General features: G+C 39.3%; 117 protein-coding genes and 2 tRNA genes (2 of these 119 running past the window's edge). 78 read left to right on the top strand and 41 right to left on the bottom strand.

Annotated features, from left to right (window positions below):
* The 7 genes from CBF29_RS02750 to CBF29_RS02725 form a co-directional block, all read left to right on the top strand.
* Positions 1-744 carry the 3' portion of an MBL fold metallo-hydrolase gene (locus tag CBF29_RS02750; protein ID WP_126807043.1) on the top strand. The gene continues 66 nt to the left of window position 1, outside the view, so only the last 744 of its 810 coding nucleotides appear in the window; its start codon lies beyond the left edge, outside the window; the stop codon is at positions 742-744.
* 215 nt (positions 745-959) lie between these two features.
* On the top strand, positions 960-1,592 hold the full coding sequence (locus tag CBF29_RS02745; RefSeq protein WP_126807041.1) for a helix-turn-helix domain-containing protein: 633 nt from the start codon (positions 960-962) through the stop codon (positions 1,590-1,592).
* Between the two features lie 143 nt (positions 1,593-1,735).
* The gene (locus CBF29_RS02740; protein WP_211334237.1) at positions 1,736-2,209 is read left to right on the top strand and encodes a MarR family winged helix-turn-helix transcriptional regulator; all 474 of its coding nucleotides are present in this window, start codon (positions 1,736-1,738) and stop codon (positions 2,207-2,209) included.
* Between the two features lie 5 nt (positions 2,210-2,214).
* Positions 2,215-3,153 carry a ring-cleaving dioxygenase gene (locus CBF29_RS02735; RefSeq protein ID WP_126807039.1) on the top strand — a complete coding sequence of 313 codons (939 nt, stop codon included), beginning with the start codon at positions 2,215-2,217 and terminating at the stop codon, positions 3,151-3,153.
* 167 nt (positions 3,154-3,320) lie between these two features.
* Positions 3,321-3,596, top strand: a complete 276-nt coding sequence (locus CBF29_RS02730) for a GNAT family N-acetyltransferase (RefSeq protein ID WP_126807036.1) — start codon at positions 3,321-3,323, stop codon at positions 3,594-3,596.
* 93 nt (positions 3,597-3,689) lie between these two features.
* A complete protein-coding gene (locus CBF29_RS13695; RefSeq protein WP_170169966.1) occupies positions 3,690-3,857 on the top strand; it encodes a hypothetical protein in 168 nt (55 codons plus the stop codon).
* 179 nt (positions 3,858-4,036) lie between these two features.
* Positions 4,037-4,345, top strand: a complete 309-nt coding sequence (locus tag CBF29_RS02725) for a hypothetical protein (protein ID WP_126807034.1) — start codon at positions 4,037-4,039, stop codon at positions 4,343-4,345.
* A gap of 66 nt (positions 4,346-4,411) precedes the next feature.
* Here CBF29_RS02725 and CBF29_RS02720 read toward each other — a convergent pair whose 3' ends face one another.
* The 4 genes from CBF29_RS02720 to CBF29_RS02705 form a co-directional block, all read right to left on the bottom strand.
* A complete protein-coding gene (locus CBF29_RS02720; protein WP_126807032.1) occupies positions 4,412-5,827 on the bottom strand; it encodes a sensor histidine kinase in 1,416 nt (471 codons plus the stop codon).
* Positions 5,824-6,504, bottom strand: a complete 681-nt coding sequence (locus tag CBF29_RS02715; RefSeq protein WP_126807030.1) for a response regulator transcription factor — start codon at positions 6,502-6,504, stop codon at positions 5,824-5,826. The genes CBF29_RS02720 and CBF29_RS02715 overlap by 4 nt, the downstream gene beginning before the upstream one ends.
* An 18-nt stretch (positions 6,505-6,522) precedes the next feature.
* Positions 6,523-6,795, bottom strand: a complete 273-nt coding sequence (locus CBF29_RS02710; RefSeq protein WP_126807028.1) for an SHOCT domain-containing protein — start codon at positions 6,793-6,795, stop codon at positions 6,523-6,525.
* Between the two features lie 147 nt (positions 6,796-6,942).
* A complete protein-coding gene (locus tag CBF29_RS02705; RefSeq protein WP_126807026.1) occupies positions 6,943-7,776 on the bottom strand; it encodes a MerR family transcriptional regulator in 834 nt (277 codons plus the stop codon).
* Between the two features lie 84 nt (positions 7,777-7,860).
* On the opposite strand from CBF29_RS02705, the gene CBF29_RS02700 reads away from it, so the two are divergent.
* From CBF29_RS02700 to manA, 3 genes are all read left to right on the top strand, one after another.
* On the top strand, positions 7,861-8,889 hold the full coding sequence (locus tag CBF29_RS02700) for an NAD(P)H-dependent amine dehydrogenase family protein (protein WP_126807024.1): 1,029 nt from the start codon (positions 7,861-7,863) through the stop codon (positions 8,887-8,889).
* A 286-nt stretch (positions 8,890-9,175) separates the two neighbouring features.
* Positions 9,176-9,916 carry a hypothetical protein gene (locus CBF29_RS02695; protein WP_126807022.1) on the top strand — a complete coding sequence of 247 codons (741 nt, stop codon included), beginning with the start codon at positions 9,176-9,178 and terminating at the stop codon, positions 9,914-9,916.
* Positions 9,917-10,003: 87 nt separating this feature from the next.
* A complete protein-coding gene (gene manA / locus CBF29_RS02690) occupies positions 10,004-10,978 on the top strand; it encodes a mannose-6-phosphate isomerase, class I (RefSeq protein ID WP_126807020.1) in 975 nt (324 codons plus the stop codon).
* A gap of 48 nt (positions 10,979-11,026) precedes the next feature.
* Here manA and CBF29_RS02685 read toward each other — a convergent pair whose 3' ends face one another.
* The 3 genes from CBF29_RS02685 to CBF29_RS02675 all read right to left on the bottom strand — a co-directional run bounded on the left by CBF29_RS02685 (position 11,027) and on the right by CBF29_RS02675 (position 12,926).
* Complete coding sequence (locus CBF29_RS02685) at positions 11,027-11,560, bottom strand: 3'-5' exonuclease (protein WP_126807018.1); 534 nt, start codon at positions 11,558-11,560, stop codon at positions 11,027-11,029.
* 95 nt (positions 11,561-11,655) lie between these two features.
* Positions 11,656-12,177 (bottom strand): hypothetical protein, encoded by a 522-nt coding sequence (locus CBF29_RS02680; RefSeq protein ID WP_126807016.1) that lies wholly within the window; start codon positions 12,175-12,177, stop codon positions 11,656-11,658.
* Positions 12,174-12,926: an exodeoxyribonuclease III gene (locus tag CBF29_RS02675; RefSeq protein WP_126807014.1), complete on the bottom strand. Its 753-nt coding sequence runs from the start codon at positions 12,924-12,926 to the stop codon at positions 12,174-12,176. Before CBF29_RS02675 ends, CBF29_RS02680 begins: the two co-directional genes overlap by 4 nt.
* Before the next feature lie 219 nt (positions 12,927-13,145).
* On the opposite strand from CBF29_RS02675, the gene CBF29_RS02670 reads away from it, so the two are divergent.
* Together CBF29_RS02670 and murB are read left to right on the top strand one after the other, a co-directional pair.
* Positions 13,146-14,111 carry a TraB/GumN family protein gene (locus tag CBF29_RS02670; protein ID WP_126807012.1) on the top strand — a complete coding sequence of 322 codons (966 nt, stop codon included), beginning with the start codon at positions 13,146-13,148 and terminating at the stop codon, positions 14,109-14,111.
* 81 nt (positions 14,112-14,192) lie between these two features.
* Positions 14,193-15,092 (top strand): UDP-N-acetylmuramate dehydrogenase, encoded by a 900-nt coding sequence (gene murB, locus CBF29_RS02665; protein WP_126807010.1) that lies wholly within the window; start codon positions 14,193-14,195, stop codon positions 15,090-15,092.
* A 107-nt stretch (positions 15,093-15,199) separates the two neighbouring features.
* Here the strand turns inward: murB and CBF29_RS02660 are convergent, their stop codons facing one another.
* Positions 15,200-16,051, bottom strand: coding sequence for a helix-turn-helix domain-containing protein (locus CBF29_RS02660; protein ID WP_126807008.1), 852 nt, complete (start codon positions 16,049-16,051; stop codon positions 15,200-15,202).
* Positions 16,052-16,464: 413 nt separating this feature from the next.
* Here CBF29_RS02660 and CBF29_RS02655 point away from each other — a divergent pair, with 413 nt between their 5' ends.
* Positions 16,465-16,665, top strand: a complete 201-nt coding sequence (locus tag CBF29_RS02655) for a cold-shock protein (protein WP_126807006.1) — start codon at positions 16,465-16,467, stop codon at positions 16,663-16,665.
* Between the two features lie 54 nt (positions 16,666-16,719).
* Here CBF29_RS02655 and CBF29_RS02650 read toward each other — a convergent pair whose 3' ends face one another.
* On the bottom strand, positions 16,720-17,346 hold the full coding sequence (locus CBF29_RS02650; protein WP_126807004.1) for a GyrI-like domain-containing protein: 627 nt from the start codon (positions 17,344-17,346) through the stop codon (positions 16,720-16,722).
* Between the two features lie 264 nt (positions 17,347-17,610).
* On the opposite strand from CBF29_RS02650, the gene CBF29_RS14100 reads away from it, so the two are divergent.
* From CBF29_RS14100 to CBF29_RS02555, 20 genes are all read left to right on the top strand, one after another.
* Entirely contained in the window at positions 17,611-17,736 is a 126-nt protein-coding gene (locus tag CBF29_RS14100; RefSeq protein WP_281272903.1) for a hypothetical protein, read from the top strand.
* A gap of 8 nt (positions 17,737-17,744) precedes the next feature.
* Positions 17,745-17,915, top strand: coding sequence for a phage holin (locus tag CBF29_RS02645; RefSeq protein ID WP_170169965.1), 171 nt, complete (start codon positions 17,745-17,747; stop codon positions 17,913-17,915).
* Between the two features lie 122 nt (positions 17,916-18,037).
* Entirely contained in the window at positions 18,038-18,736 is a 699-nt protein-coding gene (locus CBF29_RS02640; protein ID WP_126807000.1) for a response regulator transcription factor, read from the top strand.
* Positions 18,711-20,897: a sensor histidine kinase gene (locus CBF29_RS02635; RefSeq protein ID WP_126806997.1), complete on the top strand. Its 2,187-nt coding sequence runs from the start codon at positions 18,711-18,713 to the stop codon at positions 20,895-20,897. The genes CBF29_RS02640 and CBF29_RS02635 overlap by 26 nt, the downstream gene beginning before the upstream one ends.
* Positions 20,898-20,995: 98 nt before the next feature.
* Positions 20,996-21,068, top strand: a tRNA-Lys gene (locus CBF29_RS02630).
* A gap of 220 nt (positions 21,069-21,288) precedes the next feature.
* The gene (locus CBF29_RS02625) at positions 21,289-21,819 is read left to right on the top strand and encodes a hypothetical protein (RefSeq protein ID WP_126806995.1); all 531 of its coding nucleotides are present in this window, start codon (positions 21,289-21,291) and stop codon (positions 21,817-21,819) included.
* A gap of 175 nt (positions 21,820-21,994) precedes the next feature.
* On the top strand, positions 21,995-22,885 hold the full coding sequence (locus CBF29_RS02620; RefSeq protein ID WP_245987230.1) for a diacylglycerol/lipid kinase family protein: 891 nt from the start codon (positions 21,995-21,997) through the stop codon (positions 22,883-22,885).
* Between the two features lie 149 nt (positions 22,886-23,034).
* Positions 23,035-24,024 (top strand): LacI family DNA-binding transcriptional regulator, encoded by a 990-nt coding sequence (locus CBF29_RS02615; RefSeq protein ID WP_126806991.1) that lies wholly within the window; start codon positions 23,035-23,037, stop codon positions 24,022-24,024.
* Positions 24,025-24,437: 413 nt separating this feature from the next.
* Entirely contained in the window at positions 24,438-25,187 is a 750-nt protein-coding gene (locus tag CBF29_RS02610) for a sugar phosphate isomerase/epimerase family protein (RefSeq protein ID WP_126806989.1), read from the top strand.
* The gene (locus CBF29_RS02605; RefSeq protein WP_126806987.1) at positions 25,180-25,425 is read left to right on the top strand and encodes a hypothetical protein; all 246 of its coding nucleotides are present in this window, start codon (positions 25,180-25,182) and stop codon (positions 25,423-25,425) included. Before CBF29_RS02610 ends, CBF29_RS02605 begins: the two co-directional genes overlap by 8 nt.
* A gap of 15 nt (positions 25,426-25,440) precedes the next feature.
* Complete coding sequence (locus CBF29_RS02600) at positions 25,441-26,712, top strand: gluconate:proton symporter (protein WP_126806985.1); 1,272 nt, start codon at positions 25,441-25,443, stop codon at positions 26,710-26,712.
* Between the two features lie 34 nt (positions 26,713-26,746).
* Complete coding sequence (locus CBF29_RS02595) at positions 26,747-27,703, top strand: sugar kinase (RefSeq protein WP_126806983.1); 957 nt, start codon at positions 26,747-26,749, stop codon at positions 27,701-27,703.
* Position 27,704: 1 nt separating this feature from the next.
* Positions 27,705-28,331, top strand: coding sequence for an orotidine 5'-phosphate decarboxylase / HUMPS family protein (locus tag CBF29_RS02590; protein WP_126806980.1), 627 nt, complete (start codon positions 27,705-27,707; stop codon positions 28,329-28,331).
* Positions 28,328-28,870 carry a 6-phospho-3-hexuloisomerase gene (gene hxlB, locus CBF29_RS02585; protein WP_126806978.1) on the top strand — a complete coding sequence of 181 codons (543 nt, stop codon included), beginning with the start codon at positions 28,328-28,330 and terminating at the stop codon, positions 28,868-28,870. The genes CBF29_RS02590 and hxlB overlap by 4 nt, the downstream gene beginning before the upstream one ends.
* A 448-nt stretch (positions 28,871-29,318) precedes the next feature.
* The gene (locus CBF29_RS02580) at positions 29,319-29,783 is read left to right on the top strand and encodes a hypothetical protein (RefSeq protein ID WP_126806976.1); all 465 of its coding nucleotides are present in this window, start codon (positions 29,319-29,321) and stop codon (positions 29,781-29,783) included.
* Positions 29,784-29,791: 8 nt separating this feature from the next.
* Positions 29,792-30,436: a response regulator transcription factor gene (locus CBF29_RS02575; RefSeq protein ID WP_126806974.1), complete on the top strand. Its 645-nt coding sequence runs from the start codon at positions 29,792-29,794 to the stop codon at positions 30,434-30,436.
* 2 nt (positions 30,437-30,438) lie between these two features.
* On the top strand, positions 30,439-31,554 hold the full coding sequence (locus CBF29_RS02570; protein ID WP_126806972.1) for a sensor histidine kinase: 1,116 nt from the start codon (positions 30,439-30,441) through the stop codon (positions 31,552-31,554).
* Between the two features lie 373 nt (positions 31,555-31,927).
* On the top strand, positions 31,928-32,611 hold the full coding sequence (locus tag CBF29_RS02565) for a response regulator transcription factor (protein ID WP_126806970.1): 684 nt from the start codon (positions 31,928-31,930) through the stop codon (positions 32,609-32,611).
* Entirely contained in the window at positions 32,604-33,719 is a 1,116-nt protein-coding gene (locus CBF29_RS02560; RefSeq protein WP_126806968.1) for a sensor histidine kinase, read from the top strand. Before CBF29_RS02565 ends, CBF29_RS02560 begins: the two co-directional genes overlap by 8 nt.
* A 77-nt stretch (positions 33,720-33,796) precedes the next feature.
* On the top strand, positions 33,797-34,675 hold the full coding sequence (locus CBF29_RS02555; RefSeq protein WP_126806966.1) for a D-alanyl-D-alanine carboxypeptidase family protein: 879 nt from the start codon (positions 33,797-33,799) through the stop codon (positions 34,673-34,675).
* A gap of 395 nt (positions 34,676-35,070) precedes the next feature.
* Here CBF29_RS02555 and CBF29_RS02550 read toward each other — a convergent pair.
* A tRNA-Gly gene (locus tag CBF29_RS02550) sits at positions 35,071-35,141 on the bottom strand.
* A gap of 497 nt (positions 35,142-35,638) precedes the next feature.
* Between CBF29_RS02550 and CBF29_RS02545 the strand changes: the two genes are divergently transcribed.
* The 6 genes from CBF29_RS02545 (at position 35,639) to ucpA (ending at position 42,815) form a co-directional block, all read left to right on the top strand.
* A complete protein-coding gene (locus CBF29_RS02545; RefSeq protein WP_126806964.1) occupies positions 35,639-36,220 on the top strand; it encodes an ANTAR domain-containing response regulator in 582 nt (193 codons plus the stop codon).
* Positions 36,217-37,632 (top strand): sensor histidine kinase, encoded by a 1,416-nt coding sequence (locus CBF29_RS02540; protein WP_126806962.1) that lies wholly within the window; start codon positions 36,217-36,219, stop codon positions 37,630-37,632. Before CBF29_RS02545 ends, CBF29_RS02540 begins: the two co-directional genes overlap by 4 nt.
* A 196-nt stretch (positions 37,633-37,828) precedes the next feature.
* Positions 37,829-39,220, top strand: coding sequence for an aminomethyl-transferring glycine dehydrogenase subunit GcvPA (gene gcvPA / locus CBF29_RS02535; RefSeq protein ID WP_126806960.1), 1,392 nt, complete (start codon positions 37,829-37,831; stop codon positions 39,218-39,220).
* Positions 39,221-39,250: 30 nt separating this feature from the next.
* The gene (gene gcvPB / locus CBF29_RS02530; RefSeq protein WP_126806958.1) at positions 39,251-40,810 is read left to right on the top strand and encodes an aminomethyl-transferring glycine dehydrogenase subunit GcvPB; all 1,560 of its coding nucleotides are present in this window, start codon (positions 39,251-39,253) and stop codon (positions 40,808-40,810) included.
* 69 nt (positions 40,811-40,879) lie between these two features.
* On the top strand, positions 40,880-42,010 hold the full coding sequence (locus CBF29_RS02525; protein ID WP_126806956.1) for an ATP-NAD kinase family protein: 1,131 nt from the start codon (positions 40,880-40,882) through the stop codon (positions 42,008-42,010).
* A gap of 13 nt (positions 42,011-42,023) precedes the next feature.
* Complete coding sequence (gene ucpA / locus CBF29_RS02520; RefSeq protein WP_126806954.1) at positions 42,024-42,815, top strand: SDR family oxidoreductase UcpA; 792 nt, start codon at positions 42,024-42,026, stop codon at positions 42,813-42,815.
* Between the two features lie 196 nt (positions 42,816-43,011).
* Here ucpA and CBF29_RS02515 read toward each other — a convergent pair whose 3' ends face one another.
* Positions 43,012-43,875, bottom strand: coding sequence for a DUF438 domain-containing protein (locus CBF29_RS02515; protein WP_126806952.1), 864 nt, complete (start codon positions 43,873-43,875; stop codon positions 43,012-43,014).
* Between the two features lie 736 nt (positions 43,876-44,611).
* Here CBF29_RS02515 and CBF29_RS02510 point away from each other — a divergent pair.
* The gene (locus CBF29_RS02510; protein WP_126806950.1) at positions 44,612-45,484 is read left to right on the top strand and encodes a metallophosphoesterase family protein; all 873 of its coding nucleotides are present in this window, start codon (positions 44,612-44,614) and stop codon (positions 45,482-45,484) included.
* Positions 45,485-45,537: 53 nt separating this feature from the next.
* Here the strand turns inward: CBF29_RS02510 and CBF29_RS02505 are convergent, their stop codons facing one another.
* The gene (locus tag CBF29_RS02505) at positions 45,538-46,506 is read right to left on the bottom strand and encodes a VOC family protein (RefSeq protein ID WP_126806948.1); all 969 of its coding nucleotides are present in this window, start codon (positions 46,504-46,506) and stop codon (positions 45,538-45,540) included.
* A 36-nt stretch (positions 46,507-46,542) separates the two neighbouring features.
* On the opposite strand from CBF29_RS02505, the gene CBF29_RS02500 reads away from it, so the two are divergent.
* Positions 46,543-47,133 (top strand): alpha/beta hydrolase, encoded by a 591-nt coding sequence (locus CBF29_RS02500; protein WP_126806946.1) that lies wholly within the window; start codon positions 46,543-46,545, stop codon positions 47,131-47,133.
* A gap of 15 nt (positions 47,134-47,148) precedes the next feature.
* Here the strand turns inward: CBF29_RS02500 and CBF29_RS02495 are convergent, their stop codons facing one another.
* The gene (locus CBF29_RS02495; RefSeq protein WP_126806944.1) at positions 47,149-47,424 is read right to left on the bottom strand and encodes a GNAT family N-acetyltransferase; all 276 of its coding nucleotides are present in this window, start codon (positions 47,422-47,424) and stop codon (positions 47,149-47,151) included.
* Positions 47,425-47,428: 4 nt separating this feature from the next.
* Positions 47,429-47,674 carry a (4Fe-4S)-binding protein gene (locus CBF29_RS02490; RefSeq protein ID WP_126806942.1) on the bottom strand — a complete coding sequence of 82 codons (246 nt, stop codon included), beginning with the start codon at positions 47,672-47,674 and terminating at the stop codon, positions 47,429-47,431.
* A gap of 515 nt (positions 47,675-48,189) precedes the next feature.
* Between CBF29_RS02490 and CBF29_RS02485 the strand changes: the two genes are divergently transcribed.
* The 8 genes from CBF29_RS02485 (at position 48,190) to apf (ending at position 59,438) form a co-directional block, all read left to right on the top strand.
* Entirely contained in the window at positions 48,190-50,868 is a 2,679-nt protein-coding gene (locus CBF29_RS02485) for a cation-translocating P-type ATPase (RefSeq protein ID WP_126806940.1), read from the top strand.
* A 104-nt stretch (positions 50,869-50,972) separates the two neighbouring features.
* Positions 50,973-51,410 (top strand): hypothetical protein, encoded by a 438-nt coding sequence (locus tag CBF29_RS02480; RefSeq protein WP_126806938.1) that lies wholly within the window; start codon positions 50,973-50,975, stop codon positions 51,408-51,410.
* 355 nt (positions 51,411-51,765) lie between these two features.
* Positions 51,766-52,932: a tRNA epoxyqueuosine(34) reductase QueG gene (gene queG, locus CBF29_RS02475; protein WP_126806936.1), complete on the top strand. Its 1,167-nt coding sequence runs from the start codon at positions 51,766-51,768 to the stop codon at positions 52,930-52,932.
* A 57-nt stretch (positions 52,933-52,989) separates the two neighbouring features.
* The gene (gene udk, locus CBF29_RS02470) at positions 52,990-53,625 is read left to right on the top strand and encodes a uridine kinase (RefSeq protein ID WP_126806934.1); all 636 of its coding nucleotides are present in this window, start codon (positions 52,990-52,992) and stop codon (positions 53,623-53,625) included.
* 272 nt (positions 53,626-53,897) lie between these two features.
* Entirely contained in the window at positions 53,898-54,734 is an 837-nt protein-coding gene (locus tag CBF29_RS02465; protein ID WP_126806932.1) for a helix-turn-helix transcriptional regulator, read from the top strand.
* A gap of 96 nt (positions 54,735-54,830) precedes the next feature.
* Positions 54,831-56,108 (top strand): PTS sugar transporter subunit IIC, encoded by a 1,278-nt coding sequence (locus CBF29_RS02460; RefSeq protein WP_126806930.1) that lies wholly within the window; start codon positions 54,831-54,833, stop codon positions 56,106-56,108.
* A 1-nt stretch (position 56,109) separates the two neighbouring features.
* On the top strand, positions 56,110-58,332 hold the full coding sequence (gene bglX, locus CBF29_RS02455) for a beta-glucosidase BglX (protein WP_126806928.1): 2,223 nt from the start codon (positions 56,110-56,112) through the stop codon (positions 58,330-58,332).
* A gap of 530 nt (positions 58,333-58,862) precedes the next feature.
* Positions 58,863-59,438 (top strand): aggregation-promoting factor, encoded by a 576-nt coding sequence (gene apf / locus CBF29_RS02450; RefSeq protein ID WP_126806926.1) that lies wholly within the window; start codon positions 58,863-58,865, stop codon positions 59,436-59,438.
* 78 nt (positions 59,439-59,516) lie between these two features.
* On the opposite strand, the gene CBF29_RS02445 is transcribed toward apf, so the two are convergent.
* On the bottom strand, positions 59,517-59,795 hold the full coding sequence (locus tag CBF29_RS02445) for a GIY-YIG nuclease family protein (RefSeq protein ID WP_126806925.1): 279 nt from the start codon (positions 59,793-59,795) through the stop codon (positions 59,517-59,519).
* A complete protein-coding gene (locus CBF29_RS02440; protein WP_126807096.1) occupies positions 59,785-60,519 on the bottom strand; it encodes a tRNA1(Val) (adenine(37)-N6)-methyltransferase in 735 nt (244 codons plus the stop codon). The genes CBF29_RS02445 and CBF29_RS02440 overlap by 11 nt, the downstream gene beginning before the upstream one ends.
* A gap of 146 nt (positions 60,520-60,665) precedes the next feature.
* Here CBF29_RS02440 and CBF29_RS02435 point away from each other — a divergent pair, with 146 nt between their 5' ends.
* Positions 60,666-61,283: a lysophospholipid acyltransferase family protein gene (locus CBF29_RS02435; RefSeq protein WP_126806924.1), complete on the top strand. Its 618-nt coding sequence runs from the start codon at positions 60,666-60,668 to the stop codon at positions 61,281-61,283.
* A 76-nt stretch (positions 61,284-61,359) separates the two neighbouring features.
* Here the strand turns inward: CBF29_RS02435 and CBF29_RS02430 are convergent, their stop codons facing one another.
* The 4 genes from CBF29_RS02430 to rpsT all read right to left on the bottom strand — a co-directional run bounded on the left by CBF29_RS02430 (position 61,360) and on the right by rpsT (position 64,199).
* Positions 61,360-61,899, bottom strand: coding sequence for an HAD-IIIA family hydrolase (locus CBF29_RS02430; RefSeq protein ID WP_126806923.1), 540 nt, complete (start codon positions 61,897-61,899; stop codon positions 61,360-61,362).
* Positions 61,900-62,041: 142 nt separating this feature from the next.
* Positions 62,042-62,638, bottom strand: coding sequence for a TVP38/TMEM64 family protein (locus CBF29_RS02425; RefSeq protein ID WP_126806922.1), 597 nt, complete (start codon positions 62,636-62,638; stop codon positions 62,042-62,044).
* 159 nt (positions 62,639-62,797) lie between these two features.
* Complete coding sequence (locus CBF29_RS02420; protein WP_245987235.1) at positions 62,798-63,643, bottom strand: polysaccharide deacetylase family protein; 846 nt, start codon at positions 63,641-63,643, stop codon at positions 62,798-62,800.
* A 289-nt stretch (positions 63,644-63,932) separates the two neighbouring features.
* Positions 63,933-64,199 carry a 30S ribosomal protein S20 gene (rpsT, locus tag CBF29_RS02415; RefSeq protein ID WP_126806920.1) on the bottom strand — a complete coding sequence of 89 codons (267 nt, stop codon included), beginning with the start codon at positions 64,197-64,199 and terminating at the stop codon, positions 63,933-63,935.
* A 256-nt stretch (positions 64,200-64,455) separates the two neighbouring features.
* Between rpsT and CBF29_RS02410 the strand changes: the two genes are divergently transcribed.
* From CBF29_RS02410 to mgsA, 10 genes are all read left to right on the top strand, one after another.
* A complete protein-coding gene (locus CBF29_RS02410; RefSeq protein WP_126807094.1) occupies positions 64,456-65,490 on the top strand; it encodes an inorganic phosphate transporter in 1,035 nt (344 codons plus the stop codon).
* Between the two features lie 27 nt (positions 65,491-65,517).
* On the top strand, positions 65,518-66,141 hold the full coding sequence (locus CBF29_RS02405) for a DUF47 domain-containing protein (RefSeq protein ID WP_126806918.1): 624 nt from the start codon (positions 65,518-65,520) through the stop codon (positions 66,139-66,141).
* A 334-nt stretch (positions 66,142-66,475) separates the two neighbouring features.
* Positions 66,476-67,507: a branched-chain amino acid aminotransferase gene (locus tag CBF29_RS02400; protein WP_126806916.1), complete on the top strand. Its 1,032-nt coding sequence runs from the start codon at positions 66,476-66,478 to the stop codon at positions 67,505-67,507.
* A gap of 189 nt (positions 67,508-67,696) precedes the next feature.
* Entirely contained in the window at positions 67,697-68,236 is a 540-nt protein-coding gene (locus CBF29_RS02395; RefSeq protein WP_126806913.1) for a DUF924 family protein, read from the top strand.
* Positions 68,237-68,481: 245 nt separating this feature from the next.
* Positions 68,482-69,663 carry a glycosyltransferase family 4 protein gene (locus CBF29_RS02390; protein ID WP_126806911.1) on the top strand — a complete coding sequence of 394 codons (1,182 nt, stop codon included), beginning with the start codon at positions 68,482-68,484 and terminating at the stop codon, positions 69,661-69,663.
* A 135-nt stretch (positions 69,664-69,798) separates the two neighbouring features.
* A complete protein-coding gene (locus tag CBF29_RS02385; RefSeq protein WP_126806908.1) occupies positions 69,799-71,052 on the top strand; it encodes a competence/damage-inducible protein A in 1,254 nt (417 codons plus the stop codon).
* Between the two features lie 197 nt (positions 71,053-71,249).
* On the top strand, positions 71,250-72,290 hold the full coding sequence (gene recA, locus CBF29_RS02380) for a recombinase RecA (protein WP_126806906.1): 1,041 nt from the start codon (positions 71,250-71,252) through the stop codon (positions 72,288-72,290).
* Positions 72,291-72,489: 199 nt separating this feature from the next.
* On the top strand, positions 72,490-73,440 hold the full coding sequence (locus CBF29_RS02375; RefSeq protein ID WP_126806904.1) for an AEC family transporter: 951 nt from the start codon (positions 72,490-72,492) through the stop codon (positions 73,438-73,440).
* A 109-nt stretch (positions 73,441-73,549) separates the two neighbouring features.
* The gene (locus tag CBF29_RS02370) at positions 73,550-74,251 is read left to right on the top strand and encodes a DUF554 domain-containing protein (RefSeq protein WP_126806896.1); all 702 of its coding nucleotides are present in this window, start codon (positions 73,550-73,552) and stop codon (positions 74,249-74,251) included.
* A 112-nt stretch (positions 74,252-74,363) separates the two neighbouring features.
* Positions 74,364-74,795: a methylglyoxal synthase gene (gene mgsA / locus CBF29_RS02365; RefSeq protein WP_126806894.1), complete on the top strand. Its 432-nt coding sequence runs from the start codon at positions 74,364-74,366 to the stop codon at positions 74,793-74,795.
* Positions 74,796-74,852: 57 nt separating this feature from the next.
* Here the strand turns inward: mgsA and CBF29_RS02360 are convergent, their stop codons facing one another.
* The gene (locus tag CBF29_RS02360; RefSeq protein WP_126806891.1) at positions 74,853-75,527 is read right to left on the bottom strand and encodes a MarR family winged helix-turn-helix transcriptional regulator; all 675 of its coding nucleotides are present in this window, start codon (positions 75,525-75,527) and stop codon (positions 74,853-74,855) included.
* A gap of 283 nt (positions 75,528-75,810) precedes the next feature.
* On the opposite strand from CBF29_RS02360, the gene CBF29_RS02355 reads away from it, so the two are divergent.
* Both CBF29_RS02355 and CBF29_RS02350 read left to right on the top strand, forming a co-directional pair.
* Complete coding sequence (locus CBF29_RS02355) at positions 75,811-76,266, top strand: LytTR family DNA-binding domain-containing protein (protein ID WP_126806889.1); 456 nt, start codon at positions 75,811-75,813, stop codon at positions 76,264-76,266.
* On the top strand, positions 76,251-76,670 hold the full coding sequence (locus tag CBF29_RS02350) for a hypothetical protein (protein WP_126806886.1): 420 nt from the start codon (positions 76,251-76,253) through the stop codon (positions 76,668-76,670). Before CBF29_RS02355 ends, CBF29_RS02350 begins: the two co-directional genes overlap by 16 nt.
* A 126-nt stretch (positions 76,671-76,796) precedes the next feature.
* Here the strand turns inward: CBF29_RS02350 and CBF29_RS02345 are convergent, their stop codons facing one another.
* From CBF29_RS02345 to ahpC, 8 genes are all read right to left on the bottom strand, one after another.
* Positions 76,797-76,940 carry a FeoB-associated Cys-rich membrane protein gene (locus CBF29_RS02345; protein ID WP_126806883.1) on the bottom strand — a complete coding sequence of 48 codons (144 nt, stop codon included), beginning with the start codon at positions 76,938-76,940 and terminating at the stop codon, positions 76,797-76,799.
* 15 nt (positions 76,941-76,955) lie between these two features.
* Positions 76,956-79,109 (bottom strand): ferrous iron transport protein B, encoded by a 2,154-nt coding sequence (feoB, locus tag CBF29_RS02340; protein WP_126806881.1) that lies wholly within the window; start codon positions 79,107-79,109, stop codon positions 76,956-76,958.
* A gap of 4 nt (positions 79,110-79,113) precedes the next feature.
* Positions 79,114-79,584 (bottom strand): FeoA family protein, encoded by a 471-nt coding sequence (locus CBF29_RS02335; protein ID WP_126806879.1) that lies wholly within the window; start codon positions 79,582-79,584, stop codon positions 79,114-79,116.
* A gap of 261 nt (positions 79,585-79,845) precedes the next feature.
* Positions 79,846-80,829, bottom strand: coding sequence for a LacI family DNA-binding transcriptional regulator (locus tag CBF29_RS02330; protein ID WP_126806877.1), 984 nt, complete (start codon positions 80,827-80,829; stop codon positions 79,846-79,848).
* Between the two features lie 29 nt (positions 80,830-80,858).
* Positions 80,859-82,334, bottom strand: coding sequence for a UDP-glucose--hexose-1-phosphate uridylyltransferase (galT, locus tag CBF29_RS02325; protein ID WP_126806875.1), 1,476 nt, complete (start codon positions 82,332-82,334; stop codon positions 80,859-80,861).
* A gap of 26 nt (positions 82,335-82,360) precedes the next feature.
* Positions 82,361-83,527: a galactokinase gene (locus CBF29_RS02320; protein ID WP_126806873.1), complete on the bottom strand. Its 1,167-nt coding sequence runs from the start codon at positions 83,525-83,527 to the stop codon at positions 82,361-82,363.
* A gap of 435 nt (positions 83,528-83,962) precedes the next feature.
* Positions 83,963-85,492, bottom strand: coding sequence for an alkyl hydroperoxide reductase subunit F (gene ahpF / locus CBF29_RS02315; RefSeq protein WP_245987229.1), 1,530 nt, complete (start codon positions 85,490-85,492; stop codon positions 83,963-83,965).
* A gap of 11 nt (positions 85,493-85,503) precedes the next feature.
* Positions 85,504-86,067, bottom strand: coding sequence for an alkyl hydroperoxide reductase subunit C (ahpC, locus tag CBF29_RS02310; protein WP_126806869.1), 564 nt, complete (start codon positions 86,065-86,067; stop codon positions 85,504-85,506).
* 200 nt (positions 86,068-86,267) lie between these two features.
* Between ahpC and CBF29_RS02305 the strand changes: the two genes are divergently transcribed.
* The 3 genes from CBF29_RS02305 (at position 86,268) to CBF29_RS02295 (ending at position 88,384) form a co-directional block, all read left to right on the top strand.
* The gene (locus tag CBF29_RS02305; RefSeq protein WP_126806867.1) at positions 86,268-87,179 is read left to right on the top strand and encodes an AEC family transporter; all 912 of its coding nucleotides are present in this window, start codon (positions 86,268-86,270) and stop codon (positions 87,177-87,179) included.
* Between the two features lie 183 nt (positions 87,180-87,362).
* Positions 87,363-88,067 carry an AzlC family ABC transporter permease gene (locus tag CBF29_RS02300; protein ID WP_126806865.1) on the top strand — a complete coding sequence of 235 codons (705 nt, stop codon included), beginning with the start codon at positions 87,363-87,365 and terminating at the stop codon, positions 88,065-88,067.
* Complete coding sequence (locus tag CBF29_RS02295; RefSeq protein ID WP_126806862.1) at positions 88,064-88,384, top strand: branched-chain amino acid transporter permease; 321 nt, start codon at positions 88,064-88,066, stop codon at positions 88,382-88,384. Before CBF29_RS02300 ends, CBF29_RS02295 begins: the two co-directional genes overlap by 4 nt.
* A gap of 154 nt (positions 88,385-88,538) precedes the next feature.
* Here CBF29_RS02295 and pfkB read toward each other — a convergent pair whose 3' ends face one another.
* From pfkB to CBF29_RS02255, 8 genes are all read right to left on the bottom strand, one after another.
* Positions 88,539-89,456, bottom strand: a complete 918-nt coding sequence (gene pfkB, locus CBF29_RS02290; RefSeq protein ID WP_126806860.1) for a 1-phosphofructokinase — start codon at positions 89,454-89,456, stop codon at positions 88,539-88,541.
* A complete protein-coding gene (locus tag CBF29_RS02285) occupies positions 89,453-90,205 on the bottom strand; it encodes a DeoR/GlpR family DNA-binding transcription regulator (RefSeq protein ID WP_170169964.1) in 753 nt (250 codons plus the stop codon). Before CBF29_RS02285 ends, pfkB begins: the two co-directional genes overlap by 4 nt.
* Before the next feature lie 234 nt (positions 90,206-90,439).
* The gene (locus CBF29_RS02280; RefSeq protein ID WP_126806855.1) at positions 90,440-91,342 is read right to left on the bottom strand and encodes a homoserine O-succinyltransferase; all 903 of its coding nucleotides are present in this window, start codon (positions 91,340-91,342) and stop codon (positions 90,440-90,442) included.
* A 5-nt stretch (positions 91,343-91,347) separates the two neighbouring features.
* Positions 91,348-92,625: an O-acetylhomoserine aminocarboxypropyltransferase/cysteine synthase family protein gene (locus CBF29_RS02275; RefSeq protein ID WP_126806853.1), complete on the bottom strand. Its 1,278-nt coding sequence runs from the start codon at positions 92,623-92,625 to the stop codon at positions 91,348-91,350.
* 33 nt (positions 92,626-92,658) lie between these two features.
* On the bottom strand, positions 92,659-93,771 hold the full coding sequence (locus CBF29_RS02270) for a 5-methyltetrahydropteroyltriglutamate--homocysteine S-methyltransferase (RefSeq protein ID WP_126806851.1): 1,113 nt from the start codon (positions 93,769-93,771) through the stop codon (positions 92,659-92,661).
* A gap of 482 nt (positions 93,772-94,253) precedes the next feature.
* A complete protein-coding gene (locus CBF29_RS02265; protein WP_126806849.1) occupies positions 94,254-95,153 on the bottom strand; it encodes an ROK family protein in 900 nt (299 codons plus the stop codon).
* An 18-nt stretch (positions 95,154-95,171) separates the two neighbouring features.
* A complete protein-coding gene (locus CBF29_RS02260; protein ID WP_126806847.1) occupies positions 95,172-96,581 on the bottom strand; it encodes an MFS transporter in 1,410 nt (469 codons plus the stop codon).
* A 12-nt stretch (positions 96,582-96,593) separates the two neighbouring features.
* Positions 96,594-98,375 (bottom strand): sulfatase, encoded by a 1,782-nt coding sequence (locus CBF29_RS02255; RefSeq protein WP_126806844.1) that lies wholly within the window; start codon positions 98,373-98,375, stop codon positions 96,594-96,596.
* Between the two features lie 109 nt (positions 98,376-98,484).
* On the opposite strand from CBF29_RS02255, the gene CBF29_RS02250 reads away from it, so the two are divergent.
* On the top strand, positions 98,485-99,600 hold the full coding sequence (locus tag CBF29_RS02250; protein ID WP_126806842.1) for an AraC family transcriptional regulator: 1,116 nt from the start codon (positions 98,485-98,487) through the stop codon (positions 99,598-99,600).
* A 202-nt stretch (positions 99,601-99,802) separates the two neighbouring features.
* Here CBF29_RS02250 and CBF29_RS02245 read toward each other — a convergent pair whose 3' ends face one another.
* Positions 99,803-100,285: a GNAT family N-acetyltransferase gene (locus tag CBF29_RS02245; RefSeq protein WP_126806839.1), complete on the bottom strand. Its 483-nt coding sequence runs from the start codon at positions 100,283-100,285 to the stop codon at positions 99,803-99,805.
* 135 nt (positions 100,286-100,420) lie between these two features.
* On the opposite strand from CBF29_RS02245, the gene CBF29_RS13690 reads away from it, so the two are divergent.
* From CBF29_RS13690 to CBF29_RS02210, 8 genes are all read left to right on the top strand, one after another.
* The gene (locus CBF29_RS13690) at positions 100,421-100,576 is read left to right on the top strand and encodes a hypothetical protein (RefSeq protein WP_170169963.1); all 156 of its coding nucleotides are present in this window, start codon (positions 100,421-100,423) and stop codon (positions 100,574-100,576) included.
* 190 nt (positions 100,577-100,766) lie between these two features.
* Entirely contained in the window at positions 100,767-101,522 is a 756-nt protein-coding gene (locus CBF29_RS02240) for a rhomboid family intramembrane serine protease (protein ID WP_126806837.1), read from the top strand.
* Between the two features lie 62 nt (positions 101,523-101,584).
* On the top strand, positions 101,585-102,793 hold the full coding sequence (locus CBF29_RS02235) for an ROK family glucokinase (RefSeq protein ID WP_126806834.1): 1,209 nt from the start codon (positions 101,585-101,587) through the stop codon (positions 102,791-102,793).
* A 55-nt stretch (positions 102,794-102,848) separates the two neighbouring features.
* Entirely contained in the window at positions 102,849-103,190 is a 342-nt protein-coding gene (locus CBF29_RS02230) for a rhodanese-like domain-containing protein (protein ID WP_126807092.1), read from the top strand.
* Between the two features lie 199 nt (positions 103,191-103,389).
* Positions 103,390-104,160, top strand: coding sequence for a 4Fe-4S binding protein (locus CBF29_RS02225; RefSeq protein WP_126806832.1), 771 nt, complete (start codon positions 103,390-103,392; stop codon positions 104,158-104,160).
* A 170-nt stretch (positions 104,161-104,330) separates the two neighbouring features.
* Positions 104,331-105,650, top strand: coding sequence for a homoserine dehydrogenase (locus tag CBF29_RS02220; RefSeq protein ID WP_425469877.1), 1,320 nt, complete (start codon positions 104,331-104,333; stop codon positions 105,648-105,650).
* Positions 105,651-105,665: 15 nt separating this feature from the next.
* Positions 105,666-106,532, top strand: a complete 867-nt coding sequence (thrB, locus tag CBF29_RS02215; protein WP_126806827.1) for a homoserine kinase — start codon at positions 105,666-105,668, stop codon at positions 106,530-106,532.
* 27 nt (positions 106,533-106,559) lie between these two features.
* A complete protein-coding gene (locus CBF29_RS02210; RefSeq protein WP_126806825.1) occupies positions 106,560-107,906 on the top strand; it encodes an aspartate kinase in 1,347 nt (448 codons plus the stop codon).
* Positions 107,907-107,956: 50 nt separating this feature from the next.
* Here CBF29_RS02210 and thrC read toward each other — a convergent pair whose 3' ends face one another.
* Entirely contained in the window at positions 107,957-109,447 is a 1,491-nt protein-coding gene (thrC, locus tag CBF29_RS02205; RefSeq protein ID WP_126806823.1) for a threonine synthase, read from the bottom strand.
* Positions 109,448-109,765: 318 nt separating this feature from the next.
* Between thrC and CBF29_RS02200 the strand changes: the two genes are divergently transcribed.
* The 3 genes from CBF29_RS02200 (at position 109,766) to CBF29_RS02190 (ending at position 113,680) form a co-directional block, all read left to right on the top strand.
* The gene (locus CBF29_RS02200; RefSeq protein WP_126806820.1) at positions 109,766-110,641 is read left to right on the top strand and encodes a helix-turn-helix domain-containing protein; all 876 of its coding nucleotides are present in this window, start codon (positions 109,766-109,768) and stop codon (positions 110,639-110,641) included.
* Positions 110,642-110,858: 217 nt separating this feature from the next.
* Positions 110,859-111,788, top strand: a complete 930-nt coding sequence (locus tag CBF29_RS02195) for a CPBP family intramembrane glutamic endopeptidase (protein WP_126806818.1) — start codon at positions 110,859-110,861, stop codon at positions 111,786-111,788.
* Positions 111,789-111,967: 179 nt separating this feature from the next.
* Entirely contained in the window at positions 111,968-113,680 is a 1,713-nt protein-coding gene (locus CBF29_RS02190; RefSeq protein WP_126806816.1) for an ABC transporter ATP-binding protein, read from the top strand.
* Positions 113,681-113,745: 65 nt separating this feature from the next.
* Here the strand turns inward: CBF29_RS02190 and CBF29_RS02185 are convergent, their stop codons facing one another.
* The gene (locus CBF29_RS02185) at positions 113,746-114,360 is read right to left on the bottom strand and encodes a sugar O-acetyltransferase (protein WP_126806814.1); all 615 of its coding nucleotides are present in this window, start codon (positions 114,358-114,360) and stop codon (positions 113,746-113,748) included.
* A gap of 78 nt (positions 114,361-114,438) precedes the next feature.
* The gene (locus CBF29_RS02180) at positions 114,439-114,897 is read right to left on the bottom strand and encodes an S-ribosylhomocysteine lyase (protein WP_126806812.1); all 459 of its coding nucleotides are present in this window, start codon (positions 114,895-114,897) and stop codon (positions 114,439-114,441) included.
* Positions 114,898-115,233: 336 nt separating this feature from the next.
* Here CBF29_RS02180 and CBF29_RS02175 point away from each other — a divergent pair, with 336 nt between their 5' ends.
* Positions 115,234-115,343, top strand: partial view of a ribonuclease J gene (locus CBF29_RS02175; RefSeq protein ID WP_126806810.1) — the beginning only. Its footprint extends 1,567 nt past the window's final position; only the first 110 of its 1,677 coding nucleotides appear in the window; its start codon is at positions 115,234-115,236; its stop codon lies off the right edge, out of view.

Here is a 115,343-nt window from a genome sequence, read left to right as displayed (position 1 = left end):
ATTGAAACTGAGCAGAAAAAAATATTGGTGGATGCCGGGTTGAGCGGGAAAAAAATCACCAGTTTGATGGCGGAAGTCGATCGGTTGCCCCAGGAACTGGATGCTATCTTAGTGACCCATGAACACACTGACCATATCAAGGGTGTGGGAGTGTTGTCGCGGAAATATGGTATCGACGTTTATGCCAATGAACCGACATGGACGGCGATGTCTAAAAATGTGGGGAAAATCGCAGAAGAACATCGTCATATTTTCTCCATGGGTTCCGTATTGACCTTAGGAGATGTGTCTATTGAAAGTTTTGGTGTGTCACATGATGCTGCCGCCCCTCAATTTTATCAATTTCACAAAAACAATAAATCTTTTGCGATTTTAACGGACACGGGCTATTGTAATGACCGTATCCGAGGGACTATCAGGAATGCTGACGGCTATGTGATTGAAAGCAATCATGATTTGGAAATGCTGCGAATGGGCAGCTACCCGTGGAGCTTAAAGCAGAGAATTTTAGGGGACACAGGGCATTTGTCAAATGAAGATGGGGCTTTGGTGATGACAGACTTGATAGGGAATAAAACCAAGAAAGTCTTTCTTGGGCACTTGAGCCGTGAAAATAATATCAAAGAGTTGGCTCACATGACCATGAAGCATGTGTTGAATCAGCACGATATCGATACGATCAACGGGGTATGTCTGTACGACACGGACCCGAATTATGCCACAGAACTATTTGCCATAGGATAATCAGATAAGAAAGAACGACCCGAAAAGCAGGTCGTTCTTTTTTTTCGAGAATAATTATTTTAGGTTTTATGTTTTCCAAACAGCTCCATCCCTTGATATAACAGCATGACAAGAAACTTAGCAAAGAAAAATTTTGAAAAATGGTAGATGACAGCTATCTAATCTAGTATGCTGAGATAAGTTCTTATAAGATGGCAATTGAAAGGAAGATAGAGATGCAATTTGGTGAAAGATTAAAAAAAGCTCGAATGGCTTTGGGGGTGACACAAGAAAAAGTCGCTGCTGACATACATGTGTCCCGCCAAACAATTTCAAGTTGGGAAAATGAACGGAGTTATCCTGACATTAATGCTTTAATACTATTGAGCAACTACTATCAACTTTCTTTAGATATCTTATTAAAGGAGGACAACGGTATGGTAGAAGAAATCAAAAGGAAAGAAGAATTGGTGAAAATCAACAGAGTCTGGGGGATTTCGTACGCAATAAATCTTGTGTTAGCGGGGCTCATGCTGATCAGCTCGTTTATTAAATCAGAAAATTTCAACATGGGTACAGGGATACAAGTGATTGTAATTATTGTGATGCTTTTAAACATGGCCCTCTTGGTGATGGTGACTTTAGAGAAGAATAAATTGAAAAACTCAAATAAAAATATTTGGGAAACAAAATCTAAACTAATCAAAGGGCTGCTTTTGTTAGCAGGACTGTTTTCAGCTGCTGGTATTGTTTTGATCAGGTCAGATTTCCCGCAAGGTTACCATGTGTTCGGACTTGGAACAGGTATGTTGGCAGGAGGATTGCTTTTCTTCGGAATAAAAAAATTTTTAACCCGCAACGATCAGTGATTTAAGCTGTGAGTCTCAGAAAAATAGAAATATCACGGAGATAGCTTGCCTATGAATAAAAGATAGGGAAGCTGTTTTTTTGATGAGTATTTATAAAGGCAGAAAAATTGTTTTTTTGTCGATTGATATGTAAACTGATTACAATGACTACGATGAAAGGACTGATTGGTGTGAAAGTTTCTCGCTTAGGTATTGTTGTTTGGTTGAGGCTCTTGCGCTTTGTAAACCACAGCAACAGTTTATCCAATGAATATTTAGCTAAATATAACTTATCCATTGCCAAATTTGATGTTTTAAACCAAATTTTTGTGGCGGGTGCGTTGACACAACGGGAATTAGCAGAAAAACTGATGATTACTCAAGGCGGTATTTCTCGCATGCTGGCTCGTCTCGAAAAAGATGGTTATATTCAGCGCAAAATCGATTGGAAAACTAAAACGATCACTTTGACTGATGCAGGTGAAGAGTTGATGAGGGTAGTCCAACCGAAACAAGAAGCCTTTCTATCCTCAATCTTTGAAGAGGCGCTGAACAAGGAGGAGCTAAAAGAATTTAGCCGATTATTGAACAAAGTTTATAAGGTCGGCCTCAAAAAAGAAATCAGAGAGGAAGGGTGATAAGAATGAAAATTTTGGGCCATCATCATGTGTCGATTCATACAAAAGATATTCAATTAATCGATGATTTTTACCGGCATATTTTAGGGTTCCGCCGGGTGAAAAAAACTGTTAATCAAGAAGATACTAGTATGTATCATCTTTTTTATGGAGATAAGGTGGGGACTGCCGGAACAGAGATGACTTTTTTTGAAATCCCTGACGTAGGCACGACTTATCGCGGGACGAACGCTATCAGTCATGTTGGACTGCTAGTTCCCACGAATGACAGTCTCAAGTTTTGGAAAAGAAGATTTGAAACGCATGAGGTTTTCCACCATCAGCTGACAACAGTTCATGGGCGCAAAGCTTTATTTTTTGAAGACCCGGACAGACTGCAAATTTATTTATACAGTAATGAAGGCTTTGACAGTCCTCCTAACGTGGATTGGGATTTTTCAACAGAGATTCCCCCTGAGCATCGCCTGCTTGGATTAGGCCCAGTCACCTTGTCCGTCAGAGATTTAGGGAAAAGTCGGGAAATTTTGACTAATGTATTGGGCTATCAAGAAGTTGTTTCGGGAGAAAAGACCGCTATTTTTCGAACGTCTTCGAAGGCAGCCTATGGTGAAATAATTTTGCGGGAACTGCCTGGCGAGCGGGAAAAATCCGGACGGGGGTCGGTTCATCACATGGCACTCAGTGTCAAAGGTAAAAAAGAGTTGGAAAATTATGCTGAACTTTTAAGTAAAAAAGGCATTCGTCATAGCGGAATTGTAGACCGATTTTATTTTTCCAGTTTGTATTTTAGAGATCCTAACAGTATTCTGTATGAACTGGCAACTGAAGGACCAGGGTTTACGATAGATTCTTCCGTTGAGACTTTGGGGCAGAAATTGGATTTGCCTCCCTTTCTCGAAGAAAACCGGTATGAAATTGAAAAGAAACTGACGCCGATACCGTAGGGCAGTTCATGTTATCTTCGTAGAAGGTTTGTTAAAGAAACCTTGATGATTGTGTCTACGCATATTTTACGTTAAACTAATGACGTTAGACTGGAATAAAAAATATAGTGTGACTAGGCAGTAAAAAGCGACTATTGATGTTAACAGAATGGGGAAGAGGCGAAAATATGAAAGTAATTGATGAAACAGCTCGTGTTGCATTTGTGGATGATGCAGGAAAACTAATAGGAGAAATCACCTTTGAATTGCAAGGGACAGACACGTTAGTTTTGAACCATACAGGTGTTGACCCGGAATATCGCGGGCAAGGGATTGCCGGGCAACTAATGGATTTAGCAGTTGAAAAAGCACGAAGAGAGGGCAAGAAAATATTGCCAATGTGTTCTTATGCTGTGAGAGCCTTTGAAAAGAACCCTGATTATGGCGATGTTTTGAAAAAATAATATTGATAGTGAACAGCCTTCAAAAGCGACCAGAAACCAGAATCAACGGTCACTTTTGGAGGCTGTTTTATTCCAACCCCGATGGCAAATCCAATGAGTGAGCCTAATACAGGCTTATCAAGCACCATCTCAAATATTAAAGCAATAGAAATTCCAGAAGCAGCACTCGTTGAAACAATGAGAATAGTTTTTCATTTAAAGCACTCTTTTATGACAAAGACAGCATATAACGAAGCGATAACATTAAAGAAAAGCGGATGAATCAATCAAGTATTTTTGACTATGATGACTAGCTGATGGCGGGGCTCTATTATCTAACTGAACAAAAAATTCAGATAGATACTTAAGTTGAACATTTCGTGTAAAATGGCATGGTAGTTTGGTATAATATAGACAAGTTAAATTCAAAGATTTCAAACTTATTTTAAGGAGGGATTTTAATGGAGACAAAAAAAGTGTCTTTACTTTCACTGCTTATTTTTTTAATGGCTGTTATTTGCTCTTTTCCTCTTTTTTACTTTATGTCACCTTCTCACACGTTGCAATCAGAAACTGTGACTAAATACTTTAGCTTTGTTCGTTTGCTTTTAATAGGCGGGAATCTTTTATCTCTCTTTTTATCCGTTTCGTTATTTAGGAGAGTTAGAAATAAAATAGTTTTGATTCCTCTGATATTTTCTTCGGCAGTCTTGCTCTATTTTGGAGGTCTCCTGCTATTGGGCTGGATGATATTTGGAAATGGGCCTTAATAAGCTATTAATAGATTAAAATAGTCATAAAAAGTTCTTCATCAAATGATATTGATGAAGAACTTTTTATATGTGCCGCAAGGGCAGAGTGATAGTAAATTTAGTCCCTTTTCCAAGTTGGCTTTGTACGGCAATCTCCCCTTGGTGAGCTGTCACGATACTTTTGACAATGTATAGACCTACGCCCTGTCCCCCCGAGTCACGGGAGCGGGAAACATCGCTTCGATACAAGCGTTCGAAAATCCGCGGCAAGTCATTTTCAGGGATACCCATGCCCTCATCAGCAAAGGTGATAATCAAGTCGTCTTTTTTTATCTGCCACTGACAGATGATTTTGCCGTTTTTTTTGGAAAAATTCAAACTGTTGGCCATCAGATTTGTCAACACCTGTTGCAGCTTGTCTTGATCACCTTCAATTTGCACGTCAGGTCCGATCATTTGAAAGTCGATCTTTTTTTCGATAAATTTATGGGAAAAATTAGTTGCTACCTTGGACACTAAATCTTTAAAGTTAAACCGTTCGATTATTAGTGTGTCCTCATTTTTTTCCAACTCCCCCATGTTGTCAATGTCACGAACCAGTCTAGTCAGGCGGGTCACTTCCTCACGGCAGAGGAGCAGCCGTTCAGGGGTTATTTCCCAAATGCCGTCAGCCATGGCTTCCAGACTTCCTTGGAGCGTAGTGAGAGGTGTGCGGATTTCATGGGCGATATCCGTGGACATTTGTTTTCGGTACTGTTCTTGTTGGCTGAGGATAGCACTCAATTTATTTAAAGCTTCTGTCAATTCGTTTAATTCTGTTACCCGGGTCTTATATCCCAAACGCTCATCAAAATTTCCATCTGCCATTTTTTGAGTCAAGACAGTAGTGTGTGCGATGGGACGGCTGATATGTTTTGCAAGAAAAACAGCGAATAAAAAAGCAGCAGGCAGAGATAAAACAAAAATAATCACTAAACTTTTTTTAATATCTTCTGCAAATTTCTGGTCTTGCTCATTGTATAGACTGTCTTCATAGTATTGGAAAAGTACAGAGCCGATGGGGGTATCATTGGAAGACAGACTTAGCTGTTGTTCTCTAAAATTTTCTGCTGTTTCATCTAGCTTGGACATGCCGTGGTTAGGCGATCCGTGCAGACGTTTATTATGCCCGGAGCCGTTCATGTGCCCATTGCCTCTGTCAGTTGAGGAATTCCAAATGACCACATCTTCAGCATCGTAAACAATAAATTGTAAATCTTCCTTATTCATCTGCTGACTTAGAGTGAGCAGGTCTTCTTCTGACCAGACAGCTGTTTGAGTATCGAAAGTCAGCTCGATTTCCGCTGCATAGTCAGTCAGTTTGTCCTGATACTTCTCTGCAACATAGTCATCAAAATGTTTGTCCGAGAGGTAAAAGGTGACCGCGCCCAATGACCCGATCAACAGTATCAATATGGCAAGAAAGGATAACAGTATGTAAGTTTTTAAGTTTATTTTCATACAGATTCTCCAAAGCGATAGCCGACACCGTGGACGGTTGCGATGAAATGAGGCGATTTGGGTTTATCTCCGAGTTTGTGCCGAAGATTTTTGATATGAGAATCAATCGCCCGTTCGTAGCCTTCAAAATCCGGTCCGAAAATATGGTCAATCAGCTGTTCCCGTGAAAAAACCAATGTTGGGTGCGCTGCAAAAGTGACCAGCAAGTCAAATTCCGTTGCCGTTAAAGAGATGGGGATATCTTGCAGCGTGACTTTGCGTGATTGTTGATCGATTATCAGTCCGCTTTTTGGAAAGTGGAGAGTATCGTTTGTCTCTGGGTAGCAGCGTTTAAGAACGGTTTTGATTCTTGCCACTAATTCTTTGGGACTGAAAGGCTTGGTCATATAATCATCTGCCCCAAGGTCTAGCCCCAGCAAGATGTCATCTTCAGAAGACTTTGCTGTCAACATGATGATTGGGGTGTCGGAGTGTTGCCGGATTTTTTTTGCCACACTTATTCCGTCTAATTTGGGCAGCATTAAATCCAGTACAAGCAAATGAGGAGCAGTTTGTTCAAACTGCTCCAAAGCCTCGAGCCCGTCTTTGGCTGTCACGACTTCAAAGTTTTGTTTTTCTAAATAAGCGACGATGATGTCAAGAATGTTTTGTTCGTCTTCTACGATCAAAATTTTCATGGGGAAACTCCTTGCACATTATTTCTGAATCAATTTTTTCTTCCTAATAAATTCCTCTTCCGTTAGACTGCCTTCCACAAATTTTTTTGCTAAAATTTCCTCCGCCGATTCCGGCTCCAAATCAGTAGACGCTTGATGTTGTTTGGGAAATGTCTGTCTCGGTCTTTGTAAAAGTTTTATTAAGACTATCATACCGATAACCAGTAAGATTAACCAGAGAAATCCGTTCCCTCTTAACGTAGACAGATAATGACTGTTTTGCCAAATGTTTGGATAAGTGCAGTGAGACATCTTCGTTCCAGCTCCTTTTTGATATAGAACAAGTATAAAGCAAGAGTATGGAGATATTATGTAGATAGACTCTCTTTGAAAAACTTTCATCAAACTAACGGTAACAGTTTGTTATCTATACATTTAGTCAGCTAAAGTAATATTAAGTTAAAATACCGGGACTTGCATGCGGATAAACATATTTCGTGACAGTTGGTTGGAATGGGGGATTTCATAGACTACCTCACAAATATAATCTCCCGCCACTTGCAGATTTCTTTCTTCTAACATTTTTTTCAACACTAAAATTTCACTTGTTTCCTCTTCAAAGGCCTCACAGTAATGAATCGCATATTGTTGCCGCGGTAAAGTAGTAAAATTCTCCAGATGACTCAAGTGCTTATCGCAAAAGATAAACATCGTTCTGGAATCTAGCTCCTCCTGTCGGAAATTTTCTTGAGCCATGATAGACCCCACTCGGTTAAATTGATAGACAGGAATATGATGGGCAACGAGACTTTGTTTAAATTGGCGTAGGTGCAATTCGTACTCTAAGAGATCCATTTCGTAAATATTTTTCGAAATCGGAAACGTCAGGATGTCTCTTTTTGGTAAAATGGTTACTTCAAAGGATTTTTGTTGGCTTTTTTGTTGATAAATATGATTGGTTTCTTTGAAGGATTGAATCAGTCTCATTTTTTCTTCAATACTTTTTTTTTCAGCGGATAATTCAAGATATTTTTGTTCAACTTTTTCATTCAGTGTATCCACTGTGTTTTCCTGATCTAAAATATTTTTGATTTCTTCCAGTGAAAAGTTGAAGCTTTTTAAAAATTGAATACTGTCCACAATGGTTGACTGCATAACATCATAATAGCGATAGTTCGTTAATTTATCCACTTTGGCAGGCAGCAGCAGTTCAATGCTTTCGTAGTAGCGCAGTGTTTGAATAGGAATATTGTTCAACTGTGCAAAATCGCCTATTTTAATTAGTGTATTCATTTTAAAACTCTCCTTGACTCTCTACTTACTATAGACATTATACTTTAATTGTGAACGTTTTAACATTAAAAAACCTTAGGAGGCATTCACATGGAAAAAGTAAGAGTGATTCAGTATGGTTGCGGAAAAATGTCTGAAGTGCTGTTTCGTTACTATCATAAGCATGGCGTGGAAATCGTTGGTGCCATTGATAACAATCCGGAAGTCGTTGGGCAGGACGTGGGCGACTTTGCAAACTTGGGCGTAAAAACAGGTGTGAAAATTTCTGACAATGCCAAGGAAGTTTTCGAAAATTGTGATGCTGATATTGCTGTCGTGACGATCTTTAGTTATATGCCAGAAATGTATTCTTTCTTCGAATTAGCATTAAAGCACGGTGTCAACATTTTAACTACTTGTGAAGAAGCAATCTATCCATGGAACACGTCACCAGTGGAAACCAATAAACTTGATAAATTAGCTAAACAAAATAATGTGACAATCACCGGCAGCGGCATGCAGGATATTTACTGGATCAATATGCCTTGTCTGATGATGGCGGGGATGAATGACATCACAAAAGTCAAAGGTGCCGTCAGCTATAACGTGGAAGACTATGGTTTGGCGTTAGCCGAAGCTCATGGTGCCGGCTACTCCATGGATAAATTTGATAAAGAAATCGCTCAAGCTGAAAGCTTCCCTTCTTATATGTGGAATGCTGCAGAAGGCATTTGTTCTAAAATGAACTGGACGATTGCTTCTATTTCTCAAAAGAGTGTACCGTTTACGTTGGACGAAGATGTTTATTCTGAGACTTTAGGCCGGACGATTCCTGCAGGCGAAGCAACAGGAATGTCTGCAGTCACAACAATCAAAACCCATCAAGGCATTGAGCTGGAAGTGGAATGTATCGGAAAAGTGTATCGTGAAGATGACGGGGATATGTGTGATTGGGAAATCATCGGGGAGCCGGGAATGAAGTTTTCAGTTGAGAAGCCGGATACTGTTGCTCATACATGTGCAACCGTAGTCAACCGAATCCCATCTGTCCTTTACGCACCAAGCGGTTTTGTAACAGCAGAAAAATTGGATGATCCCGAGTATTTGACTTACCCGATTCATTTAAGCTTATAATCCAAAAAAGCGCTCTTGAAAAAGAGTGCTTTTTTATTTTTCAGTTTTTTTAAGTCTGTTTACCATAGCTTGCTGATTAAGAACGAAGCCAAGCCCCGAATCATCGACTGACGATACGTGTGGTTTAACGTTTAATCCTATTATCTAAAGACAGAGTCAGGCGGGAAACTATGATATAATTTGAGTGTATCAACGTTCCGGTTGATGTCTTGATAGTTTAAAGAAAGAACATTAAATAGGCAAATAGACTTGAAACAGAAAAATCAAAAGGACGGAGGTCTGGTGTATGAATGAAGCGAAAGAAAAGTTTATTTCTGAAGTTTTCAGCGCAGAGCGTAGAAGGTACGGGGCGGACCAAGGAGCCCTGCTCCGTACATGGGAGAGAAATCTTGGCGATGATCAAGAGAAAATCCGCCGGTTAATGACGCGGGTGCTGAAGAAAAAACTATCTGACGAAAATATTTTAAGCTATTTAAAGCGACTGAATTTTCAAGGTTGCGGTTTTGCGGCGGCAACAAATATTATTTTTGAAAGATTTGCAGGAAGAGCGGCAGAATTTGGGTGGCGTTATGGAATAAACTATTATGATGAGCAAGGACGAGTCAATTTAAATGAACTGCTGCTGACTTTTTATCATGCTGAGAATAATTGGCGGCACATTCCTCTGACCTCTGTTCAGTTTAAATTTCTTTATCCGGGCGTCCGGGCGGGAGATTTACGAGTGAATATTCAAGTTTTTACCAAAAAACATGGCGAAGAGATTACTGGGCGTTGGCTTTGGAGCGGCAGTGATTTGCAGACGAGACAGGAGCTGGTGTCAGGTAAGCTGGTTACGTTGACTTGTTACCTTAATCAGATGCACTTGATTGCACCAGGCAATGCAAGTTATAAAACCGTTGACAGCAGATTTCATACGGTCACGCTCACAGGTTATGATGAAGATCGTGAGGCCTTTGTGGTCAGCTCTTGGGGCAATAAATATTTTCTGCCGAAGTTACCTCCGATAGTCAGTCTGTTTTCGTATTAAAAAGACACAATTATCTTTTTTAACCTATGACTGTTGATTGTACTATGATAAAAAAACCTATATAATAAAAAAAGAAAAAACAGGAGGATGAGGATGATTTTAAACAAACCGCTTTTTATCGAACCCGTGCTTCAAGAAAAAATTTGGGGTGGGACCAAATTACGAGATATTTATCATTATGATATCCCTAGTGAAAAAACAGGGGAGTGCTGGGCAATCAGTGCCCATGAAAACGGTATGGGCCATGTGTTGGCACCTAAAGAATTTCAAGGGATATCTTTAGCAGAGTTATTCAGTACTCAGCCAGAACTTTTTGGCAACCCGCAAGTCAAAGAGTTTCCATTGTTGACTAAAATCATTGATGCAGCAGATGATCTTTCCGTTCAAGTACACCCAGACGATGCTTACGGTTTAACCCATGAAGGAGAACTGGGAAAAACAGAATGCTGGTACGTGATTGCAGCTGATCCGGGTGCTGAAATCGTGTTTGGTCATACAGCTCAAACAAAGGAAGAGTTTATCGAGAGAATCGATAAAGGAGAATGGGACGAACTGCTTCAATCAGTGAAAGTCAACGCAGGGGATTTCTTCTTTGTGCCTAGCGGTACGATTCATGCGATCGGTGCCGGTGTCATGATTTTGGAGACCCAGCAAAGCAGTGATACGACTTATCGGGTGTATGATTATGACCGTAAGGACGATCAAGGGAATGTTCGGGAGCTGCACATCCAGCAAGCGATTGATGTGACTACGATTCCCCATCATGTGCCTGCGCTGACAGAAAAAACAGAAAAAATAGGGGACAGTGAAATTAAAACATTGATTGAAAGCGACTATTTTAATGTTTTCCACGGGCTGATTAGAAATGATGTCAGCTTATCCCAGAAAAATAAGTATACGTTAGTCAGTGTCTTAGAAGGACAAGGAACGATTGAAATCGCTGGTGAGGAGTGGCCGTTGACCAAAGGACAGCACTTCATTTTACCTGCGACGGTAAAAGAGTGGAAACTCTCTGGTCATCTTGATATTATCAGTTCGACACCAGGAACTAAAAACAATTAATAAAAACAGCGGTATTTCTCTTTTTAACAAGAGAAGTATCGCTGTTTTTTAAACCATTTTGACAAATTGTTTCAGCTGTTGCGGGCCGAACCGTTTTTCTTGTTCTAAAACAATAGAAGCACAAGCCACACTATCTTCCAGCGCATCGTGGTGATTGTCCAACTGAATTCCCAGATTGGCACAGACGGTATTCAACCGGTGATTGTCAAATTGAGGAAATAGTTTTCGGCTGCTGCGGACGGTACATAATGAAAGAAAATGAGCAGGTTCCAGACGATAATAATCAAGACAGCCTTTAAGGACCCCATTGTCAAAGGGGGCATTATGAGCGGCAATCAGATGATCGTCTTGAAAAAAATCTTTGATTTCCGGCCAAATATCAGCAAATGTAGGGGCTTCTTTGACCATCTCGGGCCGAATACCGTGAACTTGGATATTGCGCCAGTGAAAATCAGTTTGGGGATTGATCAAAGAATAGTATTTTCCAACAATCTTGCTGTCCTGAACGACTGCCAGAGCCACAGAACAGGCGCTGTGTCTTTTTGCGTTGGCAGTTTCGAAATCCAATGCGATAAAATTCATTCTTTCCTCCTATGGTTAATTTTTTTCTTTGGTTTCGTATATAATTTTTGAGTTTTTCTATTTTTCTACTTTTTAAGGACGGGGCTCCGTGTTTCTTAGGGTTGCTTTTTATTGTATGCAAGTAAGGCTAAACTGCCGCCGCCTAAAAAGATGACAGTGACAAACAGAAGTTGCGGAACAACGCTTTTTTTTGAGTTGCTTTCTTTTTCCATTGTTTCCTTGCTGAAAGAGGATGTCTCTTTAGTGTCTTTTGACGCGATAGTATTCGTTTCTTCCCCAGGGGAGATGAGTGTCTGATTGACCAAATCGTATGTCAGGGTGACAGACTGGTTGGTCAGATAATCAAAAACCATCAATTTGATTGTTTCAGCTTGGTCGTCGACAGGTATCACAAAATGACCTTGGTCATCTGCCACGACCTCCCCGACCACATTTTCTAGGGAGATGTTGGCATTGGGGGTCGTTCTGCCTTGAAGAGAGGCATTTTCAGCATCATAAACTAAATCTGCGACGGTTAATTTTTCTTCTCCCATTTCATCGGCAACATAAGGCACAGGAAACATCAACACATTTAACATCAACAGAAGGCTTATTCTTTTGAAAAAATATGTGTTCAATCAATCACCAGCTCAACGGGGCAATGGTCGCTGCCCATAATTTCCGTATGAATAGTAGCGGAGTTCAGGCGGGCATTTAATTTTTCAGAAGTCACAAAGTAATCGATCCGCCATCCGGCATTATTTTTTCTCGCATTAAAACGATAACTCCACCAAGAATAAACGCCCTCAAGCTCTGGATAAAAATAACGGAAGGTATCGGTGAAGCCGGCCTCTAAAAGTTGGGAGAATTTTTCTCTTTCTTCATCGGTAAAGCCTGCATTCTTACGATTGGTTTTCCAGTTTTTTAAGTCAATGTTTTGATGAGCAACATTTAAATCCCCGCAAAGGATCACAGGTTTCTTTTGATCAAGCGCTGTGAGATACTGACGGAAATCATCTTCCCACTGCATTCGGTAATCCAGTCGCTTTAATTCGGATTGGGAGTTTGGCGTATAGCAGTTGACCAGATAAAATTCAGGGTATTCCAAAGTCAGGACCCGTCCTTCCCGGTCGTGTTCAGGGATACCCATACCGTAGCTGACATTAAGCGGTTCTTCCTTAGCAAAGACTGCCACTCCGGAATAGCCTTTTCTTTCAGCGTAATTCCAGTATTGATGGTAGCCCGGCAATTCTATATCTACTTGATTTTCCTGTAGTTTTATTTCTTGTAAAGCAAAAAAATCCGCGTCTAGCTGCTGGAAAATTTGCATAAAATCTTTTTTTAATATGGCGCGAAGTCCATTGACATTCCATGAGATAAATTTCATGTGACGCCTCCTTTAATAATTCTGCCCTCATTGTATCGAAAAAATGAGCGAAATACCAACCTAAAACAATCATTTGAAAAAAATTTAAAGGGGCCACAGACAGCAATTAACATTGAAAGTTTTTTTTATAAGAAAAAACTGGTAAAATAGGTAAGGATGAAAAGCCAGACATAAAATAGCTGGTCATAAGATGAAACAGGATAGAAAAAGGAGAATCTAATGAATAATAAAAAAGTAAGATTATGGGCGGCAGGACTCTTACTAAGTTTGGGATTGTTTGGTGGCTGTGCCTCTAAGGAACAAGGGACAGAGACCCAAGAAGTTACAGACCAAAGTGAGAAACAGCTTGCGGTCGATGAGGGAAAGAAACAGCTGGAGGTCAAGTGGCCTTATTATGAAATAATAAAAGATGGACAAGTGCAAGGCTATCTGCTCGGGACAATTCATGTGGGCAAACAAAGCATGTACCCATTTCCAGAAAGAATCTTGGGGGATTTGGAAAAAAGTTTTAACTTTATCACAGAAATAAAGATGTCTGAGTTTGAAAATCCGGAAACCGGGGAAAAAGCTCAAGAAGCGATGGCGGCAGAAGAACCTTTGACAACAAACATGACCGATGACGCCCGAGAAAAGTATCAGGAAATCTTAAAAGATTACGGGTATCAGGAAAAAGATGTGGCTTCGATGAACCGCTTTGGTGTCAGTCAAATGCTTCAAGCTAAAGTATTACCTGCAGTTGCGGCAACTTATGGGGTAGATATGCAGCTGAGTGCACATGCCAAAAAAAATAAAAACCAAAAAAATATCGGTCTAGAAACAGTTGCTTTTCAGTATCAAGTGCTGCCGAAAATGTATGAAGAGCCCGAAGATATCAATGCTTGGATTGAGACCCTTGAAACGAAAGAAAAATATAAAGAAGCTATGGACGAATTGCTGCAGGCGTATGTGGATGGAAAAATCAGCGAGATTTATGAGAATCCGGAAACCTCAGGCATGTCATCAGAACAAAACGAAATACTGCTGGTAAATCGGAACATGAACTGGATAGAGCAGCTGCCGGAGTATCTGCAAAAAGAAAATCAAAGTTTCATAGCTGTGGGTGCAGGACATCTGCCGGGAGAAAAAGGTCTGTTGAACTTACTGTCTCAAGCGGGTTACGAAACATCACTTGTGACATTTGAGTAAAATGAGAAACTATTCGAGCCCGGTTGATTTTATAACAAGTCGTGGTAGAATGTAGAAAATAGATTTAGAGGAGAAAAACCCGTGGATAAGAACCAAATTCAGCAAGATTTACAAGACATTCAGCTAAAATTTAATGAACCGTTATCCAAATATACTTACACAAAAACCGGTGGCCCCGCTGACGTACTGTTGTTTCCCAAATCTCAGGAAGAAGTGTGCCAGATAGTGGCTTATTGTTCTGCCAATCATTACCCTTGGATGGTGCTGGGAAATGCCAGCAATTTGATTGTCCGAGACGGCGGCATTGAAGGTTTTGTTTTAATGTTGACTGAAATGAAGAACATTCAGATAGAAGGAACGAGATTAATCGTTGACGGCGGAGCTTCCCTAATTGAAACTACGAAACAGGCGCTGGAGGCTTCGTTGACAGGTATGGAATTCGCCAGCGGCATACCCGGAAGTATCGGTGGCGCTGTTTATATGAATGCAGGGGCGTATGGCGGAGAAATCACTGACGTTTTTGAATCTTGTACCGTGGTATGGGAAGATGGTAAAGTAGAAACGATTCCCCATGACCAAATGGCATTCAGTTATCGTCACAGTTGTCTGCAAGAGCGAAAAGGGGCAGTCTTGTCGGTCTCATTTGCATTGAAACCGGGTAATCGTGAGCAAATTCAGGCTAGAATGGACGAGTTAACACATTTACGTGAAAGCAAACAACCTTTAGAATTTCCTTCTTGCGGGAGTGTTTTTAAACGTCCCGAAGGCTATTATACGGGAAAGCTTATTCAAGAGGCGGGATTGCAAGGATTTATGATTGGCGGGGCGCAAGTCTCTACCAAGCATGCCGGCTTTATCGTCAATACGAATAATGCTACAGCAACTGACTATGTAGAATTGATCCGTCACATTCAAAAGGTTATTTTTGAAAAAAATAACGTAAAACTTGAAACAGAAGTCAGAATTATCGGCAGAGAATAAAAAATTCTACTAGTGCTTTAAATTGTGAAGAACTGTCATCGCCATTACTGGTGAGTGACAGTTCTTTTTTTCCATCATAAAATTTAAAAATCCCCAGTGTCAGCTTTTTAAATTTCAGCTGCCAAATTTTGTTCTCTGACCGCCACAGAGGTCAGTGTGTCGATCAATTTGATTGATTCTAACGTTTTCGGTATTTGATGATGTTCCTGAGAAATAATGCCCTTCAATAAAAAAAGCTGATCCAGATAGTAGAGAACGTGATTTTTTTGCGCCCAAGCAATTCCTTGTGCAACAGCTCTGTCAGCTAAGTCATACAGTTGATGGTTGATAAATGCTGTCCCCACATGATATATTGCACGAACCAGTTCAATATTAGTTCTTTTTGCTGAGTTGTAACTGAAATAACTAAGACTTTTTTTCATAAAAAGTAGGCCTGCCTCTGTCTCTCCCTGAAATAAACGTAGGCGCCCTAGTTCGCTCAAAAGAATGATTTCCATGTCTGAGCTGCCGGTTTGCTCAAAATCAAATGTGCAGTCTAAACTTTCTTGCAGAAGTTTTGTCACCCCCTTTGAATGAGAATCAAATGAAGCTAAAGCACAGGCTTTATAATAATAGTAAAGTTGCAATTCCTCTTTGGAGAAATGAGCTGGAGGAACATATTGTTGTGAAATCAACAGACTCAGTTGTGTATATTGATGCGTCTGGTGTAAGTATTGCATCAATTGCAGCCAGTCCCGTGATTTTTGTGAATGTGGAGAATGTTCGTTCATCGCTTCTTCTACCGAAATATTTAAACGCTTGCAAATTTCTGTCATGATAAGAGCATTTGGGATAACTTCATTATTCTCTATGCGGCTAAGCATGGCTTGGGAACAAATGTCTTCTGCTAATTGTTTTTGCGACAATTTCATTTCTTTACGAACTTTTTTTAAATTAGTTCCGTAGGTATGGTCGTTCATTCATTTAGCTCCTCTCGAAAATAACGTCTCAAAAAAATTTTATCTAACTATTAGCAATTAAGCAACTTTTTCAACTGTTTATGTTATTTATTTATGTTTTAATCTATGTTATATAAACATATGCGATAAAATGAGTGTTTTTAAATGGAGTGTATTTTTATGGCAAGGCGAGAGAGGGATTACTGGGGAGAGGAAGAAAAAAACTAGTAAAACAGTGAAATCAAAGGAATTTCACTGTTTTTTTAGAAAAAATTTTAAATTTTAGCAAAAATCCTTTGCCGAATGGAGATGGTTGTGGTAGAATGAATTTAGTGATTTTTTGTAACGGAGCTACAGGTAAGTTGTTTTAAACTTTTTCCTTAAACTTCCATTCAAGAACTACACAAATATTTTGGGAAAAGGAGGAGTTTAGAATGACTGAAGGAACAGTAAAGTGGTTTAACGCTGAAAAAGGTTTCGGATTCATCACTGTTGAAGGTGGCGACGATGTGTTTGTACATTTCTCAGCTATCCAAGGCGACGGATTCAAAACTTTAGAAGAAGGTCAAGCAGTTACTTTTGACGTAGAGTCAGGAGACCGTGGACCTCAAGCAGTAAACGTGAACAAAGCATAATTATGCTTTTATGTTGAAACTTAGAAACACTCACTAATTTTAGTGAGTGTTTTTTTATTGTCTTTTTTCGACAGGGAATCTTAGAGCAGTTTTTAACTTCTCGGGAGCTGTTCTACGAGGATCGGATAAATAAATTTCTTTATGTTGAACACCAAGGCGACAATAGCCTTCGGTTCTACAAAAATCGGTCATCTGAGCGAAACTTTCAGCTTCATCATCATAACAGCCTTCGTGGAGCATTTGTACCACCAATCCCTCTTCTAAAGCTAAGAAAAAGACCTGCTTTTGAAATTTCTCCGGCACTTTGTTTAATATCAAAGGCTGTATTAGGGGAAGCATGTCCTCCGTAAAGAAATCAGGCTGACGAATCATCAAAGTATAAACAAGTTGTTTTTTGTCCAAGGGGTTATTTTTAGTGACAGGTGTTTTGCTATCCCAAATACCCTCTAAGGGGAAGACAGTGTAATCATAAAAACCGGGTAAGTCGAGCCCTTTTCTCCATGACATTTTTATCCCGTAGGAATAGGCGTATAAAGCGGCAGTTTTTTGTGAAAATTCTTCTTCATTGGGGTCTCCCTCTCCTGTGATGGCCAAATAATTCATTTTGGGAACGGTGAGCACCTGAGGAGATTTTTTTGGTAAATACAAAGCTTTATCTCGTTTGCGCCATTCGTATTTCATTTTTTTCCTCCTAATATTGTCATAATGACCCCATCATATCATCTGACCTAAGGCTAGAGTCTATAAAATTAAGAATTAATTAAGAGTTATACTAACAATTTTTTCAGAAATATTTTTTATAATAAGTGTAATGCAAGAGATAAATAGAAACTATGGCGTTCTTTATTAAAAACAGCCAGCTGTATGGTTGTGCTTTTTGCTTACTTTTTTCTGTCCCCGTTTGAGAATATGTTGTGACATTTAAAAAAGAAAAGGAGTTTCACTATGAAAATCAACTGGGGGATTAAGAGAAAAAATAGACTGTTTATCCTAGCCATACTGGGAGCAGCTTTTTTAGTGGGTAAACTGGTCCTGCCTTTTTTAGACCGACACTATCTCACGCTCTTGTGAGCAGACCATTGACATATTTTTTTGACGTGATATCTTTGATTTTAATTGTCTTGGGAATAGTGATCGATCCGACGACGCGTGGAGTTTCAGATAGTAAAAGAGCACAAAAATATGTAACATTCGGTCAGCAATACGACTATAATGACTTGGAGAAAGAAGGAACTTGGAAAATTGGTTAAGCTTACGGATGATCAAGTTGATGGTTTTGAGAGTTTGAATATAAGAGATTTTTTACGACTATTTATGCCGCTGAAAAACAGGAGAGTTAAGGGCAGAAATAGTGATGATGAGGAGAGAGGAAATGGAAAAAGTAATATTAGTTGTGGATGATGACAAAGAAATCCGCGAAGGGGTTCGTATTTATTTGGAACAGGAAAATTATCAAGTATTGGAGGCTGAGGATGGGGTGGAAGCTTTGGAGATTTTATCTCATAAAGAAGTCCATCTAGTGATTTTGGATATTATGATGCCCAACTTGGATGGGACACTTACCACTTATAATATTAGAAAGGGAAACAACGTCCCGATACTTATGCTGAGTGCTAAAAATGAAGAAGTAGATAAAATCATGGGTTTGCAGATCGGTGCAGATGATTATTTGACAAAGCCCTTTAATCCGATGGAATTATTGGCTAGAGTGAAATCCCTTCTGCGTCGGTATATGAGTTTGGGTAACTACCAACAAGAAGAAAAACCTTTCCATATTCTCGAAGTTAACGGATTGATATTAGATAAACTGGAGAAAAAAGTCTTTGTCGAAGGACGGGAAGTAAAACTGACACCTACAGAATTTAAAATCACGGAGCTGCTGATGCAGTCTCCCGGCAGAGTTTTCTCGATTGATGAAATTTATGAATCTGTTTGGAAGGAGCCCAGCTTTAATTCTGACAATACGGTGTCTGTTCATATTCGGAAAATCCGTGAGAAAATCGAGGCATTTCCAAAGGAACCAAAATATTTGAAGGTGGTGTGGGGTGTTGGCTATAAAATTGAAAAATAACTATCTTTTATGGTTGTCTGCAGTCATTATATCTGTCAGTTTGACGGTGTTTGCAGTCTTATTTTTTCAGCTAAACCGAGTAACGCAGGAAAAAGATACAGATTGGGATATTTTCCATTCCGTTTCCCTTGTTTTCATGGAACAGGTATTGGCAGAAGATGGGGATTCGTCACTTTTACCAGAAAATATTTCCAAAGATCATATTCGCCTTTATCGTGAATACTATGGAGATTTGGACACACAGCTGGGAGATATTTCCCGCCAATATATGTCCAAAATAATAAAAGCAGAAGATCAGCAAGCAGTCAAAACTCTTGAGAAAGAACGAGATACTAAACTTCACGCCATCATCAATAATTTCAGTGACGATAAAATCGTTCAGGAGAAAATCTTTGATATTGAGAAGCAGTGGCTAGATAAATACGGGAATAAAGTTACAAAAGCGTTGACGGAAAAAACCAAAGAAATCGACATGAATTATTTTTACTACATCGTAAGGGACAACGGAGCTGTTCTGACGAATGTTTCGTCTTTAAAACAGGAAAAAAATCACCGAAAAATCAAGGAGTTTTTTGAGAAAGAAAGCGGTCAGGCGGTATATCAGAAAAAACTGACGACTTACTTTCCAGTGTATGAGCTAGGCATTGGGCAAGATGAATTGTTTGAGTATCTTTTTTCAGAATTTAATGAAGAGGTGACTGTGACTGTTGGGATGAAAAAAGAGGGTCCGACAATGTCTTTTATTAAGCAAGGAGAACAGAGGCAGCAAACGATTAAAATATTTCTATTTTTAAGCATCGTTGCTTTGCTGATAGGTTGTTTTTTTGCTTATAATTACATTAATGGAGCACAGGAGCGACCATCGAAGTACGTGGCTATTCTAAAAAAAATCCCATTAGATGGGAGCGTCCTCTTGACTGGGATGTTTAGCATATTTATGTTGTTTAGTCTCGGAAGATTGGATGTTTTAAGCTGGAATGATTCATTGTTGTCACTGGGAGGAGCTTTTCTTTTGTGGGCTGTCTTCCTATTATGGACAGTTTTTGCGCTCATCACCATCAAAGAACTGCTGACAGTTTTTCGTGAGGAGAAATGGACGGGAATCAAAAGAATAGCCGGGGAAACGCTGATGGCTAAAATTTGGAGAAGGACCTGTGTTTATTATCAGCGGTTACCTTTCCTTGTAGTCTTGATTTTAGTTATGCTGGGCATTTTTTCAATCGCCTATGTTTATGATAATTACCGTTACAGTGACCTTTACAATATTTCTTTCAAATTTTTGTTGCTATGCTTGTCTATTGTGGGCGTGCTGTTACTTTATCGTCATCAGAAATTTTATAAACAGGCTGCTCTCTTGACGGAACAATCAAAAAAAATACTGATGGCTCACGGGTCAACTGCTTCACCTTTAGAAAATCTGAAAGGGTTGGAAATCAATGTTACACAATTAGGTTTGATTTTGGACGAATATGAAAAATCTAGTCGACAAAATGAAGGGCTCAAACATGAGTTGTTGACCAATGTCAGTCATGATTTGCGGACACCATTGACCTCGTTGATTACTTATAGCCAACTGTTGCAAAAGTCAGATAATACGTTAGAAGAACAGGAAAAATATCGGAAAATCATCAGTGATAAATCACTTCGGATGAAACGCCTCATTGATAACTTGTTTGAAGTTACTAAGATGAACAACGGGGAAGTGTTGTTGAATAAATCCACAATCAATATGAAGCAACTGTTGGAACAGGCTATTGCGGAGTATGAGGAGATTTTTAAGGAGAAAAATCTCAAACTGATGTATTACAAACCACATGAGAGTATTGAAGCTTTGGCAGACGGGGATAAAATTTGGCGGGTGATGGACAACCTGTTCAGTAATGCGGCAAAATATACAATGTCTGACACAAGAATTCATCTGAAACTTCAACAGCAAGAGGATGAAATTTTACTGGAAATGAAAAATATTGCCAATTATGAATTAAATCAGGAAGCCAGCGGTCTAGTGGAACGTTTTCGCCGAGGGGATAATTCAAGGAACACTGAAGGGTTTGGTTTAGGTTTAGCTATCGCCAATTCGATTATTGAATTGCATCAAGGAACACTGCAGATTATAGTCGACGGGGATATGTTTAAGATTTTAATTTCCATACCGGTGTAATCAACAAAAACTCCCAAAAACAATTGGGAGTTTTTTTAAAATTTGGGTTTGACTATTTGCTTCGATAGGTATAAAATCTAAGAGTACTTGTTTTTTTCGGGCTGTTAGCTCAGTTGGTAGAGCAACGGACTCTTAATCCGTGGGTCGTGGGTTCGATCCCCCCACAGCCCATTGGGTGCCAAACCCACGAGAATGGTGTCATGTCGGCGTCTTAGGACGTTTCGAAGACGTGATACGCATTCTCTTTTTTTGTGTTTCAGGCACTTTGTAAAATTGGGCTGATAAAGATAATATCAAAAGATGTTGATTAGGAAGCTGACTTCTTGATTAGCCTCTTTTTTGTTATAATGATGATAAGGAGGAGAGATAAAGATGAGAAAGACGACTTACTATGTTGAAAAGACTAGAAAAAATCCTTATCTTAGCCGTTTCGTTAGTTGTTTTCACGATTGTCGCTTTTTTGTTTTTTACTCGAGCCCCTAAGGATAAAAACAACCTGAACACTGGAAAGCAAAGTTCTGACTGTAGGAGTGAAAGTTCAGTTGTTGAATCTTCTGAGACAACAGCCAGCACCTCTAAAAGTTCAATCAACAACGAGATGTCAGATTCGCAAAAGAGGCCGGATACTTCTAAAAGGATAAGTGGGTTTGTCGCCAGACAATATACGCTGGATGAAAAATCTGGAATGACTGAAGAATTTTTGACATGGGCCTCTGAACGGGCGATTATTGGCGGGATGGCAGTCAACTCTGCTTATTTTACTCATGGAGCCAGCGGAACGGGAGACTGGTATGCTGAAACGCCGGACGGTTTGGTTTTAGTTCAGCAGCAGCATCCGGAAGGCAGGCCAGGTTATGATTATTATTCGATTCATGAAGTAGGCGGTGTCATTTTTTTCAGAGGGAATACTCTCTATACTTAGCCAATAAGTCTAAACAGGAGCGACTGAGTTTAGAATCAGAAAAAATCGGCAAAAAGGCTGAAATAAATACTCTCAAAGCAAATAATAGTGACACATCTGTTTTGACTAGAGCGAAAATTACTTTTTTTAGTCATATAAGATTATTTGATATAATAAGATGGAACAGAAGAAGGCGGTGAGTCCAATTAAAAAATTTATCATTTATTTTAATAGCAGCGCTGGAAATAGCGAAAATAATAAAATAGCTGAACGGGTTCAAGAGATAATGTCAGAACATGGACATCTTACAGACATCTTGACTCGACCCACAGTGGAAAAGGCACTGAATGCGTTGAACATGCAAATTCCTCATTACGACGGTATCATAGCTATCGGCGGAGACGGTACTTTAAATGTCGTCGCTACCGCGTTTATTCAGGCAGGAAAAAGTATTCCTTTAGGTATCATTCCGGGAGGGACTATAAATAATTTTGCCCGACGCTGGAAAATTTCGCTAGATGTGGATAAAGCAGTGGAAACAATCCTGAAGGGACAAACGAAAAAAGTCGGCATCGGTGCCTGCAATAATCAGAAGGCGATTGTCAGTTCCTTTACGATTGGAGTGCTGGCAGATATTTCTAATGATGTACGTCAACAAGAGAAGAAAAAATTTGGCCTCATTGTTTACCCTCTAGCAGCGTTCAAAAAAATCGGCAGAAATAAATCCCATGCCGTCATATTGGAATCTGACCATAAAAAGGAAACCATGAAAACTTGGATTGCCTTGATTACGACTACAGATTCAGTCGGGGGGATCAAGTACTTGCCAGAAGATACGAACGGGTTTCATGTCAGCATCCTTCATGACATGGGCTTTAAAAAATTGACATCGTTCTTACGCTACGCATTTACCGGACACTTAAAAAAAGTGAAAAGTGTGACATATTTTGATTCTAAGCACATAAAATTAATCGCAAGTAATGAAGAAGATAAAATATATTCCCGAATCGACGGGGACGCCAGTTTAGCCTTGCCCTTGGATTTGGACTGGAAGAAGGACTTTTTGACCTTATTTGTTCCAGAATAAAAAATGATGATAAATCGAAAAGCTGCGATTGGCTGACGAAAGATTATTCACATGGGCATTAAGTGGTTTCTATACAGTATAAGTTGCCAATATCGCCAAAATTAAGGATAATGAAGAGGATAAGAAGATAAAGTCAAAGAGGGAATCCTATGAAAAAAAATGTCACAATTTCAGATGTGGCTGAACAAGCCGGCGTTTCAAAAACAACAGTCTCAAGATATTTGAATGGGCGATTCGGAAATATGTCGAAAGAAACAAAAGAGCGTATCAAAGAAGTCATTGCTGAGATGAATTATCGCCCTAGCAAACAGGCACAAGCATTAAAATCGAAAAGAAGTTACCTGATAGGTATTGTGGTGGCGGATATTTCTAATATGTATTCTTCGCTGTTATTAAAAGGTATCGGCGAAGTTTTAGGTAAAGCCGGCTATCAGATGATTATTATGGATGCGGCCAATTCAATTGAGCAAGAACGTGAACTGCTTGATAGATTGATTGATCAAAGTGTGGAGGGGGTAATTTTACAAGCCCTGTCCAGAGATGCCCATCATTACGATCATTTAAAGAAAGCTAATATCCCTCTGGTTTTGGTAGATAGAGATGTGGAACCTTCGATTTTTCCTTTGGTCACAACTGATAACGTCACAGCCACAAAAAAAATTGCAGAAGAGATACTTAGTAAAAACTATGAGCAGGTCGTCGTCGTCAGCGAACCGCTAAAAGATGTGATTACTAGAGAATTGCGGTATGAAGCGGTGAAAGAGGTCGTCATAGCTGCGAAGCGTAAACTCACTTTAATAGAGGCGACAGCAGAAACTAATTTGTCAGAAAGAATTTCTGAACTAATAGCATCCCCTTTAAAAACAGCTTTGTTTGCCTCTAATGGGAGAGTATTGATGGAGCTATTGACGATTTTAGTGAATGAACAGGTACCTATCCCCGAAGATATTGGAATCACAGGCTATGATGACTGGAACTTATCCGCTTTGGTAGGTCCGGGAATCACCAGTATCGAACAACAAACAAAAGTTATCGGTGAAGAAGCTGCAAACACAATGCTGGAATGTTTAAAAGCCGGGGCATACCCAGTGGAAACGAAAACCATCCCTGCAATCATTCAGTTGCGCAAGTCTTTATAATAGGTAGTTTATTAAACAAAAAAGTATTCAACGTAATCAGCCTACGTGAATACTTTTTATTTTTCACTTAAATTTTCTATCGTTATATATATTCCTTGGGTGCAATTAAAAAAAGAAACGGTGTTATTCATTTTTCGAACGTTACTTGCTGGCTGATAACTAGGGTGTGGGAGGTTAGTTTCTTCACCATAGCCCTCGTATCTGTAACGACGTCATTCATTTATTATTGTACTAAAAGAAAATTTTGAGAGTATTCTTCTTCTCTTAAGGTATTAGCGACATTCTTTTAATTTTGTGATGGTTATTTTTGTTGAAAAAATGTCTTTTAAAAGAAAGCGCTTGACATTTTTCGGAAACCGGTTTACCATGTAATTATAGAAACCGGTTAACCAACAAAAAGGAGGACGCATTAAATGGCAAATAATTTAGTATTGAATCTCTTAGTTTTTGATGACAAACGAAGAGAAGGCACATTACAAGCAGACATGATTCTTCACGGGATGACATTAGGGTTCAAAGCATTTGAAATTAGACGAGAATATTTTGAAGACATGACAAAAGAAATACCGATGATTAAAAAATTGGTTGATGAATTCAGTTTAGATTTATTTTACAGTGTTCCCGATGAAGTATTTGTCGATGGAAAAATTAATCCGAAATTGAAGGACTATCTGATAGAAGCTGATCAATTAGGTGTAAAACACATCAAGTGGAACATTGGAGACTTCGCTCATTTTTCAGGAGATATCAATGAACTAAAGGGTTTGACGCAAGAAGGAATCGCCATCAGTGTTGAAAATGATCAGACACAAACTTCTGGAAGAATTGAACCGATAGACGTGTTTATGGGAAAAGTGAAAGAAAACAAAATCAGTATCGGCTATGTTTATGATTTGGGAAACTGGCGATTTGTTGGTGAGGATGAGCATCGTGCAGCAGAATTATTAAATAAGTATGTTACTTATATTCATGTGAAAGATGTAAAAACTATTCAGGGGAAACCAACTGCTGCAGGCTTAGGAAAAGGGGAAATCCAATGGCAGAAAGTACTTGACATATTACCCCGTGACGTTCCAATTGCCATCGAGTATCCGACCGTGTCAGATGAGGAGATATTAGATGCGAAAGAACTTTTAGAAAAGGAGATCGAAAAAAATGGCTGATAAACAAACGAAAATTGATCCAGAAGCTTTTGCTTATCGTTTTATGGAAACAATCAAACATTCAGGAGATGCTGTAGAAGAGATGGAAAAAGCAGCCAAGGAATCACTGGCAGCGTACTTGACCGCATACTATATTGCGCAAAGATTCAATAATTTGGAAAATTCTTTTTTTGAAGAACAACAACATCACGATGTCTCAACGTATCAAAAAATTTTAAGTGAGTTAAATCAATATTAAAAAGGAGGGAAAACTGTGGCAAATGCATTGACAGGAATTTTATTAATTGCTACATTCGTTATTTTTATCGGTTATGCGATGAAAGGCGGTAACTTAACTGTTGGTTTCTTCGTCATGGCAGTGCTTTGGACCGTCATCGGCAGAGTTCCCTTCAATCAGGCAATCAAAGATATTTTCACTGAACCTGTATTGAATTATGGAAAAACAGCTGCTTATATTATTTTTGGGTCGTGGTTTGGTAGAGTGCTTGTTGACACTGGAATTGCTGGGAGTATTAGTCGGAGGACTGAAAAGGTTGGGAAAAAGAGTCCCATACTCGCTACGATACTGATTGCTCTTGTTATCGCTTTGATTTTTACTAGTTCTTATGGTGTCGGTTCAGCCATTGCTGTGGGAGTCATATTGTTCCCGATTATGTTTTCCATCGGTGTGCCAAAAAATATCGCAGTGACTATTTTTACGATGTCCATAGGTGCCGCGATGTATGTCAATAATGTGTTGTTTGTGCAATTTCAAGTTTTTTTCCCGGAAGTAGAGTGGGGAAGTCGCTATCAACGTTTTGGTTTTGTGGCGATGGGTGTGCAAATGGCAATCGTTATTCTTTTTATTCTCTTCAACTCTAAAAAAATCAAGAACGGGACACCGGTAATTGTTGAAGGTAGTTCATCGGCAGAAGTTAGTGATGTTTCTACGTTTACTTATGTGTTGCCTGTGTTGCCAGTGTTGCTTAGTATTTTTGCCAAATGGGACGCTGTTCCTGCGTTACTGCTTTCAATTATTATTGCTTTTTTAGCTACTGGAAACATGAAAAGTTATTTAAAATTTGTAACAATGATGAATGAGACAGCAAAGCATGCCATTAGTGATATTGCCGGACTTTTAATCATGCTGTTTGTTTTAACGATGTTTCAAGCGGCTGCGATTCATGCTATGTCAGGTTTTACGTCAGTATTTCAAGCAATCTTGCCGAGCAGTAAATTAGTACTTGTTATCATCATCGCAATAGTTGCTCCGCTTTCTTATTTCAGAGGGCCATTGATGCTTTACGGTGCCGGAGCTGCTGTGGCTGCTATCTTGATTGGGACAGGCATGTTTGATCAATACTTTTTATACGGTCTTTTAGTGGTACCTTCGATGATGGGTGTTTCTGCTTGTATCACACAGTCATGGAACTTATGGGCTGTTCAATATGCAGAGTTGGATACCAAAACATTTTTAGTCACTGGCTTACCTTGGGCTTGGGCAGCCACAGTCATTAATCTTTTTGCCGCATACTTTTTATTATAAAATTATTACTATAAACTAATTGGAGGAATTAATCATGAGTGAATTTTTAACAATTGGAGAACCGATTGCTTTGTTTGGTTCAGAAGAAGTGGACAAGAGTTTGAAGGATGCTAAATATTTTCAGAAGTTTCTTGCAGGTGCTGAAGTCAATGTGGCAGTGGGAGTTTCCCGGTATGGTCATAGTACACAATACATTACCGCATTAGGGGAGGACCCTTTTGGCGAATTTATCATTGACCAATTGAATGAAAATAATATCGGGACAGATTATATTACACAAACAGGGGACTACTGGACGGCTTTTCAGTTAAAGGAACGAGTGAGCACTGGCGACCCGAATATTTATTATTTTAGAAAAGGTTCAGCCGCAGCACACTTTGATGCAGCAATATTAGACGAGATTGATTTTTCTGATGTGAAATTTGCTCACTTGTCTGGGATATTTCCTGCAATTTCTAAAAATGCATTGGAAAGTTTCCGCTATTTTATTACGTTGTTGGAAAAAAATAATATCCGCACCACTTTCGATCCTAATTTAAGACCACAACTATGGGAAAGCACAGAGGTGATGGTTGAAACTATTAACGAGTTAGCCTCTCACGCTGACATTGTCTTGCCAGGAATCAATGAGGGTGAGATTCTAATGGGCAGTCGCGACCCTGAAGCTATTGCAGATTTTTATTTGGCTAATGGCGATAAAACTCAGATAGTCATCGTAAAATTAGGTGAAAAGGGTGCTTTTGTGAAAGAAAGAAATGGCAAGACCTTTACTGCTGAAGGTTTTACAGTAGAAAAAGTCGTGGATACTGTTGGAGCAGGAGATGGTTTTGCTGCTGGTCTTATCAGTGCGCTGATGGAAAATAAAACTTTGGAGGAAGCCGTAGTTCGTGCGAATGCTACAGGTGCGTTAGCAGTACAGACACCGGGGGACAATGATGGTTACCCAACACCGCAAGAGCTGGAGGTATTTTTAAAGGAGAATCAGGCATAATATGAAATTACAGGTAGCGATCGACCGGGTTTCTTTAGAAGACGCAATAATCTTGGCAGAAAAATTTAATGGCAAAACTGACATTGTTGAAATGGGCACCTCTTTAGTCAAAGATTATGGAAATTTGGCAATAGAAAAACTTAGTCAGACGTTAACACAGAGTGAGTTGTTAGTGGATATTAAGACGATGGATGAAGGGGAATATGAATTTAGGCAAGGTTACCGTTATGGAGGAGATTTGCTCACAGTTATGGGGGCGGCCTCCGTTGATACTATCGCCGCATGCTATCAGGTCAGTCAAGAAAAAAACAAGGAAATCATGATTGATTTGCTTGAGGTCACAAATGAAAAAATCGAACAATTAAAGCAATTTGACAAAGCGATTTTTTGTTTGCATCACTCCATTGACCGTAAAGACGCGTGGGATGCAACTGATAGTGTATCAAAGTTTAGAGAAGATTTTCCGGAAATCAAACATCTTGCGATTGCAGGCGGAATTAATCTGGATCAGGCAAAAAAATTAGCGGCAAAAAATTTAGTGGACATTGTTATTGTTGGTTCAAGTATTACCCAATCTGCTGACCCAGTAAAATCAATAGAAAACTTTATGGAGGCAATTAAATCATGAACACAATAAACCTAATGATGGATGAAATCAATGAAGTCATGGCCTTGGTGAATGAAGATGAACTGGATGAAGCATTGAAATATTTCCAAAAAGACAAAAGAATTTTTGTTACCGGTGCCGGGCGGAGCGGTTTTCAAGCTAAAGGATTCGCCATGCGTCTGATGCATATCGGCTATACAGATTTTGTTATGGGAGAAACCATCACGCCATCCATAAAAGAAGGAGACACTTGGATAGCTATTTCAGGATCCGGGACGACTAAAGGGATAGTCGATGACACTGAAAAGGCGAAAAAGTTAGGGCTGGCTGTGGTTGTTTTAACAAGTGACCTGTCCTCGCCTTTAGCCAAGCTCGCGGACCATGTCATAAAGGTGCCCGGTGCAACTAAGACTGGCGCAGGTATAAAATCGATGCAATTACTTTCCTCTTTATTTGACCAAACTGTCCACATCACTTTGGATGCTTTGACTTTAAAATTGGCACAACGGGACCAGACATCTAATCAGGACGCACTAGACAGTCATGTGAATGTAGAGTAGAAAGAGTAGAAATTTTAAGATAAAGCAGCGTGTGTTTTGCACTTGCGTTTAGTGAAATGACATAAATTTAGTAAACCTGTCTTCCCAAGATAAATACTTGGGAAGGCGGGTTTCTTTTATGGAGGAAGCCCGATGTTATTTGCTGGATTATTATTTTCAAATAGCGTGAACGTCAACTGAAGACTTTAAATGTTCTGTTTGTCACTAGGTCTATCTGCTATACTTTTAGCAAGGACTTTGACATGTAGGGATGGAAAGTAATGGTTGTATCTCTAAGACCATCAGACAAGCCAGATAGTTTATGTGTATGACGTTGTGACTTCAACTTGAGTACTTGATGTATATGGTTTGTTGTGAACTAACAGGAAAACGACTAAAAGATCTTCCTGTTAACAAGTTGGCAATATTTCTTCTTTATCATAGTGAGTAGAAGAAAGGATGGGTTAAAATGAAAAAATCTATGGCGGTCGCATTAGCAATAATTAGTTTTGGGAGTGTAGTATTATTTTTAGGTGGTATTTTTGGCACTCGTTATCTGTCTGAGAGAGCTTTTGCAAAAAATGATGTCACTGGTGGGATTGAAGCAGGGATTCCTCAAGAAAAAAAGACGGAAGATGCACAGCCGAAAGACTTTTATGCTATTTGGTTAGAAAGTCCGATTTTAGCCAAAAATGAAGAAAAAAAAGGCGGAGAAGTAATACTGAATCAAGCGGGAGAATATGCGTATTCTTTAGAATCTTTAGCGGCAGATACTGCGGCATTATCGAATGAAATCGATTCAGAGACGCCAATCATCGAAATATGTCAGAAATATAATGTTGATCCTGAGGGACAAATCAAAGATCTTACCGATAAAGCAATTGAAGATATTGAAAATGCTCTGGTTGGTCTTTCAACACATGGAGAAGAATGAGGTTTTTTATGAGTAATATTTTAATTGTTGAAGATGACCGGGCAATCAATCAATTGGTTATATCAGGGTTGAAAATAGCCGGGTTTCATTGCTTCCAAGCCTATTATGGCATGGAAGCTCTTCGTATTTATGAAAAAGAAGACATTGATTTGATTCTACTAGATATTAATCTGCCTGACAGTGATGGCTTTTCTTTGTTTAGAAGTTTTAAACATACGCCTATCATTTATTTAACGGCTCGAGACGGATTAGACGATCGGGTGAAAGGACTGAATTTAGGGGCAGAGGATTATATCGTAAAGCCTTTTGCATTACCAGAATTAATCGCCCGTGTCCAAGTTGTTTTGCGCAGATTTAATCAGGAAGAAAGTCTTTTTGTTCGAGATGAATTGAGAGTCGATTTAGGAAAACGGAAAGTGTGGCTTGCTGATTCTTCAGTGACTTTAACCTATCAAGAATTCGAGTTGTTGGCAGTGTTGATACGACATAAAAACCTTGCGCTGACACGTGAGCAATTAATAGACTTGGCCTGGGGGTTTGATTATGCAGGGGATGAGCGGACGGTCGATGTTCACATCCAGCGTTTGCGTAAAAAATTAGAGTTACATTCGTTAAAAACAGTCTATAAATTAGGGTATCGATTGGAAGTGTAGAAATGCAGCTATGGAAGAAAAACTTTTTATTAGCCTCTGTGGTTTCCCAGTTATTGATTTTTGGCGGTCTTTTATTTTTCAATAGTTTCTTTTTCCACCAAATGTTGAGGAAACAGTATTCTTATTTTTATCATAATCAACAAAATAGTGTTTCACAAGTCGATTTTTTGTTAGCTAACGATACGCCTGACACGCTGAAAGAATATATAAAAAAAATGAATCATCAGCAGGGGTTTTATTATCTCATCAACAAAGAAAATCAAATTATTTTTGACAATTTGCCTGAAGATAAACGTTTGTCCAAACAGAGTAACCAAGGGCCGGTAATTCAAAAAAAACAAAACGCCTATTTTTTGTCCCAAAGAATCAATTACGGAGATGATATTAAAGTGTCCTGTTTGCAAGACATCACATTTTTATATGAACAGCAAAACAAACAAGTGTTATTGAGTATTGTTTTTGGGTGTTTATTGTCAGCTGTCATTAGCATTTTTTTATACTGGCAAATGAAGAAAATTTATCGCCCCATCCAAAACCTTTCCCATGAATTACGAACCCCGTTGACATTGATTGCAGGGTATTCAGAGTTGTTATTCCGAACTAAGACAACAGAGCAGGAAAAAATCGAAATGAGCCAATCAATTTATAAAGAAACTGAACAATTAATGGCACTTATTTCCCAATTATTAATCATGGGGGATTTAAAAGAGGGAGAGATAAAAAAACAACGGCTATTATTTTCGGAAAGAGTCAATCGTTTGAAAGGGGAATATCCGCAGCTTCAACTGGAAAGTTCCAAGGAAGAAGCTTTTTACGGTAATAAAATACTTATTGATCGATTGATAGTTAATTTGCTGGACAATGCTTCCCGTGCTAGTTCTGAGATAAAGGTAAAGATTCAGGGGTCTGAAATTATGATTGAAAATGACGGTCCGCATATTTCACCGGTAGTTTTAAAGAAACTGAACAGTGGGAAAGAGTTGTCACCAGACGAACATCACGGGTCAGGTAAAGGGTTCCGGCTTTGTCGTGAGATTATCTTTCTACATGAGGGGAAAATCACGCTGTATTCTCGACCGAATCACACGGAAGTAATCATATCTTTAAAGAAAGCATGAGTAGCGGAAAAGAATTGGCCGTTTAAAAACCTTAAAAGTCATGAGTTAACAAAGACGCTATTTATCATTTTTTAATCGCAGTTTAGTAACGTTATATCAGTCATGTCCCTTCGTGGTTTAAACTAATTAAACTGTTATCCCTTGCTTAAAAATACTTGGAAAGTTTGAATAATGTTCAAGATATGGCTATAATTTTGTCAGATAAAAGAAAAAAGCAGTTCATCATATAGAGTTAGCACGTCTAACGTGAGCACTCGATAATGTTTCCATCAAGAGGGCGGCATACTGTTTTTTATATGGGCTTGGTATGGAACAAGGTTGCTTCATATATTTGCTGCTGACGTTTATTATTGAAAGGGATGGGGGGACGTAAATGACAATTTTACTGGTGGAAGATGAAGAAAGTATTTCTAAATTGGTGTCAGTCTATTTGAAGAATGAAAATTATCCCGTGCAAGTGTGCCATACTGGAAAAGATGCGCTTGAGAAAATCGATCAGGAAGGCATTTCTTTAGCAATTTTAGATGTTATGCTGCCGGATATTAGCGGTTTTGAACTATGTCAGTATATTCGTGAAAAAGGTTTTACTTATCCAATCATTATGTTGACGGCCAAAGGGGAAGAATTAGACAAAATCACAGGGTTAACATTAGGAGCAGATGATTATGTGACGAAGCCGTTCAAACCGCTGGAGTTAGTAGCAAGAGTAAAAGCACAGTTGCGCAGAGTCCATGCTTACAATCTTCAAGCAGAGCCGAAATTGCTGACCGTGAAAGGGTTAGAAGTGGATATCGTAAAGCGCACGGTGATACTCAATGGGCAGCCAGTGAACTTAACGCCGAAGGAATATGATATCTTAGTATTACTTTTAGAAAATCGCGGGCAGGTTGTTACAACGGAAACACTGTTTCAAGAAGTTTGGCAGGAAAAATACTTTGAGACTTCCAGCAATACTGTGATGGTACATATCCGTCATTTAAGGGAAAAGTTAGGGGACACATCAGAACAGCGAGCCTATATTCAGACGGTTTGGGGAGTGGGGTATAAAATTGACTAATAAACTTTATAAGAAGATGCTAACTACTCTGTTTTTGATTACAGGAACTTTTGTATTGTTGATGATGCTTGTCAATCAAACATTTATCGGCAAGGCGCTGGGTAAGTTGATAGATGAAATGCTTGTAAGTTATTTCTATGATGAAACTGCGGGTATCGGTGTGAGCATAGTAGATTGGCCTCGTTTTAAAATGTTTTTTATTATCGTGGTAATAGTATTGTTATTGCTTATCAGCGGCATCACTTTTTTGGTCACCCGCAACACACTGAAAAAAGAATTAGGGGAGCTTGGCAAAGCTATACCTGAATTTATGAAAAAAGACGACAGGGAGTTGCTGGAGGAATATCCTGAGTTAGGCTATCCTCTGGTGGAAGTCAGAAACAATCATCAACTCGCAGAAGAATTATATCGTAAGGAAACTCAGCGGACGAAAGATATGATTACGTACTTGGCTCATGATTTAAAAACACCCTTAGCGTCGATGATTGGTTATTTAAATCTTCTGTGTGACATTCAAGATTTGCCGTTGGAGAAACGAGAAAAATATTTGGCGATTGCGTTAGAAAAAGGAGACCGGTTGGAAGAACTCATCAATGAATTGTTTGATGTGGTGCGGTTTGACTTAGACAGCATGGAACTTCACGTTAGGGACATTCCTGTTCAGCTTTTACTGGACCAGATGACAGAGGAATTTTATCCCATGCTTCAAGAAAAACAGCAGCGAGTCACTTTAGATGTTGCAGAAAATCTTGTGCTGACGGCCGATCCCGAAAAAATTGCCCGAGTGATTAATAATCTTTTGAAAAATGCTGTCTATTATGGACACGTCGGCAGTGAAATTATGATAGAAGCCAAACAATCTGCTGAGAATCGATTGATTATAAAAGTGAGCAACGAAGGAAATACGATTCCTGAAAAAGAGCTGGGCATGATTTTTGAAAAATTTTACCGTTTGGATAAATCCCGCAGCACTAAAAGCGGCGGCGGCGGCCTAGGTTTGGCTATTGCCAAAGAAATCGTCCATGCTCATCAAGGGACCATTACTGCGGAAAGTAAAGAGGGTCTGACAACATTTACTATTGAACTGCCAATTCTTAAGGAAACTTAAGAGTAATATAAGATTAATTTCAAACATTGCCTGCTCTTTCTTGGTTAACTAGTAGTTAAGAAGAGGAGGTTGTTTTTATGAAAAAATTAGTCGTTGCCCTTATCACGTTACTTGGAGTGACAGGCTTGCTGCTTGCTTTTCACGGGCGTTCTAAAAATGAAGTATCATTGTCGGGTATGACGAGTGATGCTATCATCCTGACAGATTTTGAGACGGGAGAAGTTCTTGCGGAAAAAAAATCTGATAAGAAAATTCAAATCGCTTCTTTGACTAAACTCATGACAGCTCTATGCGTCATTGAATCCACGGCAAATTTTAACGATACGGTGATACTTTCTGAAGAAAATTTAAATAGATTGGCAATGGAAGGGATGGCTGTCTCAGGATTTTCTGCCAATGATGCAGTCACTGTCAATGATTTATTATATGGGATGATGCTGCCATCTGGAGCAGATGCGGCGGAGGCGTTGGCATATTATGTGTCTGGCAGTCAGGATGATTTTGTGATGTTGATGAATAATAAAGCTAAAGAGTTGGGACTTACGAAAACACATTTTTCCAATGTAGTAGGATATGATAACAAGGGAAATTACTCCACTGCACAGGATCTCATGACTTTGTTGACATTTGCGCTGCAATCTCCGTTGTTCAAGGAAATTTTTATGACTCAGCAAAAAATCTCCCAGCCAACTATATTTTGTCCGGAAGGTGTACTTTTAGAAAGCACTCTGATAAAGTCGGGAGAACATTTAGGGTTTGATGGGGGGAATATCCTTGGGGGGAAAACAGGCTATACTAATAAGGCGGGGTTATGCCTGGCAAGTATGGCTGAAATTCAGGGACGATGGTATCTTTTGGTTAATTGCCATGCGGATGGGAGTCCGACGACCGAACCTGCCCACTTAATTGAAGCAAAGGAAATCTACCAAAGATTAGCAGCAAAAGAAGGCGTATAGTTTAATCTTTTTATATGTTTTCCGGTATTAGTAGAAATAGATCACTTTCTAAGAAGGGGAATGAAAACAAGCAGATGGGATGCTTGTTTTTCGCTTTACACTTTTACACAACTATATGGACTTTATCTCATTTAGAGCCATCTATGTTCACTATAAGCTCATCTAAAAAATAAAAACGAGGGACAGCCTGCAAGCTGTCCCTCGTTGACGTTATGGTTTAGATAGAAATTTTCTCTCAATAAAAATCGTTCAGAAATCTGAAAATAATCTTGAAATAAAGAGTTATATTTTTTGTAGATGCCTATTCGTAGATTTGCAAGGTTTATTTTTTGATGTCTGATTTCAGCTGTAGATGAGAAAAAGCTAACTGTTAACTAAGAAGTAGTAAGATATAAAGCGGGTGACGAGAATCGAACTCGCGACGACAGCTTGGGAAGCTGCAGTTTTACCACTAAACTACACCCGCATATAATAATGATTATAAAACTAAAAAAATGATTTTTCAAGAAGATAATTTGATAGATGGGGTTTAAAAGAAAACATCTGTAAAAATGTGCAGAAAACACTTGGATTGATACTACAATTTTATTGGTGATCATAAATATTTTTACTGTATGAACAAGGGGTACTTACTTATATTAGGAGCATATGATGTTAATCTACCAATGATTTATAATATTAGGATAAAGATTTTATAATATCCAAGTCTAGTTAAAATAATCGGAGCTTGTATGTGAAAAGAGATGACTAGTTCGTTTGGTTTAATATTAGAAATATTAATAAAACTTGTGAAAGTCTACATGTTAAGAGTTAGACTTTTTTACACTTCATAGCAAAAAGCCTACGTTAAAAACAATGGAAACGTTTTACATTTTATAAAATTAGTGCTAGTATGAAAATGAGATGGTGTGTCACTTCTGATTTTTTTGGATGCTGAAAAGTAATCAGAAAAGGTGAGAATTCATGATTAAATTATTGATTGCAGATGACGAAACTTTAATTAGGATGGATTTGAAAAGTGCTTTTAAAGGAAGTTGCTTCCAAGTGGTGGGAGAAGCCCAAGATGGTTTTTCAGCAATCAAATTATTTAAGCAATTTCGTCCCGAGGTTATTTTGATGGATGTCAAAATGCCAGTGATGAATGGTTTGGATGCTAGCAGGATTATTTTGGAGTTGGATGCATCGGTTAGTATTATCTTGTTGACGGCGTACTGTAATGAAGACTTAATGATAGAGGCTAGAAAAATCGGTTTTTCCGGCTACATTATGAAGCCGATTAATAGTTCAAATATCATACCCACCATTGAAATGATGCATCGTAATTTTAAAAATTATCATTCAGCTCAGTGTGCGTTGGAAAAAACGCAACGACGATTGGATAATCGTATCGTTATTGATAGAGCAAAGGGTATTCTAATGAAACAAAAACAATGTTCCGAAGATGAGGCTTATCAGGAAATTAAAAATGTCAGTAAGGAAAGAAATTTCCCCATGTCAGAGGTCGCTCAGCTGATTATTAGCAACGATCAGGTGAAAGTAACATGAGCGAAGTAAATGAAAAAGCGATATTTTCCATTTGTCAGACCCATACGAGACTTTCTGAGAGAGATATTCAGGAGATTATCGATGTTGCTTCTACTATCCAGCACATTGCGGATTTGACTAATGCAGATGTTTGCGTGGATTGTCTAACTAGAGAAGTAGACACGGCAGTCGTGGTGGCCCACGCTAAACCGGCAGCCGCCCCTTCCATTTATCATAAAGAAATTGTTGGTGAACTGGCACATCGCAAAAAAGAACCGGGAACACTTAGGACGATTGAGTTGGGACTTGCCTCCAAAGGGTTGAGAGCAATGACTCAGGAAGGCGTGTGGGTCCAACAAAATGCAGTTCCAATCATCAACAATCAACATCAAAGTATCGGAGCTATCGTGATTGAAACGCCAACGAGAGAAAATACAGTGGAACCTAGGGAAGCGTTGCCTAAATCTTTTGTTGAAGATTTTATGAAAGCCGAACAAAATTTAGGGCAATATTTGAATGATGCAGTAATTATTTTTGATGAAGACCAAAAAATTAACTACGTAAATAAAGCCGCTCAGAAATTATATGAAGCCCTAGGTTATAAAGAAAAATTAACGTCATTAACTTTTATTAATATCAGTTTAGGCAATTATTCGTTTTCAGCATTGGAGAAACTATCCCTGAAAAAGAAACCTTTGGATCAGAAAAACCCGCTGGTAGTGGAAGAAATTGAAATATCCGACCGAGTTTTATTATTGCGCTATTTCTATTTTAGCGGGTCATTGATTATGTTTATTATCGATAAAACAGAGCTTAAAACAAAAGAAAAAGAATTAATAGAAAAGACGGTGGCTCTTAAAGAAGTCAATCATAGAATAAAAAATAATATGCAAATTGTTGCAAGCTATCTTAACATACAGTCAAGAAAGATAAATGATACAACAGCAAAAGAAATTTTTATGGAGGCTGTCAATCAGATTTTATCGATGGCGTCTACCTATGATTTTTTATCAGCTAACAATTTTGAAGAAGTGGATATCACAGCTTTTCTTCGTCATTTGTTTAAAAAACTACAGTATGATTTAATTCATAATGTAGAATTGCAGATAGAAGGGGAATCTGTGATGATGCAGTCAGAGAAGGTTTCAATCATTGGAATGGCTGTCAATGAATTAGTGACCAATTCCCTAAAATATGCTTTCGAAGAAAAGGGCGAAACTTCTGGTTGCGGAAACACTGTTGTTATTCAAGTAGTTAAAAAGCAGTACACTTATATCACAGTATACGACAACGGCAATGGATTTAGTTATCAGCCAGATGACGAAAGCCTTTCTGGTCTGGAATTAACCCGACGGCTAGTTGAGGACAATTTGAACGGATTGTTGGAGGTTAGTTCTAATTCAAAAGGGACTGAGGCAGTAATTATTATCTAGAAAATGAAATAATTTATGAATAAAAAGCTAAAAAGCCGACGATAGGCGAATAATTTGTGCGATGCAGTGCAAATAAGCAGAACCATACCTTTATGGGATGTCTCTGTTTGTTTGCACTTTTTTGATGTTATCTTAGTTGAAAGGAGGGCAGTATTGTCATTGTTGTTGCTATAGAAAAACAAAGGAGGATTTTTGCATGAGCAAAAAATTTGTACATCCATATATACCGAATGGAGCTCCTGAACTGATGGAGCAAATGCTTAAGGAATTGAACATTTCCAGCTCAGAGGACATTTTTAAAGAAATACCTAAACATTTGCGTTTTCAAGGTCGAATGAATATCCCGGAGCCCAAATTATCTGAATATGAGTTGAAACGGCATGTGGAAGGCATTTTGAAAAAGAATCAGACAACTTCGGACAATTTAAGCTTTCTTGGCGGCGGCACGTGGGATCATTATGTGCCAGCGGTGTGTGATACGATCGGGCAAAGAGACGAATTTTTATCAGCCTATGTGGGGGATGCTTATTCCGATCATGGGAAGTATCAAGCGTTATTTGAATCATCTTCAATGATAGGCGATTTGCTAAAAATGGAGGCGGTAAGTACACCGACCTATGACTGGGCCAATGCTATTGGGATAGCGGCACGAATGGCATCGCGAATCAACGGGAGAAAAGAAGTGCTGGTAGCAGGGAGTATGAGTCCGTCCCGTTTTTCAGTAATAAACAACTACTTAAAACCTGAAATCAGTCTCATAAAGATAGCATTTGATAAGACTACAGGGTTGATGGATTTAGATGACTTAAAACGTAAGTTATCAGACAAAACTTCTTCTGTTTATTTTGAAAACCCGACCTATTTTGGACCGGTCGAGCATCAAGGAGAAAAAATAGCAGAAATGGCCCATGCGGTTGGAGCGGAAGTTATTGCTGGTGTGGATCCCTCTTCTTTGGGAGTCATGAAAGCACCTAGCGACTACGGTGTGGATATTTGTGTGGGAGATTTACAGCCTTTAGGCATTCATATGCAGTATGGTGGAGGTTTGTCGGGGTATATTGCTTCCAGAGATGAGGAAAAATATGTGGCAGAATATCCGACCCTGCTTTTTGGTGTCACTTCCACTCTGCAAGAAGGAGAGTATGGTTTTGGTCATGTGTTTTATGAGCGGACGTCTTATGCCAGTCGTGAGAAAGGGAAAGATTTCATTGGGACAACGACGTCGTTGTTTGGCATCATCGCCGGTGTGTATTTAGCTTTGATGGGACCTGAGGGAATGCGTGAACTGGGCGAAGGCATCATGCAGCGGGTAGCCTACGCTGTGGAACAAATTGATGCTATTCCTAATGTGAAGGTGCTTTACAAGGATAACTTCTTTAAAGAGTTTGTCATTGATTTCAATGAAACAGGGAAAACTGTGGAGACCATCCATAAAGCGCTGAAAACCATGGGGATTTTTGGCGGCATTGATTTGTCTTGTTCTCGTCAGTTCCCAGAGATGGGTGAGGCCGCCATTTACGCTATCACTGAAAAGATGACGAAAGAAGATATTGACCGCTTAGTTACGGCACTGAGAAAAGTGTGCTAGATGTCAATCAAGAGAGGAGACTTGAAAAATATGCCTAAAGGAAAAGCACGTAATAAATTTCAACAAGCGAGATGGGAAGAACCCATCATTCATGAATTGTCTAACAAAGGGGTAAGAGGTCTTATTCCGCCTAGAGTTGAAGCTGAAATTCAAGCAACAACTGGGAAAGTATTGGATAATTTAAAAACGATGAGACGGGAAGAGGCGCCCGAACTGCCAGAAGTTTCTCAAAAGACGGTACTATCTCACTGGCTTAGATTGTCACAGGAAACGATGGGATCTAATATCGGGAACGACATCAGTGAGGGAACTTGTACCATGAAGTATAATCCGAGAATCAACGAGGAGTTTGCCAGTAATCCGTTGTTTACAGACCTGCATCCGATGCAGGATGAGGATACAGTTCAAGGGATGTTGGAAATTTACTATAAATTCCAAAATTTCATGAAGGAAGTCTCAGGTTTGGATCATTGTTCATTGCAGCCGGGCGGGGGAAACCATGCTGTGTACACTGCAGCATCCATGATCAGGCAATATTGGTCTGACAGAGGAGCATTGGATACACGTGATGAGATTATCACCACGATCTTTTCCCATCCGTCCGATGCGGCTACGCCTGCCACTGCCGGATTTAAAATTATCACGATTTACCCAGATGAAAATGGTATCCCGGATATTGAAGCTATCAGAGCAGCAGCTTCAGAACGCACAGCAGCTATTTTTATGACTAATCCAGAAGACATTGGTATTTATAATCCAAGAGTGGACGAAGTGGTCAAAATTATTCATGATGTAGGTGGGCTGTGTTTCTACGATCAAGCGAATGCTAATGCATTTCTTGGCGTAGCAAGAGCAAGAGAAGCCGGATTTGATATGTGTCACTTTAATGTTCACAAGACTTTTGGAACTCCTCACGGCTGTTCTGGTCCAGGGACAGGAGCTTTCTGTTGTCTCGATAGAATGTACCCGTATATGCCAGTGCCTGTCGTTGATTTTGATAATGAAAAATATTTTCTTAATTATGACATTCCAAAAACAATTGGTCATGTCCGCGATTATGCCGGCGTTTCAGGGGTGGTATTAAAGGCTTACGCTTGGGTGATGAGTATGGGGCATGATTATATGCGTCAAGCTGCAGATGTTTCAGTAATCAATAACAACTATCTGGAAAAGCAGATTTTACAAATCAAGGGTATCACTAGTGCATTTCAAGATAATGGGATCACCAGACAGGAACAAGTTCGTTATAGTTTTGAAAAATTGAAAGAAGACACCGACGTTGGAACAGACGATGTGAATGCGAGAATTGTCGACTTCGGACTGCCGTCTTATTGGACTTCTCACCATCCTTGGGTAATTCCAGAACCGATGACTTTAGAGCCTTGTGAGACATATTCTTTAGATGACTTGAATGAGTATGTAGATGTTTTACGAAAAGTAGTAGATGAAGCTTACAGTGACCCTGAATTATTGAAAACAGCGCCTCATGCCTCGTCTTCTCACCGGAGGAACAAGCCGGAAGAATTGGATGACCCCGATAAATGGGCGCTTACTTGGCGGGCGTATCAAAGAAAACATTTAAGTAATTAATGCTAGGCGGAGAGATGAATTATACGTCATCTCTCCTGCTGCAGTATCTTTGATAGGGGGTAAAACCAGATGATTCAGAAAATCGGCTTAATTATCAACCCGGTCGCCGGTATCGGCGGCTCTGTTGGGTTAAAAGGCAGTGATGGAGAGGAGATACAAAAAAAAGCAATTGCTTTAGGAGCAGTCAAAAAAGCAAATATTAGAGCAGAGACGGCTTTGAAAGAACTTATCCCGTTCCAGGATGAGATCGAATTGTTTACTTATCCAGGGGATATGGGGGAAACTATTTGTAATAAATTAGGTTTCAAAGTAAAGGTCTTAGGAGATGCTGCAAAAGAAAAAACCACCGCGGAGGACACAAAACTTGCTGCTGCCGACATGAGAGAACAGGCAGTGGATATTATTTTATTTGCGGGCGGTGATGGTACCGCACGGGATATTTATACAGCAGTGGGAAATAACACTTTGGTTTTGGGGATACCGGCAGGGGTGAAAATCCATTCAGGCGTTTATGCTTTAAATCCGCGAAGCGCAGGAAAACTGATTGCCTTAATGATTCAGAACGATACTTTTGAAACTCAGGAAGCAGAAGTCATGGATATTGATGAAGATGCTTTTCGCCGGGGAATCGTGACTGCTAAACTGTACGGGTACCTAAAAGTGCCTTATGCCAAACATTATGTACAAAACATGAAATCAGGAGGGGTGGCAGGGGAGAAACTGACGCTGGAAAGAATCACGCACTATATCATCACAACGATGCTAGAAGATGTTTTGTATATTGTCGGTCCCGGGACGACCACAAGAGGAATTGCAGAAGAGTTGGGTTACGATAACACTTTGCTGGGAGTAGATTTGATTTACAATAAAAAAGTAATAAAAAATGATGCCAATGAAAAAGATGTTTTGTCATCCTTAGAACGCCATCCTCACGCTAAAATTATTGTAACGGTCATTGGGGGGCAAAATTATATTTTTGGCCGGGGGAATCAGCAAATAAGCGCAGAAGTAATCAAAAGAGTAGGGAAAGAAAACATTATCATTATCTCAACGCAGGATAAATTGAATATTAATTTTAATGTCCCGTTGATTGTGGATACGGGAAGTCCTGAAGTGGATGATTATCTGAAAGGGTACTACAGAATTGTCGTAGGTTATGAGGACATGATCATGTACAAAGTAGGAAATTATGATGACTGATAAGGAGCTTATCATGAAAAAACTAAATGGGAAAGTAGCATTAGTCACTGGCGGGGCAATGGGGAATGGTTTAGGTATTGCTAAAGTACTGGCAAAACATGGTGCTAAGGTGGCTATTGCTGATATTTCTCCAGAGTTGACTAGGACGATTGAAAAACTTAAGGCAGCACAGTATGATGTTTTTGGTGTTGAAATGGATGTGAGTGATACAGCAAGCGTGCAAAAAGGGGTAAAAGAAATCGTCGATTACTATGGTACCATTGATGTTTTAATGAATAATGCTGGCGTTATCCGTCTGGGGTCGCTGCTGGACACAACAGATGAAGAGCGTGATTTTCAATTTAACGTTAACATCAACGGTGTTTGGAATGTGACTAAAGCAGTTTTGCCTTTGATGATTGAAAAAAGAAGAGGACGTATTTGCAATATGTCCAGTGTGACCGGCACAATGGTTGCTGATCCGGGAGAGTGTGCTTATGCAACGACCAAAGCTGCTGTTCTTGGTTTTACCAAAGGGTTAGCTAGAGAAGTGGCGGAATACGGCATCACGGTTAATGCTATTTTACCGGGGTACATTGAGACGCCGATGGCAGAGCAAATCGCAAGGGAATCAACACCTGAAGATCCTAACTTGACTACTCAGGGGATTGTTGACGGTGTACCGCTAGGTCGTATGGGAAGGATTGAAGAAGTTGGTGATTTGGCTGCATTCTTATTAAGTGATGAAGCGGCTTATATCACTGGAACATCTGTGGTCATTGATGGCGGCAGTACATTACCTGAAACCATTTCTGTGGGGAAATAGTAAATCAGAAAAGAGAACTGCTTCCGCTAAAAAAAGATTGTAAGAGACTAATGCTAAATAAAAAGACATTGTCAAAATGTAACGACTCCAAAAGTCAGGTGGAACATCTGATTTTGGGGTCGATACAAAGGCAATGTCTTTTTTGATTTATTTCAAAAGCAGTGATTACTGGTAAGAAGGAAGTCAGCATATTCAGCTAAGAGACCATTTTGTCAGCAATCTCATCCAAACTATCTAATACTTTCTGAAGGGCAATGAGACGCAAGGGTTCATTTTCATTCTCGATTTCTACTGCTCGTTTGCCCGGCTTCCACTGTGGCGGGGCGGGAATATAAGCATAGCCAGTAGTATAACTTTCTTCAGCTATTATTTTCCAGTCTTCTAAATTAAAAATTTCTAACGCAACAGGGATCAGTACTTTTTCTTCTTTGTGAGTTATGGCAAATATTTTTTCTTTTAAAAACTGCCATTTTTCCAGTAACTCTTGATTATTGATTTTTTCAGCTTCTAGAGAGCTGATGAGTTTTAAAATGTCATCAAGAACTGCTTTGTCTGCCGGCACCATTGTTTTGAAAGGAGCCGCCACACCATATTTTTCTAAGACAGGCATGAGTAACATTTCTTTTCTGACATAATGTTTTTTTATCTGAGCTAAGTCGGCTATCGCGGCTTCTAAGCTATCTTTTCGCGAGTAGTCCCCTGTGTTTATTTTTTCAAGAAGACCATCGATTTCATCTGTTAATAGCGATTCTAAGACTTGATTTTCCAGCTTGAAAACATTCACCGGATGACCCAGCTGCTCATGCTCGTAATTGGATACATGTATGTCACTGACAGAACCGTTGAAAACAGCAGCGTGTATATTACATAATTTTTGAATTTCGCTAGGGTGCAATCCTTGTTGAATCAAACTTTTTTCAGCAGCAGCAATGTCGCTTACATCCACACCATCGAATTCTTCACTAAATAATCGCTTGGCTTCCTCAAAAGTGCCACCTTCATTTAACAAGGTGAGAATTTCAAGAATGCGTCGTTGACGTTGTTCAAATTTATTCCCCATTAGATTTGACTCCTTAATAATAATTTTTTATGAGTGCCAAAATAGCTACTGGCACTGCATAATAGATGTGTAGTTTCCCCCAAGGTGATTGTTAGCCGATGAACGGCAGCTGATACTATCTATAACTGATAACTAAAACGTCAGAAAGCGTTCACAATCCTTTCCATTATAACGTGAATGAGTGGCGATTTCTACGTGATTTAATCAATTTTTCATGATAGATTGCGACAGGGCAAATTAAAAGTGAGTAACCGAGTGTTTAGTTGGAAGAATCTCTCAGAGAGTAAGTCGATGGGAAAAGTCAGTTTTTTTGACAACAATAGCTTTACATCAAAGAAGTTCCACAAAGGACATCAAGGGGACAGCCTCGATGAATTTGTAAAAACAACCAGCACTCAATGAACGGATTAGAATTCTTTAGTGGCGATGATGTAAAGCTATAAAGTGATTATACCTTATTTAACCGTTTATAAAAAGAGGGATTAGTGAATCTTGTGAGGAGCATCCGAGAGCTAATAAATTTGAATAGAAAGAAAATAAGGGCGTGATGTTCATCAAATGTGAAGATAGTCGAAATTTTGAAAAACAAAAGCTAGCAGGTTTTTGTGAGGGTGGTTGAAAAAAGAGGCCTCTCTCGATAAAATAAAGAAAAGTCTTTTAAAAAAATTGCATGTATTGTAAGTGACCAATGATTTGAATAAATGTTTGAAAACACTGTGAGAGTGAGAGGTCGAAGATGAGACATAAGATAGGATTATTAAGTGATATTCATGGCAATGTAACAGCTTTAGAAGCGGTGATTGAAGATTCAAAACGAGAAAAAGTCACGGAATATTGGTTGCTGGGGGATTTGGTAATGCCTGGTCCGGGAGCTGCTGAGTTGTTCCAGCAGATTGATAAATTGAATCTTCCGGTTTTTGTCAAAGGGAATTGGGAAGACTGCTTTTTGCAGAGTTTGGCAGGGGAAATAGATTGGGAGGATCCTACAGATATTTATATCGGGAAATTGTCTAAGTATTTATGGGAAAATATTTCTGTCAAGGAGTTGGATAGGATTAAGGAGTTGCCGCTGTATGCCAGCCGCAAGGTCAATCATTTAAACTTTGGTATCTCCCATAACTTGCCTACTAAAAACTATGGAGGATTTTTATCGACCGTAAAAGGGCAGGAGAACTTTGACGAGTTATTTCCTTCAGAAGAAATCGATATTGCGGTTTACGGACATATCCATCACCAGATGTTGAGGTATGGCAGTGCTGGACAGATGATTATCAATCCGGGAGCCGTGGGACAGCCGTTTTCATTTCGAGACAAACTCCGTCAAGACTTAAGAGCCTATTATGCTATCTTGGAAATTGATGACGAGGGGCTTGCTCAAGTGGATTTTAAAAAAGTACCCTATGATGTAGCAAAAGAAATAACAAGGGCAAGACAATCACAATTGCCGTACTCAGAATTGTATCAAACATTATTGACAACAGGGCATACTCAGACACGAAATCGGATGCTGCTGGCTGAAATCAATGAGCAGTTTGGTTATAAGGAAGAGCTGCAAAGATTTTTAAAAAGAGCTGATTTTCGTGGAGCTTCAGATAAGACACAAAAATAATTAGACGAAAAAATGTCTGGAAATGTTTTTTTCATGACATTTCCAGACGTAGTTTATCTCTCTTTTCGATAACGGTCTATATTGGTTAGTTCTTCTTCAATACGTGGGCGTTGCGGTTCAAGAAAATCTGGCAAATAAAGAGGCAGCTCGTCAATAGTGGCCGTATCTTCAACAGATGGGACAGGTCTGGTTTTTGTGGCCACTTCAAAAAGCAGCCCGTTAGGTTCTCTAAAATAAGTGGCATCAAAAAATTCTCTAGGAAGTATTCCCGAAGTTATCATATTTTTTTCTTCGATTTTTTCTTGGATTTCCATCAAGTCTTCGTGGGTCTCTACATAAAAAGCCAAGTGGTGGATACCGCCGATACCTTGATCTTCCAGTGGGTTGATGCCATCTTCAATAAGATGTACTTCATGTTGGAAAACACTGTTTTTGTTAGTTAATACAGTTACCGGAAAACGGGGGTCGGGAATTTCTTGAGAGAAAAAAAAATCAAACCACTGTTCTAAAATATTTTGTGTCGCTTTAGGATAGCGTACCCTCAAATGGATCGAATGAATACCTGCAACGGCATAATCAGCAGGGATATCACTAGATGTGTTCGGCAAAAATTCATGCTCCGGTTGTCTAAGCACCGAAAAGCCCAATTTCAAACCATCAGGGTCTTCAAAACGCAAAATGTTGCTGTCGCCGTACTGCTCAATTCCCCAATGTTCAATAGAATAGTCATCTAGACGTTTTTCCCAATAGTCAAGAGCTTCTCTGTTGGGAACACCGAAGATTGTTCTTTCAATGGCGTTGGTGCCAAAGGTGTTTTGTTTAAACGTATTGATTTGAAAAACGGTAAACTCTGTCCCGGGACGTCCTGCCATGTCGGAGAAAAATAAGTGGTACATGGAAGTGTCGTCTTGGTTGACAGTTTTCATTAAAAGTTTCAACCCCAATATGTTATGATAAAAGTCATAGGAAACGTGACTATCGGACACTAGAGAAGAAACATGGTGCAGACCTAAACTTTTCATACTATCACATCCTTTATTCAAGATTGGAGGAAGCCGATGAGCTATTTTATGTCAGAAAAAAATCATGACGAATTATTTGTTTTATTTCACGGAACAGGGGGTAATGAGTATAGTTTGCTGTTTTTGACAGGAGAGCTTAACCCTCATGCGAGCATTATAAGTTTTCTGGGAGAGAATGGAAAGGGAAAAGATCGCCGATTCTTTGCACCCTTAGAAAATCAGCAATTAGATGTAGCGGACTTTCAAAACGCAGTCTCTGCATTTCTAGAAGAGTGGGACAGACTTTCTTTGAGGTCTACGTATTCAAAGATTATTTTTATCGGTTATTCCAACGGGGCTAATTTTATTCAGGGAATTCTGCAAGAACGCCCGGATATTGCAGACGAGACACTGCTGCTGCACCCGCAAGAATTTAAGCTGACATTTTCTAAGAAGGCTGAAAAAAATCAGCTTGTGATTACAACCGGAGCCAATGACACACTCAGCATTCCGGGAAACATCCTTCAATTGAAGAACCGTTTAAATGACTCTTTTCCTGAAGTCTCCTTTATCATAACAGATGGCGGACATGAAATGATTGATGAAGAAGTGTCACAAATAAAGACATGGTACCAAAGAAAAGCGTAAGAGAAATCTTACGCTTTACTTACGCCATACATCGGCATATTCTGTTTTTGTTTCAAATTCTTTTCTTGCAAAAGGGCATAGAGGAATAATTTTTTTACCTTCGTTTCGTGCTTTGTCAGCCACTTTTGCCACTAATTGCTCTGCTAGACCTTGTCCGCGGTAAGCATCTTCCACAAATGTGTGGTCTAAGATCAGCAGATTGTCTCCAGCGATGGAAAATGTCACTTCGCCAATTTCAACATCATTATCATCCAATAATTGAAAACGTCGTGTTTCTTCTAAAATTTTCACTTGATTACTCCTTTACGATATATTTCAGCGCACCACTAGGACATTTGTCAATCAGTGCGGTCAAATCTTCTTTTGTGGCATTATCAGCTAAAATCCATGGTTTTCTGTCCAAATTAAAGACTTCTGGATTTCCTTTGACACAGACACCAGAATGAGCACAAATCTTACCATTGAAAAAGACGTCCACTTCTTTTCCCATGTATTTACGATAACCTTTTGCTAACAACTCTTGTTCGTTCAAATTAACCATCCTCTCTATTTACAAGTTTTTCGTTCATAAATCTATACTTATTTTAATCCATTAGAAAAATAAAGTCTAACAAATTTCATTTAATTCTCATTATATAATTATATGTCGAAAAAACTTGATAAACAGCAGGATATTCGGATGTGAAAACGATAGTCATGGAAGTAACTAGGACTATTTGATGAAATCCAGTCGTTTATTTCCTGTGCTTTATTAAGATTTTTCCACACGATGATATTTTTGTATTGCTGACGGCGGCAGGAAAAGCTGCCATAGAAATTGTATTTTTCATCAAGGCCTGATATTGCATCCTCGATTATTTCATGTATAATGAGTAGTGAAATATATCCATAGGGGAGTAACTTGCGGACATGCGATACCGTGGCAACATCACCATCATGAAAGAAATTTCTGGTGTTGTCTTAAAAAGTGAGACTTATGTATGAACAGGTTATTGCTCATACATAAGTCTTTTTTATTCTAAATGGATAGAAGGGCAAATAATTAGGAGGAAAGAAATGTCGGAAACAAGGAAAAAACAATTAGTTGAACCCTTTTATACTCAAGCTGCAGATGACGTTTTGAAAAAATTCAGCGTCACTCGCGAAGGATTGAGTGAGGCAGAGGCTAGCAAACGTCTAGCAGAGTACGGGGAAAACCAGCTGGATGAGGGAAAGAAAAAAACACTGTTTTCTAAATTTTTAGATCAATTTAAAGATTTGATGATCGTTATCTTGCTGGTCGCTGCACTAGTCTCGGGAGCCATGGGAGATGTAGCGGAAGCGGGTATGATCGTTGCAGTGGTTTTTCTGATGGCGATTTTTGGTGTTGTACAGGAAGCTAAAGCCGAGCAGGCGATTGAAGCTTTAAGAGATATGTCTACACCAAATGCAAATATTTTACGGGACGGCAATACGAAAGTTGTCAAGAGTACTGAAATTGTTCCCGGAGATATCGTTCTTTTAGAAGCTGGAGATGTGATGCCGGCAGATGTACGTTTAATTGAAGCTAATTCGTTAAAAATAGAAGAAGCGGCTTTGACTGGCGAATCAGTACCGGTAGAAAAAAGTTTGGCAGTCTTGTCAGATGAAGAGACAGGTATTGGCGACCGTCTGAATATGGGTTATATGAATACAAATGTGACTTATGGACGAGGCGTCGGAGTTGTCATTGGTACTGGAATGAACACAGAAGTTGGGAAAATTGCCAGCATGCTGGCTCAAGCGGATGAAACTAATACGCCGCTAAAAGAAAATTTAAACCAGCTTGGCAAGTGGCTGACGTTTGCTATTCTAGGTATTTGTGTCATCATGTTTGCTATAGGGATGGCTAATTTAAGTGATGGAAAAACTTGGGTCGATATGTTGCTGACTGCTGTATCTTTAGCTGTGGCAGCTATTCCTGAAGGATTGCCGGCAATTGTTACGATTGTTTTGGCATTAGGGACACAAATCATGGCAAAAAGAAATGCTTTGGTTCGTAAATTGCCAGCAGTGGAGACTTTGGGAAGTACGGATATTATTTGTTCAGATAAAACCGGAACCTTAACTATCAATCAAATGACCGTAGAACAAATTTTTACGAATAATGACGTTCAGGCATCCACAAAGGATATTTCCCATGATGACATGACCTTAAAAGTGATGAATTATTGTAATGACACTAAGTTTTCTGCGGAAGGCACGCTGATTGGCGACCCGACGGAAACTGCGTTGGTGCAATATGGTTTAGACAAGACCTTCGATGTGCGTCAAGCACTGGAAAAGGAACCGCGTGTTGCGGAAGTTCCTTTTGATTCTGAGCGGAAACTGATGACAACTATTCATAAGTTGGCAGACGGCCGTTATTTTGTAGCTACCAAAGGGGCACCAGACGAACTACTGAAACGGACCACCTCCTTTGATTTAAACGGTGACGTTCAGCCAATGGACAAAATTCAAGAAGAATTGATTTTGACGACGAATACTAAGCTGGCTAAACAGGCGTTGCGTGTTTTGGCGATGGCTTATAAATATGTGGATGAAGTACCAGAAAACATGGTGTCCGAAGAAATCGAGAAAGATTTGATTTTTTCCGGCTTGGTAGGAATGATCGACCCAGAGCGGGAAGAAGCTGCAGAAGCTGTTCACGTAGCTAAGGGAGCCGGTATTCGTCCGGTGATGATTACAGGTGACCACCGAGACACAGCTGAGGCGATTGCCGAACGATTAGGCATTCTTGAAAAAGGGCAGCATGATGCAGTGATTACCGGTGCTGAGCTGAATGAAATGTCAGATGAAACATTTGCTGAACGTGTGGATCATTATTCTGTTTATGCCCGTGTATCTCCTGAACATAAAGTGCGGATAGTCAAAGCGTGGCAAACGAAGGGCAAAGTCGTTGCAATGACGGGGGACGGAGTCAACGATGCGCCTGCACTGAAAACAGCAGATATCGGTATCGGTATGGGAATTACCGGTACAGAAGTATCCAAAGGAGCCAGTGATATGGTGCTGGCAGATGATGACTTTTCAACAATCATCGTGGCAGTCGAAGAAGGACGTAAAGTTTTTTCAAATATTCAAAAGACGATTCAATATTTGTTGTCTGCAAACTTGGGAGAAGTATTGACATTATTCATCGCAACATTGCTAGGGTGGGATACTTTGCTTCCTGTCCACTTGCTATGGATTAACGTGGTGACAGATACCTTCCCTGCGATTGCCTTGGGTCTAGAGCCGGCTGAAAGAGATGTGATGGAGCAAAAGCCGAGAGGACGGGACTCCAGTTTCTTCTCTGGCGGGATTCTGAGCAGTGTCATCTATCAAGGAATTCTAGAAGCAGCAATCACTTTAGGGGTTTACCTCTATGCGATTAGATTCCCAGTCCATCAAGGCAATGAAGTGATGATTCATGCGGACGCTTTGACAATGTCCTTTGCGACGCTGGGGCTGATTCAATTGTTCCATGCCTTTAATGTGAAGTCGGTCCATGGTTCCTTGTTTAAAGTTGGTCCATTTAGAAACAAAGTATTTAACTATGCGGTGCTGCTTTCTTTTGTATTACTGGCGGCTACCATCGTTGTTCCAGGACTCAACGATCTGTTCCAAGTGGCCCACCTAGACGTCCATCAATGGGCAGTTGTGGCAGGAGCTTCGTTTTCTATTTTGCCAATTGTAGAAATCGTGAAATTTTTCCAACGGAAGCTTCTCTATTAAAATAAGACGTAAAGGAGCAGTAATTTTTTACTGCTTCTTTTTTTTATATTGAAAACAAGGTACAATAGGGCAATGACATATTATTGCAGAAGAAAGGATACGAAATGAAAAAAAATAATCTCACGTATTACATCCAAAAAATAAATCAGGTGGTTGAAGACACGGAAAAAACGGGAGAAACGATGCATCCCTTTTTTGAAATTGTCCGATCAGCAATCGATGAAAATAATGTAGATGAGCTGCAACCAGAAGAAATCATTGATATCAGAAAATCATTTGAAGACGGCGTTGCGAAGTATCAGGAGTTATTGGAAGTTATTAAATCACTGAAAGCGCCGGCAAGAGTGATTGGAATTCACAAAAAACTGGAACGTTCTTATACTTTGTATGTGGAAGGCTGTCAAGAAATGACTGATGCCTTATCTGAGGATGGGACCAGTGTTAAAATAGAAGATTTCAATAACGCAGAAGAGAAGCAAGACGAAATGACAGAAAAAATAGCCTTCTGTATTCAACGTATGACAAGCATTTTATTAAAATAAGAATATTTAGAATTAGTGGAATCTTTTTTGTGGACAAAATAATTAAAGCATAGTATTATGAGTCCATAACCAACAACAACCTTTTTATTTTTCATTTTACTCCTCCAGAGTAAAATAACTCCTTTTTTCCACTGCGGCTTTCAGCCGTGGTGGTTTTTTGTTTGTGAAAACGGCGTCTCGTTATTGTGTTTTGGAAGGTGTTTTTTTATACATCGTTTCTTATTGCGGGACAGTCGTGTTAAAATAAGTGGCAGAAGATAATTTCGTGTCGCATTTTAAAGTTAAGTAGCGGTTATGAGATTGCCGAAATCTTGTTTCGACAACAAAATGAAGTGAAAATGGCAGGGGAAAGAAAATGAATCAAGCACTAAAAGAAAAAATCATTGCTGAAAGTAAAAAAATCGGCATCGATAAAATCGGATTTACTGACGGGGCCCCTTTTAGCCACTTGGAAGAAAGTTTGCGGGAACAAAAAGACGCAGGGCATACGACCGGGTTTGAGCATCCTGATTTCGAGGAAAGAATATATCCTCAAAAAATTTTTGAAGATCCTCGTTCAATTATCGCCATAGCGTTAGCTTATCCTACAAAGATGACTCAGAAAGCAGAAATGATTCGGGGAGAACGACGGGGGAGTTTTGCCAGAGCCTCTTGGGGGACGGATTATCATATTATTTTGCGAGAAAGAATGAATCGTTTGATTTCGTTTATTGAAAAGGAAGTTCCGCACGAGCTAGGGCCTAAATTTAAACCAATAGTGGATACTGGCGAATTGATTGATGTGGCGGTAGCGCAACGAGCGGGTTTAGGGTTTATCGGGAAAAATGGCTTGCTGATTACTGAAGAGTTTGGTTCTTATGTTTATTTGGGAGAAATTATCACAAATATTCCTTTTGAGAAAGATGTGCCCATGGAGAGCCAATGCGGAGAATGTACCAAGTGTATTGATTTATGTCCCACCAGTGCACTCCTTGGGGATGGCAGAATGAACGGCCAGCGCTGTTTATCCTATCAAACGCAAACACGGGGAATGATGCCAGAAGAATATCGTGAAAAAATTCGTACGGTTATCTACGGCTGCGATATTTGCCAACAAGTGTGCCCTTTCAATCAAGGGAAAGATACTCATTACCATAAAGAGATGGAACCGGAGCCGGAAATCGTAACCCCTCTGCTGAGACCCCTTTTAACGATTTCCAACAAAGAGTTCAAGGATAAGTTTGGCCATCTGGCTGGTTCGTGGCGGGGGAAAAAACCGATTCAGCGGAATGCAATCATCGCTTTAGGCAATGCCCGCCAGAAAAATGCGTTGCCTGATTTATTGATGGTGGCTGAGAAAGATCCGCGGGCAGATATCAGAGCCACAGCTTTCTGGTCCATCGGCAAAATTATGGGTTCTCGGTTGGACGAAAGTATGAAAGCCTCTCTAGTTAGACTTTCAGCCCATGAGAAGGATGAAGTGGTGCGTTCAGAAATTAAAAAAATTCTAGCCTCGTTTTCTGAACAGGAAGAAAATAATTGATTCTTGCTAAAAGATAGTCTACTATTAGGAAGAATAAATGATGAAAGAGGTAGTCTAATGGCGGATAGAAAAAGTCCCGTGTTAATTGGTGTCACAGGAGGTTCCGGCAGCGGGAAAACAAGTGTCAGCCGGGCGATTTTGCAGAAATTCACAAAAGAACATTCGATCGTTCTGTTTGAACAAGATTCTTATTACAAGAATCAAAGTCATCTCACGTTTGAAGAACGTCTGAAAACCAATTATGATCATCCATTAGCGTTTGATACAGACTTGCTGATTGAACATCTGAGTGCTTTGTTGAATTATCAAGCGATAGAAAAACCGGTCTATGACTATGATGCCCACACGCGCAGCGGGAACGTTGAACATCAGGAACCTAAAGAAGTCATCATTATTGAAGGCATTTTGATTTTAGAAGATAAACGTCTGCGTGACTTGATGGACATCAAAGTGTATGTGGATACTGAGGATGATATTCGGCTGATTCGCAGAATCAAGCGGGATATGGTTGAAAGAGGACGCACGCTGGAGTCGGTGATTCACCAATACTTGACTGTGGTCAAACCAATGTATCATCAGTTTATCGAACCGACTAAAAAATATGCTGATATCATTGTTCCTCAAGGGGGAGAAAATCAAGTAGCGATTGATTTATTGACAACCAAAATTGCGTCCATAGTTGAAAAGCATTGAATTCATAACTTTAGCAGGTTAGCGGGAAAGATTGTCTCGTTGCCTGTTTTTTTTATTAAAAAAGTAAGTCAACCAGTTTGCGGTAAACGTAAAAAATAGGTAAAATTGAGTGAGGTAAGTAACAGTAACAAAAGATTTTTGAAAAATGTATTGGGATTTTTGGAATAAAAAGCATGGCAGTAATATTAGTTCATATAGTCAGCGTTTCACTTTTTCGTAGTCTCGTTTGATTGATTTATCGGAAAAAAGGTATCACATTAGGAGGGGCAAACATGTCTAAACCATTTTTTTATGAAAGGATTACGCCAACTGAAAATTACCCGTATAAAATTTTTACGTTTCAGACAAAGTCACCTGACCGCTTTATTTCCCCTCATTGGCATGAAAGTGCAGAGTTGCTGTTTTGTTTGTCAGGTGAGCTTGAAGTCAGCTTCCATAATAATAAGTATCATTTAAAAGGAAACGAGAGCCTTTTTATTAATTCCAACCATGTTCATTCCTCCAGAAGTCCGATTCCGGCTGAGTGTCTGGCGCTTCAATTTCCTCTGGATTTTTTGCAAGAAATTACCATCGGGAAATATTATAAGAATATATTATTTGATTTGAATCCTGAGAATACCCATCCAGATATTACCGAGATTTTATACTCAATTGCTCATTATTTTTCCACACCCTCAGTGAGTAATCACCTTCTTGTAAAATCACGTATCTACGAAATGTTTGCGATTCTTTACGACCGGCATACCTATGCAGCACCGGAAGTCAAGGAGGTCAAGTCAGCGAAACATCTCGAAAAAATGAGGAAAATCAACCAGTATATTTTAGAAAATTATACACGGGACTTATCTATTGAAGAGGTTGCAGCTGAATTTAATTATAATTCTTCCTATTTTTCCAGATTTTATAAAAAATTTATGGGGATCACATTTACTGAGTATTTAAATTCTGTTCGTCTAGAAACGGCCTATAAAGAACTGCGTGACAGTGACCGCACGATTTTAGAAATTAGTTTGGACAGCGGTTTTTCTAACATCCGCTCATTCTACAATGTTTTTCATAAAAATTTTGGCCTTTCCCCCCAACACTATCGGAAAAAATATTTCAAATAAAAGTCATTAGATTTCCGATTTATCGTAAAAAAGAGCCAAGAATTGAAAGCGTTATTATCCTATAATAGAGTTAATCAAGAAGTAGGAGGAATAACAATGAAAGATAAGATCATAGGTTTTTTTGACAGGCTATCCCCTTGGTTTGATAAAATGGGCACCAATCCTTACTTGCAAGCAATATCAGGGGCGATGATGTCAACGTTAGGACCTGCCTTTATCGGTTCTATTTCGGTTCTTTTTATCGTTTTGATGAGCATGGTCCCTTCTTTAGCAAAATTTTCCAATGTGGTCAGTTTGTTGTCAAAAGTAAATACAGTGACGTTAGGTGCTTTGGCAATTTATATAGCCGTATTGATGGCCTACCATCTAGTAAGGAGACTGGATGAAAAGGAGGACCCGATTTCAGCAGCTATTATTTCGCTACTAAGTTTTTTAATCATTACGCCTTTAGGACCAATGGCAGATGAAACTATGGGTATTCCAACCACTTGGCTAGGTGCACAAGGTGTATTCTCAGCTATGATTGTAGGTTTGGTCAGTGCTCGTCTTTACTTAGCTATCAAACACCGCGGCTGGACGATAAAAATGCCGGCTGGTGTACCGCCTATGGTGACAAGAATGTTTGAAGCGCTAATTCCAACTATTTTAATTGGGACATTATTTATACTGATTGATTTTATGTTCAGCATGTCAGCTTTTGGCAGCATGCATCAATTTGTCTATACGGTTATTCAAGTTCCTCTGAAAGGCATCGGAGGTTCTATCGGGGCTATGATTCTGCTAAGTCTGATTCAACAGATCCTATGGTTTTTCGGTATCCACGGCACCAATGTTATTTTGCCATTAGTCACGCCTCTATGGATGGCGATGGATGTGGAGAATTTAGAAGCCGTTCAAGCTGGATTGACGCCGCCAAATATTGTAGGTTTTGCATTTTTTAATATCATCACTTGGGGCGGCCTTGCTTTGGGGCTTGTGTTGCTGATGTTGCGGGCAAAAAGTAAACAATATCGGGAGGTGGGGAAAATATCTCTTATCCCTGCGTTGTTCGGGATTACTGAACCGGTGATTTTCGGAACACCTTTAGTGTTGAACTTTGATTTGGCAGTACCCTTTATCACAAACAATACCATTTCCTTGATCTTCGCTTATGTACTGACTAGAGTAGGCATAGTTGCACGATTCAAAGGAGTGCAAGCAATTTTCGGCCTGCCGTTGGGTGTCCACGGGGCGGTACAAGGAAGTATTTCTATTATCCTTTTACAACTATTCATACAATTGATTCTTTCTCCATTGCTGTGGTATCCGTGGTTCAAGCGGGTGGATAACCGTACCTACAAACAGGAGCAAGAAGCAGAAAAGGCGGCAGATTAATATGCAGGAATCCAAACTTTTTGAATTATTACATTCCTTATCATGGGCAGAAAAGGTGGGGCAGCTAGTTCAATTGTCAGGGGATTTTTTCCATGGGGAAGAATTGTCCACTGGACCGAAACAAAAATTGGGAATTACTGAGGAAACTGTCAAATTGACAGGTTCTGTGCTTAATATTACGGGTTCAGAAACTACTAGGCGCGTTCAGGAACAATACTTAGCTAATAGCCGACACAAAATCCCATTATTATTCATGGCTGATATTATCTACGGTTACCGTACGGTGTTTCCGATCCCGCTTGGATTAGGTGCAACGTGGCATCCGGAGTTGATACGTGAGGCATTTGAAGTTTCTGCTGAAGAGTCTCGTTCTGCTGGTGCTCACGTTACCTTTGCTCCAATGATTGATTTAGTCCGGGATGCCAGATGGGGACGCTGTTTGGAGTCCACTGGGGAAGATCCTCTTTTGAATGCTGACTTTGCAACAGCGATGGTCAAAGGTCTTCAGAAAGAAAAAGACGGCGTAATGGAAGGTATTGCTTCATGCGTAAAACATTTTGCTGCTTATGGTGCTGCAGAAGGCGGACGAGAGTATAATACAGTTGATATGAGCGAGCGGCGGTTAAGGCAAGATTATTTGAGTGGTTACAAAGCCGCTGTTGATGCGGGATGCAAGCTTGTGATGACTTCATTTAATACTTATGATGGTGTGCCTGTCACGGGCAATGAGTTTTTGTTAAAACATTTGTTGAGAGAAGAGTGGGGCTTTGATGGTGTCATTATTTCGGATTATGCGGCGGTTCGAGAATTGATTGACCATGGAATAGCTAAAGATGAAAAAGAAGCAACACAGCTTGCTATGCAGGCAACCAATGACATAGATATGAAAACCGGTTGTTACGCTAATCAGCTGGAACCATTACTCAAAGAAGGAAAAATCGATCCGGAATTAGTTAATGATGCGGTGTGGCGTGTGCTGAAATTAAAAAATGATTTGGGATTATTTGAAGATCCATACCGTGGCGCAACACCTGCCCTTGAAGAACAAACCCTGCTGACGCCTGAAAACAGAGCATTGGCTCGTCAAGTAGCTTCGGAAGCCATTGTTTTACTAAAAAATGAAGAAGAACTTCTTCCATTAGTGCCTAACAAAGATAAAATACTATTAGTAGGTCCATACGGTGACAAACAGGATATCATGGGGCTTTGGGCGGTCCATGGCAAGGCCTCTGATGTTGTTTCCATAAAGGCAGCCATGGAAAAAATCTTATCGCCGGATAAATTTTCCTTTGAAAATGGTTGTGATTTGCTAGATGATTACCAATTTCTTGGTGAATTTGGGGCGACAAAAGAACAAATTGCTTCTGTCGGTATGACATCAGAACAGCGAATCAAGGCATTAGATGACGCACTGTCTGCGGGTAAAGAAGCGGATGTCATTATTTTTGCCATGGGAGAGCATACCATGCAGAGTGGTGAAGCAGGCAGTCGAACGGATATTACCTTGCCGGAGATTCAAAAAGAATTTATCAGACAGATGATTGCATTAGATAAGAAGACGGTTTTGGTTTCCTTTAGCGGCCGACCATTAGTCTATACTGAAGAAGTCAAACAGATGGATGCTATTTTACAAGTGTGGTTCCCGGGATTAGAAGGGGGCAATGCGATTGTAGATATTTTATATGGGAAAACAAATCCTTCGGGTCGTTTAAGTATGTCTTTCCCCCATTCCGTCGGGCAAATGCCACTGTACTACAATGAATTTAAAACTGGGCGTCCTTTAAACAGCACGACTCATAGAGGCAGATTCATCTCAAAGTATCTCGATAGTCCAAATGAGGCTCTTTTTCCCTTTGGATACGGACTTAGCTACAGCAATGTTCAGTATAGTAACTTAGTGCTGAATGAAAAACAAATGACGGATCAGCTGACTATCAGCGTTGATATAAAGAATGAATCAGAGCGGACATGTCTAGAGACAGTTCAATTGTATGTTCAGGATGTGGTTGGTTCTGTTGTTCGTCCAGTCAAGGAATTGAAAAAATATAAAAAAGTTCAATTAGCGGCAAATGAGAAAAAGACTATTCACTTTACCTTGTGTAGAGAAGATTTATATTTTTATCAGCAAGATATGACTTTTGATGCTGAACCTGGTGAGTTTATCGTGTTCGTAGGGAAAAACTCTCAAGACACATTAAATGAAAGTTTTGAATTGCTCGAATAATAGCAGAAAAACAACTCTGTTTCCAACTAATTGATAAGACTGAAAGAACTGAAAAGTGGGTATCCGCTTTTCAGTTCTTTCTTTTTTGTTGAAATCACAGCATTTCCAATCATTTTTCTGAGAAAATGTAAGTAAAGATTGTAATACTTCGTAATAAATAGGTCAAAAAACAGTTTATTTATCTTAAAAGCACAGTTGCTTAATAAAACAAAGTAAATTTTCAACAGGATAACACCTATAACGTGTTATTCTTTTTTTGTTAAAAATGCACTTTAAAGTTTTTGCTAATTTTAAAAACGTGAGGCATAAAGTGTTGATATGACGGTGCTAACTATTAATAAGTATGTTTCATGCTCGTTTTTTAACAAATATTTATTATTTTATTTTAAGGTTATCTATTACAAATCGTCATATTTAGAGCGGAACTGTTATAGTTTAAATAAAATTGTGTAATATTACTATGTTTTAATAGGTGACGTGCTAAAGAGATGGCACGGAATAAACTTTAGGAATCAAAGGAGAAATATTTTATGAAATTAACAAAATTATTTTTAGGACTAAGCGTTGCCGGTGTATCGTTATTCTTTTTAGGAGCTAACTCAGTAAGTGCAGCCGAAGTTTCCCATACTGTTCAAAGCGGAGAAACACTGTCCAGTATCTCAGAAAAATATTATGGAGATGCGTCTCACTATATAACTATTGCTAATGAAAATAAACTTTCAGATGTTAACTATATTGTGACAGGACAAATCTTGACATTCGACACGGATAATAAAGAAGTTGACACTGCACTTCAAAACGCAGCTGTTGCTTATGCACCAGTGGCAGAACAAGCTGCTCCGGCGGCACCAGCAGCACCCGCAGCTGAAGCAAGCTATACAGGTAATGCTTCTTCTGCAAAAGAATGGATTGCCATGAGAGAATCTGGCGGCAGTTACTCAGCTACAAACGGACGCTACATTGGTCGTTACCAATTAGATAGTTCTTATTTAAATGGTGATTACTCTGAAAGCAATCAGGAAAGAGTGGCAGACAGTTACGTTGCTGGCCGATATGGTTCATGGGAAAATGCACAACAATTTTGGTTAGCTAACGGCTGGTACTAAAATTTGCAACAACCAAAAAACAAATGAAAAACATCCCCAAACACTGACAAGCAGATTTGGGGATGTTTTTTCTCTCATTTAAATTTCGTCTGATTGATGTTTGCGGAGATAGGCTTCTTTTTGTGAGCGTGTGAGTTGCTTGAAGGCATATTCAGCTTTGGTTGCATCGCTTCTGGTGTCAAAACTTTCCAGATGTATCATTTTTGCAGGTCGTCTACTTGGCGGGCGGGTATATTTAGCGCCTGAGCCGCTGTTATGTTCCTTCAGTCTGCGTGAGGCATCAGTCGTGTATCCACCATAGAAAGTTTTATCTGCACACTGAAGCACGTAAAAGTAATGCTTGGGCTTATTTTCCATAAAGCATCTCTGCGACTTCCGGTAAATACTGATTATCTTCATTGTATACATAGAGTGGAGGCAAAATTTTAAGCCCGCCAGATTTGCCGTTGCGAATGCCTTCGATTAGCAAAACGTTGGCTTCTTTGTGTTTTTTAGGATAAATGAACTGCAGTCGTTTAGGCGTGAGCAAATGTTTGTCCATGAGCTGCAAAATTTCCACCAGTCTTTCAGGACGGTGTACCATGCTGAATTTACCGTTCATTTTTAACAACCCCGCTGACATCGCAATGACTTCTTCTAAATTCGTGTGAAGTTCATGTCGGGCGATAGCCAAATGGGGGTTAGGATTTTTTGTGTTAGTAGGCAGTTCCTTGAAATATGGAGGATTACAGACGACCAAGTCCACACTGTCTTTTGGAATGTAGCGTGTGGTTTCTTTTAAGTCTATGGCTAACATATCCATCTGCTCTTCTAAATCGTTTAGCTGAATACTTCTTTTAGCCATATCTGCCAAGCGTTCTTGCAACTCTACACCGATGATTTTCCCGTTAGTTTTTTGGCTGATAAACAATCCTACGGCACCATTTCCGGCACATAAATCGACAATCACTCCTTTTTTTGGTACCTTAGCAAAGTGAGCTAATAACACAGCGTCAAGAGAAAAAGAGAAGACCTCAGGACTTTGGATGATCTGTACTCCTTTAGATACTAATTGGTCGACACGTTCATTGGAATAAATGATGGGTTTCATTTTTTTCTCTCCCTCGTCATAATCGAGTTACATTATAGCATGAAAGTTGCTGATTTTTTAAAAGTTTATTCGAAAAAATGGCTAACTATGGTAAAATCTAAAGGGACTTCTATATGAGAACGAAGGAGCGGGTAAAAATGTTTTTTAGATTTATGCGTCAAGTGGCGAAAATCATTGTCTTTATAATCAATGGTCGTGCGTCTTATGAACAAAAAGAAAAATTGCCTGAAGGTAACTATATATTGGTTGGTCCTCACCGCACATGGTGGGACCCGATTTATTTTGCTTTAGCCGCATCGCCAAAAGAATTTTGTTTTATGGCAAAGGCGGAATTGTTTAAAAATCCGATTCTTCGCTGGATTTTAGTTCACGCCCATGCTTTTCCTGTGGATCGGGACAAACCAGGACCAAGCGTCATTAAGACACCTGTAAAAAATCTGCGAGGCAGCGAATTAAGTTTGATTATGTTTCCTAGCGGGACACGTCACTCTGAAGAATTAAAAGGCGGGGCGGCGTTGATTGCCAAAATGGCAAAAGTTCCCATCGTACCCGCAGTCTACCAAGGGCCTTTGACTTTGGGCGGTTTGTTTAAAAGGAAAAAAGTAACTGTTCGATTCGGGGATCCGATTGATATTTCTGATATTGGAAAACTAAATCAAGGGGCAATTGAGGTAGTAGAAGAAAGAATGCGTTCTGCCTTTAATCAACTTGATGAAGAAATTAATCCGGATTTTAAAAATGAACTAAGTTCTTAAGAGAGTTAAAACCCTAGCCACTCAAATCAGTAGAAACCAAAATAATTTAAAACTATCCTTCTTGACAGTGGAATCGTCAGGAAGGATAGTTTGTGTGGTTTAGTTCCTCAATAATTTCTACGGCCTTCATCAAATTTTCAGCTATATAAGTCGGCTGCAGTTGGGCACTATATAATTGTTCAATAGTGAAATCCTTACTCTTGCCAGTTGTGACTAATAAGCTGTCTATCCCTGCGTGATGGGCAAAGGCAATATCTGTCTCGAGGGAATCCCCGATCATAAGACATTTTTCAGGCATCAAGTGATGTTTTTTTCGAGCTTGTTCAAATAATCCTGTGCTAGGTTTGTGACACCGGCAGCGTTCTAATTTATGATGAGGACAAATCAAGACATCGTTGATGCCTATCGTATAAAGTTCGTTTACAAAATTGCTTTGGTTGATTTCAGGGGTATAAAATTTCGGTTGATTAGTTAATACAATAATATCAAGAGCCATTTTTCGCAACTTGGGGATGGCTGTCAAAGCTTCCGGGTAATAAATGAATTCTTTTCCGGTACGGGTTTTAAACATTTCCCCTAACGTGCCATCTCGGCTGATTAAGATTGTTTCTATCATGTGCACCCTCCAACGTTACGACATCTATTTTATTGTATCAGTGAACGTTTAAGAAAGAAAGGAACAAGCTGGTTTTGCCGTTTTTATATCTAGGAACAAATAAAAAACCGTCAGCCTATGACGGTTTTTGTCATCTATTGAATTATCCCAGCAATCCTGCCAGTAAGTTTCCGCCATGTACCAGTGCCATACTGTACATGAAGATAGAAAGAGGTTTGCCAAGCAAAATAATCATGGTAAACTTTTTCAAAGAGATCTTAGTCAGACCAGCCATTAAGCACAAGGCATCATCAGGGGCCATAGGCAAAAAGATAGCAGCTGAAAAGAATTTGTCAAATCGTCCCTGATTATCCAGCCAATGCAAATATTTATTATAAGTTTTGTCGCTGATCAGACTTAGGACAAATGGTTTCCCATAAGCTCGGCCTAAAAGGAAAATAATAACCGAACCGATGACAATTCCAACATAGTTATAGATAAAACCCATCAGCGGGCCGAAAATCAATACCCCAGCAGCCGTACTGATTCCGCCGGGAATAATGGGAATCACGACTTGAACAATCTGGATAAGGATAAAAATCAGCGGGCCGATAAAAGTAGAGGTGCCGACAAGGCTCTGGAGAGCATTCATGTCATTGAACACACCTAGCTGGAAAAAATAAATAGTCAAAAGAATGGAAACAATGAGTCCACTCATTGAGATAAAGTTAATGATTTTTCTTGAAGTTGCAACGTTCATGACATTCAGCTCCTCCGCAATATTCTTTGGATAAGGTAGGTTAAGTTTTTGTTTCTATATTGAATATAACTTAAATCAAAAATTTTTGCATCATACTATAGGCCTATTTTTAAAATATGGAGAAATTTTAAAAAAATTTTACTTCTATTCTAACAACTGCTAGTGATAAAGGAGATAATCTTCAATGAATTTTCCAAAGGAAGCTCCATCCAGACCGGGGGAAACAGGGATTCTTTTGAGTGCATACAAGCCGTCAGAAGCTCTGGCTAAGCCGGCTTCCATGGTGAGGGCCAGTGTATATCCGGCTTCTTGGGCAGCTTCGATAGAGTCTGCGTTATATTTGCCGTTTGGATAGCTGAGAAGCATCGTTTTTTGATTCAGTGTTTGATCCAGCCGTTTTTTTGATTCGGAAAGTTCCGCCAGCTGGTCTGTAAAAGCCATCGTATCCAAATCGAACTGGTGGACGGTATGACTTCCGATGCTGACGTAGCCACTGTTGACCATTTCTTTCATATCATGCTCATTGCAGTAAGTATTAGTTTCAAGTTTGTCTTGGACAACATTGATAGAGGCTTTTAATTCCAAGTCTTTCAAAATAGGAAAGCCCTCCTGATAATTATCCAGCGAACCCCCATCAAAAGTGAGCCAAATTATTTTTTCAGCTGGTTTTATCTTTCGGCTCAGCACAATTTTTGCTTCTTCTGGACTGAGAGTGTAATAATCATTTTCTTTCAGCCAGTTCATGTGGGCTTCAAACTCTGCGGGAGGTATTTTTAAAAGAGAGCCATCACTTTCGGCAATGCTATGATACCTTAAAATTGGGAAAGAGATTTCTGCTTCAGAAGATATCCAATGAGTGGTGTCTATCTGCGTTTGCTTTTTATTTTTCGTTTTTTGTTTACTGCCACTGACAACTTTATCCGTGGTCTCTGTAGGCGGTTCGACTAATGTAGCTTTTTTTTCATCTGAATGAATTAAAACGGCAGCAAGAATTATGAGTTCCACCAACAAAATGGCAAGGAGCCCTAGAAGTACTTTTCTTTTGATAAAAATTCTCCTCCTTTTTTAAACCCATACTTGCATAATATCACGGAAAGAGAAAATTCACAATTCGATTTGTGAGCGTTTTCTCGGGTGAGAGGATTTGTTTTAGAAAAGTGCTGGTGTTTGGAAGGATTTAAAAATAAAGCCGACTGAAAGTCGTGATTGGGGGGGTATACATACGCTAAGCGAATATTTTTTGCTGATAAGTGATGAAAAAAAGCAAAAAAAAAGAGAAGTCATCCTTCTCTTACTACTTATTAGTTGCAGTCATCATTTTAGCATGCAGACGTGATTTGTCACGGGCAGCTTTATTTTTATGGATCAAACCTTTTGATTCAGCCATATCAATAGCTTTGTTAGCTGTTTTTTGTAAATCAGCTACATTGTCAGCGCCTGTTTCAATAGCTTTTTCAAAGTTTTTGATAGCAGTACGCATTGAAGCTTTTTGACTAGAATTCAAAGTATTCGTTTTTTCAGTCGTACGAACGCGTTTGATAGCAGATTCAATATTTGGCATGTATGTCACCTCCGTTAACGTGGCTTTGAATGTATGATACCAGATACAATTCAACATTCTTCATTATACATAATGGGATTTTAATTTGCAATAAATTTGTGATCAAAAGTCATCTTTGGGTTGAAATACTTTTTAAAAGTATCTGCAGATAAAAGCGTTTTTTTCTCGCAAAAAAATAGATACCAAGACTGATATTTATGATATGATAGGAAAGAAGTGATTAATTTTATATGGGTGGGTGGAATGATTGGAAAGTATCGATTTTTCGGCTGGGACAGTCAACGTGGCATTGATCGTTACGATAATTCTTGTTATCGGCGTGATATTTGTCAATGGGTGGACGGATGCTCCCAACGCAATCGCGACAGCTATTTCGACTAGAGTCTTAAAGCCAAAAACTGCAATTAGACTGGCAGTCGTGATGAATTTCTTAGGCGCCTTGGTGATGACGTTGTTCAACGCGGAAGTAGCCGAAACGATTAGTAATATAGTGACATTTGGTGATGATCATACAAAAGCACAGGTTGCCTTGGCTGCCTCACTGTTTGCCATTGTCACGTGGGCAACAGCAGCTTGGTATTTTGGGATACCGACTAGTGAGAGTCATGCACTGATTGCAGGCTTGACCGGGGCGGCGATGGCATTGTCTGGTTTAAACGCTGTAAATATGAATGAATGGTCAAAGGTACTTGTTGGTTTGGTGTTTTCAACGCTGGCAGGTTTTTTTGGCGGGTATTTCGTTGTGAAAATGCTGGCAATACTTTTCAGAAGTGTGGACCGCAGAAAAGCCAATAAGTTTTTCTCCAACGGGCAGGCTTTTGGTGCTGCCGCGAATGCCTTTTTACACGGCGCGCAAGACGGTCAGAAATTTATGGGTGTCTTCATGCTAGGTCTGTCATATAATGGCTTTGTGCAAGGGACCGGCGGCGGATTTATCATTCCGATTGAAGTCATGGCTATTTGTTCTTTAATCATGGGATTTGGAACATCAGTTGGGGGCATGCGGATTATTAAATCGGTAGGAATGGACATGGCAAAATTGGAAACACATCAAGGGTTTTCTGCTGATTTAAGTACGGCGATCGTACTGCTCGTATGCTCTCTTGGCGGGATTCCTGTTTCGACAACGCACACCAAAACGACTGCCATCATGGGTGTCGGTGCTGCGAGAAGAGTGTCCAGTGTGAACTGGTCCATTGTAAAAGAAATGGTGTTAGCCTGGATATTGACGTTCCCGGGATGCGGTTTAATTGCTTATTTGATGGCAAAATTTTTCTTGATGATTTTTTAAAAAAGGTAACTATTTAGGAGGATTTCAATGGCTAGAAAAAAAGAGTTTGATTATTTTGCGGCATTGACACAGCTGGCTTCAAAAGGGGAGACTGCTGCTAAGATTTTGTTTGAAATGGTAGAAAATTATGATATTAAAACAGTGCCTGAAAAGGTAGAAAAGGTTCATCAATTAGAAAATGAAGCGGACGATATCGCCCATGAAATTTTGGACGAGTTGAACCGTTCATTCATTACTCCTATTGACCGGGAAGATATTGTTTCTGCAACAGAAACATTGGACGATGTGCTAGATGGTATCAATTCATTAATGTACTTGTTTGATACTTATGTCATCGAAGAGTTGCGTCCGAAAACAGAAAAAATTGCCGGTTATATTGTTGAAGCGACAGAAGGAGTAACTGTAGCAACAAAAGAATTTGCCAAATTTAAAAATTCCAAAACTTTGGGAAGCATGATTAGCCAGATCAATCATATTGAAGAAAAAACAGATGACTTGTATCGGGCCTTGTTAAAGGAATTATTCATCAATGAGCCGGACACACGGTTGGTAATCAAATGGAAAGCTATCTACGAAGGGTTTGAAGCAGTTATCAACTCCACAGAAATAGCGGCAGATAATTTGCAGGGCTTAGTCATCAAGAATACCTAGTGCGTTTTCCTTTTGAGGAAATAGTGCTTCTGTTATGAAAAAACAATGATAAAACTCATTGACTTCTCATTATTTGTAAGGTAAGATTAGACCATCAAAAGGAGGAATGATGATATGTGCCAATCTGTAGTAACAAAATCAATCAAACAGACAATCATTCCCCGATGCGCTGATATCTTATTTATTATTATCTAAGTGAAGGATTCTATTCTTAGAGTCCTATTTTGCTTGAAATAAATGGGACGTCAAATGAAGCAATTTTATCTTTATAACGTCCTTTGACTAAAGTCAGGGCGTTTTTTTGTTAACAGAATGAAAGAAAAGAGGATGAATGATGGAACAAAAAAAACAGTTGGTTGATTTAGATTGGAATAATCTGGGCTTTTCTTACATAAAAACAGATTATCGCTACATTTCTTATTGGAAAAACGGGGCATGGGATGAAGGAAAGCTGACAAAGGATAACCAAGTTCATATCAGCGAAGGCTCAACAGCCCTTCATTATGGACAAACATGCTTTGAAGGATTAAAGGCTTACCGGACAAAGTCAGGAGACATCCAGCTTTTCCGTCCCGATAGAAACGCCAAACGGATGCAGGAAAGTTGTGAACGTCTGCTGATGCCTGTGGTTTCGGAAGAAAAATTTATTGACGCTGTCAAGCAAGCAGTCAAAGCCAATGAGCAATGGATTCCTCCTTATGGGACAGAAGGCAGCTTGTACATCCGCCCGTATATGATCGGCGTGGGAGATAATATCGGTGTTCAGCCCGCAGACGAATATATTTTTTCAGTTTTTGTCATGCCGGTAGGGGCTTATTTTAAAGGCGGATTGACGCCTACTAACTTTATAGTGTCTGAGTATGACCGGGCAGCCAGTTATGGGACGGGAGCGGTTAAAGTTGGCGGGAACTATGGCAGCAGTTTCTTGCCATGGGATAAAGCCCAAAAACGTCAATTCAGCGATTGTATCTATTTGGACCCTGCCACACATACTAAGATTGAAGAAGTGGGTTCGGCAAACTTTTTCGCAATCACAAAGGATGGGACGTTTGTCACCCCTGCTTCCCCTTCTATTTTGCCAAGTATTACCAAGTATTCTCTTCTTCATTTAGCGGAGCACTATTTGAATATGCCTGTGGTCGAGGGGGATGTTTACATCGACAGGCTGGATGACTATGCAGAGGCCGGAGCTTGCGGTACAGCAGCAGTCATCACACCTATTGGGGGAATACAATATAAAGATGATTTCCATGTGTTTTATTCAGAAACGGCAGTCGGTCCAGTAACGACAAAATTATATGATTTGCTGACGGGGATACAATTTGGAGATGTAGAAGGGCCTAAAGATTGGATCGTTAAAGTTTAAAAAAATCTGGTTTGACTGGTTTGGCAAGTGTTCTGAGCCTAGTTTTGTTAAGTCATGACTGACGGTTACTTTTGACTAAAAAATATGTTACTCTTTAATTAAAGACACAGAGTCCGCCATGTTGAAATGTTTTAAAGGAACTTTATTTTGAGATGGGTACTTGTGCGCTACATTCAAAGGAGTGATTATATGAGTTATCAAGACGTATTAAAATTCTGGTTTGAAGAGTCTCAACCTGAAGACTGGTTTACTAAAAATCCAGATTATGATGAACGGATCAGTCAAAGATTTAGTTCGCTGCATCAGCAGGCAGCGGCAGGGGAACTATGGCAGTGGAGAGAAACTATCCAAGGGCGTTTAGCAGAGATTATTTTGCTAGATCAGTTTTCACGAAATATGTTCCGCGGGGACCCTCGTTCATTCGCCTATGACAGCATGGCTCTCGTCCTTGCGCAAGAAGCTTTAAAAGATCCGGCGTTGGAGCAGCTTCCGGTTCAACAGAAAGCCTTTCTGTATATGCCGTTTATGCATTCTGAATCTTTGAAAATACACGATATAGCCATGGCTCTTTTTTCGGAAGAAGGATTGGAGCATAATCTGGAGTTTGAAATCAAACACCGTGAAATTATTGAGCGGTTTGGTCGTTACCCTCACAGAAATGAACTTCTGGGAAGACCCTCCACTTCGGAAGAACTAACATTTTTGACAGAGCCCGGCTCATCTTTTTGATAATTTTTAAGGAAAACCTCTCGGAAGACGGAGCAACTGCTCTGAAGTCCGAGAGGTTTTATTTCCTGCGTCATATCTTTTTATCCGGTATTATTCTCCTATTTAGCTTAAATCTATGGCTCTCCAACTATATACAGAGTGAAATATCCAACTTTGGTTGGATATTTTTTGATTGGAAAGAGTGTATGATAAGTGTAATAGGAAATCAAGTACACGTGGTATGAAAGAAAAAAGGGGAAATTATTATGAAAATTGGATTTTTTTCAGATACGTATTTCCCGCAAGTCAGCGGGGTATCGACATCAATTAAAACGTTAAAAGAAGGTTTAGAGAAGTCGGGCCATCAAGTGTATATTTTTACAACATCAGATCCGGCGGCGGAGCCGAGTGAAGAGCAAATCATACGTTTGCCGAGTATTCCTTTTTGGTCATTTAAAGATCGGCGCATTGCTATATCAGGCAAGAAAAAAGCATTGAAGATAGCCAGAGAACTTCAGTTAGATGTTGTTCATACACAAACAGAATTTAGTTTAGGTTTTGTCGGAAAATATGTGGCAGAAAAAATGAATTTACCTCATTTGCACACGTATCATACAATGTATGAAGATTATCTCCATTATATAGCAGGTGGGAAAATGCTCCGTCCGCAACACGTTGCCTATTTATCCCGATATTTTTGCAATAGCGCTGACGGCATCATTGCTCCGAGCAGCAAAGTTGAAAAACAGCTGCATCAGTATGGGGTGACAAGTCAGATAAAAATTATCCCAACAGGTGTGGACTTGGAAAAGTTTAGTCGACAATCGGAAGGTCGGGACGTGCGAGCGGAATTGGGGATCGCTGATCATCAGCCGATGATTTTATCTTTGAGTCGTCTGTCTAAAGAAAAAAATATTGAAGCTATACTGAAGAGTATGCCGAAGATTTTAAAAACGCAACCTAAAGCGATGTTCGTGATTGTAGGAGACGGACCGCAAAAAGAAGAACTAGAGATGCTTGCAAAAGAGTTAGATGTCTCCCATGCCGTTATTTTCACTGGAGAGAAAAAAAGTGATGAAGTCAGAGACTATTATACTGCTGCAGATGTTTTTGTCAGTGCCTCGTCTTCTGAATCTCAAGGGTTGACCTATATCGAAGCGATATCCAGCGGCACGTCTATTGTGGCTAAATTAAGCAATTATACTCAAAGTTTGGTGGGTCCTAAAGGTGAATTAGGCAGCCTTTTCGTTAAAGATGACTCTTTAGCAGAAGTTATTTTAAATCAATTATCAAGAAAAGTTTCTGGTGAAGAACAGAAAAAATTCAAAAAAATACTATTGAATGAAATTTCCAGTGATACTTTTAGTGAGAGAGTGCTTTTCTTTTACGAAAAAGCCGCTGAACTATATAAAGAAGCACCATTCATGCAAATGGCAAATATTTCTTAAAAAGTTGGATAGTCATATCCAGCTTTTTTTGTTGTCTGATTCTCAATCTTATCTCCTCAGAAGAAAGTATGTTAAAATTTACTAAATAGTGAGAAAGTAAGTGTTGTGCAAATTATTATGGTAAAGAGGGATAATGTGAAATCAGAAATTATTGCAGTAGGGACAGAACTCCTGATGGGACAGGTGATAAATACCAATGCGGCTTTTTTATCGGAAGAGTTAGTGGGGCTTGGCTATGATGTTTATCATCATTCTGTTGTTGGAGATAACAGTGTCAGGTTAAGAGAAATGATTGAGTTAGCCACCGGGCGCAGTGAATTGATTATTTTATGCGGCGGCATCGGGCCGACAGAAGATGATATTACCCGGGATGTCTTGGCGGATTATCTTGGAGAGCCGTTAGTCTTGGATGAGGAGGGAGATAAAAAAATCAAGGCCTATATGAACGCCCTTGGCAGAAGCATCACTGAAAACAATCTGCGTCAGGCGTTGATTATAAAAAATGGCAGGGGCATACAAAACCCTACCGGTCTAGCCGTCGGAACGTTCTACCAGCGAAAGGATAAAACCTATCTAGTTTTGCCGGGACCGCCGAGTGAATTAAAGCCGATGTTTTTTGATGAAGTCGTGCCTTTGTTAAAGAAAATGCTGCCTCAGAAGGAATTTTTAACCTCCCGAGTGCTGCGTTTCTTTGGTATCGGCGAATCTCAACTGGTGGCAGAGTTATCCGAGCTGATTGCCAAACAAAACAATCCAACGATTGCCCCTTATGCCTCCCCTAATGAGGTCCGGTTAAGATTAACAGTAAAAACTAACACAGGTTCTGAAGCTATGGAGCTCCTGAATCAGAAAGAAAAGCTGATCATGGAAAAAGTCGGAGAATATTTTTACGGCTACGGAGAAAAAAATAGTCTGGCACAAGAAACGATTGCTGCATTAAAAAATGAGGGGAAATCAATTGCCGTAGCAGAGAGTTTGACAGCGGGACTGGTTCAAAGCACTCTAGGGGCTGTTCCGGGAGCATCGGCAGTTCTTTTGGGAGGATTTGTCACCTACTCAAATGAGATGAAAATGAAACTACTAGGGGTTTCGGAAAAACTTTTGGAGGAACACGGGGCAGTCAGCAAAGAATGTGCTTTGGCAATGGCAAGGCAAACACAAAACAAGACCGGGGCGGATTATGCACTATCTTTTACCGGAGTGGCTGGACCAACTGAAGTAGAAGGGAAAAAAGTCGGGACAGTTTGGATAGCTTTAGCAACCAAAGAAGGTGAAACCGTAGTAAAAGAATTTCATTTTCAGAGGGATCGCCAATACATCCAGCACAGCGCCATGATGAATGGTTTAAACATGGTACGAAAATATATTTTAGCAGCAAAAAACAAATAATCGAATGTTTGTTCGCTTTTTATCTTGCTTTTTCAAAAAGAAAAAAGTATGATAGACATATACTTCAATTAGCCGAAACATGATGTTTAGTTTTGAAATCATAGGCTGGCAGTTTCCGCCATTATTAGGAAACTAAAAAGCCGGAAGATTGGACAATCAAAAAACATCTTAGGAAATAGAAAGAGGAGGATCATAAATTGTCAGATGATCGTAAAGTGGCTTTAGATGCTGCGTTAAAGAAAATAGAAAAAAACTTTGGTAAAGGTTCCGTCATGAAACTGGGTGAGAAGATCGACACACAGATTTCTACTGTTTCCAGCGGTTCGATTGCCTTGGATGTGGCTTTAGGAGTCGGCGGATATCCGCGCGGACGTATCGTTGAAGTCTACGGCCCGGAAAGTTCCGGTAAAACGACGGTGGCACTTCATGCGATTGCAGAAATTCAAAAGGCTGGGGGAACAGCTGCATTTATTGATGCAGAACATGCGTTGGATCCGGCCTATGCGGCAAGACTAGGCGTAGATATCAATGAACTGCTTTTATCTCAGCCAGACACAGGGGAGCAGGGCTTAGAGATTGCTGATGCCTTGGTGTCCAGTGGTGCCATTGATATGGTAGTAATCGACTCGGTGGCGGCGTTGGTACCGCGAGCTGAAATCGACGGAGAAATGGGCGATAGCCACATGGGATTGCAAGCCCGTTTGATGTCACAGGCTCTGCGCAAACTATCCGGCTCCATCAACAAAACGAAAACAATTGCTATCTTCATTAATCAGATACGTGAAAAAATAGGTGTGATGTTCGGAAATCCAGAGACAACTCCGGGAGGCCGTGCATTAAAATTTTACGCTTCCGTTCGTTTGGAAGTCCGACGTGCTGAACAAATAAAAAATGGTACAGAAGTAGTGGGAAACCGTACAAGAATCAAGGTCGTAAAAAATAAAGTTGCACCTCCGTTCAAACAAGTGGAAGTGGATATTATGTATGGTTTGGGGATATCCAAAGTAGGCGAGCTTCTTGATATGGCTGTTGAAAAAGACATCATAGATAAAAGTGGTGCTTGGTACTCCTACAAAGAAGAGCGAATGGGACAGGGGCGAGAAAATTCTAAGCAATTCCTGTTGGACAACCCTGAAATCATGGATGAAGTTTATCGTCTGGTGCGAGATGAGTATGGCATAGGCGACGGCTCGACAGTGGTGGAAGAAGATTTGTCTTTGGAGTTAGAGGAAGAATAAGCAAGGCGAAGATATTTTTCGTTGCTTCGTTAAAATAAAATAAATTTATGTTGAAAAAGCTGACAAAGATTTTTTGTCAGCTTTTTTGTTTCAAGTGGAGAGAAGATATAATTATTTTACTGGAGAATCATCTTCAAAATTACGTTTATCGTGTTAAAATAAAGAGAATGGCAAAACGTTTCAAATTGGAGGGGATTGTTTGCTCGAAGCATATTTAAATATTTTAGTTATTTTTTTAATGATTTTGGTCGGCTATATTTTGTCGTGGAAGCAGTGGTTTGATAATCATATAGCAGACGTTTTTTCGAAGATAGTCCTAAACCTAGCGTTACCATTGAATATGTTTTTAAATATGACTCAAAAATTTTCTAAAGAAGAATTTCTTTCGCTTTTTAAGGGACTGGTTTTGCCGGCAACTTCAATTATTGTCACCTTTGGGATCAGCTGGCTATATGCAAAGATTACCCGTGTGCCCGACACACGCAAAGGGACGTTCCAAACGATGTTTACGGCAGCCAACACTATTTTTATGGGACTGCCTGTTACAGTGGCTGTGTTTGGTGAAAAGGCCATCCCTTACGCGTTGCTTTATTATATGTGCAACACCACATTCTTTTTTACTTTAGGTTTGATGCTGATGGCTAGCGATCATCCGGAGCGGAAATTTCAACATCAATCCGTCAATTTGCTGGTCTTATTGAAAAAGTTATTTTCGCCGGCATTGATGGGATTTATCATTGGCTTGTTATGGCTTTTGTTAGAACTGCCATTGTTTAAACCAATGATTGACTTTAGCCGTCACTTAGGAAATCTGACAACGCCGCTGTCGCTTTTTGTTATCGGAATTATTGTTTATCAAACAGGGGTGAGACATCTAAAGATTGATAAAGATGTCTTCGGAGTGCTGCTTGGGCGTTATGTGATTTCTCCTCTAGTCGTTTACGGTCTATCCTTTATTTTTCCAGTTCCAAGCCTGATGTTAAAAGTCTTCATCATCCAGTCAGCGATGCCGGTTCAAAATTCGATTCCGATTTTAGCAAGAGGCTATCAGGTGGATGAAAAATTTGCGACTTCCGGCTTGATTTTCTCGGTCTTATCCTATTTATTCGTTATTATTATTTATTTATTCTTATTGATCGGCTTGCCATGAAAATAAGATTAAGAATACGTGTTTGAAATGGCTGTGAAGTGTCGATTTTAAAAATATGATTTTTATGCTATGAAATATTTAAAAACGAAAAGTTGTTGGGAGGCGTTTCATGATTTTGTTAGGAACGATAGTAAATGGCGGCGCGATTATCGTAGGCAGTTTAGCAGGGGCGTTTTTACAAAATATGAAGAAAGAGACACAGGAAACTGTTACCAGAGGAATCGGTCTAGGCGTTATTGCTTTGGGGATTCAAATGGCGATTAAAAACGAATCCTTTATATTGATTCTAATCAGTTTGTGTCTAGGTGCCATGGTGGGCGAATTTTTTGGGATAGAAGATCAGATGAAACGTCTGGGACTTTTTTTAGAAAAGCGTTTTGCCAAGCCGGGCAGTAATTTTGCTGAAGGATTCGTCACAGCAACATTGATTTTTTTGATTGGCTCCATGGCTATCATTGGTGCTATTGAAAGTGGTGTCTCCAATAATCATCAGATTTTGTTTACAAAGTCAGTGATGGATGGTTTTATGGCAACGATGCTTACAGCATCCCTAGGTGTGGGTGTCATGTTTTCAGCAGTGCCGGTTTTAATCTACCAGGGCTTGATAACTATTTTTTCTAGTTTTTTAATGAGTTATATCCCGGCTGAATTGTTGGAGACTTTAATGACAGAAATCAGCGCCATCGGAGGACTAATGATTTTAGCCATCGGTTTTAATATCCTGGGAATCGTTAAAATACGCGTCTCAAACTACTTGCCGGGATTGTTGTTTTTGATAGTCTTTGTCAGCTTGAGTTATTATTATTTTTGATTGAAATAGTTGTTGATGACAGTTTATTTTATACTTTGTTAAAAGGAAAAAATAAAAAAATTATGCCACAAAGAAAGCAGGGAATGATAGTATGACGAAAAGGAGTAAGAAGATGAAGATAGCTTTAATTGCTCATGATCGGAAAAAAGAATTGATGATGAAATTAGCAGAGGCGTATAAACATATTTTTGAAAAACATGAATTGTTCGCCACAGGTACGACAGGTTTATTGATCCATAAAAATACAGGACTAGCTGTCCATTGTTTTAAATCTGGTCCGTTGGGTGGGGACCAGCAAATCGGTGCCATGATCTCGGACGATAAGATGGATTTAGTGATTTTTCTTAGAGATCCCCTAGCTGCGCAACCTCATGAGCCTGATGTGACTGCACTTATACGTTTATGTGATGTCTATGAAATTCCATTGGCTACGAATATTGGTACGGCAGAAGTTTTAGTCAGAGGGTTAGAAATAGGCTTGTTGGATTTTCGTGAAGTGGTGCATGAAAATGAAAACACGCCGTTGGGCTATTCAACTAAATAATAAAACGGCTTCGTTCTAAAAAACGAGGCCGTTTTATGTTAAAAAATGTGCTGAGTGCTATTCATCGTGACAGCACTTTCCTTCTCCGTGCCCATGTCCATGTCCATGTGCATGACCATGATCGTGATGAGAGTGATTTTTACATTGATGTTCTTTACTTGCTTTTGATTCTTCTTTACAGCACTTATGCTCCTTTTCACCATGTCCATGACCTCTTCGGTGAAATTTATGGAATTCCTTGTTGCCCCTGTGTTTTCTAAAATGTTGAATTTTTTCGTGATTATTTGATTTTGAGCAATTCATGGTCATGTTTTCTTCCATGGTTAAAATAATACGATCTAAATAGTCATCAAAAGAGGCTTGTTCCTCCACGGAAAGGGAAGCAAAAACGTCCGGTCTGTCAGCTGGCGGTTTTTCTTCCGATTTTCCTTTTTCAGTCAACTTGATCAGCATGACGCGTTTATCTTGCTCTGAAGGCTCGCGATAAAGATAACCGCTTTTTTCAAGTTTTGCCAATAGTTCATTCAATGATGACACTCTGATACCTAACAAGTAAGATAATTCTTTTGTGCTGATGCCATCTTTGATTTTTAAAAATGCTAAAATTCTTCCTTGCCCGCTGGAAGTATCCGCCATCGGTCCTTCGCCGTGGTGAGCTGCTCTGCGCTGTTGTTTATGAAGAAGCCAGTATAGATGGGAAATTTTTTCAATAAGATTTGATTCTTGTGACATATGTTTTCCTCCTTTTAACGGTACCTGTTAAAAGTTATTCTACAGGTACCTGTTCAAATTGTCAATATCCAAGATCATACTTAGTCGAGCATTAAATGAGTGTAAAATTTATAGTAAAAGTCCTCATGATTCAATTTGAATTGCAATTGCAGATGACCTATATTTTTTACCTTGATAGTAAAAAATAATTTTGTGCAACAAAGTAGTGAAATTATGCAACAAATTCATATTTTGTTGCTTCTTTCTGAGTGGGAAACTATGATGAAGTTGGAAGGAGGAAGTAATGATTATTAAAACAAGTTGGGAAAATGATATGCCGCTAAATGAATTGCATATCCATGCAAACCTAAAAAACAAAAAAGAAGTTGAGAGTATCTTATTGAAAATTGAAAAGAGTCAAGTTTTACCGCTAATCAATCCGTTAAACAATAGAATTGTCAAAGTAGAGATTAATAGAATTTCTTCGATTGAATCTTATACGCAATCATCTATTGTAAGAGTATCAAATGAAAAACAAGAATATTTTATCCAGAAAAGACTTAAAGAACTCGACTATCTCAATCAATATGGGTTGTTTAGAGTGAACAACTCAGTGATGGTTAATCTTGCGGATGTTCAATCATTTCAAGTCATAGAAAATGCTAGATTAGAAGTATCGACAGTTGATAATCGATCATATATTGTCAGCAGGCATTATGCGAAAAAAATTAAGGAGGAGCTTTCATGTTCAAACATCTAAGAAACAATTTTACTCAAGCTTTTGGCGGGACGCTTATATGGCTTATCATACTAATTACTGTATTTATTACCCCCAAAAATATAACTTTAATTTTTCTATGGCGCTTGATAGGAATAGCGTTGATTTTAGCAATAATCTTTGGAGTGATTTACACTTATTTATGGGAGTATTCAATATTTAAAGCAAGTACTAACATAATCATTTCAACGGTTATAAATGTCTTAGCAGGGTTTGGCAGTGTTTATTTATTCTCATCAGAAATGTTTTCAAGACTTATCGCTTATACCCCATACATTCTTGTCACGACATTGATTGGACACATCGTGGGCTTTTATCTGTATTCAAAATTCAGTAATAAAAAACTTGCCAAAGATATCAATATGAAACTTGAAATGAAGAAATAGAGAAAAATGTACCAAATAAATTCATCAGATAATTGGAAACCCCATAGATGGAATGGCACTATCCATAATATCAATAAAATAAAAAGCATCCTGTTTTAATTTAGGATGCTTTGTCAATGACAACTGTTATTGGGTATCTGAGGAATGACTTTTGATAGGGCAGTCACTTTCACTGCAGCCGCAACCGCTGCTTTTTTTGGTGACTCTGCGGTAAATAATCACTCCGATATATCCAAAAATCAATAAAGCAATAGCAATTGTTGCCCACATTTTCCTAACCCCTCTCTACAAAATCTGGATGGCGGCTGATTCCGGTTTACGTTTGTTTGCTGGCTTGCGAATAAAGAAATATGTGACGATAACAATCAGTGTCATAGCTAATACAGTGCCAATGTTGAAATCTTGTTCGCCTAGAAGGACACTGCCTAATTGGTAAGTTATAAAGCTGACCCCGTAGGCCAAGGCACATTGATAGGCAATGGCAAAAATCGTCCATCTAAAGTCAGCCATTTCTCGTTTGATTGCACCAATAGCCGCAAAGCAAGGCGCACACAGCAAATTAAACAGTAAGAACGAAAAGCCGGCAATAGGTGCCATGGAAGCTCTCAATGCTCCCCATATTTCTGTTCCATTTTCAGAAACTTCACCAGCATGAGCGTACAGTACCCCGAAGGTAGCTACCACATTTTCTTTAGCAATCAATCCGGTGACCGTTGCTACTACCGCACGCCAAGTGCCAAAACCTAGTGGTGCAAAAATAAATGCCACCGAATTTCCCAAGGCAGCTAAAATACTTTTATCTGTCGCCACCATTTGTCCTTTAAAATTAAAGGAAGCCATGAACCAGAGTAACACACATGTAGTGAAAATGATAGTGCCAGCTCCAATGACAAAAGATTTGCCTCGCTCGTATGTCTGGAAGAAAACATTTTTTAAATGTGGGAAATGATAAGCTGGTAATTCCATGATAAATGGAGAAGCCTCGCCAGCAAAAAGCTTTGTTTTCTTTAAAGCGATACCTGATAGGATAATCGCTCCAATCCCGACGAAATAGGCTGCGGGAGCTACCCAGCTGCTATGGGGGAAAAACGCTCCGGCAATCAAGGCAATCACAGGCATTTTGGCTGAACACGGCATAAAAGTCGTCGTCATTATGGTCATTTTTCGTTCTTTTTCATTTTCAATGGTCCGACACGCCATAACACCGGGGACGCCGCAGCCAGTCGAAATCAGCATGGGAATAAAAGATTTTCCGGATAAGCCGAATCTTCTAAATAATCTATCCATCACAAAAGCGATACGGGCCATATATCCGCAATCTTCCAACAGCGCTAGACACAGGAATAAAACAATCATCTGCGGCAAGAACCCAAGGACCGCCCCTACCCCTGCGATAATCCCTTCCAATATTAACCCTTCAAGCCAAGGTGCCACATTGGCAGCGGCCAGCCAGCTTGTGGCAATCTTTGGTATAACTTCGCCAAAAAGAACGTCATTTACCCAATCGGTTGCCATGGTGCCTACAGTTTGAATGGACAGGTAGTACACCATCCACATCACTAAAGCAAAAATCGGTAATGCCCAAATTCTGTGAGTGACCACATGATCGATTTTATCACTGAGGGATAATTCAAAATTGGATTTATTGGTTACCGCTTTTTCAACTAGTCGCGTAATAAAATCATAGCGTTCATTGATCATAATCGACGTACTGTCAGTCTGAAAAATTTTTTCAGTAATGGCAATAATTTCATTGATTTCTATTTGTTGCTCTTTGGTCAAATGCAATTCGTTCCTGATTTCTTCATCCCGTTCGAATAATTTAATGCTAAACCAGCGGCGTCTGTTTTCAGGTGTATTAGCTTCGATAACGTCGGCAATTTCTTCTAAAGCAACTTCTAACCGTTTATCATATCTGATATGATTTTGCCCTTGCCCTTCGCTTGTGGCATGTGTATGCAAACTGCGTTTCATCAACTCGTCAATATTTTTTTTCTTAGTGACGCTGAGCCCTACAATGGGGGCATAGAGCATCTCAGACAGTAATTTTATGTCGATGGTTTGTTTGTTTTTCTCAACCACGTCCATCATGTTGATACCGATGATGACAGGGACTCCTAATTCTAACAATTGTGTGGTCAAATATAAGTTACGTTCAATATTTGTTCCATCAATCAAGTTGAGAATCAAGTCCGGTGCATCGTCGATGAGATAGTTTCTTGCCACCAATTCCTCAGGTGAATAGGGAGACAGAGAGTAAATCCCCGGTAAATCTTGCAACTCAACATTCGGGTACTTCGTTAGCTTGCCAGATTTTTTTTCAATCGTTACCCCCGGCCAATTCCCTACCCGTTGATTCGTTCCGGTAATTTCGTTAAATAAACTTGTTTTTCCACTATTTGGGTTTCCCGCCAGTGCGATTTGTAGTGTTGTCGTCATCATTTTAACCTCTCTCAATAAAAATTAACTCAGCTTCGGATTTTCTCAGAGATAACTGGTACCCGCGGATTTTTAATTCTATTGGGTCCCCTAATGGCGCCACTTTGATTAATTTGACAGGAGTACCTTTTGTCATGCCCATATCCATTAACCGACGTCTGATAGCATTTTGACCAATAATATTTTTAATAATTCCGGTTTCACCAGCATTTAGTTCATTTAATGTGATCAGATCATGAGTTCCAACAGACTCTTTTTCTTCGATCATGATGCCTTTTGCCACATTATGATCAATTCCCAAGCGGTTATTCTGGAAATAAATAACCATCTGGGCATTCTCAATGGCTGACATGATTCTGATTGAAGTACCATAAACTAAGCCGAGATCGGCTAAATATTTCTCATTAGATGATTCGTTTGAAAAACCAACAAAAACATATTCTTTATTTACTTCTCCATCAACAAGCGCTTTCACATAGAACACTCCTTTTTTTGTTACAATTAGAGATGGTGGACTTTCAATTTGTTGTGTTGTATAAGCTCAAAAATTCACAAATAGACCCGACCAATGCAATTGATAATCATTATCACTAGTATATACTCTGTCAAAAGGTTAGTCAATCTAAAATTAAAAAAAATAAGAGGAGAACAAATTATTTTTTTGCATCCCATTGTTTGGACTTAAATAAAAAATAACTCCCAGCCTGCATTGTCAGAAATGCAGCTGGGAGATTTTTTATAATGAGTCTCGTTCAATCAAAGTAGTACCGACTTCGATTTTCATTGGTGCAGGCTCTTGTTCGAAGGCTAAGGAGTGTATAGTGTCTACTGCCTGCCGTCCCATCCACTCAGTATGAACTTTTATTGTTGATAGAGGGGGACTGACATATTTGGCAGTACTTATGTCATTAAAACCAAGTATCCCGATATCTTCTGGGACCTTAATATTATTTTCCTGCAAAGCTTTTAAAGCTCCAATGGCAATGGCATCACTGGACACAAAGAAAACTTCCGGCCAGTCTTTTTTGTCCTGCTTTAAAAATTCTGACATGACCCGGTAACCATCTGCGACAGTAAATGCTGATTCCAAATGCCACTGTTCATTGTAAAGGGAATTATTTTTCAGAGCTGTTTGCAAGAGAGCCAGCCTGACATCCGGTAAAAATTGACCTTCTGTTTTAGTGAATTCTTGACCGGAAATAATTCCGATTCGCTGATAAGCTTTGCGGTCAAATGTCTCCATCACTTGTGTTATCGCTTGATTAAAATCAACAACGATAGATGTATGACCAAAACTAGTACCGTTGAAGTCAACAAAAATAATCTTTTCGTTATGCTCCGACAACAAGTTGATTTCACTGGCATCAAACTTGCCAAGAGCAATGATGCCGTGTGCTCTCTCGGCAGAAAGTGTTTCAAGATTTTCCTTGATGATTTGAATCCCAAGTTCTTCTGCCCGTTTTTCTATCCCTAGACGAATGGATAAGTAATATAAATCTTCCAGCTCTTCTTGTTCGTTGTACCATTGTACAAGTTTGAAAACTAATTTCTTTTGAGGTTGTTTCTTTTGATGTTTTGTGTAGTTTAAACTTTCTGCAACTTCAAAAATACGTCTTTTGGTTTCCTCTCCAACAGATAAATCTGAGTCATAGTTCAGCACTCGGGAAACGGTGGCGGGTGAAACGCCTGCCTTTGTTGCAATGTCTTTGATGGTTGCCATAGTGTCTTCCTTTCTAAAAAAATGAATCTTTAAGCAAGAGTTTTTATAAACTTTTTAAAACCTTCCTGTCCGGTTTGATTTCGTTTAAAGACTCCAGCATCTTCTAAAACTCTTAGAAAAACTTTCCCGACAGCTTTTTGAACCACATTTGAGACAGTCTCTTCATTAAAGGTTTCAGTTTCCTTGATGTTGACAGCCCACTTATGATGGTAGTCTTTGATGGTATTAGGCTTGTCTAGTAAGAATTTTTCCACCTCGGTTAATTCTTCTTTTAAACGAGGAGGAAGGACAGCCAGACCCATCACCTCGATCAGACCGATATTTTCTTTTTTAATATGATGGACATCTTGATGGGGATGGAAGATGCCGTCAGGAAACTCTTCCGAAACATTATTGTCTCGTAAAACAATATCCAACTCGAAAAACTCCCCATTTTTTCTTGCAATCGGTGTTACGGTGTGGTGGGGTGTCCCATCTGCAGAGTAAGCTTTGATACTCAGAGACTCATCAGAATATTGCTTCCATGCCTCTGAAATAAAAGCAGCACTGTTAACCAATGAAGAAATTTCCTTCCCTTGCAGGCGGATTACAGACATCGGCCATTTAACAATTCCGGCTTTTACATCAGGAAAACCTAATATGTCAAATGGATATTCGACAGGTGCTTTGGCCATAGGAAATTCATGTCGTCCTCCCTGATAGTGATCATGACTTAAAATCGAACCGCCAACGATCGGCAAGTCAGCATTGGAACCAACAAAATAATGGGGGAACACTTCAATGATTCTCAATAACTTTTCAAAAGAATTTTTAGTGATTTTCATCGGGCGATGTTCTTCTGCCAGAAAAATCGCATGTTCATTATAATAGGCATAAGGAGAGTACTGGAAGCCCCAACTTTCGCCATCTAGATTTAGACGGATGATACGGTGATTGCTTCTTGCAGGATAATTAACTCTGCCGAGATAGCCTTCATTTTCCATGCACAACATGCATTTTGGATAATCAACTTTTTTGGCAGTCAGTTCTGCGGCGATCTGCTTCGGATCTTTTTCAGGTTTTGATAAGTTGATCGTAATTTCTAAATTACCATAATCAGTTTCAGAATGAAATACAATATTTTTAGCGATTGCCCGAGTTTTAATATAATCATTTTTTTTGGATAAAGAATAGAAATAATCTGTCGCTTTTTTCGGGTTTTTGTCATAGTGCTGAGCAAATAAAGCGTTGATGACAGATGGCGGCGGGGTCATCAAATCCATTAGTTGGCCTTCTAAAATTTCCCGGATAGTTGCAGGATTATTCTTAATTCCCTGGTCGACGAGTTGGTCAACAAGTTCTAGTGGAGAGAGTGAGGGAGATGAAGTGATTTTTTCATCCTCCAGCACCTCTTCGCCTATCAAAGCTAATATGCGATTTTCCAAATAGATTCGGTCCATGGTCATCCATCCGCCATCTTCAATGGCAAAGGTGACAAATTGCTTAATTAAGTTGCTGATAGTCATTTTTTTCTCCTACTCAAGTCATTTGATTATAATTTTTTTGCGCCATCATCAATGTTAGCTTTGTAAAAATCTGCAGGATAACCGATAGCTTTTTGATACGCTTGTCCCACATGCTGAATGAAGTGGTCCAGCTCTTTTTCGTTGACCAGTGCAATGGCACAACCGCCAAAACCTGCGCCAGTCATTCGCGCACCCAATACGCCCGGTTGTTTTTGTGCTTCATGAACTAGCGTATCCAGTTCAATACCTGTGACTTCATAATCGTGCTGCAAAGAGTGATGAGAAGCATTCAGCAACTGGCCAAACTCAGCTAAATCACCTTTTTCTAAAGCAGCTTTTGCTTTTAGTGTGCGCTGATTTTCACTTACGGCATGGCGTGCTCTTTTCTCTAAAACAGGATCGTTGATCAGTCCTTTATTTGCCTCGAAAGTTGCTTCATCCAAGTCTCCTAAAGATTGGATCGAAAGTTCTTTTTGTAATCTTTTTAAAGCTTCTTCGCACTCGGAACGGCGCTCATTATATTTTGAGTCTGCAAGCTCACGACGCTTGTTTGTGTTCATGATAACGATGACATTATCACCAAAAACCGCTGGCACTAATTCATAGTTCAGTGTGTTGGTGTCTAGTAAAATGGCCATATCTTTTTTACCCATACCAATGGCAAACTGATCCATAATACCTGAATTAACACCGATATAGTCGTTCTCAGTTTTTTTTCCGTATTTTATCAGGTCAAGCATGGGAATATCTAGGGAAAACAGATCATTGATGATGACCCCTGTCAATAATTCAATGGAAGCAGAAGATGAAAGTCCTGCGCCATTAGGAATCGTGCCATAAAAATAAATGTCGGCTCCGGTGTCGATAGTGTAGCCATCCTCTTGAATGAATTTGAACATTGCTTTAGGGTAATTTGTCCAATTATCTTCTGTTTTGTAGTCGAGATTTTCTAAATTTAATTCAAAAATACCAAGTTCCGGAAAATTTTCTGAGTAGAGGCGTAACGTTTTATCTGTTCTTTTTCTTGCTACTCCATAGGTACCTAGTGTGATGGACGCTGGGAAAACATGTCCTCCGTTGTAATCCGTATGTTCACCAATCAAGTTGATTCTTCCTGGTGCAAAAAAAACTCCGTCGCTTTCAGCATCAAACATCTTTTTAAATCCCGCGTTTAATTCCTTTATTACAGTCATGCTATGCCCTCCTAAATGTTTACTAAATATATTATATAATATTTACTAAATAAGTTCAATAGGTAATAAGAACATAAGTGATAAAGATAAAAGGAAACTATTTGACATAAAAAGATTTTTTACATTCGAAGATTTTCACTGATAAAAAGCTGTTATATCGATTGATAGGGAACCGTTTGAACAGACATTGAAGTTATATCTATGCTTGAGTAATTATTTGAAGAAGTGTTGGAAATGATTAGTGAGATTTGTGAAGCATTAAAGATTAAAAGATTTTTTTGTCGAAGTGACCAGAAATTTTCAAACGTTCAATAGTAAAAGAATTATATTCAAATAAAAAAATCGAATGATCATGTTTGGAATCATCCGATTTTTTATAGTTTAAATTTGAGTAACAGATTATGCATTTCCGAACATTAACTAAAATGCATTTTTTTACAATTGTCGAATCAAATAATCAAAAGCGCCTAGAGCAGCCGTTGCCCCAGAACCCATGGAGATGACAATTTGTTTATAAGCACTGTCAGTGCAGTCCCCAGCAGCGAAAACTCCTGGGATATTTGTTGCACCGTGAGCATCTACGATAATTTCACCACGTTCTGTCAATTCGATTGAATTTTTCAGCCATTCTGTGTTCGGCATCAAACCAATCAAGATAAAGACACCGTTGACGTCAATCGTATGCTGTTGCCCTGTATCATTTTCTACGTAGGATAAACCTTCTACGTGGGCGTTTCCGGATATTTCTTTTGTCGCAACATTGGTCAAAACAGTGACGTTATCTAATGAGTACAGCCTTTTTTGTAAAACCTCATCAGCTTTTAGTTCAGGCATAAACTCCAGAACAGTGACGTGCTGTGCCACACCGGCTAAGTCAATGGCAGCCTCGATACCTGAGTTTCCTCCGCCGACGACAGCGACAGGTTTATCTTTGAATAATGGTCCGTCACAGTGAGGGCAATAAGCAACGCCCTTATTTTTAAATTCTTGTTCACCAGGGATATTTAAATTTCTCCAACGAGCCCCAGTGGATAAGACGACACTTCTACTTTTTAAGACAGCACCGTTAGCTAGGGTTACCTCTACGAAATCTTTTTTCTCGATAGCCGTTGCCCGTTGGTTTTTCATAATAGTGACATCATAGTCCAACACATGACGTTCCAAATTGCCAATCAATTTTGTTCCTTCAATGGCTGAAATAGAAGGGAAATTACTGATTTCAGCAGTTTCAAGCACTTGACCGCCAAAAGTTTCTGCAACGATACCAGTTTTGATACCTTTTCTGGCTGAGTAAATAGCAGAGGTTGCACCCGCCACACCGCCGCCAACGACAAGGACATCGTAAGGTTCTTTCTCATTTAAAAACGCATCATTCTCATTTATTCCTAACTTTTCCAAGATTTCTTCCAGTGAGGTTCTGCCGCTATGGAATTCTTCCCCGTTCAAGTAGACAGTGGGAACCGCAAAAATGTTTTTTTCTTCTACTTCTTCACTGAAAATTTTCCCGTCGATCATTGTGTGACTGACAGCAGGGTTCAAAACACTCATAATATTAAGAGTTTGTACAACATCTGGACAGTTATGGCACGTCAGACTAACGTAAGTTTCAAATTTTAACGGTGTGTTGATTTTTTTGATTTGTTCAATGAGATTTTCTTCTATTTTAGGCTTTCTGCCGCCAACTTGAAGCAGCGCTAAGACAAATGAAGTAAATTCATGACCAAGGGGGATACCTGCAAAAGTAATCCCGCTATCCTCTTGTAAATTGTTAATGCTGAAACTAGGTGTTCTTTCCAAGGACACTTTGGCGACCGTTATTTTTGGTGACAACTGAGCCACTTCTTCTACAAAAGCAAGCATTTCTTTTGATGATGCTTGGTCGTCAACGCTTAAGTTAATGACGATGTCGCTTTCAAGCAATTCGAGATATTGTTTTAATTGTTCTACTAAATTAGTGTCTAACAAGAGCCGTCCTCCTAGATTTTTCCAACGAGATCTATGGTTGTGGAAAGTGTTTCTTCTCCTTCTTTCCATTTAGCCGGGCAAACTTCTCCTGGATGTTTTCTGACATATTGGGCAGCTTTTATCTTGTCGATCAAGATGGTTGCATCTCGTCCGATACCGTCCGCGTTGATTTCAACACTTTGAACCACGCCATCGGGATCGATGATGAAAGTGCCTCGTTGTGCTAGTCCGGTTTCTTCATCAAGCACTTCAAATAATTTCGAAATCGCATGAGACGTGTCGCCTAACATAGCGTATTCGATAGTATTGATGGCATCAGAATGATCGTGCCATGCTTTATGGGTGAAGTGAGAGTCTGTTGAACAAGAATAAACTTCTACACCCAGTGATTTTAATTCAGGATATTGCTCCTGCAAATCTGCTAATTCTGTTGGGCACACAAATGTAAAGTCTGCCGGATAAAAACACAAGATACTCCATTGATTTTTAAAATCTTCAGAAGTTACCGTAATAAATTCTCCATTTTGATAAGCCTCAGTTGAAAATTCCTCAATTTCTTTTCCAATAAGTGACATAAAAACATTCCTCCTAAATTGTAATTATTTTAATCTAACTTTTAGTATAATATACTGCTTGAGAAATGTAAAATTTTTTTGAAGAAGTTTTGCTTGAGAGAAAATTAACAGATTCTAAAAATTAACAAAAAAAATAATGGTATAATAATAGTTAATGAATAGATAAAAAATCAAATAATACAAATAAAGGAGAAAATAAAGTGGGGTTTTTAGTTGGACCGATGTCTTTGATTTTATGTATGGTTCTGGGTTTTTTGATGAAAAGGGCAAGAATCTTTGGCCCGGATGCCTATCAAGTAGTCATGAAAATTTTTACGACACTTTCGTTGCCGATAGTTATTTTATATCAATATCAAAATTTTGAGCGTGACCATTCCCTGTTGACCATCATACTGATCGGATTTTTGGGGAGTTTCATTTCTTTGTTTGTAGGATACTTTGCTGCGTTCAAAAAAAATCCTCAGGACAGGGCTTTTTATATGTTCCATACATCTGGTTATAATATCGGCGGTTTCACGTTGCCAGTCGTTCTGGCATTGTTAGGTCCGGAGTCAGCCATGGCCGTCATCTTTTTTGATCTGGGCAATGCCTTGATGTTGACAGGCGGCTCCTACGCAATCACAACCTATCTTTTGCCGCTGGAGGGGAGTGAGGCTCCCACGCTGGCTGATACATTGAAAAAGTTTTTATATTCTGCTCCTTTTATGATGTATTTGTTCGTTCTTGCTCTGTATGGTCTGGCGATTGAACTGCCGGCGTTCATCTATGAATTGATTCAACCAATTGCTCAGGCGAATGCGTTTATAGCGACCTTCATGTTAGGTTTGATGTTTCAGCTGCCCCAAACAAAGGCGGGAAAGAACAATGTGGCAGGTGTGTTGCTGTTGCGTTTTATTTGCGCGGTCATTTTTTCTTTGCTGACATTTTACGTGCTGCCTTTGAGTCCAGAAATCAAGAAAACAGTGATTATTTTGCTATTTTCTCCGATCGGTGCCATGGCTTCAAATTACACGTTGAAACTAAAAGGGGACCCAGCGCTTTCAAGCTTTAGTATTTCACTTTCTATTCTTGTCAGTTTAGTTATAATGATTGTGTTATACGCCTACTTATAATAAAAATATGTTGGGAAATTTTTTGTTTATCATTTTGGCTGGTTTTGTGAGGCTATCTGCAAATGATTTTCTCAGCGTTCGCTTCGCGTGATTTATTAGAAAATTCTGTCAATTTGACTTGAAACTCCTTTTTGTTAGTGTTAGAATTTTCTTTAAAATGTTATGCAAAGGTGCTGAAGGAGAATGGATAATAAATATATTAAAGCATTTAAAGCCGCTTTTCCCAAAACGATTCCGATATTTGCCGGCTTTACTTTTTTAGGGATTTCATATGGCATGTTTGCAAATAGTCAAGGTTTTAACGTGTGGTACTCTCTTTTAATGAGCAGTTTGATTTTTGCCGGTTCGGTAGAGTTTTTAACTATCGGCTTTTTATTGGATGTTTTCCAGCCGTTGACCGTGCTTTTGATGACGTTAGTTGTCAACTTTCGTCATTTTTTTTATGGCATTTCTATGCTGGAAAAATTTAAAGAGACAGGATTAAAAAAATATTATTTAATCTTCGGTATGTGTGACGAAACTTTTTCGATCAACTATACGGCGAAAATTCCTGAAGATGTGGATCAGGGGTGGTTTCTTTTTTTTGTGACGCTATTAAATCAATGTTATTGGGTGACCGGGGCGGTACTGGGAAGTTTGTTGGGAGCCTCTATGGACGGGGAATTTGTCGGGATGGAGTTTGTGATGACCGCATTGTTTATTGTTTTATTTTTGGAAAGTTTCCTGAATGAAAAAGAACACTTCAGTTCTTATTTAGGATTGGGAGTATCGGCGCTTTCCTTGCTTATCTTCGGACAGGCTAATTTTTTGCTTCCCGCTTTACTAAGCATTGCCGGAATTATTTTATTGAGAGAACATGTGTCCCAGAGGGAAGGTGCGTCTAGATGACTTTAGCAGAACAAATCATAACTATCGGCATGGTGATTTTGGGTACCATGATGACGCGCTTTTTACCTTTTATTTTATTTCCGGATAATCGTCCCACGCCTAAAATCGTTCAGAAAATCGGCAGATTGCTTCCCAGCGCGATTCTTGCTATGCTCGTTGTTTATTGTTATCGTCATGTGGATGTAATCAACAACCCCACAGGCATTTTTGATATTATTGCTGGTATCGCCGTAGTCCTTATTCATCTGAAATGGCGGAACATGCTTTTGTCCATTGCTTTAGGGACAATAGTTTATATGTTATTGATACAAATATAAAAAATACAGACCAGTCAAATCCTTATCTCTGAGGTTGTGTGACTGGACTAAAAAAAATCCTGCCTTATGCTGATTTCAGTATGAAAGGCAGGATTTTTTTGTCAGATTATTTCTGGATGCTTTCCGTGGAGACAGGACTTTCTTTATTTTTTTGTCAATGATATTCCTCAATAACGACTTGCTGGTAGACTTCGTTTATCTTGTCAATGGAAGCTAAATCTTTTGAAAAAGCAGTGGCACTTCCACAAGCGACCCCCAATTTGAAGGCTTCTATGACGTCGCCGCTTTTTAAAAAGGCGTGAGTGAATCCTGCAATCATGGAGTCGCCGGCACCTACAGAGTTGACTAATTTTCCATCGGGAACATTTGAACGATAGATTTTTTCTTTGGTGAACAGCAAGGCCCCCTTACCACCAAGGGAAACTAGCGCGTGTTGGGCACCAAGGGACAGTAGTTTTTTTCCATAGGGCAGAATATCCTCGCTAGATGAAAAAGATGTTTGAAATATTTCTGCTAATTCATCATTATTTGGTTTGACCAGCAAGGGCTGATAAGTCAAAGCTTTTAATAGATTTTCTCCCGAGGTATCAATAATAAAACTTGCCTTTTGCTGTTGGATGAGCGGAATCAGTTTGAGATAAAAGTCTTGTCCTAAACATTTTGGGATACTGCCGGATAAGATGACAAGATCCTCTTGTTTCAGTTGCTGAAATTTATCTTTTAGTTTTTTTGTATCCTGCTCCGAGATGAATGGACCAGAACCGTTTATTTCAGTTTCTTCGGTTTCTCCTTTCATCTTTAGATTGATACGGGTCATTCCTTCAATGACCGTGAAGTCATGATGTATGCCTTCTTTTTCCAATTCATCTTGAATGAATTCTCCTGTGAAACTGCCTAAAAAGCCCCAATTGACAGTTGAAGACCCTAATCGGTGAAGGATACGGGAAACATTGATGCCTTTTCCCCCGGGCAAAGCATATTCGTGACGGGAGTGATTGAGTGCCCCCAGTTGGACATTGTCAGCTGTGAAAACATAATCAATTGAGGGATTAAGAGTCAGTGTATAAATCATTTGCATACCTCCGTTAATACGATAGTTTTTGGATAAAGTTTTTTATATTTGCCGGGTAAATAGTCCGTGAGCAGATGCCCGTCTGTCAATTCTGCAAATTTAACAAAAGTTACTTTTTCAAATTTTGTGTGGTCGGCTAGAATGAATACTTGCGCGGATTGTTGAATAGCTGCAGTTTTGACAAAAGCTTCCTCTTCTTCGGGTGTGGTGAGGCCATGTTGATGATGAATGCCGTTGACACCGATGAATGCTTTGCTGAAATGATATTTTTTCATTTGAGCCACACATTCCTGCCCGACGATGGCACTGGTAGCCAACTTTAATCTTCCACCAAGAACGGTCGTCGGTATCGAAAGAGAGTTTAAAAAATGAGCATGGGCGATTGAGTTGGTGACTATACGAATATTTTTATTTTTGAGGAAAGGCAGCATCTCATAAGTAGCTGTGCCAGAGTCGATATAAATGACCTCTTCGGGTTGTATGCTCTTGACGGCATGTTTTGCCACCGATAACTTTTCCTGTCGATTCATGGCAGCTTTTGTTTTCAAATCTAATTCAGTGTTTAAGTTATTTGCAATTATGGCACCGCCATGGACACGTTTAAGCAGGCCTTGATTTTCTAATTCCTGTAAATCTCTGCGCACCGTTGTCTCCGAAGCGTGTGTTGCCTTGACTAGCTCCTGTATTTTTACCACACGGTTCATTTCCAACCGGTCTAATATCGTCAGTTGTCGTTCTTCTGTCAGCATTTTCCTCATCCTTTCAAAGGAAGTTTAGCACATAGAAATGTTCTTATCAACCGGAATCAACCAAAACCGTTCATAAAACGCCAAACATCATAAGCTGATAAAAAATTAATTTCATCAAAAAAGAGAAGCTGAGAATTTCAGCTCCTCTAATCTAGGACGATAATAATTTTTTCAGTATTTAATGTCGCAATTAATTTGCTAAACCATTATTCAACACACCTCAATAAAGCTTTCCTATAAAAAATAATCAGTCTCCTGATAAACGGAGTAATTTAACCAGTTGAGATAAAATAAACTGGCATCACTTACCCAACGATTAAGGATGGGCTGGTCTTTTTGATTATTCTGGTAGTAATTTTTCGGCAGATCCACATTGTCTAGCAGCAAATCTCTTAAATATTCTTTTTCGAGAGTGTCAGCATCATATTCCGGGTGGCCTGCCATAAAGACAAACTTATCATTTTTACTACTCAACAGGTGATTGCCGGCTTCAGGTGACGTGGCTAAAACTCTTAAATCAGGATGATTCAGGATAGCTTCGTTGTCGCTGGCAGAATTTCTGGAATGAGGGACCCAAAAAGTGTCTCCCATTCCTTGAAATAGGCGATGATGAGCTTCTTTTTTTTGATGTTCAAAAACACCAAATAATTTATTTTTCAACGGCTTTTTATCGATACCGTAATAGTAATAAAGGGCCGCTTGGCTTGCCCAGCAAATGAATAAAGTCGTGAAGACATTCGTTTGGCACCAATCAAAAATCGTCGTTAATTCCTGCCAATAATCAACCTCTTCAAATGCTAGATGTTCGATAGGGGCGCCGGTGATAATCATGGCATCGTATTTGTTATGGCGAATATCAGAAAACAGTTGATAAAAATTCTTCAGATGTCTTTTATCAGTGTTTTTTGCCTGATAGGTTTCCGTTGTCAATAGTGTAATATCAACTTGGATGATACTGTTGCTGAGTTTTCTCAGGAGTTGTGTTTCTGTGGTGATTTTATCCGGCATCAAATTTAAGATACAAATTTTTAAAGGGCGGATATCCTGAGTTTTTGCCCGCAGTTCTTTCATAATAATAATATTTTCGTCTTGAAGGATGCCAGCAGCTGGCAAATCTTCTGGTACGATAATCGGCACTGTGTTTACCTCCTAATCGCTTGGTCCAAGTCTTGAATCAGGTCCTCAATATTTTCTAAACCAACAGAAATACGGATGAAATTATCTGTGATTCCCGCAGCAGCAAGTTCTTCGGCAGAAGATTGTCTGTGAGTGGTGCTGGCAGGGTGTGAGACGATGGTTCGAACGTCCCCTACATTGACGGCATTGATGCAGAGTTTCAAATGGTTGATAAAGTGTTTGGATTTCTCCAAGTCTCCTTTTAATTGAAAGGAGAGGATGCCGCCTGCCCCATTTTTAAAGTATTCAACTGCTCGTGGGTAATCTTTATGACTTTCAAGTAATGGATAGGAGACAGATTCAACTTCTTCATGTGCCTCTAACCACTTGGCTAACTTCAAAGCATTTTCAGAGACATGTTTCAGTCGCAAATTAAGAGTTTGCAGACCATTTAATATCAGATAACTGTTGAAAGGACTTGCGGTTAATCCAGTGTCCCGCAAGACTTGCGTCCGGACTTTATAAATGAAGGCAGCATTGCCGAATGTTTCTGAATACACAAGGCCATGATACGCTGGATCAGGGGTCGTATAGGCAGGGAATTTGCCGTTAGACCAGTCAAACGTCCCGCAATCTACTACAACACCTGACAGTGAATTACCGTGTCCTCCAAGATATTTTGTCGCCGCATGGACGATGATATCTGCGCCATGTTCTTTTGCTTGGAAAATCCCAGGGGGAGAAAAAGTATTATCGACCACAAAGGGGATGTGAGCTTCCTTCGCCAGTTGCGAGAACTTTTCACAGTCCAGCACGTTGATGTTCGGGTTGCCGATGACTTCAGCAAAAATCAATTTTGTGTTTGGCTGAATTAAAGATTCAAGTTCTTCTTTACTGGCATCCTGATCCACAAAAGTTGTTTCAATGCCCAAACGGCTGAGAGTATTAGAAAAAAGTGCCAAGGTCCCGCCATATAATTCTTTGGTCGCTAAAATATGATCTCCAGTGTTGCAGATTGCTAAAACCGTCGCGGTCACCGCGCTGGCTCCTGAAGAAACTGCCAGACCGCCCACACCGCCTTCCAAGTCGCTGACCACATTTCCCAAATCATCATTTGTGGGATTGGTAAGTCGTGTATAAATATTTCCTGGAACTTTTAAGTCAAAGAGGTCAGCACCGTGGTCTGCGTCATCGAAAATAAATGCAGTGGAAGGGTAGATGCCTCTGGCTACCGAATTTTTATCGTCTCCTCTAAAATTTTGATGCACTGCGATGGTCTCTAAATGATATTTTTCTTCACTCATGTGTTTCTCCTCCTAAAAATTTGTGTTTTTATGTTATAAATTATCGATGGCTTGTGCTAATTTTTCGACTAATCTGACTTTTGCCCATTGTTCCTCTTCTGTTAGATGATTGCCTTCTTCCGTTGAAGCAAAGCCGCACTGAGGAGAAACACAAATCTGTTCTAATGGTACGAACTCTGCTGCTTCTTTGACCCGTGCAATCAAATCATCTAAATTTTCCAGCTCAGGAGTTTTAGAAGTGATCAATCCTAAAACGATTTTTTGCTGTTTTAAATTTTTAAGTGCCTTGAAATCTCCAGCTCGATCGGAATCATATTCCAAGAAAAAGCCGTCAAAGTGTTTGATGTCAAATAATCGTTTGGCAATTAAATCGTAGTCTCCTTCATATAACCAAGAAGATTGGAAATTTCCCCGGCAAGTATGGAAGGTGATGGCCATGTCTTCGGGTTTGTTGGCAATGGCTTGCTCGGTGATATCGCCAAATTTTTGCAGTAATTGTTTCGGGTCGTGTCCTAAAGATGTGATTAACTCATCATATTTTTGATCGGGCAGTGAATTCCATGCGGTGTCGTCAATCTGCAAGTAGCGGCAGCCTGCATCATAGAACGCCTGAACAGCATCCTGATAGGTTTTGATCAACGCTTTTTCTAACTCTTCCAAACTGTCGTACACAGGATTTTCAGCGTACTGTTTAGAAATGATAGCGCCTGAAAAATAAATCAAGCAGGGACCGGGAATAGTTTGTTTTGCGATGGCATCACCGGCATGTGCTTTCACAAATTTAAAGTGTTCCAAAAAAGGATGCTCGGGATTGAAACTGAGTTTGTCGCTGACGTAATAACTTTCAACATCCTTGGCTTTGACGCCTTGGAACATGGTGATATCGCCAAGAGATACCTTGGTGATGCCGTTCAGTCCGGCAATGAAGTCTAAGTGCCACCATCTGCGGCGAAACTCACCATCGGTCACTGCATGAAGGCCATTGGCTTTTTGTTTTTCAATCAATTCGATAATTGCTTTGTCTTCGATAGCTTGAAGTTCTTCTTGGCTGAGTTTGCCTTTCTTGAATTCTTCTCGCGCTTTTTTCAATTCGGCAGGTCGTAAAAAACTACCTACAATGTCGTTTCTAAAAGGTGCATTCGTCATTTGTTTCTCCTCCTGTTTTTAAAAATAAAAAACACCTTCTCTGCATAAAATGCAAAGAAGGTGTTGAATCTACACGTTACCACTTCTTTTCGTTTATCACTCGCATGACAAACCTCTTCAGGTACGCTTTTAAATAAAAGATATACCTTATTCCGATATCGGGGAAGTCCGTCTCAGCCTAAGTTTTTAAACGTCGGTGAGTATCACTCGGGAGCCATTTTCGTAGACTGTCTTTATATTATCCCTCTCAGCAAATGGAATATTTTCTGTGATAAAGCTTCGTCTATTACTTTTTCCGTCAACGTGCTACTTTTCATGTTTTCACTATCTTAACTTGTTAAATGATAAAAGTCAACTTGGTTTTTAATTATTCTTTAATATGTCTCGTGTAATTGAATAAAATTAAATATTTAAAATAACTTGAAGTTTATTGTTTTCTCTAAATACGTAAGGAGACTTAGGCTGTGTAAATGCTGAGAAAATTAATTTTCTTGTAATAAGTGGTAAAGAGCACCCACTAGATTAGCATTGTTTTGAAATTTGCAAGGCAATATATCTATATCAGGAATCATTCTACTAAAAAAAGTATTATTTTGTCTTAAGTTAATATATTGATGATTGATTTCCTCAATTAGTATTTTTTGAGCACTGATTCCACCACCTATCACCACTCTTTCAAAGTCTAATACCACTTGAAGATTGCAAATCAATTGAGCAATTATCAAACAATAATTTTCAAATAACAAGTTTAGTTTATCGTTTTCTCCTTGTTTCAATTTCTCGAATACGAGTGGTCCGTTGTTGAGATCATTCAAATCTAATATCTTAGAAGCCACACGAATAAACTGAACGGCAGAGCCTTCATTCCCCATGAATTCAAATGTTTGTGGCTCGTTTTTTTTTGACATTATAAGACTGAACTCACCTGCCTGAAAATGACTGCCTTGGAACAACTGCCCATTTATTATTATCCCTCCACCTATGCCAGTACCTAAAACGATAGCCACACCATTAGCTACATTTTTTAAATTTCCAAGCCAAAATTCTGCCAGTGCAGCAGATTTGCCATCATTAATTACCGCACTAGGTACATGAAAGGTATCAGTCAGATATTTTTTCAAAGGAACATTATGTAAATATGGGAGAGAGCCACCAAAGTGAACGGTCCCTTCACTGTCTATTTTACCGGGGCAGCTGACGACTATCCCTTTTAGTCCAGACTTGAATTTTTCTATAATTTTTTTTAATAATTTTTGCAAGTCTGATAATGTCGATGGCGTTTTTGTCTTAGCTAATGTTATTATATCGCCAGATGTTTTTATGCTTGCGTATTTTATTTCTGTTCCTCCGATATCAATTGAAACATATCTATTCTTTTCCATTAGCCAATACCCCCTGATCTAATTATTAGTTGTTTCCTTAGACAACTCAATCTGCCCGTTTTTCCGGTTTGTTAAATCTCTTCTTATTTCTCTCATTTTTTTCTCATCCAGTGGAAATTGGGACATCGAAAGAATTGAAATTAAAAAAGTGAATATAGGAATTCCAAAACGCATAAAGACAATTAAATTTAGAACTTCTGTAGTTTGTCCTTGATTAGCAATGAAACCGAAAACGCCTAACAATAGACTTGCTATAAAACCACCTAAAGCCATAAATATTTTGTTGATAAAGGTAATTGCGGAAGTTAAGGTGCTGTTTCCTCTTACCCCAAACTTCCATTCTGCATAATCAACACATTCTGGGAGTATAGCCCAGCCCAAGTTTCCTGAAATTTGCTGAAAGAAACCGATAAAGGCAAGGAATACAAACATTAGAGGTATAGGCATTGTAGGTTTGAACCATAGTATCGCAAAAGGAATCAAGCAGGCAGCACAGGATATGATATAAGTTTTCTTTTTCCCGAGAGTTCTGGATAATCTTGGCAGTAAGAGAAGGCTGAATAATGTGGCTGCCATGGTTATCGTGGCCACTTGGGGTACTAAATCTTTCCTGTTGAGAACATATACAAAAAAGTAAATGTTTACAGCGTTTGTAATCGCAGTTGATAAAATGGAAGAGCCAAAGGCCAGCATTAGTGTTATCATAGGTTTATTCTTAGTAATTAAAAATAATTGGTCTTTTAGTTTTACATCTTCATCCTCTTTTTCCTCATTTTTATCTACGGGCAAATCATAATTTTTTGCACCGGACGCACAAATCCAGAAAGAAAGTGTGGTAAGTAACCCGATGAATGCACCAAATATGCTCCATCCTTGTTGTCCACCACCAAAAACATTGACTAAAGGCAAAGCAAAAATCATTACAATGATTTGCGCTACAAGCCCCATGCCTTGTTTAGCAGTGACGATAAGTGTACGTTGTTCGGGGTCTTCGGACAAAACAGGGGTCAGCGAATGATAAGGAATATTTACAAAATCAGAAAACGTTGAATAGGCGATATAAGTAATATATGCGTAGACAACTTTTGCTGTAGGGCTAAGATTAGGAGTGCTGAAAAGTAAAAAGATTAAAAGGCCTATCAAAGGAGCCCCAGCAATAATCCACGGACGGTACTTTCCCATTTTTGTTTTTGTTCTGTCAGCTAGAAGACCCATCAGAGGATCGGTGATAGCATCAAAAATTCGTGTAATCAACATAATGTTTGCGACTGTGATTGAACTTATTCCAAAAATATCAGTATAAAAAAATGTCAAGTATCCCATCATTAAGAAAAATGCAAGATTAGAACCTAAGCCGCCAAAAGAATATTTGAAAATATCAAATATTTTGGCTTTCTTAAATACAGTCTCGTTTGTTTGAATTTCCATTAGTTTAGCTCCTTATTCTTTTCTTCCCGCCATTTCCAGAAAATATTGTGTGATAGCTTTATTTTCAACGGGGATGATGTCCATTATTGACTTTAAAACATACTCAACTTCAATTTGGTCAGTTACTAGTCTATTTAAAATGGCATCTATGATTTTCTTTTTTTGATCACAGTTAGGATTTGCAAGATGTTGAAAAGTATTGTAAACGTTCTTGGCCTCTTCTGTCCAAGAATAGCTAGTCAATATCTGAGGGGGCTCCTCTCTCTTCATTTTACTTTCTTTCAACCACCTGGCAGTAACTATTGGAGAAGTAGGAATTCCCAACCGATGGAATTGTTCTTCAGGTGATTCATTTTTCTTCATTTCTTCAATCAAAGCATTAATCATTTTTATTTCTAGAATCTCATCATCCAAAGCTTTTTTTTGATTTGGGTCTTTTTTTACATCAAAAAGTTTTGTGCCGTAGTTGAAGAAAGGAGTTACTTTAGTGGTAACAGGAATTTTGAGACAGGGTGCATTTTTCATGAAGTCAAATTGATTTTTTACTAGCTCTGCATTCTCTAATTCAGTTGTCGAAAACATGTTTCTCATGTGGGTGGGCATCAACGTATATTCAAATAAAGGAGCATTTTCGATGTTTTCCGGCGCTCTCATATAAACTAGCTGACCATTTGTAATGTTAACATGCTTACCATGATCCCCAAATAAAGCATATTCCCTTACAGGAGTGTCATTTTTGATAACTGGTTTGAGCGATTGTCCTTGCATATAAGGTAATGGTGCTAAATCAAAATAATCCAGAATAGTTGCTGGGATATCAACATTTTGTGTGAGCGTGTAACGCTTTTCGCCTTCTACATTTACCCCAGGATAGTGGATGAACAATGGCACGTGTGAAATTTCATTGTACATGGGCATAATGGTTTTGCTCCACCAACCATGCTCTCCTAACAAATATCCATGATCTGTGTTAACAATCAACATTGTGTCTTCCCACATGGAATGGTCATCCATAAAATCTAAAATCTTTCCTAAATTTGAATCACATTGGGCTAGTAAGGCAGCGTAGTTGTTTTTGGTTTTTTCAATGACTGTCTTTGACTCACTAACAAAATAATACGGTGGCCAGTCGCTTAGTTTTTCAGAGTTATCTGCAACATACCTATCGCGGTATTTTTGAGCAGCAAAGAACGGTTCATGGGGATCAAAAGATTCAATTTGCAAGAACCAATTATCTTGAGTGTGATTTTTATTTAGAAATTCCAAACCATTGTTAAACGTGATAGTTTGCGGCATAGTCTCTTCAGTATTTGTGTATTGGCGATTGACAGCATCATGTGCATGCAATTTTTTCATCACTGGACTATGATCTAACGGAGTAGAAAATTCACTGTCATTCGGTTTGACTCCTAACAAGGCTTTCCATTTATCTCCTTCTTGACCCCGAATGAGTTCACAAGAACTGTAGCGAGTATGGTAGGTACAGCCGCCATCTTCCCAGTAGTGTTGGTGATCTGTAATCAGATGTGTATAAATTCCTTTCGTATCCATTTTTTCAAAAATTGATTCATCAAATGGCTCGATTGGTCCCCAACTTCTATGTAAAAAATTGTATCTTCCTGTATGCAACTCTCTTCTGGCTGGGATGCAAGGCATGCTTCCCACATAATTATTTTCGAATTGAACAGCTTTTTTAGATAACCTATCAAAGTTAGGTAAATCAAGCTTTTTGTTACCATAGGAGGGCAAGTGTCGCAAGTTTAGTGAATCAAACATAATCATGATTGCTTTCATAATTACCACCTTTCTTTTTTTAGAAGCGCTTTCTTATTGACATTATATATAAAAGGGTTTACATTATTATGTATAAATAAGTTTTATTTTGAATAAAAAGGGTGATAATGTGCTTCCAATTAAACTAATAGACTCAATTAATTCAATATCTGATAGTTCTAGTATAATTTTTAAAAATAATGACTTAGTCTTAGGCGAACAATCTGCACAAGCAGAATTTATCAGAGAGAACCATTCATTTTTCAAAAACAAATTTTCACAAATTGAGCCTGATACTGTGGAGACATTTTTCCAGAGTTTTTATTTTGCTGTTTTCACGTTGTCAGATCTTCTAGAGTTTAGATTTATTATTTTTTTAACAAATAGAAGTCCAACCTACACAGCTACCACCCCACTTAAATTGGTGAAAATTTGTCAAACTATTTCCTTGGCCCTAGTGAAAAGAGAATTGGCTTTCAATAATAAACAAATTGCTCATCACCAAATCGAAAAGGAAGATTTGGATAGACAATTGAATCAGTATAAACTGAATAATTTAATTCAGGGAAAAAAGCATTTCCATGTTTCCAAAGAAAATAAATTAATTGACTCAGTGGCTACGGGAGATATGTTACAAGTTGAAAAGCAATATGCCATTTTCAATCAAGCAAATCATCATGTTGGTGTATTGTCTCATGGCAGCAGGTTGCGGCATGAAAAAAATTTATGTATTTCAGTCGTTGCAGTGACCACAAGGATAGCCATTGCCAATGGGGTCTATTACGAGACAGCTTATGATTTAAGCGATTGGTGGATTCGAAAAATTGAAGAGTCAAATTCTTGCGATGAAATAATCGAAACAGAACTTTTTTTAAGGATACTGTTAAGTTTTGCTGAGCAAATTTCCTCATGTCAACGAAAAGGTCTTTCCGATTTCGTGATTCAAGTGCAAGATTATATTGTGTCAACCCTTTATGAGGGCATCTCATTAGGTGAGATTGCAGCTTTCTTTAATTATAATCCCAACTATTTATCAAAAAAGTTTAAAAAAGAAACAGGGCTTCCTATCAAGCAGTATATGCTGAAAGAAAAAATTAAAGAATCAGACAATTTAATTAAATATACGGATTACTCGCTCTTGGACATAGCAACGATGCTTCACTTCTCGGATTATAGTCATTATTATAGATGTTATAAGAAAATAAAAGGAGAAAGTCCGAAAAATTATGAAAAAAAAGTCAGATGATTTGGTCGGCACCATCAGGTCGTAAGAAGATAACACCTGCTGAAACACTGATTTTTTTGGCTGAAGAATGGCATTTACATGACTTCTAAGCCATATGAGGTTGCCTTATCACAATTAAAAAAATCACACGACACCCCAATGGAAAATTGTGAGTTTCGTGTGTTTTTTATCTTGGAAAAGAGAGAGTCAATTATGTATAACATCACTTCAGTATCCCCATAAAGTAGCTATCTTTGTATTTACCGTTAGCAAAAAACTGTTCTTTCAGCGTGCCTTCGATTTCAAATCCTAATTTTTGATAGATGTGGATGGCAGCTTCATTCGTAATATCAACATAGAGATATACTTTATGCAAATTGAGCGTGAGGAAAGCATAGTCCAGCCCTTTTTTCATCGCTTCTTGGGCCAACCCCTGACCGCTGAATTCTTCCATGATAATGATTTGTATTTCACAATTTCTGTGGATGTAGTCGATTGCTATCAGTTCCACGATACCCGCAAACTCGCTGTCCACGTCAATGACAAATCTCCGTTCGCTATTGTCGTGGATGTGTTTATTGTACAGGCTGGTCAGTTCATCGAGGGACTCATAGGGTTCTTCAAACCATAAGCGCATAAATTCTTTCTGATTGTTTATTTTGTGAATATTAATTAAATCCGTTCTTTCCAAGGCTCTGATTTCCATGATCGTACCTCCTTGGGGTTATTGTATGACACCTCTCACAGGTAGTCAAAATAAATTATGGGCGTTTCAGCTATTTTCTAATCACTTAATTCGTGGAGATTAGCTGATTTTTTCTACTATTTAGTGATAGGTGTCTTGAAAAACGGTATATCTACTCTCTGCATTGGTGTTGACTTTCAGCAATCGACCAAAGACTTAAAATTGTTGTTGGTGGTAGTGTTAGATGTACATGATTATGAAACACTAGACGGAGAAGCTGTATTGAATGACAGTTTATCTCTACTAAAATAAAATTTAAAAAGCCTATCTCAAAAAATGAATGTTTTCCTTTAAAGTAGTTTCCCTTTCTAACTACTTGTTGGCGGGAATTCGTGTCAAACATTGGGACAGGCTTTTTATTTTTTTCAAATTGACGCCAGATTTCTTCTATCAAACAAAAGATGTTATAATACATGAATGATGAAAGGAGCTGGTGTAAAAAATGAATTTTAATAATATAAGCTGGCGTCGGTTAAAAAATGAATCATGGGTCACAATGCTGTTTTTAGGGGCGCAAGTAATTATATTTATTTTAATGACCTTGACCGGACTTTCAAAAGGTCACGGTCTTTCTGGAACTTACAGTGGCGAAATATTACATCAGTTTGGTGCAATTACAGCCCGGGATATTGTCATTTATCGTGAATACTGGCGTTTTTTGACCCCAGCATTTGTTCATATCGGCTGGGCCCACCTGCTGTTTAATTCATTTTTCCTGTATTTTGCAGGGAGAGATTTAGAAGAAGTGATGGGACACGTCAGATTTTTCTTTTTCTATTTGTTGTGTGCCATGGGTGGAAATATTTTCAGTTTCGCGCTCACCAGTCCTGAGACGAACTCTATTTCAGCCGGTGCCAGTACCGCTCTTTTTGGATTGTTCGGCGGTTTTATTGCCTTAGGCCGTATTTTTCCTTACAATCCGAAAATTCAATATATGGCACGAAATATGCTGACGTTGGCAGTGTTGAATATTTTATTAAACCTGTTCAGCCCCAGCATTGATATGTTAGGGCATATCGGCGGACTGTTGTCGGGGCTTTTGCTGGGCTTTGCTTTTTCTGCACCAAACTTAAAAGGAAATCGCTATGACTTTGTGGAAGATAATATTCACCGGAGAATCGTTTGCGGGTTGGGTTACGTCATCGGTATCGTCGTGTTATTATTATATGCAGCAAAAGTTTATGGAATGTATTATTGATTTTATTGAAAAAGTGAGTGAAATAATGGTTTGTTATAGGTATAATAGAGGATGTATGTAAAATGCGAACACTTTATGATGTGCAGCAGCTGTTGAAAAGATTCGGTGTTTTTGTCTATGCAGGCAAACGCCTGTATGATATCGAACTGATGGAGCTGGAACTGCTTGATCTGAATGCTGCAGGGCTGCTGGACGAGTCAGAGTTTAAAAAAGCTCGTCAAGTATTGGCAATAGAATATCAAAACGAATTAAAATTAGTGAGTGAGACGAAGGAGGAGTTAGTGGTGAATCGTAAATTGATTGGGATTGATTTAGGCGGGACGACCGTCAAGTTTGGAATTTTGAGTGAAAAAGGCGAAATCCAGCAAAAATGGAGTATACAGACCAATATCGATGACGGCGGTACCCATATCGTGCCAGATATCATAGCATCCATCCGTCACCGAATGGATTTGTACCATATGACTAAAGAAGATTTTATTGGCATCGGCATGGGAACTCCCGGGGCGGTGGATATCGTGAATGGTACAGTCATCGGTGCTTACAATTTAAATTGGGATACTCTTCAGCTGATCAGAGAGCAGATTGAAGAAGCTTTGGACATCCCTTTTGTTTTAGACAATGACGCCAATGTGGCTGCTTTAGGGGAACGCTGGCAGGGAGCCGGAAATAATAATACCAATGTAGCATTCATTACTTTAGGTACCGGCGTTGGCGGCGGCCTCATTGCTGAGGGGCACTTGTTGCACGGTGCAGCAGGAGCAGCGGGAGAAATTGGTCATATCACGGTAGATCCTGACGGTTTCCCGTGCACATGCGGGAAAAAAGGTTGTCTGGAAACAGTTGCCAGTGCCACTGGTGTGGTAAGAGTAGCTCGAACACTGTCTGAAGAATATGCGGGTGATTCCCAACTGAAGTGGATGATTGACGACGGACAGGAAATTTCCAGTAAACTGGTCTTTGATTTGGCAAAAGAAGGGGATGCTTTTGCTGACATGGTAGTAGAAAAAGTTTGTTTTTATCTTGGGTTGGCATGCAGTCACATCGGAAACATGTTAAATCCGTCAGATATTGTCATTGGCGGCGGAGTTTCTGCGGCAGGGGATTTTCTGCTTGAGAGAATCAAAAAATATTTCAATCAGTTTACCTTCAAGCAAGTAACTGACAGTACATCGGTAAAGTTGGCCATCCTTGGCAACGATGCCGGTATTATCGGGGCGGCGTCCTTGGCGCTGAAATTTAAAGAAACAGATTTAGAAAAGAGGAATTAGAGTGTTCAAACCGTTGTGGATTTTTAATTACATACTGATTGCGATTTTGGCTTCTATGGGTTTACGTGAGTTGTATTTGCAAATCATGGCGAGAAAATCTGCCAAGATGATTGAGCAAGATGAATTCCGTGAAAAAATGCGGACAGGTCAAACGATCGACTTGCGGGAAAAAGACAGCTATCAGGCAGGACATATCTTAGGCGCGCGTAATCTATCCTACTCCACATTTAAGCAGACTTACATGGGTTTGCGTAAAGACACGCCGATTTTGCTATATGATCAGAAAAAATCTTTGAGTATCAGGACAGCAAATTTCCTGAGAAAAAAAGGGTATAAAGAGATTTATATCTTAAAAGGCGGCTTCAATGATTGGACAGGTAAAACAAAAAGGAAATAGACATTGTGCAATTTTAAAAAGGTGCTGGGTGAGTGAGTTCTCCAGTGCTTTTTTGTCTAGTAGTCTCTGTGTTTGTTCAGCTTGACCAGATATGTCAGTAAAGGTAGACTTAAATTGTATAGAAATACTTGTGGGCATAAAATTATTATTGAGCTAAGTTTAAAAAACGGTATCAAAATGTGAGTAAGGAGGAATTGATGTGAGAGGCAATGTGACAAGTGTTTTTTTTAGTCCCAGCGGATCGACAGCGGCGGTTGCCCAAATGATGACAGAAGTGATTCCTGCAAAGGTGAGTAAAAAAGATGTGTTCACCAAACCGTTGATTAAGGATCTTGTCTTCGAGAGCACTGATTTTTTACTGGTGACAGTTCCAGTTTTTGCAGGGCGGGTGCCGGCAGTCTGTTTAGACTCTTTGAAATACTTGAAGGGAAATCAGACACCGGTCATTGCAACTGTCGTCTATGGCAATCGGGCCTATGATGATGCTCTTTTGGAATTAACGGACTTACTGACAATGAACGGATTTGCAGTTGTGGGAAGTGCAGCTATGATCGCTCGTCATTCGATTTTCCCAAAAGTAGCCAGCGGTCGGCCAGATACTGCTGATGGGGAAGCTGCCCAGCGTTTTGTCCATAGATGTTTGGAGATGGCAAAGGAAAGTAGTTTCGGGGAATGCGGAGTTCCCGGCAACCATCCTTACAAAGCTGGAGGTAAGCTGACTCTTTATCCAACAGGCAATGAAAAATGTACGGTCTGCGGAAAATGTGCAGCAATCTGTCCTGTCGGCGCGATTCCAAAAGATCAACCCCGTTTGACTGATGCCACACGTTGCATTAATTGCACGGCATGTATGGCTATTTGTCCTGAAAAAGCAAGAGGGTACGAGATGAAAGAATATCCAGAGATGGAAAAGAAATTTTTGGCTAATTACAGTCGCAGGTTGGAACCGGAATTTTATTATTCCAGCTGATTTTCAGCAAATTTATAGCTAGAACAGAACACCTCCGCATGAATGGCAGGTGTTTTGATTTTGCTTTACCAATTTCAAAGAAGAAAAAACGCTTACTTTTTTGAGAACCGTAGAAAAAGCTAGTTTTTTGCAGATAGCTTATGTATACTAATATCAATTATTAAAAAAAAATGAGAAAAGTTGACAGGGGGACAAATACATTGAAACAACGATTAACTATCGCCGTTTTAGGATTAGGCACAGTAGGTGGAGGTGTGCCGGCGTTATTGGAAAAGCACCGCGAAAAAATTTCCCAAGTGACTGGAATGGAAGTCGTACTCGCCAAAGCTTTAGTCAAAGATAAAACCGAGGAAAAACCGGTTCAATTAGCGAAAGAGTTCGGTTTTGAATTAACGGAAAATTTTGAAGATATCATCAATGACAAAGAAATTCAAATCGTGGCAGAATTGATCGGCGGTATCGAACCCGCACGAACATTTATCAAACGCTCGCTGGAAAGCGGCAAGCATGTAATCACAGCGAATAAAGATTTAATCGCACAATTTGGACCAGAGCTAGTCCAAATTGCGAAACAACAAAAATGCGATCTTTATTATGAAGCCAGTGTGGCCGGCGGGATTCCTATTTTGCGGACAATCAGCAACAGTCTGGTTGCCGATAGCATTGAAAAAATTTACGGGATTGTCAACGGGACAACAAACTTTATGCTGACTAAAATGCTTTTGGAAAAATGTTCTTATGAAGAAGCGTTGAGCGAAGCACAGTCTCTAGGATTTGCTGAGTCAGATCCTACGAATGATGTGGACGGCATTGATGCGGCGTATAAAATGGTAATTTTAACTCAATTTTCTTTCGGAATGAATATTTCAGTGGAAGATATTGATAAAGTAGGAATCAGAGGGCTGAAAGCAGAGGACATCGAAGTTGCCCAGCAATTAGGCTATGTGATTAAATTACTTGGATCAGCGGAGATGACTGATGGCAGTGTGTCTGCAGAAGTAGGGCCTGTCTTAGTGCCGAAATATCATCCCCTTGCCTCTGTTCAAAATGAAATGAATGGGGTGTTTGTCAATAGCTCGGGTGTAGGCGAATCTATGTATTACGGACCGGGAGCGGGCGAAAAGCCGACAGCTACAAGTGTCATGAGTGATTTGATTACTATCGCAAAAAATATTCGGATGGAAACTACGGGACATCAATTTAATCTCTTTAATCAGGAGACCAAGTTGACCCCTGCTGAATCGATTTTTTCAAAATATTATGTGGCGGTGGAAGTGCCAGACCAGCAAGGAATGCTTTTGAAAATCACTCGTTTGATGACAGAGGCCGGCGTAAGTTTTGACCAGATTTTGCAGCAGCAATCAGATGGTAAAAATGCTCGGGTAGTCATCATTACCCATGAAATCAGCAAAGCACAGATGGAACAAGTCAAGTGTTCTTTTGAAGCATCAGAGGAAATTAAATTAAAATCGAGTTATCGAGTCTTGTAGGAGTGAAGTCAAGTAATGAAAATACACGTACCAGCTACCACAGCTAACTTAGGCCCGGGGTTTGATTCCTGCGGTCTGGCATTAAATTTATATTTAACGTTAGACATTAAAGAGATGTCAGAAGAATGGGCAATAGAACATGAAGTTCCGGGGATTCCTAAAGATAAGACAAATCTGATTATTGAGACTGCTTTATCTGTGGCACCGGACATCAAGCCTCATCGTTTAGTTATGACGACCGACATTCCTTCTGCTCGCGGATTAGGCAGCAGTTCTTCCGCAGTTGTTGCGGGAATTGAGTTGGCCAATATTTTAGGCGGTTTAGACCTAAGCGTTGATGATAAGTTGAAGATTGCTTCTAAAATTGAGGGGCATCCTGACAATGTGGCACCAGCTATTTTAGGCGGTTTAGTGATTGCCAGCTATGTGGATGATGAAATCCACCATGAGGCTGCAGATTTTCCTGAAGCGGATCTTTTGCTGTATATACCTAAACATGAATTATTGACAACAGAGAGCCGCAATGTTTTGCCTGAAACACTTCCTTATAAGGAAGCAGTACAAGCAAGTGCCATTTCCAATATGCTGGTGGCTAGTTTGCTGAAAGGCAATTTGCCACTTGCCGGTGAGATGATGATGAAAGATAAATGGCACGAAAAATATCGTGAAGCATTAGTTCCTCATCTGACGGAAATTAAAAAACTGCAGGCTGAGTTTGGTTTTTACGGGGCAGTTTTGAGTGGTGCAGGTCCGACAGTATTGATTTTATGTCCCAAAGACGGTTCAGCCGAGCTTCAACAGTTTTTAATTGATACTTATCAGGATCAAGCGGTAACGTTGAAATTGACCGTAGATAAGGGCGGAGCCAGAGTTGAGGATTAAGGAATAAGAAAAAATGGGGTTGAAAAAATGAAAGTTGTGAAATTCGGCGGAAGTTCTTTGGCCTCCGCAGTCCAGTTAATCAAAACATTGCAGATTATTAAAGATGACCCGAAGAGGAAATTTGTTGTCGTCTCTGCTCCGGGGAAACGTGATGAGTCAGATGTCAAAGTGACAGACTTGCTTATTGAGTATGGCAATGCTTTTATTGAAAAGCAGCCGCTTGAAGAAATCCAAAATAAGATTATTCAACGGTTTACTGAGATAACAGATGAGTTGGAAATACAAGACGTACAAAAGACCATTTCAGAGAACATCTTAGCTTTGGCTGATTTGGAAGAAGAGGACCCGGCAAGAATCATGGATGCCTTTAAGGCAAGCGGCGAAAATAATAATGCGATTTTGTATGCCAGTTTTTTGAAAAAAAACGGGCTGAATGCTTCCTATGTGAATCCTAAAGATGCCGGAATTATTGTCACCAACGAGCCGGGGAATGCGATGATTTTACCGGAAGCTTATGATGAGATCGTCAAGCTCCGTGACCGGGAAGGTATTTCAGTTATTCCGGGATTTTTCGGCTATACGAAGGACGGCAAAATTTGCACCTTCTCACGAGGAGGGTCTGATATTACCGGTTCTATTATTGCAGCAGGCGTGATGGCAGATTTATATGAGAACTTTACAGACGTTGATGCGATTTTTTCTGCTCATCCCGGCATTGTCCGTCAGCCTCGTGAAGTAAAAGAACTGACCTTTAGAGAAATGCGTGAGTTAAGTTATTCTGGCTTTGGTGTTTTTCATGACGAAGCATTGTTCCCGGTTTTTCGGGCAGATATTCCCGTCATCATTAAAAATACGAATAATCCAGAGGCTCCCGGCACCAAAATCAGCACGACTAGAAAAGTTAATGGACTTCCAGTAGTCGGCATTGCGGGAGATAGAGGATTTTGCAGTTTATATTTAAGCAAGTATTTGATGAACAGAGAAGTTGGCTTCGGGCGCAGAGTATTGAATATTTTAGAAGATTTTAATATCAATTTTGAGCATATGCCTTCTGGGATTGATGATATTTCTGTTATTTTCAGAGAAAATCAGCTGGCACCTGAAGATGAAGACAAGTTATTGACTCGTCTGAAGGAAGAATTGGCTTTAGATGAAATTACTATCAAACACGATTTAGCCATGCTGGCAATCGTAGGTGAAGGAATGAAGAGTGCGATTGGTGTCGCCGCTCGTGCCACACAGTCCTTTGCGGATGCAGATATCAACCTTGAAATGATCAGTCAGGGAAATTCTGAAGTGACCATGCTGTTTTGTATTGAAGAACGCTACTTGAATCGGGGAATCCGAGCGATTTATGATGCTTATTTTAAGTAAAAGAATAAAAACAGGGTGAGAACATTTACGTTCTCACCCTGTTTTGTCATTTAGCGGATATTTAAAATGTTTTCTACGGTTTGCTGCATCTCTTTTGTTTTGATTGACGTCTGATGGCGAACAGGTGCCTGACGAATATCCAAGACAGGTTCAGGAATATCGCTGTGGGCAAGTTCAGCCAGATTATCCACCAAGTCATCTTCGACGTTAGTCAGTTTGTCTGGAGCGATGGCATGGACTACTGCTTCAGGAAACTTAAACGGACTGGCAGTGGAGACAATTACTGTTTTCAGAGTGTCTGCAGTTGCTTCATGGTAAGTGTCGGCAGCCTTGACAGCTACAGCTGTGTGAGGATCAATCACGTAGCCAGATGCCTCATAAACTTGTTTGATTGCTGCAGAAACTTCCTCTTCCTCAGCATAATCACTGTAAAAATCCGCCAGTTTTTGTTTCATATCTGCGGACAATTCATACGTTCCTTTTTCTTCAAGGTCAGTCATCAGCTTGACCGTATCTTGCGAGGAATCACCCGTTAAGTAATAAACCAAGCGCTCTAAGTTGCTGGAAATCAAAATATCCATTGACGGACTATTGGTGACAAAGAATGGCCGGTTTTTGTCATAAAAACCTTTCTTGAAAAAGTCTGTCAAGACATTATTTTTATTTGAAGCGCAAATGAGTCGGGAGATAGGAACGCCGATTTCTTTTGCATAGTAAGCGGCTAAGATGTTTCCAAAATTACCTGTGGGGACAGAAAAATTAATCTCTTCACCAATAGCAATTTCTTTTGCTGCTACTAGTTGGGCATAGGCATACACATAGTAAACGATTTGCGGGACCAATCTCCCCACATTGATCGAATTAGCCGATGAAAAGACCATGCCTTGGGAAGCCAGTCTGTTTTTCAAGGAAAGGTGGTTAAACATTTCTTTGACCGTTCGCTGGGCGTCGTCAAAATTACCGTCGATACTCACCACATAGGTATTGTCTCCTTTTTGGGTTAGCATCTGTTTCTCCTGAAAACTGCTGACGCCGTTTTTAGGATAAAAAACAATAATTTTAGTTCCTGGAACGTCTGCAAAGCCAGCCATTGCCGCCTTACCCGTATCTCCTGAGGTTGCCGTCAAAATGACGATTTCTTTGTCCATTTGATTTTTAGCTGCCGCTGTGGTCAGCAAATAAGGCAGGATGGAAAGAGCCATATCTTTGAACGCTAAGGTTTGTCCATGGAACAACTCCAAGAAATAGCGGTCCCCCTGTTTTGCCAAGGGAGCGATTTTTTTTGTGGCAAACTTATCGTCATAGGCTGAATAGATACAATGCCGCAATTCCTCTTCGGAAAAATCCGTCAAAAATTCTTTTAAAATAGTATAAGCGACTTCTTGATAAGTCATCGTTGCCAATTCTTTAAAATCTAACGTCAGCTCAGGCAATGTTTCCGGAATAAATAACCCGCCCTCATCTGACAGTCCTTGCAGAATAGCTTGAGATGCGGTGACTTTTTTATTTTTATCTCTGGTACTGGTGTACATTATATTCATGTTGTTAACCTCCAACAAAACTTTTTTCTTCACATTATCAGTCATTATATCATTTTTTCTCTGAAAATAAATTTCTTTTTCTCATTTTATTTTAATCAGGTACATAACAGATATTTTCTAATGAAAAGAGGTTAAAGTTTTTTAGCTAAGTTCGTGTCAGTCTTGCTGCTAATTAAAAATCAGAGATACTATTACTTGAAGAAAATTCACTGGTGGGTTGGCTTTTTTGCTCTGGATATGGGATGCACGTATTAAGTGCTTGAAAAAAATGGTATAAAGAGAGAGAGTAAAAGTAGAAAAAGTTAAGAGGGTGAAAAAATGTTGATTTCCAAAAATATTGTTAAGTACAGAAAGGAAAATAATTTGACACAAAACGATTTGGCGAATGAATTGAATATCTCTCGTCAATCAGTGTCAAAATGGGAAAATGGAGAAACGGTCCCAAGTATCGATAATCTCATACGACTAAGCGGTATCTTGAATATTTCTTTAGATGAATTGATTACAGGAGAATCCTATTTGTCTTTTCCTTTTGATTATGGACGTCCAAAAAACAAAGTCCCGTTTATCTTGCTGTTGTGCGGGGTCCTTGTTTCCGCCCTTTCGATGGGGTCCTTAGGCTGGCTGGCAGGAGTTTTTACGGGGCTGATTATCTATTTATTTATAACCACATTATCTTTTTATGATTTTAGACGTTATTATAATTACTGGACGCTGAACCAAAAGAAACTTGTCTATCCTGTCGGGCAAACAGATACAGTATTGGATAATATTGTTTTGCCGCTGATCGGTTTTTTGGGCATCAGGAAAGTGAAAGAGCTTGCCTATGCCGATATGAAATCTGTTGAATTGGTTTTGGATAAATATCAATTCAATCCTAATAAAAGTGCTGTGATGGGGTCGCTTTTCAAATATTATCTGCCCCGTCAGATGCGTTTCGCCAATGAACCGTTTTATTTGAAAATCACGAGCATTGCCAATGAAGTGATTTGTTTAGATGTGAGTTTCTACTATTTGTATTATACAAGGACCTCAAAAGAGCGTATCTATCTGGCGCCAGTGCTATTATTTTTTAAAAGAAAACCCTTGGTGTTTATTGATAAAGACGATCTTTTGCCGCTCATTGAGGAAAAGAAAAATGTCTTCGATTACAAAGATGGCTATGATGAGCGGAATGATTCCGCTAAAGGCTGATTAGGTTAAGAAGTATTTTTTAGCACAAAGAGCAAGAAAAACTCTTTGACATTTCCTGATTATATATTATGATAATAAAGGAAAAATCATTCGTTTTTGAAATATCTGTAGACAAAATGTTGGCAGGGTGTGCCCTGTTCCTTAGCTGCGGATTTCAAACACTAAACGATCGACAATCGTACTTTTTATAAAATATATGGAATAATGGAGATGTATAATGTTAGAAACTAAAAGTATCGCACTGACCAGACAGCAAAGAACTGGCAGGTGGTGGACACCCTTTTTCTGGGGAATTATGTTGATGATCGCCCAGTCTCTGCTTGTTATGGCAGCGGCATTTGTTTTCGGCCTGCTCTATGTTTTTTTCAAAGGCCCCCTTCCGAATCAAGCTGATTTTTTATCTTCAAACATTTTTTTCATGCTGAATTTATTATCTTTTTCAGTTTTGGCAGGAGTGACCCTCTTGTTTTGTAAGAAAGTAGAGAAAAGGTCTGTCCAATCCCTAGGCTTTTTTAAAGACCGCTTTGTTTTTCATTATACGGCTGGTTTGGGCATCGGTTTTTTGGAGATACTGTTGGTGGTTTTCGGCTGTTTGATGCTGGGCAGTTTGTCTATCAAGGTAAATGACGCTATTAACTGGGGAATGATTGTATTACTGTTTCTAGGGTTTGCTGTTCAGGGATGGACCGAAGAGGTGCTTTGTCGTGGATTCATAATGAATGCTATTGCCAGTAAAAAAGGTGTTTGGTTCGGCATTATCGGCAACTCCTTGTTTTTCTCTTTTCTCCACGGTATGAATCCCGGAATCACTGTTTTGGCATTGGTTAATCTTTTTATTTTCGGTGTGATGTTTTCTTTATTATTTTATTTCAGTGATAATATCTGGTTTGTAGGGGCTGCCCATAGTGTTTGGAATTTCATGCTGGGTCCAGTGTTGGGAATTGAAGTGAGCGGGCAAAAAATTTCCGCATCTATTTTCATCACAGAACTCTCTGAGGGCAAAGACTTGATCAATGGGGGAAGCTTTGGTCTAGAAGGCGGTCTGGTTTGTACCGTGGTCGGTCTTGGTATTTGCGGCGTGTTGTATTATTTGATTAAAAAAAGGGCGGACAATAATCACAAAGACGGACGCTTGTTTCAAAATTAGTGTTGCTGCCATTGCCTGATAGCTGCATCAGTGTCAGCTTAGGGTATCGCTGCAGTGACAGTAAAATCACTATATTAATGAATGTTAGCGTGAAGGGAAGCCTCTTGAAAGGGAGCTTCCCTTCTTTACTTTTAAGCCAATCTTTGTTTAAATTAAAAGAATGGAGGGGGAGAGTTGTTTTGTTGAAACGTTTTTTCAGCTATTATAAACCGTATAAAAAATTATTTATGTTAGATTTCACTTGTGCCATTATTGCTGCCGGTCTTGAGTTGGCTTTTCCAATCGTTGTCAATCGTGTGATCGATGAGATTCTTCCTCAGGAGAACTGGCGTCTGATTGTTGTGGCTTGCCTGTCGCTATTATTTCTGTACGTGGTGAATACTCTCTTGCAGTATGTGGTAGTTTATTTTGGCCATATGCTAGGGGTAAATATCGAAACAGACATGCGCAGAGAATTATTTGGTCATCTGGAAAGCCAATCTTTTGAATATTTTGATGAAAGCAAGACGGGAAAATTGATCAGCCGTTTAACAACAGATTTATTTGAAATTTCTGAAGTTGCCCATCATGGGCCGGAAGATGTCTTTATCACGATTATGACAATCATCGGTTCTTTTATCCTTATGATGAGAATCCATGTCCAGCTTGCTCTGGCAACGTTTATCATGGTGCCTTTTATCACCTTAGCGTTAGTTTTCTTCAATAAAAAGATGACTAAGATTAATACAGAAATTTACCACAGACTGGGAGAGTTTAATGCAGGAATTGAAGCTTCTGTCAGCGGGATTCGAGTGGTTCAGGCTTTTGCTAACGAAGCATTTGAAGAAAAGCGTTTTGAAGGTCTCAATCAAGGATACCGTAAAATCAAACTGGCTTTTTATAAGATGATGGCAGTCAGTTCTTCTTATAATTATTTATTGATTCGTTTTATTAGTTTGTTTGCGCTGATTTTTGGTTCTTACTACGTCTTGAGAGGGGATATTACCACAGGACAATTTGTTGGTTTTATTTTGCTGTCTAATGTATTTGTCAGACCGATTGAAAAAGTCAACACAATGATTGAGAGCTATCCAAAAGGAATTGCCGGATTTAAACGTCTCACTGAAGAACTAGACCGAAAGCCTTCCATCAAGGATCATGCAGGAGCAGTAGCATTGCGTCCTGTCCGCGGTGATATCGCGTATCAGGGAGTTTCCTTTGCTTATGCAGACGGAACAGAAGTTTTAAATAATGTCTCACTGACGATAAAGGCGGGGGAAACGGTTGCCTTCGTGGGACCGAGCGGTGCGGGAAAGACCACTTTGACCAATTTGGTTCCGCGGTTTTATGAAATCACTGGAGGCCAGCTGACCATAGACGGGCAGGATATTCGAGACGTAACCTTGCATTCCTTGCGCAGTCAAATCGGCATGGTTCAGCAAGACGTGTTTTTATTTCCCGGAACGATTAAGGAAAATGTTGCTTACGGAAGACTGGACGCAACAGACGAAGAAATCGAAGAAGCTGTGCGTTTGGCACATTTAGAGAAAGTTATCGACCAAATGCCGGAGGGAATAGAGACAATGATTGGGGAACGTGGCGTGAAGTTGTCAGGAGGGCAGAAACAACGGGTAGCTATTGCCCGTATGTTTTTAAAAAATCCGCCCATTCTTATTTTGGATGAAGCTACTTCCGCGCTTGACACAGAAACAGAACAGGTGATTCAAGAATCGCTGTTTTCTTTGTCAGAAGGACGGACAACCTTGATTATTGCTCATCGTTTGGCAACAATCAAATATGCTACACGGATTGTTGTGATCAGCGAAGAAGGCATCGAAGAAGAAGGCACTCATGATGAATTGATGGCTCTCGATGGGGCATATAAGAGTTTATATGATGCCCAGTTTTCCTAAAATTAATTTTTAAAATAAGCCTGTGGGCTAGTGTTGGTTGAAGCACTAGCCCACAGGCTTAAAGTTTATTTTAAAGCGAGGTTTATTTTTATTTGGTGCTGTTTTTGGTCTGCTTTTTTTATTGGACGGATAACTTTACACGGATTTCCGGCAGCGATGACATTTGCCGGGATGTCTTTGGTCACCACGCTCCCTGCACCAATAATACTGTTCTCGCCGATAGAGACACCTTGAAGAACACTAGTACCGCCTCCCAACCAGACTTTGTCGCCGATATGGATAGGTTTGGAGTAAACAATATTTAACTCCGTCCGTTCTATCGGATCCTCAGCATGATTGGCACCGTATAATCCCACTTTTGGACCGATGTAGACATTATCCCCGATGGTCACTTTATTGCAGTCAAGAATCACCATATCATGATTAATATAAACGTGATGGCCAATGGAGATATTAAAACCAAACTCGCAGAAAAAATTTGGTTCGATATAAACATCTGTACCCACATCGTTTAGTATGTTTTTTAAAATAGCTAGATCATACCGGTTTTCTGAATTCACCAAAAAATTATATCGCCGGCATTCTTTGATCGCGATATTTCTCAGCTTTGCTACTTCTGCGCCGGCATCATCATAAGGTGCACCGCTGTTTATCAGCGCTTTTACTTCCTCAATTGTCATAAAAGAAACTCCTTAAAGTTATTGTAAAGTTCTCAGTTGCTTCCCCATTAGCGAAGCTATTTTTTTAGTCTGTCAATCTTATAAGACACGCTCGAAAGGGTCTAGACTTATCCCCTGTGCCAAAATAATTTTTGCGTACTCTTGGGCAGCAAACAATGAATGATCTTTATAGTTTCCGCATTCTTTTGCTGTCACAGCAGGAATGGTTGTCGCCGTGATGATTTTTTCAAGAACTGTTTTTAAAGCGTTGCGGATATCTGTGATCTCGTGCTCGCCCCACATAATCATGTAAAAGCCAGTCCGGCAACCCATCGGAGAGATATCTATGATTCCGGTCAATTCATCACGCATCCAAGTTGCCAGCAGATGCTCAAACGAATGGACCGCTGCGGTCGGAAGAGCATCGGTATTCGGCTGCAGGAAACGCAAATCGTATTTTTGAATCTTCACGCCTTCCTGAGTCTCAGTACCGGCTAAACGAACGTAAGGTGCGATAACTTTATGATGGTCTAACAAAAAACTTTCTACTTGTGCCATGTGTTTACTTTCCCACTTTCTAGTTTTTAAGATGAGTTCACTATAGCAAGACTAAAAAACACTGTCAATCTAGGATTTACGGTCAAAAATTTAACCAGTCGGAAAGACAAGCTATTTTTACAAGAGTATGTTAAAATGTAATAGATAAATTTTAGGGCTGGCAATGAAAGATTTGGAAAGAAAGATGAAGGATTCAATGAACTGGTAAAAAGCTTTTGCGAAAATTAATTTCAGGTAACGGAAATTATTTTTTTGTAAATTGCTTTTTCCTTCGTTAGTTTAACGTTTTTTTCTTATGCATATTAAAGTTTATTAATATTTGAAGAGGTGAAGAATTTGAGTTCAATAAAAATCATCCCCTTCGGCGGTGTACGTGAAAACGGAAAAAACATGTACGTGGTCGAAGTAGAGGACGAGATTTACATTCTGGACTGCGGATTACAGTA

The organism is Vagococcus elongatus (assembly GCF_003987645.1).
GTDB lineage: Bacteria > Bacillota > Bacilli > Lactobacillales > Vagococcaceae > Vagococcus_A > Vagococcus_A elongatus.
This window is presented reverse-complemented; position numbering and strand designations above follow the sequence as displayed.

Coding starts and splice junctions, on each gene's coding strand:
- manA (WP_126807020.1), top strand. CDS start 10,004: ATGAGGATGATTTTAAACAAACCGCTTTTTATCGAACCCGTGCTTCAA.
- CBF29_RS02445 (WP_126806925.1), bottom strand. CDS start 59,795: ATGGAAAATAAGCCCAAGCATTACTTTTACGTGCTTCAGTGTGCAGAT.
- CBF29_RS02615 (WP_126806991.1), top strand. CDS start 23,035: ATGAAAAAAAATGTCACAATTTCAGATGTGGCTGAACAAGCCGGCGTT.
- udk (WP_126806934.1), top strand. CDS start 52,990: ATGGCGGATAGAAAAAGTCCCGTGTTAATTGGTGTCACAGGAGGTTCC.
- CBF29_RS02595 (WP_126806983.1), top strand. CDS start 26,747: ATGAGTGAATTTTTAACAATTGGAGAACCGATTGCTTTGTTTGGTTCA.
- hxlB (WP_126806978.1), top strand. CDS start 28,328: ATGAACACAATAAACCTAATGATGGATGAAATCAATGAAGTCATGGCC.
- CBF29_RS02500 (WP_126806946.1), top strand. CDS start 46,543: ATGAGCTATTTTATGTCAGAAAAAAATCATGACGAATTATTTGTTTTA.
- CBF29_RS02285 (WP_170169964.1), bottom strand. CDS start 90,205: ATGCTGACAGAAGAACGACAACTGACGATATTAGACCGGTTGGAAATG.
- CBF29_RS02210 (WP_126806825.1), top strand. CDS start 106,560: ATGAAAGTTGTGAAATTCGGCGGAAGTTCTTTGGCCTCCGCAGTCCAG.
- CBF29_RS02435 (WP_126806924.1), top strand. CDS start 60,666: ATGTTTTTTAGATTTATGCGTCAAGTGGCGAAAATCATTGTCTTTATA.
- CBF29_RS02295 (WP_126806862.1), top strand. CDS start 88,064: ATGACTTTAGCAGAACAAATCATAACTATCGGCATGGTGATTTTGGGT.
- CBF29_RS02650 (WP_126807004.1), bottom strand. CDS start 17,346: ATGAAATACGAATGGCGCAAACGAGATAAAGCTTTGTATTTACCAAAA.
- CBF29_RS02570 (WP_126806972.1), top strand. CDS start 30,439: ATGCAGCTATGGAAGAAAAACTTTTTATTAGCCTCTGTGGTTTCCCAG.
- CBF29_RS02575 (WP_126806974.1), top strand. CDS start 29,792: ATGAGTAATATTTTAATTGTTGAAGATGACCGGGCAATCAATCAATTG.
- CBF29_RS02695 (WP_126807022.1), top strand. CDS start 9,176: ATGAATGAAGCGAAAGAAAAGTTTATTTCTGAAGTTTTCAGCGCAGAG.
- CBF29_RS02300 (WP_126806865.1), top strand. CDS start 87,363: ATGGATAATAAATATATTAAAGCATTTAAAGCCGCTTTTCCCAAAACG.
- CBF29_RS02460 (WP_126806930.1), top strand. CDS start 54,831: ATGAAAGATAAGATCATAGGTTTTTTTGACAGGCTATCCCCTTGGTTT.
- thrC (WP_126806823.1), bottom strand. CDS start 109,447: ATGAATATAATGTACACCAGTACCAGAGATAAAAATAAAAAAGTCACC.
- CBF29_RS02465 (WP_126806932.1), top strand. CDS start 53,898: ATGTCTAAACCATTTTTTTATGAAAGGATTACGCCAACTGAAAATTAC.
- CBF29_RS02220 (WP_425469877.1), top strand. CDS start 104,331: ATGAGAAAAGTTGACAGGGGGACAAATACATTGAAACAACGATTAACT.
- CBF29_RS02705 (WP_126807026.1), bottom strand. CDS start 7,776: ATGAATACACTAATTAAAATAGGCGATTTTGCACAGTTGAACAATATT.
- CBF29_RS02200 (WP_126806820.1), top strand. CDS start 109,766: ATGTTGATTTCCAAAAATATTGTTAAGTACAGAAAGGAAAATAATTTG.
- CBF29_RS02515 (WP_126806952.1), bottom strand. CDS start 43,875: ATGGGGAATAAATTTGAACAACGTCAACGACGCATTCTTGAAATTCTC.
- CBF29_RS13695 (WP_170169966.1), top strand. CDS start 3,690: ATGAGTGAGCCTAATACAGGCTTATCAAGCACCATCTCAAATATTAAA.
- gcvPA (WP_126806960.1), top strand. CDS start 37,829: ATGAGCAAAAAATTTGTACATCCATATATACCGAATGGAGCTCCTGAA.
- CBF29_RS02355 (WP_126806889.1), top strand. CDS start 75,811: ATGATTATTAAAACAAGTTGGGAAAATGATATGCCGCTAAATGAATTG.
- CBF29_RS02330 (WP_126806877.1), bottom strand. CDS start 80,829: ATGGCAACCATCAAAGACATTGCAACAAAGGCAGGCGTTTCACCCGCC.
- CBF29_RS02580 (WP_126806976.1), top strand. CDS start 29,319: ATGAAAAAATCTATGGCGGTCGCATTAGCAATAATTAGTTTTGGGAGT.
- CBF29_RS02275 (WP_126806853.1), bottom strand. CDS start 92,625: ATGAGTGAAGAAAAATATCATTTAGAGACCATCGCAGTGCATCAAAAT.
- CBF29_RS02395 (WP_126806913.1), top strand. CDS start 67,697: ATGAGTTATCAAGACGTATTAAAATTCTGGTTTGAAGAGTCTCAACCT.
- CBF29_RS02640 (WP_126807000.1), top strand. CDS start 18,038: ATGGAAAAAGTAATATTAGTTGTGGATGATGACAAAGAAATCCGCGAA.
- CBF29_RS02730 (WP_126807036.1), top strand. CDS start 3,321: ATGAAAGTAATTGATGAAACAGCTCGTGTTGCATTTGTGGATGATGCA.
- CBF29_RS02425 (WP_126806922.1), bottom strand. CDS start 62,638: ATGAACGTTGCAACTTCAAGAAAAATCATTAACTTTATCTCAATGAGT.
- CBF29_RS02565 (WP_126806970.1), top strand. CDS start 31,928: ATGACAATTTTACTGGTGGAAGATGAAGAAAGTATTTCTAAATTGGTG.
- CBF29_RS02265 (WP_126806849.1), bottom strand. CDS start 95,153: ATGGAAAAGAATAGATATGTTTCAATTGATATCGGAGGAACAGAAATA.
- mgsA (WP_126806894.1), top strand. CDS start 74,364: ATGAAGATAGCTTTAATTGCTCATGATCGGAAAAAAGAATTGATGATG.
- CBF29_RS02490 (WP_126806942.1), bottom strand. CDS start 47,674: ATGGTTAATTTGAACGAACAAGAGTTGTTAGCAAAAGGTTATCGTAAA.
- CBF29_RS02625 (WP_126806995.1), top strand. CDS start 21,289: ATGTTGAAAAGACTAGAAAAAATCCTTATCTTAGCCGTTTCGTTAGTT.
- CBF29_RS02480 (WP_126806938.1), top strand. CDS start 50,973: ATGAAAAAAAATAATCTCACGTATTACATCCAAAAAATAAATCAGGTG.
- CBF29_RS02345 (WP_126806883.1), bottom strand. CDS start 76,940: ATGTGGGCAACAATTGCTATTGCTTTATTGATTTTTGGATATATCGGA.
- CBF29_RS02270 (WP_126806851.1), bottom strand. CDS start 93,771: ATGACGAATGCACCTTTTAGAAACGACATTGTAGGTAGTTTTTTACGA.
- CBF29_RS02240 (WP_126806837.1), top strand. CDS start 100,767: ATGAATTTTAATAATATAAGCTGGCGTCGGTTAAAAAATGAATCATGG.
- CBF29_RS02360 (WP_126806891.1), bottom strand. CDS start 75,527: ATGTCACAAGAATCAAATCTTATTGAAAAAATTTCCCATCTATACTGG.
- CBF29_RS02180 (WP_126806812.1), bottom strand. CDS start 114,897: ATGGCACAAGTAGAAAGTTTTTTGTTAGACCATCATAAAGTTATCGCA.
- CBF29_RS02430 (WP_126806923.1), bottom strand. CDS start 61,899: ATGATAGAAACAATCTTAATCAGCCGAGATGGCACGTTAGGGGAAATG.
- CBF29_RS02255 (WP_126806844.1), bottom strand. CDS start 98,375: ATGAAAGCAATCATGATTATGTTTGATTCACTAAACTTGCGACACTTG.
- CBF29_RS02590 (WP_126806980.1), top strand. CDS start 27,705: ATGAAATTACAGGTAGCGATCGACCGGGTTTCTTTAGAAGACGCAATA.
- CBF29_RS02185 (WP_126806814.1), bottom strand. CDS start 114,360: ATGACAATTGAGGAAGTAAAAGCGCTGATAAACAGCGGTGCACCTTAT.
- CBF29_RS02245 (WP_126806839.1), bottom strand. CDS start 100,285: ATGGAAATCAGAGCCTTGGAAAGAACGGATTTAATTAATATTCACAAA.
- gcvPB (WP_126806958.1), top strand. CDS start 39,251: ATGCCTAAAGGAAAAGCACGTAATAAATTTCAACAAGCGAGATGGGAA.
- CBF29_RS02350 (WP_126806886.1), top strand. CDS start 76,251: ATGTTCAAACATCTAAGAAACAATTTTACTCAAGCTTTTGGCGGGACG.
- CBF29_RS02260 (WP_126806847.1), bottom strand. CDS start 96,581: ATGGAAATTCAAACAAACGAGACTGTATTTAAGAAAGCCAAAATATTT.
- CBF29_RS02235 (WP_126806834.1), top strand. CDS start 101,585: ATGCGAACACTTTATGATGTGCAGCAGCTGTTGAAAAGATTCGGTGTT.
- ahpC (WP_126806869.1), bottom strand. CDS start 86,067: ATGTCACTTATTGGAAAAGAAATTGAGGAATTTTCAACTGAGGCTTAT.
- ucpA (WP_126806954.1), top strand. CDS start 42,024: ATGAAAAAACTAAATGGGAAAGTAGCATTAGTCACTGGCGGGGCAATG.
- CBF29_RS02735 (WP_126807039.1), top strand. CDS start 2,215: ATGAAAATTTTGGGCCATCATCATGTGTCGATTCATACAAAAGATATT.
- CBF29_RS02555 (WP_126806966.1), top strand. CDS start 33,797: ATGAAAAAATTAGTCGTTGCCCTTATCACGTTACTTGGAGTGACAGGC.
- CBF29_RS02610 (WP_126806989.1), top strand. CDS start 24,438: ATGGCAAATAATTTAGTATTGAATCTCTTAGTTTTTGATGACAAACGA.
- CBF29_RS02745 (WP_126807041.1), top strand. CDS start 960: ATGCAATTTGGTGAAAGATTAAAAAAAGCTCGAATGGCTTTGGGGGTG.
- CBF29_RS02525 (WP_126806956.1), top strand. CDS start 40,880: ATGATTCAGAAAATCGGCTTAATTATCAACCCGGTCGCCGGTATCGGC.
- CBF29_RS02195 (WP_126806818.1), top strand. CDS start 110,859: ATGTTAGAAACTAAAAGTATCGCACTGACCAGACAGCAAAGAACTGGC.
- CBF29_RS02740 (WP_211334237.1), top strand. CDS start 1,736: ATGACTACGATGAAAGGACTGATTGGTGTGAAAGTTTCTCGCTTAGGT.
- CBF29_RS02485 (WP_126806940.1), top strand. CDS start 48,190: ATGTCGGAAACAAGGAAAAAACAATTAGTTGAACCCTTTTATACTCAA.
- bglX (WP_126806928.1), top strand. CDS start 56,110: ATGCAGGAATCCAAACTTTTTGAATTATTACATTCCTTATCATGGGCA.
- CBF29_RS02660 (WP_126807008.1), bottom strand. CDS start 16,051: ATGAACGACCATACCTACGGAACTAATTTAAAAAAAGTTCGTAAAGAA.
- CBF29_RS02725 (WP_126807034.1), top strand. CDS start 4,037: ATGGAGACAAAAAAAGTGTCTTTACTTTCACTGCTTATTTTTTTAATG.
- CBF29_RS02605 (WP_126806987.1), top strand. CDS start 25,180: ATGGCTGATAAACAAACGAAAATTGATCCAGAAGCTTTTGCTTATCGT.
- CBF29_RS02545 (WP_126806964.1), top strand. CDS start 35,639: ATGATTAAATTATTGATTGCAGATGACGAAACTTTAATTAGGATGGAT.
- CBF29_RS02540 (WP_126806962.1), top strand. CDS start 36,217: ATGAGCGAAGTAAATGAAAAAGCGATATTTTCCATTTGTCAGACCCAT.
- pfkB (WP_126806860.1), bottom strand. CDS start 89,456: ATGATTTATACACTGACTCTTAATCCCTCAATTGATTATGTTTTCACA.
- rpsT (WP_126806920.1), bottom strand. CDS start 64,199: ATGCCAAATATTGAATCTGCTATCAAACGCGTTCGTACGACTGAAAAA.
- CBF29_RS02710 (WP_126807028.1), bottom strand. CDS start 6,795: ATGTCTCACTGCACTTATCCAAACATTTGGCAAAACAGTCATTATCTG.
- CBF29_RS02405 (WP_126806918.1), top strand. CDS start 65,518: ATGGCTAGAAAAAAAGAGTTTGATTATTTTGCGGCATTGACACAGCTG.
- CBF29_RS14100 (WP_281272903.1), top strand. CDS start 17,611: ATGAAAATCAACTGGGGGATTAAGAGAAAAAATAGACTGTTTATCCTA.
- CBF29_RS02400 (WP_126806916.1), top strand. CDS start 66,476: ATGGAACAAAAAAAACAGTTGGTTGATTTAGATTGGAATAATCTGGGC.
- queG (WP_126806936.1), top strand. CDS start 51,766: ATGAATCAAGCACTAAAAGAAAAAATCATTGCTGAAAGTAAAAAAATC.
- feoB (WP_126806881.1), bottom strand. CDS start 79,109: ATGACGACAACACTACAAATCGCACTGGCGGGAAACCCAAATAGTGGA.
- CBF29_RS02370 (WP_126806896.1), top strand. CDS start 73,550: ATGATTTTGTTAGGAACGATAGTAAATGGCGGCGCGATTATCGTAGGC.
- CBF29_RS02320 (WP_126806873.1), bottom strand. CDS start 83,527: ATGACTGTAATAAAGGAATTAAACGCGGGATTTAAAAAGATGTTTGAT.
- CBF29_RS02505 (WP_126806948.1), bottom strand. CDS start 46,506: ATGAAAAGTTTAGGTCTGCACCATGTTTCTTCTCTAGTGTCCGATAGT.
- CBF29_RS02230 (WP_126807092.1), top strand. CDS start 102,849: ATGGGTTTACGTGAGTTGTATTTGCAAATCATGGCGAGAAAATCTGCC.
- CBF29_RS02715 (WP_126807030.1), bottom strand. CDS start 6,504: ATGAAAATTTTGATCGTAGAAGACGAACAAAACATTCTTGACATCATC.
- CBF29_RS02510 (WP_126806950.1), top strand. CDS start 44,612: ATGAGACATAAGATAGGATTATTAAGTGATATTCATGGCAATGTAACA.
- CBF29_RS02655 (WP_126807006.1), top strand. CDS start 16,465: ATGACTGAAGGAACAGTAAAGTGGTTTAACGCTGAAAAAGGTTTCGGA.
- CBF29_RS02675 (WP_126807014.1), bottom strand. CDS start 12,926: ATGAAATTTATCTCATGGAATGTCAATGGACTTCGCGCCATATTAAAA.
- galT (WP_126806875.1), bottom strand. CDS start 82,334: ATGACTATCAGCAACTTAATTAAGCAATTTGTCACCTTTGCCATTGAA.
- apf (WP_126806926.1), top strand. CDS start 58,863: ATGAAATTAACAAAATTATTTTTAGGACTAAGCGTTGCCGGTGTATCG.
- thrB (WP_126806827.1), top strand. CDS start 105,666: ATGAAAATACACGTACCAGCTACCACAGCTAACTTAGGCCCGGGGTTT.
- CBF29_RS02670 (WP_126807012.1), top strand. CDS start 13,146: ATGAATAATAAAAAAGTAAGATTATGGGCGGCAGGACTCTTACTAAGT.
- CBF29_RS02685 (WP_126807018.1), bottom strand. CDS start 11,560: ATGAATTTTATCGCATTGGATTTCGAAACTGCCAACGCAAAAAGACAC.
- CBF29_RS02390 (WP_126806911.1), top strand. CDS start 68,482: ATGAAAATTGGATTTTTTTCAGATACGTATTTCCCGCAAGTCAGCGGG.
- CBF29_RS02720 (WP_126807032.1), bottom strand. CDS start 5,827: ATGAAAATAAACTTAAAAACTTACATACTGTTATCCTTTCTTGCCATA.